This is a genomic window from Polaromonas sp. (genome assembly GCF_049790275.1).
Classification (GTDB): Bacteria; Pseudomonadota; Gammaproteobacteria; order Burkholderiales; family Burkholderiaceae_C; genus Polaromonas.
This window is the reverse complement of sequence record NZ_JBAQYR010000092.1, coordinates 1-104955: the sequence shown is the minus strand read 5'-3', so window position 1 is coordinate 104955 and position 104955 is coordinate 1. Positions and strand designations below refer to the sequence as shown.

The following is a 104955-nucleotide window of genomic DNA, read 5'->3' as shown; positions in this document are numbered from 1 at the left end:
GCGGCGCAGCGCGGGGCACGGGTGGCGCTGGCCGAGGTGGCGGCCATGGGTGGCACCTGCGTCAATGTAGGCTGCATCCCGAAAAAACTCTACAGCTATGCGGCGCACTACGCGGACGCCTTTGAGGAGTCGCGCGGGTTCGGCTGGGTCGGCGAAGCACCGGTGTTCCACTGGGACCGGCTCAAAACCAGCCGCGCGCTTGAAATCTCGCGCCTGAATGGCGTGTACGTCCAGCTGCTGCAAGGCGCAGGCGTACAGATCATCGAAGGCTGGGCCACACTGGTTGACGCCCACACGGTGGAAGTTGAAGGCAGCCGCTACACCGCCAAAAACATCCTGGTCGCCACCGGCGGCAGGCCCAGCCTGCCCGACATCCAGGGCCGTGAGCTGGTCATCAGCTCGGACCAGATTTTCGACCTCCACCCCTTCCCCGCGCGCCTGCTGGTAGTGGGCGGCGGCTACATCGCCTGTGAGTTCGCCTCCATCTTCAACGGCTTGGGCGCCAAGGTCACGCAGCTGTACCGCGGTCCCCAGGTGCTGCGCGGCTTCGACGCGGAAGTGCGCGCCTTTGTTGCCGCGGAGATGATCAAGACCGGCGTGAACCTGCAGCTGCATGCCGATGTTGCCGCCATCAGCCGGGCGGCGGACGGGCTGCATGTGCAGTTGCAGGACGGCGGCAGCACCACCGTCGATGCCGTGCTGTATGCCACCGGGCGCCTGCCCAACGTGGCCGGGCTGGGCCTGGAAAACGCGGGGGTGGCGGTTAACCACCAGGGAGCCATCCAGGTCAATGCCCACTACCAGACCTCGGTGCCGTCCATTTACGCCCTGGGCGACGTGACCGCCCGCCTGCAGCTCACACCGGTGGCGCTGGGCGAAGCGATGGCGGTGGTGGACCACCTGTTCGGCGCAGCGGCCGGCAAGAAGCCGCGCCGCATGAGTTACGACTTCGTTCCAACTGCGGTGTTCACACACCCGAACATCGGCACTGTGGGTTATTCGGAAGCCGACGCACGCAAGGAATTCGGCAAGGTCACTGTTTACCGCAGCGAATTCAAGGCCCTCAAACACACCCTGAGCGGGAGCACCGAACGTACGCTGATGAAGCTGGTGGTGGACGATGCCTCGGACCGCGTGGTCGGCCTGCACATGGTGGGGGCCGACGCGGGCGAGGTGGTCCAGGGTTTTGCCGTGGCCATGAAGGCCGGTGCGACCAAGGCCGTTTTCGACAGCACCATCGGCATCCACCCGACGGCGGCAGAAGAGTTTGTCACGATGCGCGAGCCGGTCAAGGGCTGAGCCCTCTCCGCGCAGGGGGGCTGTTGCCCCGCCCCGCAAACGAGGTGATGAAATCAACTTTTGCGGCAAAGGACACTATTCGGTGTCCGTGTCTTCGTTATCGCCGCCGTCGGGCTCCCGGTCTTTGAGCCGCTCATCAAGACGCCGCCGGATATCACCGGCTTCTTCGAGAAACTGCTTGACGGGAACGGCGGGTGCCACCCGCCAGGATGGCGGAAACATGGCAGACATGTAAAGGCGATTGGACAGCCGCTTGTTCTGCAACCAGTTGTTGCCCAGCGTCATCGCAATACCCACCAGCGCAATGCCCGTCACCAGGCCGGCCAGGCTACGGCGGCGCTGCGTGACAATCACCGTCAGGTGCACGTACACGGCAGCGGCGACGCCCAGCAGTTCCAGCTGGGTCTCAAACCGCGCCAGACTTTCCAGGGAGAACATGAAAGCCAGCATGCTGGCGAATGTGACGCCCGCCTGCACGGCCAGCGAACTGACACAGGCAATGCGCACATGGCGCCAGAAATGCAGGCGGCCCGTGAAGAGTTTGGTCGCGAGCGCCCACAGTCCGGACCACGCAGCCACAGCGGTGGCGACAACCATCAGCAGGCCCGGCAGGCGTCGCGCCAGTTGGGAAGGCTCGCTCAAGGTGAGCCAGGACTGGCCCAGCACCAGGGCCAACATGCCCGCCAGTGACAGTACCGTCCAGGCCACCATGCGCCAGGGAAGGCGCGGCAGCGGCTCCTCGGCGGGTAGCGGCTCATGCACCATCCGCAGGCCCAGCCTGAGCCGCCCGAGCGTCAAGGCCCTGCCGGATGGCCAGTTGAAGCGGGTGCCTTGCCCGTACTGCTTGTCGTCGAGAACCACGCCATTGGCGCTGTCGAGCACCTGCACGACAACTTCACCTTCAGGCGTGCTTTCGATACGCAAATGTTCACCCGCCACGTGGCTGTCATCGAGCACAAGGTCGGCCGTCAGCGCGCGGCCCGCCGTGACGGGCCATCGGGTCACCTCCAGCCGGGCCACCAAAGCTCCGTTGCGGTCCGTGGCACGCAGCACGCCCAGCAATGCGGCGCTCACGGTGCAGCTTTCCACTTGAAGCCGTCGAGGTAATGGGCCACCAGCGCAAGCCCGTTTTCAAAGCTGACCCCCTGCGCGTCCATACGCCCCTGCACACCGCCGGCAGGCTGGTTGACGGACATGGTCAGCACCGACACATCGTAAAGGCCAGGCAACTTGCGGTACGCGCTCATGCACAGCACCGCGCGCATGGCCATGCCGTCGGCTTCAATGAACCGTTCCGAGCATTCGGCCGGCGTGGATTTGCGGGAGCCGCGGTTGGCAAAGTGCTCGTTGGCAAAACTTTGCGAATACATGGCGGAAAAACGCAGGGGCCCGAGCCTGGGCGCGTCATAGGCCTCGTACCGCAGGCGGATGAAGCCGGTGTTGAAATCGCCTGCAAATACATGGCTGTCAATCTGGCAATCAGTGCGTTCCAGGTCGAACGCCTTGAAGTCGGGGTCGCGTCCACGGCCCCAGCAACGCGCCAGCGAATCTTCGGGAACAGGGACGATGTAGCCGCCGTGTTTTTGCGGCCTCAGCGGTGCTGCGATGAATTTTTGAGTCAGCAGGGCCTGGTGCTCGCCAAGCTGCCGGGCCACTTCGGCGTGGGCCGGCCGGGTGATGGGCCGGGCCGAAGCCGCCCTGGCCAGCAGGGCCTGCGCGAATTCGGCGGGAATGAGAAAACTCAGTAACTCGCCCCCCTGCCGCTTGGACACATTGACACCGACCACCTGGCCGGCATCATCCAGTGCAGGGCCACCGCTCATGCCGGGATTGAGGGCACCTCCGAAAAATATGCGAGGGTAAAAACTGCGCTGCACCAGGCCGTTGAAGGTGCCTTCCGTCACGGCAAAGCCGATATCGAGTGGATTGCCAAGCGAATAAATGCGTTCGCCGCGCGCCAGCGGCTTGGCGGGGTCGCGAAAAGCCAGCAAGGGCATGTTGGCAGACGGGGCTTTCACCCGCAATAGCGCCAGGTCGTTTCGCACATCAAAAGCCAGCAACTCCACCTCGGCTTCCTTGCCATCCACTGGCACGTACACACCGCGGTAACGTTCCGGCTCGAGGGCCAGCTGACTGGCTACGTGGAAATTGGTGATGATGAGTCCATCGCCGGACACAAAAAACCCCGACCCCAGGCTGGCCTGGGTATTGGAGTTGCGCAACAGGGTGCGGATCTGCACCAGTTTGTCGCGCGTGGTTTCATAGGCACGTTGTGCATCGCGGGAAACCTGGGCCGGCACCTGGGGGGCGCCAGGCGCTGCGGTCTGCGCATGGGCGAAATGAATACACAGCATGCCCAGGACGAAAGCTGTCACGAAACGCCGGCCACTGATTTTCTTGTAGTGCTTCATCAAGGCATTCTAGTGGCCTGTAACGATGAAATGGGAGGCGAGGAACGCGTGAGACGGGGTGCGATGCAAGGCGCAAAGCACAGCGATGCCCCAGGCATCGCGCGCATTTGCAACACCGCAGCGTGCAACGTATCGCGTGGGCAGCGACTTCCGGCTTCAGCGTTACAGGCCACTAGGAGCCTGTTGGGCTTGGGGCGTCGAAAGCGAAAATCGGCCCCAGCGAGGACAGTTTTGCCGGATTTGCAGGCCCATAGCCCAGCTATGGGACAAAAAGCTGGTGAAAAAAGGACCGCTGCGGTCGATTTGCAGCCGACGATTCACAAGTCCGACAGGCTCCCAGGGGAGCCTCAACGCACTCGCCGCGCACGCACAGCAAGGTCAGTTGCCTACCTCGCGGACTCCTGCCCTGCAGGGCGCCCTTTTTCTGCACCGGCTGAATCGCCTCGCAGACTCCTGGAGTCCGTCTTCCGGGGTCAGGGGCGGGGCACTTCCTCGTCGATAGGCAACACCAGGTCGGCGCGCTCGATGGCTGCATCAAACGCGGCGATGTCCGCGTCACCCTGCAAGGCGGCGCGGCTGTCCAGCGGATGAAACACCTGGTGCTGAAGGCGCCGCAGCGCGTCGGACTTTTCCATGGCTTCGAGCACCTGCCGAGGCGCCATCATCAAGGCAAACGGGTTGGCGCTGGGTGTGTCGATATGCATGGCAGCAGCTCCTGGATACAAATGGGGCACAAACGTCAAACAGATGGCTGCACTGTAGGAGAAGCTGAAAAATCCGGAAAGTCAGCGGGCAGCGTGACCCGGTGTAGGCGTCCGGCTGACACGCGTCCGCCCAGGCCGCCACGCTTCGCTGTCAAGGCGCTCAAAACGCACGTTCACCCTTGTGCCAGGCAGCCCGGACAATAGGCATGCCGCCGCTCATCCTGACCCGGATCAGGTCCGCGCGAAGGCCGGGCGCCAGCTCACCGCGGTCCGTGAGGCCAATGGCGTGCGCCGGATTGCGTGTGACGGTATTGACCGCCTTGGGCAGGCTCCAGCCTGCGGTATCGCGCAGCAAAAAAGCCGACTGGAGCAGGCTGGCCGGCACGTAGTCCGAGGAAAAAATATCGAGCAGATCAAGCTGCGCCAGTTCAGCCGCCGAAACATTGCCCGAATGCGAACCGCCCTTGACCAGGTTCGGCCCGCCCATGACGATGCCCATGCCGGCCTCCCGCGCCGCGCGGGCGGCTGCCACGGTGGTCGGGAATTCCGAGATGGCAATACCTTCCTGGCTGGCCTGCTCGACATGTTCGACTTCGGTGTCGTCGTGGCTGGCCACCGGCAGGGCGCGCGCCCGGCTGCCGGCAATGACGGCCGCGCGGTTGGGCGCGGCAAAGAGCTCCTGGTGCGCCCGCCGCTCCTGAACCAGGGTTTCGTACTCCGCATCATTGAAGCTGCCGTAACGCTCGGCATAACGCCGGTATTTGCCCAGGTCGCGCCACTGGCGCTGGCCCGGTGTGTGGTCCATCACGCTGACCAGTTCGAGCAGGGAGTCGTCGGCATAGTGCTCAAAGACCTCCACGATGTCGGGGGCCGAGACCTCACAGCGCAGGTGCAGCAGGTGCTCGACCCGCAGCAGGCCTTCGGCGCGGCACTCGTGCAGGGCCTCGATCGACACATGCTGGGTCTGGCTGCGTGTGCCGCCCTGGTCCATGTCACCGATCACGACCGAATCGAGCACGGTGATGATGCCGGCGGCCGCACACAACGCATCGTGCATGACCGTGGCGGAGTGGGCGTTCCACAACACGCCGGGGCGCGGTACCAGGTGTTTTTCGAGATTGTCGGTGTGCAGCTCGACCAGGCCAGGCAGCAGCCAGTCGCCCTGCCAGTCTTCCGCGCCAGCCACGGAGGTGCCGCCGCGCTCGAGGGAACGGATGAGACCGCCTTCCACCACCAAACAGCCGGTGAATTCTTCCGTGGCGGTGACAATTCTTGCGTTCCTGATGATCTTCTGTTTCATGCTTGTTTCGCTTTAAAGAGGGTTTCGATAGTGTTCGACATCCAGGCAGCGGCTGGCAACCGCTTCCCGCACTTCGTCGTCGTGAAAAATACCGACGACCGCGGCCCCACGCGCACGTGCCGCATGGATCAGCTCCACCACGACGCGGCGGTTATCGGCATCCAGTGAGGCTGTAGGTTCATCAAGCAACAGCACGGGAAGACCGGCAATCAGGCCGTGCGCGATGTTCACCCGCTGCTGCTCGCCGCCGGAAAAGGTGGCGGGCGGCAGATGCCACAGGCGCTCGTGCAGGTTCAGCCGCGCCAGCCATTGCGCGGCCTGGCCGCGTGCCTCGTCAGAGGCCACGCCGAGCCGGCGCAGCGGCTCGGCCACGATGTCCAGCGTCGAGACCCGAGGAATCACGCGCAGGAACTGCGACACGTAGCCGAGGGTGCGGCGACGCACGTCCAGCACTTCGCGCGGCAGGGCGGCCGACAGCCTGACCCATTGGTCCTGGTGGCGAATGCGCACGTCTCCGCTGGTGGCACTGTAATTGCCGTACAGGCAACGCAGCAGCGAACTTTTTCCGCTGCCGGAATGGCCGGTCAAGGCCAGGCATTCGCCGGGACTGACGCTCAGGCTGATGCCGGAAAAAACAGGCAGCGCCACGCCGCCTCGCGCGTGCAAAGTGAAGGTTTTGGAAAGATCGGTGGTTTCAAGGACAGCGGTCATGGCGAGATCCGGGTGTGACAGTCAAGGTGTGAGAACGGAAGACACCAGCAGCTGGGTGTAGGGATGCTGCGGGTCGTCGAGCACACGATCGGTCAGGCCCTGCTCCACCACGCAGCCGTCTTTCATGACCAGCATGCGGTGCGCCAGCAGGCGCGCCACGGCAAGGTCATGCGTGACAATCACGGCCGCCAGGTGCAGCTGATCCACCAGCTCGCGCAGCAGATCGAGCAGCCGCGCCTGCACCGACACATCCAGTCCGGTGGTCGGTTCGTCCATGAAGACCAGCCGCGGATGCGTCACCAGATTGCGCGCGATCTGCAGGCGCTGCTGCATGCCGCCCGAGTAGGTGCCTGGCAGGTCGTCGATGCGGTCCACGTCGAGTTCGACACGTTCCATCCAGTCCAGGGCCTGACCGCGCAACTTGCCGTAATGGCGCGCGCCCAGGGCCATCATGCGTTCGCCAATGTTGGCACCGCCCGAAACGTTCATGCGCAGGCCGTCGCGTGCATGCTGTTCGACAAAGCCCCAATCGGTGCGGGCCAGCCAGCGCAGCCGCGCTTCGGACAGACCGGCCAGGTCCACCAGCCCCGGCGCTGCACGGGCTGCGGACACTTCGGTGCCGGCTTCGTCCCGCAGGTCGTAAAACACGGAACCTTCATCGCAGGCCAGACGGGAAGCCAGAAGCCGCAGCAGTGTGGACTTGCCGGAACCGGACTCGCCGACAACGGCCAATACCTCGCCTGGGTAGAGGTCGAAACTCACGCCGCGGCAAGCCCAGCGCAGGCGGTTGCCCTGCATGAACTGCTTGCCGGCACCGCGTACCGACAGGAGAAGACCGTCGCTCATGCCATGTCCTTTGTTGCGGCTCGCGCCAAGACATCCGGCATGGACACCGCCTGCTGCGTGCCCACATGCCCGGCCTCGCGACGCTCGCTGCAGAAGTCGCTGTCCGAACAGACAAACAGCCGGCTGCCTTCGTCGTCCACAATCATCTCGTCGAGAAAACTGTCTGCCGCACCGCACAGCGCGCAGGCATGGTCCCAGCGCTGCACATCAAACGGATGGTCTTCAAAGTCCAGGCTGCGCACGGCGGTGTAAGGCGGGATGGCGTAAATGCGTTTTTCGCGGCCGGCCCCGAACAGCTGCAAGGCCGGATTCATGTGCATCTTGGGGTTGTCGAACTTCGGTATTGGCGAAGGCGAAGCCAGGTAGCGCTCGTTGACCAGCACCGGATAGTCGTAGGTCTTGGAAATGGCACCGAGCTGGGCAATGTCCTCGTAAAGCTTGACATTCATCAGGCCGTATTCGCCGAGCGAATGCATGGTGATGGTTTCAAGGCGGCGCGGCTCAAGCCGGAACAGCGGCTCCGGCATGGGCACCTGGTACACAATGGTTTGCGCCTCGGTGAGTGCCGTCTCCGGGATACGGTGCCGGGTCTGGATGATGGTGGCCTCAACCGTTTTTTCCGTCGTCGGCACGCCGGTGGTGCGCGCAAAGAAGCGGCGAATGTTGACCGCGTTGGTGGTGTCGTCCGCCCCCTGGTCAATCACCTTGAGCACATCCTCGCGGCCTATGATGCTGGCCGTCACCTGCACGCCGCCGGTGCCCCAGCCGTACGCAAATGGCATCTCGCGCGAGCCGAAAGGCACCTGGTAACCCGGAATCGCCACCGCCTTGAGCATGGCGCGACGTATCATTTTTTTGGTACGCTCGTCGAGAAACCCGAAGTTGTAGTTCTCGTCCATCATGCTGCTTTCTGTATCAAGGGCGCGGTGTTTCCGGGGCCTTCCGCGCGGCCTTCTTCCTTCTGCCTGTCGTTCTGCCTTTCCCGCGCATGGGCGGCACGCAGCTTGCGCACCAGCTCCAGCTCGGACTGGAAGTCCACGTAATGCGGCAGTTTCAGGTGCTGGACAAAGCCCGAGGCCTCCAGGTTGTCTGCGTGGGACAGCACAAACTCTTCGTCCTGCGCGGGTGCCACAGCCAGTTCGCCCAGCTCGCGCGCGCGCAGTGCGCGATCAACCAGGGCCATGGCCATGCTTTTACGCTCTGCTCCGCCGAAAGCCAGGCCGTAACCCTGGGTGAACTGCGGCGGCACCTCGCGGTTGCCGGCAAACTGGTTGATCATCTGGCACTCGGTGAGCTCGACCTCGCCGATATCGATCTCGAAGCCGAGCTCGTCGGCCAGAATTTCCACCGACACGGTGCCGCGCCGGATCTCTCCGGCAAACGGATGTGCATTGGCATAACCACGCTGGGTGGAATAGCCCAGGCCCAGCAGCCAGCCTTCGTCACCACGCGCCAGCGCCTGCAGGCGCAGCGGCCGGTCGGCCGGAAACATCAAGGGGTCACGCGTGAGATCGCCAGGCTCGCTGTCTGCCGTGGGGCGCGGTGTTTCCATCAGGCCTTCCCGCGCCATCAGTTCGTCGACGCGCGGCATGCTGGCCGGAGGTTCCTGCGCGGCAGCCGGCATTGCTTCCTGCTGCTGCTCCTCGCCGCTGTCGCCTTCGGCCAGCAAGGCAAAGTCCAGCAGGCGCTGGGTGTAGTCATACGTGGCACCGAGCACCTGGCCGCCGGGCACGTCCTTGAAGGTGGCCGACACCCTGCGCGTCAGGTTCATCCTCGCGGTGTCCAGCGGCAGGCTGTAGCCGAAACGCGGCAAGGTGGTGCGATAGGCGCGGAGCAGGAAAATTGCTTCAATCAAATCGCCGCTGGCCTGCTTGATTGCCAGCGCAGCCAGTTCGGGGTCGTAAAGTGAACCCTCGGACATCACGCGGTCCACCGCCAGCGACATCTGTGCACGTATCTGCGCGACCGACAGTTCCGGCAGCGAGGTATCACCACGGCGCTGCGCCGCAAGCAGGCGCCAGGAGTTTTCGATGGCGGCCGTGCCGCCCTTGACTGCAACGTACATATCAGGTCTCCTGCCGAGCCGCCTCAAAGGCGGCCTGCGCCCCCTCGGGGGGCAGCGAACAAATGTGAGCGTGAGGGCTCATGTGACTTCCTCCAGACGCCGCACACGCGTGGTCCGCGGCAAACCCAGTGCAAAACCTGCGCAAGTAAACACAATGTCCACTCCTTGCGGAAAGGCAGCGTGGTTGGCTTGCCATTGCGCCCAGAAGTTGTCGGGCAGCCCGGCAATACACACCGTCTGCCTGTCCTGGATGCCGGGGCCGCGCCACTCAACGGCCGGCCCGGTCTCCAGTGAGGGCACTTCCACCAGCAAGGTGGTCGAACGTTCCGGCGACGCCACCGGGCCGGCCGGAAAACTGTCCAGCGCCGGCATGCTGCCTGCATCCATGAGCACGGCAAAAGCAGCTTGCTGCGTCGTGCCTGCCAGGCCTGCACCCGTGTGAAAACGCAGCCAGTCCGAGCTGCGGCCATCGTCCTGCTGCCACCAGACGAGAGTGTCGTCGTCGGTCAGGGCCAGCAACAGGTGGGCCATGGCCGCGCGCAGGGCAAGGCCCTCGACCGGACGGCCGAGCGCGAAGCGCCTGCCGGGCCGCGACAGGGCCTCGAGCGCACGGCGAAAAGCGGTCTGTGCGTCATGCACCGGGTCAGCGAAACCCGCGCTGAGTTGAACCGGCTGCTTCATGCCTGGCCCCGGACAAAGGTGAAGAATTCAACTTTAGAGGCGGCGGCCGCGCGGCCGGCAGCATCCTGCTGCGCGGCCTGCTGCCTTGCCAGCGGCTCGACCACCCGGCGCATGATGTCCGCGTGCCACTGGCTGTCCTGCAACAGCGCGTCGAAAACAGCCATCAGTTCAACCTTGCGGCGATCGCGTCCCAGGGCATAACCCACACCCAGTGCACCCGAGCCGACGCGTATCGCGCAGCGCGTCACACTGGCCTCGCCGAGATTGAAGGCATCGCCTGTTCCGCCTATGCGTCCGCGCAGCATGACCATGCCCGCCTCGGCGGGCCTGACATGGGCGAGCGGGGGCAGCTCTTCCAGGAAAAGCCGCGCCTTTTCCAGCTCGGGCCGGGACGCGCGTGCCAGCACGGCCAGCCAGCGCCTGCGCGCCTCATTGTCGGGAGTCGTAGCCTTTGTCATACAGATGTCTAAATCAGTCACTAGAGTTGGGTCTGTCGTTGCAAACAGCCGCAGGGGCTGCGAGAAGACCCTAGTTCAACCGGACAACATGACCAAATGATGACAAGCGAACGCACTCTTTCCAGCGCGCCCGGCCGGCGCAGCGGTGTGGCCGTGTGGAAGCAGATTGCCGACACACTGAGCACCGAAATCCGCGACCGCGCCTTCACCGCCACCGGCCGCCTGCCCAGCGAAAACGAACTCTCCACACGTTTTGGCGTGAACCGCCACACCCTGCGCCAGGCCGTCGCCGCCCTGCAGACCGATGGCCTGGTGCGCATCGAGCCGGGGCGCGGTACTTTTGTCCAGCACGAGCTGCTGGACTACGTGCTCTCGCGCCGCACGCGCTTCAGCGAAAACCTCCAGCGCCAGGGGCTGTTGCCGAGCAAGCAGCTGCTCACCGCCAGGGAGATGGCTGCGCCCGAGCGCGCAGCGCATGAACTGCGGCTGAACAAGGGCGCCAGGGTGTTGATGGTGGAGATGCTGGACGAAGCCAACGAGCAGCCGATCGCGCTGGCCACGGCCTACTACCCGGCTGCCCGCTTCGCAGGTTTGCTCGACATGCTGGGCAGCGGCTCCTGCACCACCGACATCCTGCGCCATTTTGGTGTCGAGGACTACGTGCGCGCCGAAAGCCGCATCACCACCCAGATGCCTTCCGACGAAACCGCGCGCCTGCTCAGGCAGCCGGCCACGCGGCCGGTGCTGTGCGTCGAATGCCTGGATGTGGACATGGCGGGCCAGGCCATCAAGTACGGAGAAACCGTGTTTTGCGGCGACCGGGTCCAGCTGGTGGTGGGCGCAGGGCATGACGCGGGGGAAGAGGCATGAGCGCGCGTTATGCCATTTATTTCGCGCCTGACCGGCACTCTCCATGGTGGGCCTTTGGTGCCCACTGGCTGGGCCGCAACGAACACGACAACACCGCGTTGCCCCAGCCGCTGCTGGAGGAGATGGGTGCAGCGGAACTGGCAGGCATCACAGCCGAGCCCCGGCGCTACGGCTTCCACGCCACGTTGAAAGCCCCCTTCCGCCTGTCTGCCGCACACACCGAGCCGGACCTGGTGGCGCGCCTGGGGCAGCTGGCCCAGACACTGGCGCCGGTAGCGCTGGGACCGCTGCGCATTGCCACCCTGGGCAATTTCGTGGCCCTGGTCCCCGAGATCAGCTCCGTCGGCCTGCAGGCCCTGGCTGCGGCCTGCGTCAGCGGGCTGGACGATTTGCGTGCGCCACTGGAAGAGGCTGAACTTGCCCGCCGCCGTAACGCAGACCTGAACGCCCGCGAGGCCGAACTGCTGGCCCTTTATGGCTACCCGCATGTCATGGAGCGGTTTCGCCTGCACCTCACGCTGACGGGACCGGTGGATGCCTCGCAGGCACAGCGGATCAGCCAGGCCGCCGGCCCTGCCATTGCCCGCCTCAACAGAGAAGCGCCGCTGTCGCTGGACCGGCTCTGCCTGTTTGTGGAGCGGAGTCCGGGCACGCCCTTTCAGCGCGTCATTGATGTCAGGCTTGGCGCATGAGCGCGGCACAGAACCGCTTCAGGCGAGCGCACCTTCTTTCAAGGGGCAGCATGGGGGCCCTGATATGACCGGCGCCTGGATCTTTGTCTGCGGCCCCTCCGGCTCCGGCAAGGACAGCGTCATCGACTCCGCACGAAAGGTGCTCGGCACACGCCCCGGCATTGTGTTTGCACGCCGCATGGTCACGCGCGCCGCGCATGCAGGCTCCGACCATGACCCGGTAAGCGCATCCGCCTTTGCCGACCTGCTGCAGTCGGGTGGCTTGTGCTGGCACTGGCAGGCCCATGGCTTTTGTTATGGCATCGCCGGGCATTACGCCGACGCCGTGCGGTCCGGATGCCTCGTGATCGTCAACGGTTCGCGCGCACATGTGAAAAGCTTGCCGCCTTCCCCTGCCCTGCGGGTGATCCAGATCAGTACCGACCCCCACCGGCTGGCCTCCCGCCTGCTGCAGCGCGGCCGCGATACAGCCGGAGCCGTGGCTGACAGGCTGGCACGCAATGTTCATTTCGCCGACATGCAGGCCGACTGCGTGATCCTCAACAATGGGGAACTGGCAAACGCCGGCCGCCAGCTGGCGGACTACCTCGCCGGCACGGCCCTGCCCGTGAATGCGGCCGAGAGTACCCCGCACCTCGCCCGCATCAGGACCCCCACGTAATAAGCCCAACCAGGCGGGTTCGCCGCAGGGTCCTTGGCCAGGTCATCCCAGCGCCTGAGTGCCACCGCATCGGCGGCAAAAGGCTGCTCGATAAAGGCTGCAGCTTCCTCTTCCGAGAAGGATCCGCCCTGCAGCGCCAGGCTGCGCACCGAGGCCGGTGACAGGCTGGACCGGTAGTGCCTGTCCACATGGCAGAGATAGCGTTTGGCATCCACATGCATGCGGATGGGCTCGAGCACGGCGTCCGGGAACACGCCGCGCAGAAACGGCAAGGCCAGGTACTGGTGCAGGTCATCAACAGCTGCGGACTTCCCCGATGCCTGGGGAGACAGCAGATGGCCGAGGTCATGCAGCAACGCGGCCGCCGTCAGCTCAGCAGACGCGCCCGCACGCTCCGCCAGATGAGCGCACTGCAGGGCATGCTGCTGCTGGTTGATCGCCTCGGAGCCGTACTGCACGGCACCCTGCGTTTGAAACAACTCGGTGATTTCTTCTATTTCCAGGGCCATGAAAGTTACCAGGAATCAAACCAGCGCTTTGCGGATGCGCGCCGAGATCAGGTCGATGATGCTGACCGTGACCACGATGATGATCATCACGGCGCAGGTCTCGGCGTACTGGAAGCCGCGGATGATTTCCCACAGCACCACACCGATGCCACCGGCGCCCACCATGCCAACCACGGAAGCGGAACGCACATTGGACTCGAAGCGGTACAGGGTGTAGGAGATCCACAGCGGCAGCACCTGCGGAATCACGCCATAGCAAATTTCTTCCAGGACATTTGCACCGGTGGCCCGTATGCCCTCGACCGGCTGCGGATCGATCGATTCGACGGCTTCCGAAAACAGCTTGGCAAGAATGCCGGTGGTGTGAACCCAGAGCGCCAGCACCCCGGCAAAAGGCCCCAGCCCCACCGCCACGATGAACAGCATGGCAAACACCATTTCGTTGATGGCGCGTGCTGCGTCCATGAGCCGACGTACCGGCTGGCGCACCCAGACGGGCGCGATGTTCTCCGAGCACAGCAGACCCAGAGGGATGGCGCAGACTACGGCAAGGGCGGTGCCCCACAGCGCAATCTGCAACGTCACCACCATCTCCTCCAGGTAGTAACGCCACTCCTTGAAGTTGGGCGGGAAGAAGCTGGAGGCGTACTGCGCCATATTGCCGGAGTCGCGCCACAGGTCTGCCGGGCGCATTTCGGCGCCCTTCCACGACGCCGCAAGCAACGCGATCAACACGCCCCAGGCCAGCAGCGCCACCAGGTTGGCGCGCGGCGGCGCCGGAGGAAGACCGGGCACGACGGAAAGATGCGGGTTATGGGCGTTCACGGCGTTGTTACCCGACCGATCAGCCGGCCTGCTGCAGCTCGGCCAGCTTCTTGTTGATGGCGTCGAGCTTGGTCGCCTTCTCCTGCGGATTAACCGTGGCGTCGGCCTCCAGCTTGGTCTTTTCCTTGAACAGCTCCAGTTGGCGGATGGGCGAAAGCTGCGCGTTGCTGGATTCGCGGAAACCGCCGAGCACGAGCTTATTCAGGATCGCCAGTTCGCGGGCCGAGTCGCTGCCCTTGCCATAGGAAAGCAGGAAGGCCTTGATCTTTTGTTTGCTGCCCTCGTCCAGATCCTTGCGCCACACGATCGGGTCGCCCGCGATTAGCGGCGACTTCCACACGATGCGCAGCTTGGAAAAAACCTCGGGCGAGCGCTTCTCGATGCGCTCCAGCACGTCGGAGCTGTGCACTGCGGCGTCGACCTGCTTGTTGGCCACGGCCATGATGTTGGATTCGTGGTTGGCGCCGCGAATGTTCTTGAAAGTGCCCTTGGGGTCGAGATTGTGCTTGGCGAAAACGTAGTAGCTGGGGACCATGAAGCCCGAGGTGGAGTTGGGGTCACCGATGCCGAAGCTCAAGCTCTTCGCATTTTTGAGCACGTCGTCCAGCGTGTGGTACGGGCTGTCCTTGTGCACCGAGATCATCGACCAGTAGCCGATCGAGCCGTCCACATTGACGACCTGCGAGAACACTTCGCCGTTCGCGCGGTCCACGGCTTCGATGCCCGACTTGTTGCCAAACCAGCCGACCTGCACCTTGCCGAAGCGCATGGCCTCGATCACGCCTGCGTAGTCGGGCGCGAAGAAGGCGTTGACCTTCAGGCCGGTGCGCTTTTCCATGTCCACCAGCAGCGGCGCCCAGTCCTGCTTCAGATTCTGGCTCGACTCAGTGGAGATGATGCCGAAGTTGATTTCCTTGATGTCTTTGGCTTGGGCCCAGGCGGCCCCGGTGGTCACGGCGGCCAGCGCCAGCATGGCGACGAGTTTCTTGAACATGATGGGTTCCTTGTGAATGTGAAAGAAAGAAGAAGGGGTTTCAGGCCGCCTGCGGCAGCGGCTGCGTCCAGGCCGGCGCGGCCGGGGGCTTGCGGGCACCATGCAAGCTGCCGATATGGTCGCCCAGCGAGAGGATTTCATCGGCTTCCGCGCCGTACAGTTCACGCAGCAGCTGCGGCGTCAGCGCCGACGACGGGCCGTCGTAGACCACGCGGCCGTGATGCAGTGCCACCGTGCGAGCGCAGTAGCGCATCGCCACGTTCACCTGGTGCAACGAGACGACCACCGTGCAACCGTCCTCGCAGTTGACCTTGGCCAGGATATCCATGACCTTGCGCGAAGATTCCGGGTCCAGCGAGGCTATCGGCTCGTCGGCCAGCACGACCCTGGCACCCTGCACCATGGCGCGCGCAATGGCCGCACGCTGCTGCTGTCCGCCCGACAGCGTAGACGCACGTTGCGCGCAACATTCGGCAATGCCGACACGGCGCAGGGCTTCGATGCCTCTGGCCTTTTCCTCAGATGTGAACCAGCGGATCAGGCTGCGCCACATGGGCACCCTGTGCAGCGTACCTGCCAGCACATTGATGATGACCGGCAGCCTGCCCACCAGATTGAACTGCTGGAAAACAAAGCCCACGCCGGATCGGACCGAGCGGATGTCGGAGGCAATCTTTCCATCACGCTGGACGGTTCTGCCGTAAATCTCTATAGAGCCCTTTGTGTCTGTATCGCTGGCCATCAACCCGGCCATGTGTCTGAGCAGGGTGGATTTGCCGGAACCGGAAGCGCCTATCAGCGCAACCATCTCGCCCGGCGCAATGCTCAGGTCCACCTGTCTCAGGGCCTGGCGGCCATTGCCGAAGGTCTTGCTCAGTGTATTGATTCGAATGGCAGCTTCCATGGTCTCTCCAAGTGTTGAACCGTGTTGAATCTAGGGTCGCAATGTGTCGTTTTGATGTCAGTTCCGGCATCGGGTGCCGCCTCGGGGCCCGGATGCCCCGCCTCCGGACAGGCCCGACGGAGGCGGGGCACAATAAGCCCATGCCTTACCTGCCTGCTTTCATCGCCCCCACCCGTTACACCGACCCCGTTGCCGCCCTGGCCCAGGTGCGGCTGATTTATGACCAGCAGATCGCCCACCTGCGCGACGCCATGCACCGTTATGTGGCCGGGGAAACGCTGCCCGGCCATGTGCGGGCCTGTTACCCCTTTGTGCGGGTACAAACCGAAACGGTGGCGCGAGCCATCCTGGAAACGCCTGACATTTCCCAGCTCAGTTATGGTTTTGTGGCCGGGCCGGGCCGCTTTGAAACCACGCTGACGCGGCCCGACCTGTACGGCAACTATTACCTGGAGCAGTTCCGCCTGCTCCTGCAAAATCATTCGGTCGAACTTGAAGTGGGCACTAGCACCCAGCCGATTCCCGTGCATTTCTCGTTTGCCGAACATGACCATATCGAAGGCAACCTCAGTGCCGACCGCCGCATGCTGATGCGCGATGTGTTCGACCTGCCGGACCTGGCCGCCATGGACGACGGCATCGCCAATGGCACCTATGAACCGCGGCCCGGCGAGCCGCAGCCGCTCTCACTGTTCACCGCCGCCAGGGTGGACTACTCATTGCAGCGCCTGCGCCACTACACCGGCACCTCGCCCGAATGGTTCCAGAACTTTGTGCTGTTCACCAACTACCAGTTCTACATCGATGAATTTGTGCGCCTGGGCCATGAGGAAATGGCTCGCCCCGACAGCGACTACATCGCCTTTGTCGAGCCCGGCAATGTGGTGACGCGCCGCGCCGGCCTGCCACCCGTTGCCGGCGACGAACTGGGCATGGCGCCGCCGCGCCTGCCGCAAATGCCGGCCTACCACCTGATGCGCGCCGACCGCACTGGCATCACCATGGTCAACATCGGCGTCGGCCCGGCCAATGCCAAGAACATCACCGATCACATCGCCGTGCTGCGGCCGCATGCCTGGATCATGCTGGGCCATTGCGCGGGGCTGCGCAACAGCCAGCAGCTGGGGGACTACGTGCTCGCGCACGGCTATGTGCGCGAAGACCACGTGCTGGACGAAGAGCTGCCGCTGTGGGTGCCGATTCCTGCGCTGGCAGAAATTCAGGTGGCGCTGGAACGCGCCGTGAAAGACGTCACCCATCTGGAGGGCTCCGACCTGAAACGCATCATGCGCACCGGCACCGTGGCCTCCACCGACAACCGCAACTGGGAACTGCTGCCGGGCAACCAGCCGCAGCGCCGCTTCAGCCAGAGCCGCGCGGTCGCGCTGGACATGGAAAGCGCCACGATTGCCGCCAACGGTTTCCGTTTTCGCGTGCCCTACGGCACGCTGCTGTGTGTCAGCGACAAGCCCCTGCACGGCGAGATCAAGCTGCCCGGCATGGCCAACCACTTCTACCGAGAACGTGTGGACCAGCACCTGCGCATCGGCATGCGCGCGATCGAACTGCTGCGTGCACAGGGCAGCACGCAACTGCACAGCCGCAAGCTGCGCAGCTTTTCGGAAGTGGCCTTCCAGTAGTCCGGAGACGCACCCTTTCCGTGCCGTCTGGCCGGTGCATGGACGTTCTGCACCCACGATGGTTCATCAGGCGGTCACACCTTTACACAACTTGACGGAGCGCAAGCAAACACGTCATTCGAAGAGCCAATAATGTGCTTTATGCATATGTCTGGTTTTGTCGCACAGTGACGCCCTCCTCCTCCAGACTCCGCCCGATGCACACCCCGTTGCTTCTGGCACTGGCCGTGCTGCTGTCCGGCTGCGCATCCCCGTCGCCGCGGGCCACTGTCCTGCCCCAGGCCCAGGTGCCGGTGGCCTGGTCCGGCGGCGGCGCCACGCCAGCCGCGGCCACTTCGCTCGCGCAGTGGTGGCAACGCTTCGACGACCCCATGCTCGGCAGTCTGGTGACCCAGGCCTTGCAGGCCAATACCACGGTGCGCTCCGCGCAGGGGGCGCTACAGCAGGCCAGAGCACTGCGCGATGTCAGTTTTGCCAATCTGCTGCCCAAACTGAGCGCTGCGGGCTCAGCCCAGCGCAGCAAGTCGGGAAGCAGCGAGGCGAGCAATCTGTTCAAGGCGGGTTTTGATGCCAGCTGGGAGCCGGATGTGTTTGGCGGCAAGCGCAGCGCCCTGAACGCCACCGAGGCCGACGCCCAGGCAGCGCAGGCCAGCCTGGCCGATACACAGGTGTCCATTGCCGCCGAGGTGGCGGTGACTTACATCGAATTGCGCGGGCTGCAAGCGCGTCTGGCGATTGCGCGCAACAACCTCGCCAGCCAGAACGAAACGCAGCAGATCACCGACTGGCGGGTCCAGGCGGGGCTGGCGTCCTCGCTCGACCTGGAGCAGGCCCGTGCCGCCAGCGCGCAGACTAATGCGGAAATTCCGACGCTGCAAACCAACGCCGCGCAGGCGCAGCATAGCCTGGCGGTGCTGACCGGCCAGGCGCCCGGCGCGTTGCGGGCCCTGTTGACGACCACCGGCCCCCTGCCGCAGGCTCCCAGTGAACTCGCACTCAGCATTCCCGCGGAAACTCTGCGCCAGCGACCGGACGTGCGCGCGGCCGAGCATCGCATCAGCGCCGCCCTGGCGCGGGTATCGCAGGCTGACGCCGCGCGTTACCCGGGTTTTCAGATCAGCGGATCTCTCGGCCTGAGCGCCTTGAGCCTGGGCTCACTCACCACCACCGGCACCGTGGTGAACGCCTTGCTGGCCAGCGTTTCGGTGCCGCTGTTTGACGGCGGCGCGGCGCGCGCCCAGGTGCGCGCGCAGGAGGCGGCGCTGGAACAGACGCGCGTGAGCTACCAGGCGACGGTACTGACTGCGCTGAAAGACGTGGAAAACGCGCTGGTGTCGCTGCAAGGCAACCGGGAGCGACTGGCCCGGCTGCAGACGGCGGCCGATGCAGCAACCAATGCTGACCTGCTGGCCCGCCAGCGTTACACCAGTGGCCTGATCGACTTTCGCGCCGTGCTGGAAACCCAGCGCACGCTACTCTCGACACAGGACAGCGTGGAGAGCACCCGGGCCAGCCTGAGCGCTGACCATGTGCGCCTTTACAAGGCGCTGGGCGGCGGCTGGACGCCCGAGCTGGAAACCGCCACGCGTTGACAGACATGCAGATACGACCCGAAAAACTGTCTCCCATCACAAACACCGACCATGAACAGCCCGACCCCACCTGCATCCACGCCATCTGCCGTTGATCTGCAGACCCTGCTGAACGAGGACCGCGCGCGCCCCTGGTGGCAGCGCCCCACGTCCTGGCTCATCGCCGCGGCCCTCCTCATGCTGGCAGCGGGCCTGGCCTACTGGCTGGCGCAAAAAAAGACCAGCGCCGCGCCGCACTATGTGACCGAAACGGTCCGCAAGGGCAACCTCACACTCAACGTGCTGGCCAACGGCACGCTGCAACCGACACGCTCGGTGAACATCGGCAGCGAACTCTCGGGCACGGTCAAGCGCGTGCTGGTGGACGTGAACGATCGCATCAAGAAAGGCCAGGTGCTGGTCGAGCTGGACACGGCCAAGCTGGCCGACCAGGTGCTGCGCTCGCGCGCCTCGCTGGCGGCCATGCAGGCCCAACTAGCCCAGAGCGCTGCCACGCTCAAGGAGTCACGCGCCAGCCTGGCCCGCTTCGAGGAAGTGGCCCGTCTGTCCGGCGGCAAGGTGCCATCGGCGACCGAGCTTGACAGCGCCCGCGCCAGCGTGGACCGCGCCGTGGCCGCCGAGGCCAGTGCACGCGCCAATGTGGCCGAGGCGCGCGCCGCCGCCTCCACCGACGAGACCAACCTCGCCAAGGCCTCGATCCGCTCACCGATTGACGGCGTGGTCCTGACACGCACGGTCGATCCGGGCAACGCCGTGGCCGCCTCGCTGCAGGCGGTGACGCTGTTTACCGTGGCAGAAGATCTGGCTCAATTGCGGCTGGAAGTGAACGTCGACGAAGCTGACGTGGGCTCGGTCAAGATCGGCCAGAAGGCCAGCTTCACCGTCAGCGCCTATCCGTCACGCCGTTATCCGGCCACCATCACCCGCGTGGCGTTCGGCTCCACCAAAACCGACAACGTGGTGACTTACGTGACCTATCTGGAGGTAAACAACACCGATCTGAGCCTGCGCCCCGGCATGACGGCGGCAGCCACCATCGTCGCCACCGAGCGCATCGGCGTGCTGCTGGTGCCCAATACTGCGCTGCGCTTCACGCCCACGCTGGCCAACAGTCCCGTCGCCTTAGCGCCCAGCGGCAGCATTGTGTCCAAGCTCTTGCCACGCATGCCCGGCACGAGCGCACGCAAGCCCGCCGACACCACGGGCGGCGCGGGGACCCGCCAGGTCTGGGTGCTCAAAGACAACCAGGCGACGGCCGTTTCCGTGAAAACCGGCATCAGCGACGGCCGCATGACCGAAGTCACTGGCGATGGCCTGCAGGAGGGTATGGCCGTCATCACCGACCAGCAGACCGCCGGCGCAACGCCATGAGCGACGCCGCCCGCGGCCTGCCGCTGATCCGCCTGCGCAACATCACCAAGGTGTATGGCGAAGGTGCGACGGCGCTGCAGGCCCTCAAGGGCGTTGATCTGGACATCGAAGCCGGCGATTTTGTCGCCATCATGGGCCCCAGCGGCTCGGGCAAGTCCACTGCCATGAATACCATGGGCTGCCTGGACACGCCGACAGCGGGCCAATACCTGTTCCAGGGTGTGCATGTGGAATCGCTCACGCGCGACCAGCGCGCCCTGCTGCGACGGCGTTTTTTCGGCTTTGTGTTCCAGGGCTTCAACCTGCTGGCGCGTACCACGGCCCAGGAAAATGTGGAGCTGCCGCTGCTGTACCGCGGCGAATCAGCGGCGGCCCGGCATGCGGCGGCGGCCAGGGCGCTGGCCTCCGTCGGGCTGGCGGGCTGGGAGCATCACACGCCTGCCGAGCTGTCGGGCGGTCAGCAGCAGCGCGTGGCGATTGCGCGCGCCATCGTCACAGAGCCCGCCGTGCTGCTGGCCGACGAGCCCACCGGCAACCTGGACACCCAGCGCAGCCGCGAGATCATGGAGTTGCTGTGGCACCTCAATGCGGACCAGGGCATCACAGTGCTGATGGTCACGCACGAAGCCGACATGGCAGCCTATGCCAGGCGCATCGTGCGTTTTGTCGATGGTCTGGTGGCCAGCGACATCCGCAATGAACACCCGGCCGGCCTGCAGGCGATGGAAACGGCCGCCCCTGTCGCCTCGCCCATGACGGAGACCCGCTGATGCTGCTCAACACGCTGCTGCTGGCGTTGCGTTCGATCCGGCGCAACCTGATGCGCTCGTTTCTGACCATTCTGGGCATTGTGATCGGCGTCAGCGCTGTCATCACCATGGTGACGCTGGGTAATGGTGCGACGCTGGCGGTGCAAAACCAGATTTCCGGCCTGGGCACCAACCTGCTGCAGGTTCGCCCCGGCCAGCGCATGGGACCGGGCACGGGCGGCGCCACCGCACCTTCCTTCAGCGAGCTCGATGCCGATGCCATCGCCACGCAGATTGGCGGGATCGCAGCGGTCGCGCCCGAGGCGCGCAGCAGTTCCACCCTGGTGGCCAATGGCCGCAACTGGACCAGCAGCGTCATCGGCAGCACCAATGCCTGGCTGGACACCGGCAACTGGAAGCTCGGTGACGGGCGCATGTTTTCCGACGACGAACTGCGGGCCGGCGCGGCGGTCTGCCTGATCGGCGAGACCGTGCGGCGCGAGCTCTTTGGCACGCGCCCCGCCATCGGAGAACAGCTGCGCGTCAAACAGATTTCCTGCGAGGTGGTGGGCCTGCTGGCCTCCAAGGGCCAGGGCGCTTTCGGCAATGACCAGGACGACCTGGTGCTGGTGCCGATCAAGACGCTGCAGCGCCGCATCACAGGCAACACCCGCGTCAACACCCTGCTGGTGTCGATGAAGGACGGCAGCGACACCGACCGCCTGAAGGCCAGTCTGGCCCAGTTGCTGCGCGAGCGCCGCAAGCTGGCCGATGCCGACGAGGACAACTTCAACGTGCTAGACACCAAGCAACTGGCCGACACGCTGTCTGGTACGACCAAAGTGATGACCATGCTGCTGGGCGCGGTGGCCGCTGTCAGCCTGCTGGTGGGCGGCATAGGCATCATGAACATCATGCTGGTCAGCGTGACCGAGCGCACCCGCGAGATCGGCCTGCGGCTGGCGATAGGCGCGCTGGAGCGCGAGGTGTTGCTCCAGTTCTTGATAGAGGCGGTGGTGCTGGCGGCCCTGGGCGGCCTGATCGGCATCGTGCTGGCCACCGGCGCCTCGCTGGCGCTGGCGGCCGTGATGAATGTGCCCTACCTCTTCAACCCGGCCGTAAACCTGCTGTCCTTCCTGTTCTCCGCCGGCATCGGGGTGCTGTTCGGCTATTTTCCGGCCCGGCGCGCGGCGCGCATGGATCCCATCGACGCGCTGCGGCACGAATAAGGTGGAACTGCCCTCAAGCCAAAATTCAGGCATTTCATGCCATCAGCCCAAGTACAGCGGGCGCAACCAGCTACTGAATCAATAGCAACCCGGCATCTCTGCGCAAGCGACCGCAGCGCCCGCACTCAGGCGCTGCTGGTTTGCGCCTCAATCCCCACCAAGCTTCAGGGTGCCGGGCAGGCGCTTTTCAATGGCCCACTTGAGCAGGGCCGCGCTGCGGAAAATGCCGTGGGCAAATTTCCCATAGGGCAGGGTCAGGAACAAAGCCATCACCACGCCCAGGTGGACGGCCAGCAGCAGCGCCATGGCGCCGGTGTCGCGCCATGCCAGCAGTGCCAGACCGGTCAGGCTGGTGAAGAACAGCAGGGCAATGAAACCGCGGTCCATGGGCTTTTGCGCAGCGTCGCCATGCAGGAGGTGGCGACGCAGGTTGAGCCAGAGCAGGCCGGCCGGGCCGACCAGCAAGCCAATGCCGCCCACTGTTCCAAGCAGCACCGGCAGGCTGGTCAGCGCATAAGGTGCCTGCAGGCCCAGCAGGTAGTGGTACAGCGTGGCCACGCAGGTTGCGGCGAAACACAGCATAAAGCCATAAAAAGTGAAGTGGTGGAAACGCCGGCGCCACAGGGTGAAGGCATCGTCCGTTTCATTGCAGCCCTCGCCGTGCCCGCCATCGAGGTATTTCAGGCGCAGTACGTTCAGGCCGGCTTCACCCATGGCGACACCGCTGGCCTGGCCGGGCGAGATATCGCGCCAGAACCTGCGCACGCCCATTGCCAGAGCCAGCGCCGCAAACAGGAAGATGGGTGCAAACATCAGCACCAGCAGGTTGTGCGGAAAGATGGCGTAGAAATTCCCTGCCAGTGGCTCATGAAGCAGCGTGCCTTTGGCTCGCACAGCCAGCACCAGGAACAGCGCCAGCCCCGCGGCCAGCACCAGCGCTACGGTGAGGCCATTGCGCTTGTACAGGGCGCCCAGCGCGGACGGCCAGGCGTAGTCGGCATAGGTCTGGCCACGCACCTGGGCCATGGCCCGCGGCACGTTGACCGCAAACTCGTGCGGCGGCGCGTACTGGCAGGCATGCAGGCAGGCGCCGCAGTTGTGGCAGAGGTTGGCCAGGTAGTGAATGTCGGCCTTGCCGAACTCCAGCCGCCGCGTCATGGCCGGAAACACGGCGCAAAAACCTTCGCAGTAACGGCAGGCATTACAGATCTGCAACTGCCGGCTCACTTCCGATTCATGAGGTGTCGGCAGCAGCTCACCGAGCGCCAGCGCGCGGGCATCACGGGTCAGGGCTTCAAGCTGCTGCAAGATGCGCTCCCTGCCTGAGGGCGGCTCGCGCCGCCTGGGTGCCTGCGATGCGGCCGAACGCGGTACCGATCGACATGCCGACACCGGCGGTGTAGCCCTTGCCCAGCACGTTGCCGGCCATCATCTCGCCGGCGACAAACAGGTTGTCGCTGGGCTGGCCGCCGAAATGCACGGCGGCACTGTCGTTGACCTTCAGCCCCAGGTAGGTGAAAGTGATGCCGGGCTTGAGCGCGTAGCCATAAAACGGCGCGGTATCCAGCGGACGCGCCCAGTGGGTCTTGGCCGGCGACACGCCTTCGGTGTGGCAATCGTCCAGAGTCGTGTGGTCGAAGGTGCCGACACGGCAGGCGACGTTGTAGCCATTCAGGGTCTGCATGAAGATGGCCTCGTCCAGGCCGAGCTTGCGCGCGAGCTCGGGCAGCGAGTCGGCTTTGACACCGGGAAACACCGGCGGCATGAAACGGCCAATCGCCTTGGCATCGATGATGGAATAACCGGTCTGGCCGGGCTGCTGCGCGACCAGGCGGCCCCAGATCGCGTAACGCTTGGGCCAGAAATCCTCGCCCTCGTCATAAAACCGCTGCGCGCGCTGGTTGACAACCACCCCCAGCGACACGCAGTCGATGCGGGTGCAGATGCCGCCGTCGTACAGCGGCGCACGCGCATCGACAGCCACCATGTGGGCCTGCGTGGCGTCACCGATGCTGTCGGCGCCGTGTTCTTCCAGCATGTGCCTGAGCAGCACGCCCTTGTTGAAGGCCGTGCCGCGGATCAGGAAGTTGTCGGCCGGCCATTCACCGTCGGCATTCCGGCCCCAGGCCTCACGTAGCCATTCGCGGTTCGACTCGAAACCACCGGCCGCCAGCACGCAGGCCCCGGCTTCGATACGTTCATGGCCGGTCCACGCGGCCGCAAAGTGGCCGTCCCGGATTTCGAGACGGTCCACCGGCGCGTTGTAGCGGATCTGCACGCCGAGTTTTTCAGCGCTGCGGTAGTAGGCATTGACCAGCGCCTTGCCGCCCCCCATGAAAAACGCATTGGTGCGCGCCACATGCAGCGCGCCGGACAGCGGCGGCTGGAAGTGCACGCCGTGGCTGCGCATCCAGTCGCGGCATCCGGACGAGGCACGGATGGTCAGGCGCGCCAGGTGTTCGTTGGTCAGCCCGCCGGTCACCTTGAGCAGGTCCTGCCAGTACTCCTCTTCCGGGTAGGCGTCGATCAGCACATCCTGCGGCGCGTCGTGCATGCAGCGCAGGTTGCGCGTGTGCTGCGAATTGCCGCCACGCCACTCGGGTGGAGCCGACTCGAGCAGCAATACCGACGCCCCCGCCTCCCGCGCCATCAGCGCGGCGCACAGGGCCGCGTTACCGCCACCTATGACAAGAACATCAAGCATCGCGAAAAAACTCCATCAGCAATTCCATCCGGGAGACAAGAAAGAAAAGAACGCACGGAAAGGGTGTGAATTTCAGGAATGAACAGGCCGCCGGGAAACCTGTCACCGACTGCGATAGTCACTGTAGGGTTTGCCGGCGCCGGCCGACAGGGGGATGGCAGCATGGGGGCATCATGGATCGTGATGCCCTGTACCTGGCTGAGCGCTGTGCGAGCCGCTCAGGAAACCGTGAAAAAGCTGGTCAGGTCAGGCGCCCGGGAAGGCGTGGATCTTCTGTACCGGGCGCGCAGCCGCTCAGTCAGCCTTGATGTTGGCCCGCTTGACGATGTCGCTCCAGATCTTCTGTTCGCGTGCAATGAAGGCCGCAAACTCAGCAGGCGGCCCGCCACCACCCACAGCATTGTCAGAGGCGAAACGTTCTGTCACGGCCGAGGACTTGAGGGCCTTGAGCGACTCTTCCTGCAGGCGTTTCACCACATCTGCGGGTGTACCGGCCGGCGCGAGGATGCCGTACCACTGCGAGGTCTCGAAATCCTTGTAGCCCATTTCGGCCACGGTGGGCACATCGGGCAGATGGCTGATGCGCTGCTGGGTGCCCACCGCAATGGCACGCAGCTTGCCGCTGCGGATGTGCGCGCCCAGCGCCGGCATGCCGGCCGACGAGGCCTGCGTACGCCCGGATAGCAAATCCGTCAGCTGCGGGCCGGTGCCGCGGTAAGGGATGTGGGTGATGAACATGCCCGTGACCAGCTTGAGGTATTCCATCGCCAGGTGGCCGGCGCTGGCATTGCCGGCCGAGCCGTAGTTGAGCTGGCCCGGGTTCTTTTTGGCATAGGCCACGAACTCCTGGAAGTTTTTTGCCGGCACATCGGGATGGATCACAAAAACATTGGGTACCTTGGCCAGCAGCGTGACAGGAATAAAGTCCTTGTTCACGTCGTAGGGCTGGTTCTTCAGCATGTAGGGGTTGACCGCCAGCGTGCCCACATGACCGAGGATGATGGTGTGGCCATCCGGCGCCGACTTGGCAACTTCCTGCATGGCCACCGTGCCGGCCCCGCCCGGCTTGTTTTCGACATAAACACTTTGCCCCAGCTGTTTGCTGAGTTCTGCCGCGACCGAGCGGGCCACGATTTCGGAGGTACCTCCCGGTGCAAACGGCACCACAAACCGCACAGGCTTGGACGGCCAGGCCGCTTGCGCATGCAGTGATGGCATGGCCACCAGGGAAGCAGCAAGCCCTGCAGTCTGCAGGACTTTGCGCCGGGTTGGAAAGTTATCAGGCATGCAGAGGTCCCGTTCAATGAAGATTGTCCAGCTTAGGCTGCCAGATTCAAAACTGGTATCGGCGCAAACCCCCATCCACCGGAATCACCGCACCGGTGATGTAGCTGGCCAGCGGCGACGACAGGAAACACACCAGGTTGGCCAGGTCCTCCGGCTCGCCGTACCGCCCTACGGGAATTTCGTTGTCGCACTGCCACTGACGGTACTCGGGCGTGTAGTTGCGGAAAATCTGCTCCGAATGAATGCGGCCTGGCGGGATGCTGTTGACCGTGATGCCGTTTTTTCCGACCATGCGGCTCAGTCCCTTGGCCCAGCTGTGGATACCGGCCTTGGCACAGAACGCACCGTTGACGTGGTCGGGCTCGCTCTTGCCTGTGATGTTGATGATTCGGCCCCAGTTACGTGCAATCATCTGGTCCAGCAGCGCCTGTGCCACCTGGCGTGGACGGTGAAAGTTCAGGGTGATCGCCTCCTGCCAGCGATCCTCGCTGACATGCAGGTCGGCGAAGGAGCGCGAGCCGCCTGCGTTGTTGACCAGGATGTCCACCCGGCCCAGCCCGGCAATGGCTGCATCGGTCAGGGTTTTGGCCGCATCTTCGGCATACAGGTCGGACTCGATGACCACCGGCCTGGCCCCGCCGCGGCTGGCAATGTCGTCGGCCACCTCGTTGAGCAAGGCCACACGACGGGCCGAAATTGCGAGCCGCACCCCCTCGGCGGCGAGCGCGAGCGCAATCCCGCGTCCTATGCCGGTGCTGGCGCCGGTCACCAGCGCTGTTTTGTCTCCTAGCTGCAAATCCATGAGGTTTCCTCGGTGATGTTTGAACGGATCGATACCGAATCTAGCGCTGAAACCGGGCCGGGGAAAGCCGGTGTCCAGCATACGGCCATCACAAAGCGTGATGGCAACGCGCTCAGGCGACGGTCAACCGTGTTCCGACCCAGCGGCCGGAACGCACCGCCTCCGTCGCGCAGTCGGTCAACACCACCCGGGCGGCCAGACCGGCAGGCGAGAGTTCATCATCCGACAGGCTGCACAATGAATTGACACGCCGCGCCAGCGTATCCGTGATTTCCGTGAGATGAAAACGCTGGGGCCCATCGGAAAAGCGGCTCACCGCGGCCCACGGCTGCAGCGTGCAGCCCAGGCCGCTGTCCACCGCATCCATCAGCATGGCCAGCGAGTCGATTTCGGCCACCAGTGTCGGGGTGCACTTGGCGCGGGAGAAGGCGGCATCCAGCGTGCTGCGCAAGCCGTGCACGCCCGTGGGCAGGATCAGCGGGAACCCTGCTAACTGTGCAACGCCGATGCGGGCGCGCGGCTTGCCGGCCAGTGTCCGGCGCGACTGGATCAAAAACAGCTTCTCCTCCAGCAGGGGCATCACACTCCAGCGGCGCCCGGCCTGGGCGTTGAACAGCATGGCCAGGTCGAGCTGGCGCGCATTGAGCATGCCCGTCAGGTGGCCGGACAGGCTTTCCACCATATGCAGGCGCACGTCGGGGTAGCGCTCCCGCATGGCGCGGATCAGCGGCAGGCCCAGCACGGCGGCAGTGGTGGGCGCCAGACCGACACTGACACTGCCCGACAGGCGGGAGTGCTGCGCCGCCCGCGCCGCCTGCTCCGCATGGCGGAGCACCAGTTGCGCTTCGCGGAAAAAAGCCAGCCCCGCTTCGGTGGGTGTCACACCCTTGGGGCTGCGCTGCAGCAGCCGGGTGGAGAGTTCGCTTTCCAGCCGGCTGATCTGCTGGCTCAATGCGGATTGCACCAGGTCCAGGTCCAGCGCAGCACGGCTGATGCTGCCCAGCTCAATCACCCGGACTAGGTAGCGCAGTTGGCGTAATTCCATTGGCAGGTTCCTCGCTTGCGGGGTCAGGTCTGACATCACCTTTTGTGATGCCTGTCATCATCGCACGGCAGGGACAGACGCAACCGGACCGAGGTTCCCTCCAGTGAGACCTGTTTTGCCACCTGAGCAGCCGACTCAGATCACACAGAAGAAATCCGGGCAGTGTTTTCTTGACAAGGGTCAAACACAGGTTGCCCAAAGAGTCGCTCAATCGGAACTCGGTTTCAGCCGGTCTGTCCGTATGGCAAAAAAACCAAGACCGGCGGAACCCAGTCTGCGGATGCAGGGGGAAAGTTCCGCCAAGTGCATCCGCGGCATCCTCGCCGCTGGGGTTGCGGCCTTTTTAAGATGGAGTTTTCATGAAACCACTTTCACGCTCAATGTCGGTACTGCTGGTTGCCGCATTAACGGCGGGTACCGTTCTGGCCCAAGGTCCGTGGGCGGCCAACCGGAAGAACACTTGGGGTTATCAGCTCATGACGCCACAAGAGCGGACGGAGCATCAGGCCAGGATGCGCAGCTTCAAGACCTATGACGAGTGCAAAGCCTATCAGGAAGAAAACCATAAGCAGATGGAAGCACGTGCCAAGGAAAAAGGCGTATCTCTGCCCGCCATGCGGGCGGGTGGCCTCGGTTGCGACAACATGAAGGCGCGTGGCTACCTGAAGTGAGCCTGCCGTAGCGAGGAGAACATTGCCAGCCTGGCAGATGCGCCCTGGCCCGGCCTGATGGAACCTTGCTTCAAGCCGCCTGCGGTCCCTCGGTGTTGACCGCTTTGTCCTCCCGCCGGGTATCCGCCAGCTCCGCGCGCATCAGAGGCAAATGCTGCGGATATTCACGCTGCATGAAATCGACCAGCCCCTCGCGCACATGACAGCGCAGGTCCCAGTTACGTCCGGAGCTGGCCGAGGTCACCAGCAGGCGAAGTTGCATGGCGCCCTCGCCGGCTTCGGTGACCTGCAGCTTGCACAAGCGCCGGTCCCAGTCGGAGGAGGCCTCACACAGGCGTTGCGCCTCGACGCGCAGGGGCTCCATCGGCATGCGGTAGTCCACCCACAGGAAGACAGTACCGATGATGCTTGCGCCCTGTCGGGTCCAGTTCTGGAAAGGATGTTCAATAAACCACTGCAGCGGAACGATCAGCCGGCGTTCGTCCCAGATTTTCAGCACCACATAGGTTCCGGTGATTTCTTCCACCCGGCCCCACTCGCCCTCGACGATCACCACATCGTCAATGCGAATGGGCTGTGCCAGTGCAATCTGCAGCCCGGCAATGAGGTTGCTGAACACCGGGCGTGCCGCAATACCGGCCACCAGCCCGACCACGCCGGCAGAAGCCAGCAGGCTGGCACCGAACTGGCGCGCACCCGGAAAAGTCATGAGCATCAAGGCCAGGCCGGTCAACAGCACGACGAACATAACGGTACGGGCCAGCATGCGGGTCTGGGTGTGGATCCGGCGCGCCTGGAGGTTGTCTTCGACATCGACCGGGTGCAGGCTGATCACACCCTGCGCCACACCGCGCACGGCGCGCAGACCCAGCCAGGTCAGCACCAGCAGCAAGAGCAGGCCGTTGCCATGGCGCACACCACCTATCAGCGCAAGATCGTCGGGAGCACCCTGCCAGACAGCCTGCAGGGCCACCAGCGGCAGCAACAGCTGAGCGGGCCTTCTGCATTGCTTCACCACCATAGCTGCCACCGGCATGGAGCGCGTCAGCCGCAGCAGCAAGGCCGCCCCTGCACGGTGCACCAGCAAGGCCAGCACCACGGCAATGGCTGCAACCATCAGCAGACGCAGCGACGAGTCCTCTGCCCAGGCGAGTAATGTGATCAATTCCGGAAAATTCATGGGGATGCCGTCAAGCCACACGTGGCTTGACTTTCGAAGCTGCCAGCTTGGCGTTGATCCGCGCGGTTTGCACATCCCCGTCAAAAGCCAGCGCCACACCCATGCGGCGCTTGACAAAACTTTCGGGCTTGCCGAACAGGCGTATGTCGGTGTTCGGCACGCGCAGCGCGTCGGCCACGCCGTCGAACACAATGCCCTGCGCGTCGACGCCGCCATAGATCACGGCACTGGCGCCCGGGCTTTTCAATGCCGTGTTGACCGGCAAGCCGAGAATGGCCCGGGCATGCAGCTCGAATTCGTTTTGCCACTGCGTGCACATCGTCACCATGCCGGTGTCGTGCGGACGCGGGCTGACCTCGCTGAACCAGACCTGGTCGCCTTTGACGAAGAGCTCCACGCCGAACAAGCCCAGCCCGCCTGGCTGGCCATCGTGGCCGATGCCGAGGTTGTCGGTCACGGCCTTGCAGATCTCGCGGCTCTTCTGCAGGGCTTTCGAAGCCATGGGTTGCGGTTGCCAGCTTTCCACGTAGTCGCCGCTGACCTGCACGTGGCCGATGGGCTCGCAAAAATGGGTTTCAATCTGCCCATCGGCGCCCCTGGCCCGCACGGTGAGTTGGGTGATTTCATAGTCAAAGTCGATGAAGCCCTCGACGATGACGCGGCCGTGGCTCACGCGGCCGCCGGCCATGGCGTAGTCCCACGCCGTCTTGACGTCGGCCGGGCCAGTGATCTTGCTCTGGCCCTTGCCGGAAGAACTCATCACCGGCTTGACAACGCAGGGGTAACCAATTTTCGAATCGATGGCGGCCTGCAGCTCGGCCAGGGAATCGCAGAACACATAAGGGCTGGTCGGCAGGCCCAGGGTTTCGGCAGCCAGCCGGCGAATGCCTTCGCGGTCCATGGTCAGGCGCGCGGCGCGTGCCGTGGGCACCACGCGCACCACACCGGCCGCCTCCAGCTCTTCGAGCATGGGCGTGGCAATCGCTTCAATCTCGGGCACCACCAGGTGTGGCCGTTCTTTTTCAATCAGCGCCTTGAGCTGGGCCGGATCGCTCATGGTGATGGTGCGTGCACGGTGCGCCACCTGCTGGCCGGGCGCGTGGTCATACCGGTCGGTGGCAATGGTTTCCACGCCCAGGCGCTGCAGGGCTATCAGCACCTCCTTGCCGAGCTCGCCGGAGCCGAGCAGCATGACTTTGGTTGCGTGGGGAGACAAGGGGGTGCCGAAGGTGGTCATGGAATGTGCGGGGAGTGAAGGGTCAATGGTCAGGGGACGATGGCGCATCGCCGGGGATGACGCGCCGTAGCAAACACTTTACTGCACCCGCTGTGCCTGCCCTTAACCTTACGGGCCCAGGGTCTACGCCCTCCAGATGATAATTATTCTCATTGTCTGCAACCCCGCACCCCGCGTGACGCTCTACGGAAAGCCTGTGTGACCAACATTCCTGCTGCTCCCTCTTCTTCTGCTACCGCTTCCCGCACAGACCCCGGCACAGGCGAAGCCCCCAAACGCCAGCGCCGTCCGCCGCGCCGTGTGGAAGTGCGTCGCATTGAAGTGCTGAGTCCGGCCATGCGCCGCATCACGCTCGCCGGCGCCGAACTCGAAGGTTTCATGCCGGCCGGGCCCGCAAGCTACATCAAGCTGATCTTCCCGGAGCCCGGCCAGACCGAACCGACCCGGCCCCTGCCGGATGGCCCGCGCGCCGTCTCCATGCGTACCTACACGCCGCTGGCGGTCAGGCCGGAAGCCCTGGAGGTGGATGTCGATTTTGTGCTGCACGGCGAAGGCCCGGCCTCGAGCTGGGCTGCCCAGGCCAGCGTCGGCCAGGTGCTGTTCCTGATGGGCCCCGGCCCCGGCTACACGCTGGACACCGCAGCCGCGCAGCATCTGCTGATTGCCGACGACAGCGCACTGCCGGCGGTGGAAACCATCCTGGCCACCCTGCCCGCCACGGCCCGCGCACAGGTGCTGCTGGAAGTGATCAGCCATGCCGAGCAGCGTCCGCTGCACAGTGCTGCGCAGCTTGACGTGAGCTGGCTGGCACGCGGCACCGACCACCGGGCCGCAGGCGAGCCTCTGGTCAAAGCCTTGCGTGGCCTGCCGCCGATTGCAGCCGAAGCACGCATTTACCTCGCTTGCGAAGCAGCGGCGATGCGCCGCATCCGCCAGTTGCTTGTCGATGAGCTTGGCGTGAGTCGCAACCAGATCGTCGGCCGGGGTTACTGGAAACTCGACGTGGTGAACCACCCCGACCACGATTACGGTGACGACGCCTGAGGTTGCGATCACCCGTGGCTGTGCGTCCATGGAATGGGCAACAATAAGCCCATGAGCCATCCCCATCCTCTGGTTGCCATCCGGGGTCTTACCAAACACTATGGCAACACCGTGGTCGTTGATGACCTGTCGTTCGAGATCGCGCCCGGTGAATGCCTGGGGGTGATCGGCCCGAACGGCGCCGGCAAGACGACCACCATCCGCATGTGCCTGGGCCTGACGGCCCCCGACGCCGGCGACATCAGCTACTTCCTCAATGGCGGGGACAAAGGGCTGCGCATGCCCAGGGATGCGCTGGCGATCAAGACCCGGTTGGGTGTGGTCAGCCAGTTCGACACGCTGGACCCGGACTTCAGCTGCGCCGAAAACCTGCAGGTTTATGGACGTTATTTCGGCATGAAAGCAGCCCAGGTGCGCGCACGCGTGCCCGGGCTGCTGGAGTTTGCCTCGCTATCGCACAAGGCCGGCAGCAAGCCCGGTGAGTTGTCGGGCGGCATGCGGCGGCGCCTGAGCCTGGCGCGGGCGCTGGTCAACGACCCGCGTCTGCTGCTGCTCGACGAGCCGACCACCGGGTTGGACCCGCAGGCGCGCCACCTGATGTGGGAGCGCCTGCAGCTTTTGCTGCAACAGGGAAAGTCAATTCTGCTGACCACCCATTTCATGGACGAAGCAGAGCGCCTGTGCTCACGCCTGCTGGTGCTGGACCACGGCAAAAAAATCGCCGAAGGCAGGCCGAGAGAGCTGATCGCGCAGCATCTGGAGCCCGACGTGGTGGAGGTGTATGGCGTGGGAGCGCTGGACCTCGCCAGATCTGAAGAACATGCGGCACTCCGGGCGCTGGCCGCGCGGGTGGAAGTCAGCGGCGAGACCGTGTTTTTCTACACGCAGGATGCCCGCCCGCTGCTGGCCCTGCTGACAGTGCACAGCCAGCTTCGCACCCTGCACCGGCCCGCCAACCTGGAAGACCTTTTTCTCAAGCTCACAGGCCGTCAGATCAGGGAGGATGGATGATCAATCAGTCCCTGTGGAGAACGCCAGATTTGTCGCTGCGCTGGTGGCCCGTCTTCATGCGCAACCTGCTGGTCTGGCGCAAGCTGGCCATTCCCAGCCTGGTCGGCAACATTGCAGAGCCGCTGATGTGGCTGGTGGCTTTCGGCTACGGCATGGGCGCGCTGGTCGGTGAAATCAACGTGGGCGGTGACGGCGGCGTCAAGATCCCGTACATCCTGTTCCTGGCCAGCGGCTCGATCTGCATGAGCGCCATGAATGCCGCCAGCTTCGAGGCCCTGTATTCCGCGTTTTCGCGCATGCACGTGCAGAAAACCTGGGACGGCATCATGAACGCCCCGGTCAGCCTGGACAGCGTGTTGCTGGCCGAGATGCTCTGGGCTGCTTTCAAGGCCCTTTTCACGGTGACCGCCATCCTGGGGGTGATGCTGGCCCTGGGCATCAGCCACAGCCCCAAGCTGCTGCTGGCCTGGCCCATCCTGCTGCTGGTCGGCATGATGTTCTCGTGCATCGCGCTGATCTTCAACGCGCTGGCCAAGGGCTACGACTTCTTCACCTATTACTTCACGCTAGTGCTGACGCCCATGATGTTCCTGAGCGGCATCTTCTTTCCACGCGAACAGCTCCCGACCGTGGTGCGCATCATCTCGGACTGGTTGCCGCTGACCAACGCGGTGGAAATCATCCGCCCGATGTTCATGGACCAGTGGCCGGCTTCGCCCTGGCGGCACGGGCTGGTGCTGCTGGGCTATACCGTGGCCGGTTTCTGGATAGCCCTGGCTTTGACACGCAGGCGCTTCAAGGCCTGATTTGGTGAAGATCTACCTGCAGGGTGCGGCGCCCTGAGAACAAGCGACAGAAGTCGAGTTCGTCGTCGACATCGTTGTTGCCGTCTGTTTTTGGGCGGCCATTTCGAGAGTTTGACCTCCAACCGGCGCACCGTCCTTCTCATCCCTGCGGTCAAATACAAGTGTCTGTCCAAACACCAGCTGAACCCAGGTCGGGTAGGTATAGGCTGTGCCCTTGTTGTGATCAATGATTGCCCCGATACCTCCGCCGAAAATAATGTTCCCGGCCATACCGGCATTGGCGCGCGAGATCGCTCGACCCGTGGCATCCGGCTGGCCTTGTTGGACACAGATGATGTCCATGTCCTTGGAGGAACGCCTGACTGGCGTAGTGGTACCAGACTTCACGTTGGTGGAGCCGTAATCGTTACTGATCGAGCAGTCAGCACCTGCGATGGCTGTTCCAGAAGCTGTTTTCGTTTCAATTTTCAGAGGGTGCGTCGAGTCGTTAACAATCGACGCACAACCGGCCAGCGACCACGCGCAAAGCAGAACAAGCAGTTTTTTCACGATAATTCCCTGTTTTATGAATGCCTTCATTCCTCCCGGGTTTGAAGTGCGGACAAAGTTTAACCGTCCGCCCCCGCCTGCTGATTTGCCGTTCCCGGAAGGGAACACAGGGCATTTCCAGCGCCTGGCAGCGACTGGAGCATCCCCACTTTCGGCGGCCAGGCTCAGGTGAGTGAAGCAAAACGCGCCGTGAGTTCACCCAGGTTGAGTTCTGCCAGCACCTCCTGCAGGCGCGCCTGCGCCTGGCGCGTCTTGGCCGCGTTCGGCGATGATGGCCGGCTTGCGATGATGAGTTCGTTTTTCATCGAATGCTCCCAGCCCACCAGCTCGGTCACCGTGACATCGTAGCCATGGGCTTCGAGCTGCAGGCAGCGCAGCACATTGGTGATCTGGCTGCCGAATTCGCGCGTGTGCAACGGGTGGCGCCAGAGTTCGGCCAGCGGCGTTTTTGACAAGCTGAGTGCTTTGTTTTTTCGCAGCACACCCGCCACTTCGGCCTGGCAGCAGGGTACCAGCACCATGTGGCACGCCTTCTTGTGCAGACCAAAGGCAATGGCATCGTCGGTGGCGGTATCGCAGGCATGCAGGGCGGTGACGATGTCCATTTGCGCCGGCAACTGGTCCGAGACAGTGGCTTGCTGCACCGACAGGTTGAGAAACGTCATGCGATCAAAACCCAGGCGCTGTGCCAGCGCGCGCGACTTGTCCACCAGCTCGGCTCGGGTTTCGATGCCGTAGATGTGCCCGCCCGTTTTCTCGCCAGGATGCGCGACGTTGAAAAACAGGTCGTAAAGAATGAAGCCCAGATAGGACTTGCCGGCGCCATGGTCGGCCAGCGTAAAACCACGTCCGCCGGCCGAGACCTCCTCCAGCAGCGGTGCGATGAACTGGTAGAGGTGGTAGACCTGCTTGAGCTTGCGCCGCGTGTCCTGGTTGAGTTTTCCCTCACGCGTGAGGATGTGCAGTTCCTTGAGCAGCTCCACCGACTGCCCAGGCCGGAGTTCTTCAATGACCTGGGCGGCTTTGGCCGGTGGCGCCTGGCGGGCGGGCTTGGCTTGGCGAGGGGTGCTGGGGTGTTGCATGGCCCCCCAGTTTAGTGGGCCGCGCTTTGACTCCCCGGACCCGCTGCAAAGGCAGTGCAGGCGCATGGTTTTTATTAAATTGCACACAATTTAATTGTGAGCTACAATTACACCATGACGAACAAAACCGACGCCATGCTGCTGCTGGACAACCAGCTCTGTTTTGCGCTGTATTCCACCTCACTGGCCATGACCAAGCTGTACAAGCCGCTGCTTGACGAACTCGGGCTGACCTATCCGCAGTACCTGGCGATGCTGGTGCTGTGGGAAAAAGACGGCCTGATGGTCTCTGAACTCGGCGAACGTCTTTACCTCGATTCCGGCACCCTCACGCCCCTGCTCAAGCGCCTGGAGGCGTCGGGCCTGATTTCCCGCATCCGTGCCGTGGAAGACGAACGCCGTGTGCACATCACATTGACCGCAGCAGGCCGCAAGCTCAAAAGCCGGGCCGCCAAAGTCCCGGGCTGCATCCTGGAGGCCAGCCAGTGCTCCATTCCCGAACTGTCAGCCCTGACCCGGCAAATGCAGGCCTTGCGCCAGCGGTTAGTCGCCTGAACCTGTCCGCCTCCCTTTCACTCAGCCTGCCTCATTCCGAGGCTTTTTCCAAAGGAAACCACCATGACCACACTCGACAAAGTTCTCTACACCGCAAAAGCCCACACCACCGGCGGCCGTGACGGCAAGTCCAAAACCGACGACGGGCGCCTGGACATCACGCTGAGCTCGCCCGGCACCGCCGGCACCGGCACCAACCCCGAGCAGCTGTTTGCAGCCGGTTACTCCGCCTGTTTCATCGGCGCCATGAAGGCCGTGGCCGGCATGAAAAAGATCACCCTGCCGGATGATGTGAGCATTGACGCCAGTGTCGACCTGGGCAAGATCCCCGCCGGCTACGGCATCGCCGCCCGCCTGGACATCAGCCTGCCGGGCATGGACCGCGCCGCTGCACAGGCATTGATCGACGCCGCCCACCAGGTTTGCCCCTACTCGAACGCAACCCGCGGCAACATCGACGTGACCATCACCCTGGTCTGAGCCAGGCCATGAACAGGCGCCTGATTCCCAACGCCGCCGTTGCCCTGGTGGCGATTGAGCATGTTTACATCCTGATTCTGGAAATGTTCTTCTGGAACAAGCCACTCGGGATGAAAACTTTCAATCTCACGCAAGAGTTTGCCGATGCCAGCCAGGCCCTGGCTGCCAACCAGGGGCTGTACAACGGCTTTCTCGCGGCCGGACTCTTCTTCGGGCTGTTCACAGGCAACCGCACGTTCAAGCTGTTCTTTCTGGCGTGCGTGATTGTGGCCGGCATCTTCGGCGCAGCCACGGCCGCGCCAAAGATCTTCTTCACCCAGGCCCTGCCCGCGATCATCGCGCTGGTTCTGGTGCTGCTGATGGACAAGCCTGCGGCCAGAAGTTAGGCATCGCTGTCGCCAAAGCGGCCCGCCGGTCTTGAACCGGCGGGCTTTTTCGTTAAAGTGCCTGCATGAGCACCACCACCCTTCTTGTTCGCAAAAACGCTCTGGCCAGTACACGGCTGGAAACGGCCGAAGACACACCGCTGGCCGATGGCCAGGTTCGCGTGCGTGTCGATTCCTTTGCGCTGACCTCCAACAACATCACCTACGCCGCCTTTGGCGACGCCATGAACTACTGGCAGTTTTTCCCGACCGGGGAAGAAGGCTGGGGCACCATCCCGGTGTGGGGCTTTGGCAGCGTGGTGCAGTCGCTGCATCCGGGCGTGGCGGTGGGTGAGCGGCTCTACGGCTATTACCCCATGGCATCGGCCACCGTGCTCACGCCCGCGCGCCTGGGCACCTCCGGTTTTTACGACGGTGCACCGCACCGGCGCGAGCTGCATGCCGTCTACAACCAGTACCTGCGCTGCAGTGCCGACCCGTTTTACACACCCGCCACCGAAGACACCCAGGCCTTGCTGCGGCCGCTGTTCATCACTTCTTTCCTGATTGACGACTTCCTGGCCGACAACGACTTTTTCGGCGCCCAGACCATGCTGCTGTCCAGCGCCTCGAGCAAGACCGCCTATGGCACGGCCTTCCAGCTGGCCCAGCGCCGCGGCACCGAAGTCATCGGGCTGACCTCGCCGGCCAATGTGGCCTTCTGCGAAAGCCTGGGCTGCTACAGCCAGGTACTGACCTACGACCAGCTCGACCAGATTTCAGCCGACGCAGCCTGCATCTATGTGGACTTTGCAGGCAACGCCAAGCTGCGCCACGCCATCCACAGCCGCTTTGTCAACCTGAAATACAGCTGCTCGATTGGTGGCACCCATGTCGCCGAGCTGGGAAATGCCCGGGATCTGCCTGGCCCGCGCGCCACGCTGTTTTTTGCCCCCGCGCAGATCAAGAAACGCAGTGCCGACTGGGGTGCGGACGGCCTGGGCCAGCGCCTGGTGCAGGCCTGGCAGGCCTTCAGCACGCGTGTTGCGCAGGCGCCGTCACCATGGCTGGTGGTGCAGCACCATGAAGGCGCCGAAGCGGTCGCGGCGAGTTACCAGCAGGTGCTGGCCGGCCGGGGGGACCCGCGCACGGGGCATATCCTGAAGCTCTGACAGGGGCTTCATCTGCTACTGTTTCAATAGCTGTCTGCGCCCGTCCACAAAGGGCTGGAGGCATATTTGTCTCTTGTTTTCAGTCTTTTTCCGATTGCATCGACAATGGGAGCATGACTGAACAACCCCTGGCCGCGCCGGCCCCCGATGCGGTGCATGCCTACGAAAAACTCACGCCCGACGTGGTGCTGGACGCACTGGCCAGCGTGGGACTGCTGGGCGACGGCCGCCTGATGGCACTGTCCAGCTACGAAAACCGCGTCTACCAGGTTCACCTCGAAGCGCCGGTGGGCTCGGGCGCTGCTGCGGGGGACATGGTGGTTGTCAAGTTCTATCGCCCAGGGCGATGGACCGATGCACAAATCATTGAAGAACATGAATTTGCCGCCGAGTTGATGGCCGCCGAAATTCCGGTGGTCGGCGCGCTGCGTCTCAATGGCCACACCCTGCACCACTTCAACGGCTTCAGCTTCAGCGTGTCGCCGCGCCGCGGTGGCCGGCGTCCCGAGCTGGAAGATTTCAGCGTGCTCGAATGGATTGGCCGCTTTCTTGCGCGCATCCACACGGTGGGCAGCGCCAAGCCGTTCAAGCATCGGCCCGCGCTGGACCTGCAGACCTTTGGTTTTGCCAGCCGCGAAGTGCTGCTGGCCGGCAACTACCTGCCGCTGGACATGGAATCGCGCTGGCTCAAGGCTTTTGAAGAAGCCATGAACGTGGCGCAGGCCTTGTTTGAAAGCGCCGGCGACATCCGCACATTGCGCCTGCACGGCGATTGTCATCCGGGCAACATCCTCTGGACGCCCGAGGGCCTGGAAGGTGCCGGCCCGCACTTTGTCGATCTCGATGATGCGCGCAGCGGCCCGGCGGTGCAGGACCTGTGGATGCTGCTGTCCGGTGACCGCGCGCAATGCCTGCGGCAATTGGGCGCGTTGGTGGACGGCTATGAAGAATTCGGCGAGTTCGACCGGCGCGAGCTGGCCCTGATCGAGCCGCTGCGCACCCTGCGCTTGGTGCACTACAGCGCCTGGCTGGCCCAGCGCTGGCACGACCCGATCTTCCCGATCAACTTTCCCTGGTTCGGCTCCAGCGACTACTGGAAGGGCCAGGTTGACATGCTGGAAGAACAGACCGAAGCCATGCAGGAAGCGCCCCTGGTCGCATAAGGGCTCCGGGCAGCCGCGCAGCCTCTCCGGCATACTCCGGGAACCGCCCACCTTATGTGACCTCCATGCCGGAATCCAGCGCCCCACACGCCCCCGTCCGCCCACTCTGGAAGACCTTCCTGGTTTTCCTCGGGCCGCTGGTGCTGACCAACATGCTGCATGCCCTGTCGGGCACGCTCAACAACATTTATGTGGGGCAGATGCTGGGTGTGGGCGCACTGGCCGCAGTCGCTAGTTTCTTCCCCCTGCTGATGTTTTTCATTTCCTTCGTGATCGGCCTGGGCGCAGGCGCATCCATTCTCATCGGCCAGGCCTGGGGCGCCAGGGACACTGAAAAAGTGCGCGCCATTGCCGGCACCGTGCTGTGCGCAGGCTTTTTCCTCGGCGTGGTTGTGGGGCTGTGCGGCATGCTGCTGGCCGAGCCCCTCATGCGCCTGCTGGGTACACCACCCGATGTGCTGCCGCAGGCTATCGCCTATGCCCGGGTCATGATGGCCGCTTTGCCGCTGATGTTTGTCTCCATGCTGGCAGCCGCCGTGCTCCGCGGCGTGGGCGACACCGTCACACCCCTGTTTTCGCTGGTGGTGTCTTCCGCCATCATTCTGGCGCTGACCCCGGCCCTGATCCAGGGCTGGCTGGGCCTGCCGGCGCTGGGCGTGACCGGCGGCGCCTGGGCCACGCTGGTGTCGGTGACCCTGGCGCTGCTCTGGGTGGCCTGGCACCTGAAGCGGCGCGGTCGCCCCCTCGCACCCGACAGGAATTTCTGGCGGTTTGTGCGCCTGGAAAAGAAATTCCTGAAGCCTGTCGTCCGGCTGGGCTTTCCCACCGGCCTGTTTTTCATCACCGGCTCGATGGCGGACCTTGCCCTGCTGCGCCTGGTCAACGGCTACGGCTCACACGCCACCGCTGCCTGGGGGGCAGTGAGCCAGGTCATGACCTATGTCCAGTTTCCGGCCATGTCGATTGCGATTGCAGCATCGGTGCTGGCAGCGCAGGCCATAGGTGCGGGGCGCCTGCACCAGATCGACAGCGTGACGCGCGTCGGGCTCGGCATGAACATCGCCATCACCGGCGGGCTGGCGGTGGGGGTGCTGGTGTTTGCGAAGACCATCGTCGGGCTGTTCATCACCGAGCCGGCGGTCGTCACGCTGGCTGCCGGATTGCTGCACATCACCGTGTGGGCCAGCCTGATTTTCGGCTTGGCCAGCGTGTTCACGTCCGTCATGCGCGCCAGCGGAACGGTGCTGGTGCCCACCATCATCTCGCTGGGTTGCCTGGGTCTGTTGCTGTTCCCTCTGGGCTGGGCGTTCAGCCAGACTTTCGGGTTGCGCGGCATCTGGATGAGCTACCCGGCCACCTACGCGGTGGCGCTGCTGTTGCAAACGGCCTACTTCTTCATGGTCTGGAAGAAGAAACCCATTCTCAAGATGGTCTGAGCCATTCGACGGCTCCGCTATCGGATACGCGGCGGCGCCTGCAACTGCTCGGGCGTGGTGAAGTAGGCGGCGGTGCTGCCCGCACGCGCCTTCGCCTGCGCCAGCTCATGCCGTGCCACGGTGCGCAAATGCACTTCGTCGGGCCCGTCCATCAGGTGCAGGGCCCGGCCCAAGGTCCAGAAATAAGCCAGCGGGGTATCGGGTGACAGACCCATGGCACCAAAGGCCTGCATGGCGCGGTCCACCACCCGCGTCTGCAGCCGGGCGGCCACCACCTTGATGGCGGCCACGCGCGCGCGCAGCTGTGCCGCGTCGTCCTTGCCTTCGTCAAGCGCCCAGGCTGCATGGAGAATCAGCAGACGCGCCTGATCGATCTCGATGCGCGATTCGGCAATCCATTCCTGCACATTGGAAAAATCCGAAAGGTATTTGCCGAAAGCGTGGCGCTCGAGCGTGCGTTCCGTGGCCAGCTCCAGCGCCAACTCGCACTGGCCGATGGTGCGCATGCAGTGGTGCACCCGGCCCGGCCCGAGCCGTGCCTGCGCCATGGCAAAACCCTCGCCCCAGCCGCCCAGCAGGTGGTCCAGCGGCACACGCACGTCGCGCAGCAGGATTTCGCAATGCCCTTCGGGGGCATGATGATGCACCACGGAAATATTGCGCAGCACCTGCACGCCTGGCGTGTCCATGGGCAGCAGCACCATGCTGTGCCGGTGGTGCGCACCGGCCGGGTCACCCTCACCCTGCGTTTCCTCGTTGCGGCACATCACCACCAGCAGCCGGCAGTTCGGGTGCGCTGCACCCGTGATGAACCACTTGCGGCCATTGAGCACCAGTTGCCCGGTCTCACGCCGCACAGTGGTCTGCAGGTTGGTCGGGTCGGAGGAGGCCACGTCGGGCTCGGACATCGCAAAGGCCGACCGGATGCGGCCTTCCAGCAAGGGCATCAGCCACTGCACGCGCTGCTCGGGCGTGGCGAAGCGGTGCAGCAGTTCCATGTTGCCGGTGTCAGGGGCGCTGCAGTTGAACACCTCCGCGGCCCAGGGAAGGCGGCCCATGGTTTCGGCCAGCGGCGCGTAGTCGAGGTGGCCCAGGCGGGTGCCGGGTTCGTCCGCCTGAAGGCCGGGCAGGAACAGGTTCCATAAACCTTCTTCGCGTGCCAGCGCCTTGAGGTCTTCGAGAAAAGGCGGCGGATAAATCCTCTCCTGCACCGAGCGGTGCCAGGCCGCGTTGTAGGGCAGCAGATACTGCTGCATGAAGGCTTCGAGTTGCCGGCGCAGTGCCAGTGCCCTGGGAGAGTGATTGAAGTCCATGAGGCATTGTGCGATTCGGGCCAAGCGCTGTCAGAACGCAGGCGACACTCCGCCCTTTACAGTCCCAAGGATTGAAAGATGCCGTCCATGCGTGCCTGCACCGCCGCATCCATCACGATGGGGCGGCCCCATTCGCGCTGGGTTTCACCGGGCCATTTGTTCGTTGCGTCCAGTCCCATCTTGCTGCCCAGGCCGCTCACCGGCGAGGCGAAGTCCAGGTAATCGATGGGGGTGTTTTCTATCACCATGGTGTCGCGCGCCGGGTCCATGCGGGTGGTCAGGGCCCAGATCACCTCGCGCCAGTCGCGCACGTCCACGTCATCGTCCACCACCACCACAAACTTGGTGTACATGAACTGGCGCAAATGGCTCCACACACCCATCATCACGCGCCGTGCGTGGCCAGGGTAGGCCTTCTTGATGCGCACCAGGGCCATGCGGTAACTGCAGCCTTCCGGCGGCAGGTAAAAGTCGGTGATTTCGGGAAACTGCCTCTGCACCAGGGGAATGAACAACTCGTTCAGGGCCATGCCGAGCACGGCAGGCTCGTCCGGGGGTTTGCCGGTGTAGGTGGAGTGGTAAATCGGGTCGCGCCGCATGGTGATGCGGTCCACCGTGAACACGGGAAACGAGGCCTGCTCGTTGTAATACCCCGTGTGGTCGCCGAAGGGTCCTTCCAGCGCGTGCTGGTAGCCGCTGGGGTGGCCGGCATCCGGATAGATGTGGCCCTCGAGCACGATCTCGGCGGTAGCCGGTACGCGCAGGCCGCTGCCCAGCGCGCGCACGACGTCGGTACGCGCGCCGCGCAGCAGGCCGGCGAACTGGTACTCGGACAGGCTGTCAGGCACCGGTGTCACCGCGCCAAGGATGGTGGCTGGGTCGGCCCCCAGCGCGACTGCCACGGGATAGGGCTGGCCTGGGTTGGCCGCAGCATGGTCGCGAAAATCGAGCGCACCGCCACGGTGCGCCAGCCAGCGCATGATGAGCTGGTTGCGTGAGAGCACCTGCTGGCGGTAAATGCCCAGGTTCTGCCGCGGCTTGTGCGGCCCCTGGGTGATGACCAGGCCCCAGGTGACCAAGGGCGCAACGTCGCCGGGCCAGCAATGTTGCACCGGCAGGCGTGCGAGATCCACATCGGCACCTTCCCACACCACCTCCTGGCAGGGCGCCGAACGCAGTTCACGCGGCGCCATGTGCCACAAGGTCTTGAGCAGCCCGCCCAGACCGAGCATGTCTTTAAGGCCTCTGGGCGCTTCAGGCTCCTTGAGGGCGGCGAGCACCTCACCAAAAGAGCGCAGCGCGCGCAAATCGGCCACACCCATGGCGCGCGCCACACGTTCTGGCGTACCGAACAGGTTGGCCAGCACCGGCATGTTGTGTCCGGTGGGGTGTTCGAACAGGAGGGCCGGGCCACCGGCACGCAGGACACGGTCGCACAGTGCCGTCATTTCCAGATGAGGCGACACCGGCTCGGCCACGCGGCGCAGGTCGCCGGTCAGCTCGAGCTGGGCCATGAAATCGCGCAAGTCGCGGTAGCGCATGAGTCAGGAATCGACGGCGGCCGGAACACCGCTCCAGCGCGGTGCCAGCTGGTGCGGCACTTCCAGCAGGTCCAGCACGCGGGCCACGCTGGCGTCCACCAGTTCGGCCACCGACTGTGGGCGCTGGTAGAAAGCCGGCATGGGTGGGCAGATGATGGCGCCCATTTCGGTCGCGCTGATCATGTTGCGCAGGTGGCCCAGGTGCAGCGGCGATTCGCGCACCATGAGCACCAAACGCCGACGCTCCTTGAGCATCACGTCAGCAGCTCGCGTGATGAGGTTGTCCGCCAGGCCGTGCGCCACGGCGGCCAAGGTGCGCATCGAGCACGGCGCCACCACCATGGCACTACACACAAAGGAACCGCTGGCAATGGAGGCACCCACATCACGCACGTCGTGTACCTGGCCAGCCAGCGCTTCGGCAGCGGCACGGCTCATGCCCTGCTCCTGATCGAGGTTGCGCCAGCCCGCGTCGGACACCACCAGGTGGGTCTCCACCCCCGCCATGGCATGAAGCACCTGCAACAGGCGGGTACCGTACACCGCACCGCTGGCCCCGGAGATCGCCACAATGACGCGACGGCGGCTCACACGCACCCGTTCATCGGCTCAGTCAATGGCATCAAGGTGAACCGCCGGGGAAATACGCAGAGGCGCGCTCAATAGGTCTGCCGCCACACGCTCCAGAACCACCATCGCCTGCGCGGGATCGAAGTCCTCATGCGTCCGCTTTTTCACCCCATATTGCTGGAGCGGGTAATGCCTGTCGGCCGTGATTCCATGGCGTGCCAGCACACTTCTCACGCAGGCCAGCGGGCAGCCATCGAGCGCAACAATGGGTCGGCCGGAGCGCATGATTTTCATCAGGTGCGGCACGTCGCCACCCACCCCGGCAATGCAGGACATTTCGGCGACGCCGCGCCGGTCCAGTTGCAGCGCCACATGGTTGGCCAGCTGCGCCGCGCTGGAGCACCCAGAGCATGAATAAACCAGGGGGAGGTGGTGACGGTCCTCAGTCATGTCTTTCCGCTCCGTGCTCCCGCGGCCCCACACCGGCCGTGCGTTTGCGCGGTCCAAGACGGGCCAGCAGCTGCAGCGGCGTCCAGCGCTGCAGGTCAAACGCCGGCAGCTCCAGGGCATCGAGCGCGTTCTTCACGACCAGGCCCAGTTCGGTGTCGCCCTCCATGGCAAGCCGGCGGCTGAAGAAAAGCGTGTCCGGATCTTCCTGGCGCTGCGCCAGGCGCATGAAGTCGTGGGCGCTGGCGCTGATGGCCAGGTCAGTCGCCTGCCGGCGCGGGCAGGGGGCGAAGCGCTCTCCCGTCCACGAAAAGTCAAAAGTCAGGCGTGCGTCACGCACATGGATGCGCAGCTTCTTGTGCAACAGCAGGCGGCCCACGTCGGCCGGCAGCTGGCGCGCAAGCCCCAGGTTAAGCGCGCTGACCAGCAACACCGAACCGGGATAGGCTGGCAGGCGCTCCAGCAGCACCCCGAGGGCCGGCGGCAATGCAAGGGGAGGAGAGGACGAGAGGGGCTTCATGGTGGTCCGTCAGGTCAGGCCACGTAAAGCAGCACGGTGATGAAATGGCAGATGCTGCCGCCGAGCACACACAGGTGCCACCAGCCATGACCGTGGCGCAACTTGTGGTCGGTGGCATAAAAGCCAATGCCCAGGGTGTAGCAGGCACCGCCCGCGGCCAGCCAGGCAAAACCAGCAGGGGTCAGGGCAGTCCACAAGGGCGACACTGCCACCAGTGCCAGCCAACCCATCAGCACATAAATCACCAATGACAGCACGCGTGCGCCTTTGGCCAGCCAGATTTCCTGCACGATGCCCAGCAGCGCCAGACTCCACACCACGCCCAGCAGGGACCAGCCCCAGGCGCCGCGCAGCGACACCAGCGCGAATGGCGTGTAACTGCCTGCGATCAGCAGGTATATCGAACAATGGTCAAATTTGCGCAGCACGTTTTTGGCGCGGCCGCGTACGCTGTGATACAGCGTGGAGAAGACATACAGCACCACCAGCATGGCACCGTAGATGCTGAAGCTCACGATCTTCCAAGGGTCACCAACAAAGCCGGCGGGCACAATCAGTGCGGCCGCCCCCCCCACAGCCAGCCCCGCGCCGACGAGGTGGCTGATGCTGTTGAAACGTTCGCCGTGGTACATCGCCCTCAGCCCACCACCGCAGATGACACCTGCTCCAGCCCGGGGCGGCCGTGCCAGTAGCCATTGCAGCCCTTCTCCGGCATGAGGGCCTGCATGCGTGCCAGGGCTTCCTGCGGCGTCAGCAGCTGCTTGCGCGCTGCATCGAACACGGCGATCACCTCTGACATATGCTGGGCTTGCGGACTCAGGCGAACCACATCCACACCCGCGGCACGCATGTCTTCCAGCGCATTGACCAGGTTGTAGACGCGGGCTGACTGGGTCTGTGTGCCATTGAGAACCAGGAATTCCTCGCTTTCGCGGGTCCGGAGCACCAGGCCGTCCGGGTGGTCGAGGCAACTGAAGCGGCAGTCGTCCTTGGGCAGGTTGCGCTGCCGCGCGGTGAAGCAGCGTGCCGAGTAGGCCAGCGGCATGCGTCCGTAGGCAAACACCTCGGTTTCCAGACCGGGGGGGCGGCCCTGCTGCAGCAGCGCAAGGTCACCCTGCTTCATCTCCAATGGCATGACCCAGCGGCTGGCGCCCAGCGAAGCCATCCATTGCAGCGAAGCCGGGTTGTACAGGTTGAGGTGAGGACCGGCCACAAATGGCAGCTTGCCGGCCAGTCGATGAACGGAGCCCATGTCGTTGGCCTCGACCCGGAAATCGCCATTGGCCGTGATCCTGTGCATGGTGCTCACGTCGCTGCCCGACTCCAGCAGCACTTGCGTGGAGAGCACCACCTCCTTGCCCGCAGCGCGCAGGCGGGCGGCGATGTCCAGCCAGTCGGCCAAGCGCAGTTCATGGCGTCGCGAACACACGGTTTCGCCGAGATAGACCACATCCACCGGTGTGGCGGCAACCATGTCGTAAAAACTGAAGACAGCCTCGCGCTGCCAGTAATACAGCAGGGGACCGAGGGAAATCTTCATGGCGCGGGCTTGCATCATTTCCATGGCCGGTGATAGGCACCCAGCGTGTGCTGCTGCCCTTCGGCCACCTGGTCCAGGCTGGCCATCCAGCTGGCTTTGGGTGTGTAGCGATGGGGGTTGGCGGCGCAATGGTCAATCGCCTCGCGCCAGACCCGGGTCACCTGCGCCACATAGGCCAGACTGCGCTGCCGGCCCTCAATCTTGATGGCCCGCACACCCATCTTCATGAGCTGGGGCAGGAGTTCGAGCGTGTTCAGGCTGGCGGGCTCCTCGATGGCGTAATAACTCTCGTCATCTTCCACGTCGAAGCGCCCCTTGCAGAGCGTGGGGTAACCGGCGTTTTCCCCGCCGGCATAACGATCGATCAGCACACCGCCCAGACGTGATTCCAGGCCCTGCGGCGTTTCCTGCCAACGCACGGCCTTCGCCGGAGAACACACGCCGTGCGTATTGGGCGACTCGCCCGTCACATAGGACGACAGCGCACACCGCCCCTCCACCATCACGCACAGGCTGCCAAAACCGAACACCTCGATTTCCACCGGTGTCTTGTCAATGACCTGCCGTACTTGCTCCAGTGACAACACGCGGGGCAATACCGCGCGAACGATGCCGAACTGCTCCCTGTAGAAATTGATCGCTTCGTAATTGGTGGCCGAGCCCTGCACCGAGAGATGCAGGCGCAGCGCCGGATAACGAGATGCAGCGTACTGCATGAGCCCCGGGTCCGCCAGGATCACTGCGTCCACGCCCATGCCTGCCGCCTGGTCCAGCGCCGCACGCCAGGGACCGGGGTTGGCAGCCTGCGGGTAGGTGTTGAGCGCCATGAAGACCTTGCAGTCGCGCTCATGCGCATACCGGACGCCCGCGGCAATGGCGGCCTCGTCGAAATTGAGGCCGGCGAAGTTGCGCGCGTTGGTTGCATCGCGCAAGCCCAGGTAGACGCAGCTGGCGCCATTGTCCACCGCGGCTTTGAGGGCCGGAAGGCTGCCCGCCGGGCACACCAGCTCTGGCATGGCTGATGGTGCCTGCGGAATGCCGGAAAAGGAAGGAGAGGAAATCATGCGGTTGAAAGTCAGGCAGGCCCCGGAGGAGAGCCATCGCAACCTAGACCTTACGCCGAACGAACGCAATACTTTCTGATCCCCGTCAACAGTTGGCCTGAACGCAGTCCGCCAGGAAAAGTCTTGGCACATCGAGTGCTGCCCGCACAACTCGACAGCGGCTACCAAAAGTGCAATTGACCTGGATCAACAGGGAATGAGGGAAATCAACTTTTCACATCTTAATAGATGTATTATTTATGCACCTTATAGGTTTTTACCTGTTTTATTGAACGGAGTTCTCATGAATCACTCTTCCACGACGTCCACGCTCGATATCCGGACGATTCCACCCCAAGAGCGGCACCCCGCCATCTTCTCGACTTTTGGCCAACTCGGCGCGGGACAGACCCTGGAGTTGATCAACGACCACGATCCGCAGCCGCTGCATCACCAGCTCCAGGCGGAAATGCCGGGGAAATTCGGTTGGGCCTACCTTGAACAAGGGCCTGATACATGGCGCGTGGCCATTACCCGGCTGAAGCCGGCCCATAGCGACGGGCAGTGCTGCGGCTCCTGCGGCGGCTCCTGATCCCCTTTACAGAAACCAGAAGGAATATGCGATGAAAAACAACAACATGCTGTGGCGCTGGCTCGGCTTCATCTTTGTCCTGTCGTTTGGTGCATTGGGCTACCTCGGCTTGCAGATCTACCTGACGGCACCGCCCATCCCCAAGGCGGTTGTGACGGCCTCGGGTGACGTGCTCTTCACAGGCGAGCAGGTGCAAAAAGGCCAGCAAGTCTGGCTGGCCAGCGGCGGCCAGCAGCAAGGCAGCGTCTGGGGACATGGCGCCTATCTGGCCCCTGACTGGTCCGCAGACTGGCTGCACCGCGAAGCGCTGGCGCTCCAATCCGTCCACACCCAGGCACTGCGCAAGGAACCGGCCGCCATGACAGCCGCCGACCGTGGTGCTATCGACGCCGCACTGAAAGAGGAAATGCGCGGGAATACCTACGACGAGGCGGCCGGTACCGTGACTGTCTCGCCAGAACGCGCACAGGCCATCCGCACGGTCGCCAGCCACTACGAAGCCCTGTTCGGAAGCGATGCTTCCCTGGATGCGCTGCGCGACCAGTACGCCATGACCCCCGGCACGGTGCCTGACCGTGCCGACCGCCAGGCACTGACTGCCTTCTTTTTCTGGACGTCCTGGGCTGCGGCAACCGATCGGCCGGGTGAAGAGAACCTCTCGTACACCAGCAACTGGCCGCACGAGCCTCTGGTCGGCAACAAGCTGACTGACTCTGCCGCCATCTGGTCAATGGTCAGCATTGTTTTGCTGCTGGCTTGCATTGCCGCCATGTTGTGGCTGCATGGCAGCCAACGGCATGAACCGGAGGCCTTGCCGCCCAAGGCCGATCCGCTACTGGGCGCAGTTGCCACGCCTTCGATGAAAGCCACGCGCAAGTACTTCTTCGCCGTGGTGGGTCTCATGCTGCTGCAGATCGCCATGGGCGTGATCACGGCGCATTACGCCGTCGAAGGCCAGTCCTTCTTTGGCTTCCCGCTTGCGGAAGTTCTGCCCTACGTGGTGAGCCGCACGGTGCATACGCAGGTCGGCATTTTCTGGATCGCCACAGCCTGGCTGGCCACCGGTCTCTACATCGCCCCCCTGTTGTCGGGGCGCGAACCCAAGCTGCAGAAAATCGGTGTGGACGTCCTGTTCTGGGCGCTGATCGCCATCGTGGTCGGCTCCACCGTCACCGGCTGGCTGGGTACGCTGCAGCACCGCGGCGTGGACTTCAGCTTCTGGATCGGCAACCAGGGGCTGGAATTCACCAGCATGGGCCGCGTCTGGCAAATCCTGCTGTTCGTGGGCCTGCTGTTTTGGGTGTTCCTGCTGGGCCGCGCCCTGTGGCCAGCCCTGAAGAAACCCTCGGAAACGCGTGGCCTCATCGCCATGGTCTTCCTGTCTGCCACCTGCATTGGCGGCTTCTATGCCACCTCGCTGACCTGGGGCCAGAACACGCACTACTCGATGGTCGAGTACTGGCGCTGGTGGCTGGTCCACCTGTGGGTAGAAGGTTTCTTTGAAGTGTTCGCCACCGCCGTGGTCGCGCTGATCTTCACCAAGCTGGGCCTGGTGCGCTCGGAAAGCGCCAACCGCGCCATCATCGCCGAGACCATCGTGTTCCTGTTCGGCGGCATCCTGGGCACGCTGCATCACCTCTACTTCACCGGCACACCCACCTCGGTGATTGCTGTCGGCGCAGTGTTCTCTGCCCTGGAAGTCGTGCCCCTGACCCTGATCGGGCTGGAAGCCCTGCAGACCTACCGGCGTTCCAAAGCCCTGCCCTGGCTGGCCGCCTACAAGTGGCCTGTCATGTGTTTTGTTGCAGTCGGCTTCTGGAACACTGTCGGTGCCGGCCTGCTCGGCTTTGCCATCAACCCGCCTGCTTCGCTCTACTACGTGCAGGGCCTGAATATGACGGCCGCCCACGGCCACGCCGCCCTGTTCGGGGTGTACGGCATGCTCGGCATCGGCCTGATGCTGTTCTGCCTGCGCGGCCTGTATGCACGCAATCTGCATGCCGACAACCTGCTCAAGCCCGCCTTCTGGAGCCTGAACATTGGCCTGGCGATGATGGTCTTCCTCTCGCTGCTTCCCGCAGGTATCTACCAGGCCTGGGCCAGCGTGAGCAAAGGCCTGTGGTACGCCCGCTCGCCGGAAATCATCCACTCCCCGGTGATGGAAACGCTGGTCTGGATGCGAGTTCCCGGCGATATTCTGTTCGCCATCGGGGCGGTTCTTCTGGCCTGGTATGCCCTGCGCCTGCTCCGGCGCCCTGCGGTTCAGCCCGCCGGTGCCATCCCGGCAAAGGCGGTGGCCGGTCTCTGACCTCCTTCGAAAGGCCGGCCCGCGCCGGCCTTTCGTCCCTTGCCCTTTTTATTGGAACTTCCATCATGAGTGAAATCCAGACCCTCACCAACATCCACCCCTTCGACGCCCGTGGCGTCGCCAAACGTTTCCGCCACGCAGCCATCTTCGGCGCCTTGCAAAGCCTGCATGCGGGAGAGACCATGCGCTTCGTCAACGACCACGATCCGCTACCCCTGCTGGGCCAGCTTCAGCAGGCCTTCGGCGATACGCTGGACATCAGCTATGTCCGGCGTGAGCCGGGCGAAATCGTGCTCGACTTTCAGATACGAGGCTGAAGCCTTACATTCACTTCATGAAACTCACCACCTTCACCGACTACAGCCTGCGCGTCCTGATCTACCTGGCTGCACAGCCTGAGAAACGCGCCACGATTTCCGAGATTGCCCGCGCTTTCGACGTGTCCGAAAACCACCTGACCAAGGTAGTGCACCTTCTCGGAAAAAATGGCTGGCTGGCCAATGTGCGCGGCAAAGGTGGCGGGCTCGAGCTGGCCATGCCGCCGGAGCTGGTCGGCATTGGCACGGTGGTGCGCGAGACTGAAGGAGCGGCTGTGGTGGCTGAATGTTTTGCCGAAGAAGGCAACCACTGCTCGATCACGCAGATTTGCCGGCTGCGCGGTGTGCTGGGTGAAGCCGTCGAGGCCTTTTACGAGGTGCTGGACCGCTACACCCTGGCAGACCTGGTCCAGAACCGGCAGTCGCTGGCGAAAGTCCTGTTTATCGACAGACCGGTGGGCACGGCTCCGGCAGGTCGTGCCACCTGAAAAGATGACTGTGAAACCGGAAGTTGCAACCATGAGTCCCAGACCACCCTTTCCTTATGAGGGGCCTGAAGCGCTACGCCAGACCATTCTGGATGCGTTGACCCGGGTGGTTGATCCCGAAGTCGCCATGAGCATTGTCGATGTCGGGCTGATCTATGGCGTGACCGTGGCCGACGGAAAACTGCATGTGCGCCTGACGATGACGTCGGCCGCCTGCCCGGTCGCTGACCTCATCATCGACGAGGTCGAAACCGAGCTGGACCGCGCGGTACCGCCCGAGCTGTTGATCGAAGTCGAACTGGTGTGGGAACCGCCCTGGTCTGCCGAACGGATGAGTGAACGCGCCAGGCGCTTCATGCAGTGGTGACCTCACCACGCCGCGCCCGGAATCCGCAGCGAAAAGCCGCACCCGGCAGGATCGCCATGGCAGCACGGCCGCTGATGCTCGCCCTGGTTGTGCTGTCGCTGTTGGCCGGCATTGCAGGCGGCCTGTTGCGCGCCGGTGTGGCCCTGCCTGCCACGGCGGGCTCCGTCTGGCCGGGCCAGGCAGTGCTGGCCCATGCTGCGTTGATGATCTGCGGTTTCCTGGGCACTGTCATCGGTATTGAGCGGGCGGTGGCTGTCAAGCTGCGTGCCGCGTTCCTTGCTCCACTGGCCTCGGGCACAGGAGGCGCGTTTCTTTTGCTGGGCCAGCTTGAGTTGGGCGCATGGCTACTCGTGGCCGCAGCTGTGGCCTTCGTCGCCGTCAACACCGTGATCGTAGGGCGCCAGCGCGCAGCTCACACCTGGCTGCTGCTGGTGGCCGCGGGGGCCTGGCTCATCGGCAATCTGCTGTTTGCAACCGATCAAGGCACGGTCGCAACGCTGCCGTGGTGGTTCGCCTTTCTCGTGATGACGATCGCCGCCGAACGCCTGGAAATGACGCGGCTGATGCGGCGGCGCCCGGCAGCGGAGTGGTCGCTGCAGATCGTGCTGATCGCCCTGCTGGGTGGTGCGGTCTGGTCCGCCCTGGCGCCCGCCGCCGGCGGGCTGCTGTATGGAGTGGCGCTCGTTTTGCTGGCAGTGTGGCTGGCGGTCTTCGACATTGCCCGGCACACCGTCCGCACGCACGGACTGAGCCGATACATGGCGATTTGCCTGCTCGGCGGATATGCGTGGCTGGCCGTGGCGGGTGCGGCGTGGGCCGCCACGGCCCTGGGCCTGCCGCTGCGCGATGCCGCGTTGCACGCATTGGGCCTGGGCTTCATCGTCAGCATGATGATGGGCCATGCACCAGTCATTCTGCCGGCAATTGCGCGCATCAAGCTCGAGTTCGGCGTCTTCTTTTACCTGCCGCTTGCCATGCTGCACCTGTCCCTGCTCCTGCGGCTGATCGCCGGAGTGGCAGGTGATCCGCTGCGCAGCACCGGCGTCCTCCTCAATGCTGCCGCGATGGCGCTGTTTGCAGTCACCATGGCCGGCGCTGCCGTGGCCTGGCGCATCAAACATGGCGGGCCCGGCACCCTACCCACAGGAAAGGCTCACCCATGACATCGTTCAACAGCATCGCCGACCCACCTCGGCCGCAACCGGCACCTGCCGGCTGGGCGCTCTGGGAAATGGGCTTTCGTCCTTTTTACCTGCTGGCCAGCGCCTTCGCGGCCCTGTCCATCGGCCTGTGGGCGCTGCAGTTCACCGGTTGGCTGGGCCGCCCTTATCTACAGGGGCCCCTATGGCATGCGCACGAGATGCTGTTCGGCTTTGCGCTGGCCGTGGTTGTGGGTTTCCTGTTCACCGCAGGGCGCAACTGGTCAAACCGCCCAACACCCACCGGCTGGCCCCTCGCTGCGCTGGCAGCCTTGTGGGTGGCCGGCAGGGTGCTGGTGCTCACGCCTTTCGGCTGGGCCGCGCTGCTTGCCAATGTCGCCTTTCCGCTCGCCGCCGCCATCTCTCTCGCGATTCCTTTTATCGCCGCGCGCAATCGCCGCAACTACTTTTTTGTTGGCCTGCTGCTCCTGATGTCGGCAGCCGTGCTGGGCATCCATCTGGCGCAACTCGGCGTGATTCAACTCCCGGGCTGGGTCGGCATCCAGCTCGCACTCGATGTCATGCTGTTCATCATGGCCGTGATGGGCGGACGCGTGATCCCCATGTTCACCAACAATGGTGTGCCGGACGCCAAGGCAACGCGCCACCCCCTGCTGGAGAAAGCTGCACTCGGCACCGTGCTGGCGCTGCTGCTGGCCGATGCGGCGCAATTGCATGGCGTGTGGCTGGCCGCACTGGCCAGCCTCTGCGCAGCTGCCCACCTTGCCCGCTGGAGTTTGTGGCAGCCCTGGAAGACAGCGCGCGCGCCGCTGGTCTGGGTGTTGCACGCCGCCTACCTTTGGATCCCCGTGCATCTTGCGCTGCGTGCTGCCGCAGCAGCGGGATGGGTTGCACCCTCAGTGGCCACCCACGCGCTGACGGTGGGCGCCATCGGCGGCCTCATCATCGGAATGATGACCCGCACCGCGCGCGGCCACACCGGCAGGCCGCTGCGGGCCGACAACAGCGATGTGGCCTGTTATGTCCTGATCCTGCTTGCAGCACTGGTCCGTGTGCTGGTTCCGCTGGTTGTTCCCGTCTGGATCATGCATGCCACGCTGTGGTCGGCAGCCTTGTGGTCAGGCGGCTTCGCGCTATATACCGTGCGTTACTGGCCGGTTTTGGCACGGCCGCGCATTGACGGGCAAGCCGGCTGACAACAGCCGCTTTGCCCGCCGGGCGCAAAATGGGCTCATGAAACCACCCAAACGACTGCAATCATTGATCGAGGAAGGCCTGATCGACACCGTGGTGCGGCAGTTGATGAGCGGCAAGGAGGCCATGGTTTACGTCGTCCGCTGCGGTGACGAAACACGCTGCGCCAAGATTTACAAGGAGGCTGACCAGCGCAGTTTCCGGCAGGCGGTGGATTACACGGAAAACCGCAAGGTCAAGAACACACGCCAGGCGCGCGCGATGGCCAAAGGCACGCGCTTCGGCCGGCAGGCAGCCGAAGCGGCCTGGCAAAGTGCCGAGGTCGACGCCCTTTACCGTCTGGCGGCCGCCGGTGTGCGTGTACCCAAACCGCACAACTTCTGCGACGGTGTGCTGCTGATGGAACTGGTCACCGACGCGCAGGGCGATGCCGCCCCGCGTCTGAACGATGTGGAGTTCACGCCCGAAGAAGCTCGCCAACACCATGCCACGCTGCTCACGGAAGTGGTGCGCATGTTGTGTGCCGGCGTCGTGCACGGCGACCTGTCCGAGTTCAACGTTCTTCTGGCGGAAGACGGCCCTGTCATCATCGATCTGCCGCAGGCGGTGGATGCCGCCGGCAACAACCACGCCAGCCGCATGCTGCTGCGCGATGTGGCCAACCTGCGCGGGTTTTTCGGCCGTTTCGCACCCGATCTCCTGAAAACTGATTACGGGCATGAGATCTGGGACCTGTACCAGCGCGGTGTGCTTCACACCGATACGGTGCTGACCGGCCGTTTCGCACACAAGACTGGCCCGGTCGATGTGGGCGGCGTGCTGGGAGAAATCGACGACGCACGTGCCGAAGAAGCTGCGCGCCGGGTCCGGATGCAGTCGCTGTAGACACCTGGGGACGGCGGCGGACAGACAGTCGCATGTATTTCGTGTACGGTGGTCAGGAAAGGTCGCACACCTCGTGTGCGCAAGGCCCACCATGAACAACCCCCACCACACCCCCCGAACTTTTGGCGACCGCTTCGCCTACGCCTTTGTCCGTTTCCTGCGGTTCTTTGCTGACCTGTTTTTTGCAAAGCGTTACGGTCACCGGGCCATCGTGCTGGAAACCGTGGCTGCCGTTCCCGGCATGGTCGGGGCCACGCTGACGCACCTGCGCTGCCTGCGCCGCATCGAGGATGACGGGGGCTGGATACGCACACTGATGGACGAGGCCGAAAACGAGCGCATGCACCTGATGACCTTCATCGAGATCGCGCAGCCCAACTGGTTCGAGCGCGGGCTCGTCATCTTTGTACAGGGCTTTTTCTACAACGCCTATTTCCTGCTGTACCTGATCGCTCCCGGCGTCGCGCACCGTGTCGTCGGTTACTTCGAGGAAGAGGCTTACACCAGCTATACCAACTACCTCGAACTGATCGACTCGGGCGCACATGCCAACGTTCCTGCACCCCAGATCGCCAAAAACTACTGGAAGCTGCCTGCCGACGCCACGCTGCGTGATGTGGTGCTGGCCGTACGTGAAGACGAGGCGGGCCACCGCGATGTGAACCACGGTTTTGCCAATGAACTGCATGGCGGCGGTGCGCCGCGTCACGCCACCAGTTGAGAACGGCCCCGTCAGGCGCGCCTCAGCGCACCGGATTTTCCAGGCTGCCAATCCCGTCGATCTCGACCCGCACCACATCGCCGAACTTCAGGTATCTGGGCGGTTTGAAACCAATGCCGACACCGACCGGTGTGCCAGTGGCGATCACATCGCCGGGGTAAAGCGTGATGCCTGCCGACAACGTTTCAATCAGTTTCGGGATGTCAAAAATCAGGTCGGTCGTGGAAGCGTTCTGGCGCAGTTCGTTGTTGACGTAGCAACGCACGCCGGTCCGGGTGCCATCGCACTCGTCGGCACTGACCAGCCACGGGCCCATGGGGCAAAAAGTGTCGAACGATTTTCCAAGGTGCCACTGCTTGTGGCGGCTTTGCCAGTCGCGCGCGGTCACGTCGTTGATGATGGTGTAGCCCCAGACATGCGCCATCGCATCTTTGGCCAGGATGCCTTTGCCGCCACGCCCGATGATGACGGTCAGTTCGGCTTCGTAGTCGATGGCGCTGGACACTGCAGGCATCTCGATGGCAGCGCCGGGCCCCACCACCGACTCCGGAACCTTGGTGAAATAGATGGGGCAGTCCGGAATGTCTTCACCCGCCCTGGCGCTGCTGTCAAAACCGCTGCCGGCAAACTCTTTCGCATGTGCAAAGTAATTTTTTCCGACACAAAAAATATTGCGCCGCGGCCTGGGCAGCGGTGCCGTGATCTGCACGCCGCTGAGCGCCACTGCCGCCAGCAGCGGCGGCAGGGCTTCGCCGCGCGCCTGCATCTCGATCAACGCCAACGCACCCTGCTCGCGCTGCGCTTGCGGCAAATCGAAAGGCTGGACTTGCAGGAGGTCGGCAGAAACCAGACCCACGCCGGGCTGGCCATTCTGGCGGTAGGCCACAATTTTCATGACACTGTCTCTCTTTGTTTTTTTGCCCAGCGTTGTGCACAGGCAGTTGCGGCAACAGGAGCCTAGGGATTGCGATAGCCCTGAATTTTCAGATGGATGTTAGCATGCAAACCACAAAAATCAGCGGTTGACTGATGCCCAGCCGAACGCCCCTACAGGAGACAAACATGAAACGCCGAGCCGTATTGCTGAGTGCCTTGCTCATGTCGAGCGCCGCCTGGGTGGCTGCACAAAATGCATGGCCTGCACGCCCCATCACGATGATTGTTCCCTTCCCGCCAGGCGGCCTGGCCGACCTGGTGGCACGTCCTGTGGCTGAAGCCATGTCGCGCGATCTGGGACAAGCTGTGGTGATTGAAAACAAGGCCGGTGCAGGCGGCGGCATCGGCATGGGCCTGGCGGCCAAAGCCAGACCCGACGGCTACACGGTGCTGATGGCCTTGTCCTCGCTGACCGTGATTCCCGAAGCGGACACCCTGCTCGGGCGGCCGCCGATGTTTGCGCTTGGCGACCTGCGCCCCATCGCCCGCTTCACCGCCGACCCGACGGTATTGGCGGTGCGTGCCGACGCACCGTGGAAGACTGTGCAGCAATTTGTCGAAGACGCCAAAAAACGCCCCGGTGCAATCAACTACGGCTCATCGGGTAACTACGGCACCATGCATGTGCCCATGGAAATCCTCTCGCAGAACGCCGGCGTGAAAATGACGCACGTTCCCTTCACCGGCGCAGGCCCAGCGGTGGTAGCCCTGCTCGGCGGGCAGATCGATGCGGTTTCTTCAGGCCCGGCCACCGTGCTGCAGCACATCAAGGCCGGCAAGATCCGGGTGCTGGCCCATTGGGGCAGTGCCCCGCTGGGCGCCCTGCCTGACGCACCGAGCCTGAAGGACGCCGGCTACAACGCCGAATATGCGCAGTGGTCCGGCCTGTTCATTCCGAAAGATACGCCAGAGCCCATCGCCCAGCGTCTGCGCGCCGCGGCGAAGTTTGCGGCCCAGGACAGCAAGGTCAGGGAGGTCATCCTCAATGCAGGCAGCCCGGTTCTTTACCAGGACGCCACGGACTTCGAGAAATATGTGCAAACCGACGCCAGGCGCATGGCCGATGTCGTCAAGCGCATCGGCAAGCTGGAATAAGCAAAGCGGCAGATCTTCACCGGAGAACATCATGGGCTTCAAGAATGCTTTCGCGCTTGCACTCGGCCTGGCTGCAACGGCCCTGGCAACCGGCACTGCCGCACAGACCTATCCCGCCAGGCCGGTAAAAATCATTGTGCCCTTCGCCGCGGGCGGCCCTGCCGACAACTACGCGCGTTTTGTGGCGCAACGCCTTCAGGATGCGCTGGGTCAGTCCTTTGTGATCGACAACCGGCCGGGCGGCGGCTCGGTAATCGGGACGGACATGGCCGCCAAATCGCCGGCCGACGGTTACACCCTGCTGATGATGTCCAACACACACACCGTCAACGAAACGCTGATCCCCAACAAGCCGTTTCAACTGATGCGCGACTTTGTGGCCGTGGCACCCGTCAACTATTCGGACCTGGTCCTGGTTGCCCACCCGGCCCTGCCGGCCAGCAACCTTGGTGAGCTGCTCCAACAGGCCAGGGCCAGGCCGGGCAAGTTCAACTATGCGTCTTCCGGCCCGGGAACGCCCTACCACATGGCCGGCGAGCTGTTCAAGAGCATGGCCGACGTGTACCTGGTGCACATACCCTATCGCGGCAGCTCCGGCGCGCGCACCGACGTCATGGGCGGCCAGGTGGATGTGATGTTCGATGCCGTCACCACCATGGCCGAGCAGATCAAGGCCGGCAAGGTCAAGGCCATTGCAACCACCGGCAAGGTGCGCTCCGAGGTGTTGCCCGGCGTACCCACCATGAGCGAAGCCGGCGTTCCCGGCTACGAAGCCACCATCTGGCTCGGCCTGATGGCGCCACGCGGCACCCCCAAAGCCGTGGTTGAACGGCTCAACGAGGCCGTCTCGAAAATTTCCAGCCAGCCGGAAGTCAGGCAGCTCTGGACCAGACAGGGCGCGGTGCCGATGGTGATGACGCCAGACGTGTTCGACAAATACATGCGCGACGACATCGCCAAATGGTCGCGTGTCATCAAGGCCGCCGACATCAAGGCCGACTGAAAACCCGGACATCGCTGTTCATGCCTCAACTTCATCTGCTCAGCGGCGGTGCCGCCAAGGGCCTGGTCTCTGCCCTTCAATCCCGCTTTCAGGCCCGGACCGGTCTGGCCATCAACGGGCACTTCGATGCGGTCGGCATGATGAAAGACCAGTTGCTCGCAGGTGCGCCCTGCGACGTGCTCATCCTGACCGGGGCGCTGATCACACAGTTGACGGGCAGCGGTCATGTGGTGGCCGGCAGCGCCCGGCCGCTGGGTCTTGTGAAAACCGGTATCGCCGTGAAAGAAGGCGTCGCCCCCCCACCGCTGGCCAGCACGTCCCAGCTCAGGCAGGCCCTGTGGTCGGCCTCAGGCATCTATTTCCCCGATCCGGTCAAGGCCACAGCAGGCATTCACTTCATGAACGTAATGCGGCAACTGGGCATTGATGCAGAAGTGTCCTCCCGCCTGCATCCCTGTCCCAATGGCGCGGCCGCGATGCAGGCGCTGTCGCAGGCCGGCGATCCCGGTGCCATCGGCTGCACCCAGGTCACTGAAATTATTTTTGCGCCGGGCGTGTCCCTGGCGGCGGCCCTGCCCCGGGAATTTGAACTGGCGACGGTCTACACCGCCGCCGTCTGCAGCCGGTCGGCGCAGCCGGAAGAAGCCACCGCCCTGATCGAGCTGCTCACCAGCGACGAAGCCGCCGGGCTTCGCAGCGCCGGCGGCTTCGAGCCGCTTCCGGAGTGAGCCGGCCCTACAGCAGCAAGGCGTTGACCCGCTTCACATAAGCAGCAGGATTATCCGGCAGCCCGCCCTCGGCCAGCAGGGCCTGGTCGAACAGGATATGGGCCAGGTCGTCGAAGTGATCACTACCTTCGAGTTTTTTCACCAGCGGATGCTGGGCATTTATTTCCAGGATGGGCTTGACCTCGGGTGCGGTCTGACCGGCCTGCTTGAGCATGCGGGCCAGCTGCGTGGACATGTCGCCGTCCTGAACCACCAGGCAGGCCGGTGAGTCGACCAGGCGCGTGGTGGCGCGCACGTCCTTGGCCTTGTCTTTCAGGGCTTCCTTGAGCCTGTCGAGGACGGGCTTGAACTGGGTCTGCGCTTCCTCGGCGGCTTTTTTCTCGTCCTCGTCCTGCAGCTTGCCGAGGTCCACAGCGCCCTTCGCGACCGACTGCAGCGGCGTGCCATCGAACTCGTGCAGGTAGTTCAGTGCCCACTCGTCCACGCGGTCGGTCATGAGCAGCACCTCGATGCCCTTCTTGCGAAAGATCTCGAGTTGCGGGCTGTTTTTGCCGGCCGCCTGGGTGTCGGCCGTGATGTAGTAAATCGCGTCCTGGCCTTCCTTCATGCGCGCCTTGTAATCGGCAAAACCCACCGTCGTGGTGTCGGTGGTGGAACTCGCAAAACGCAGCAGCTTGGCCAGGCGATCGCGGTTGGCAAAGTCTTCACCCAGGCCTTCCTTGAGCACAGCGCCGAACTCGGCGTAGAAGCTTGCAAACTTTTCCGGCTCGTTGGTCGCCAGGTCCTCGATCATGGACAACACGCGTTTGGTGCAGCCTTCACGGATGGCCTTGACGGCACGGCTTTCCTGCAGCAGCTCGCGCGAGACGTTGAGCGGCAGGTCGGACGAGTCGACCACACCTTTGACAAAACGCAGGTAAACCGGCAGCAGTGCCTGGGCATCGTCCATGATGAAGACACGCTTGACATAGAGCTTGACGCCGGCCGCCTTGTCGCGGTTGAACAGGTCCATGGGCGCCTTGGCCGGAATGTAGAGCAGCTGGGTGTATTCGGTCGCACCTTCCACACGGTTGTGGGTGCTGGCCAGCGGAGGTTGGCTGTCGTAGCTGATCTGCTTGTAGAACTCGTCGTACTGCTCTTGCGTGATATCTTTTTTGGCGCGTGTCCAGAGGGCCGCCGCCTGGTTGACGGTTTCCCACTCGTCGGTGGTAACCATCTCGCCTGGCTGGTCGTTCTCGCCTTCTTTCCACTCTTCCTTCTTCATCAGGATGGGCAGAGAAATATGGTCGGAATATTTGCTGATGATGCTTTTGAGCTTCCAGGTGTTCAGGTACTCGGTGGCATCGTCCTTCAGGTGCAGGATGACGCTGGTGCCGCGCTCTACACGCTCTGTCGTCTCGACCTCGAAGTCGCCGGTGCCGGCACTGGTCCAGCGCACGCCTTCGGCCACCGGCAGGCCGGCGCGGCGGCTTTCAACCGTGATCTTGTCGGCCACGATGAAGCCGGAATAAAAGCCGACGCCGAACTGGCCGATCAGCTGCGCATCGTTTTTCTGGTCCCCCGAGAGTTTGGCCATGAAGTCACGCGTGCCGCTTTTGGCAATCGTGCCCAGGTGTTCCACGGCTTCGATTTGCGACAGGCCGATGCCGTTGTCGGTGATGGTCAGGGTTTTGGCTGTCTTGTCGAAACTCACTCGCACGTCCAGATTCGGCGTGTCTTCGTACAGGGCGGCATTGTTCAGGCCTTCAAAACGCAGCTTGTCGCAGGCGTCCGAGGCGTTGGAGACCAGCTCACGCAGGAAAATATCGGGGTTGGAATACAGGGAATGGGTGACGAGGTTCAGCAGCTGGGCGACTTCGGCCTGGAAGGAAAGGGTTTGCTTGCTCATGGTGGTGGGTTCTTGAAATGGGAAAGAGTAAGACAAAAGACAAACGCCCCTGGAGGTAGGGGCGTCGTCGCATATTTCAAGACCCGATTATCGCGGGTCCGGGATGCGCCCCGGACCCGCGGCCGATGAGGGCTTAGCCTTCCAGGCCGGTCAGCTCGCCGCTGCGGATCTTGCCCAGACGCAAGGCCTGGGCGGCTTCACCGCGCACGATGGCGGTAGGCACGGCAGACTTCACCGGGGTGGCAACGCGCGATCCGGAAGGAATGTGATCGTATTTCTTGACCGCTGTCACGGCTTCGACCATGACTTCGGCGCGGGTACGGTTGCCTTCTGTCTGCAGTGCAAACTGCGAAGCAGGATCAGGCGTTTCGGCGCGCACACCGGTGGAAGCGATGGCAGCAAAGGTAGCGATGGCGATGAGGGCGTAAGACTTGTTCATGATGATGACCTTTCAGTGAGTGGATAAAACCGGAAGTTTTTCGGTTGGATCCGGCTCTTTCAAGCCCAAACTTCAACCGTGACCTCACTGTATTTGGGGCAAATTAGGCGATCATGAGCGAAGTCTTAGCTGGAAATGAGCACGTGTTCAGACCGTCTCGACGCGCGCCACGAGCCCGCTGCGATCGTCCCGGTTGCGCAGGCTGATGCGCATGCTGCAGCGTTGTGCGGCCGCCTGCGCTATGGACAGGCCCAGCCCGCTGCCGCGTACATCATTTCCCGGCACGCGAAAGAACCGGTCGAACACGCGGCCCAGCAGCTCCGGCGGAATGCCCGGGCCGGTGTCTGCCACCTCGATGGCGAGTTTGCCCTGGCTCTTCGTGACACGCACATCCACCACGCCGCCTTCCGGGGAATAACGCAGGGCGTTTTCTATCATGTTGTCAACCACGCTGCGCAGGTCGCCGCTGGAGCAGGTCAGCATGGTGGGCTCCGCAGGCAAGCCGGACTCCTCCATGCCGAGATCAATGTTGCGCTGGTCGGCCAGCGCAATCAGCGTGTTGATGCTTTCGCGCAGCACCTCGTGCACATTGACCGGAATGGACGGAGATTCCGCACCCACGGACTGCTGGCGCGACAGCCTGAGCAGTTGGTCAACCAGCCGCTGCGCACGCTGCACGCCGGCTTCCAGCTGGGCGAAACGCTGTGCCGGCGCACCGGCGGCAAAATCGCCGCGCAGATTCTCCAGCTGCAGGCTCACCGCCGTGATGGGCGTGCGCAGCTCGTGGGCAGCGTCCTGTACAAAACGCCGCTGCGCGGCAAACGCATCACGCAGCCGCGTCAGCAGGCTGTTGAAGGAAACAACCAGCGGCGCAATTTCCTGCGGCACGCGGTCCAGCGGCAACTCGGCGATGCTGTGCTCGTCCTGCGATGCAGCCTGGCGTGCGATGTCGCCGATAGCGCGCGACATGATGGCCGCCACGCACCAGAGGACAAAGGCCGAAAGCGGCAGCAGGATGATCACCGGCAAAATCGCGGTGCCGGCCCGTTCTGCGGCCAGGTGGCGGCGGAACTCGCCGCTTTGCAGCACCTGTACGCGGCGCGAACCCGACGACTCGTTCACGGGCGTGGTGTAGATACGCCAGGGTGCGCCGTTTGCCTTGACGTCATGAAAACCGCTTTCCGGCTGCAAGCTGGGCGCCAATCCCAGCCAGGAGTTGGAACGGGGGCTGCCATCCGCGTCGAACACCTGCACCACATAACTGCCCCACTTGTGGATCTGCTCACCCGTCAACGCCGGCAACACCATGTCCTGCTCCTGCGCCACCATGGATTCGGCAATCAGCTCCATCTGGTTGTCCATGAAGGTGGCCACCATGCGGTTGTAGGTCCAGTAGGCGAAACCGGCCGACGCCGCGCCCACCAACACAAACACCGGCAGCAGCCACAGCAGCAGCGCGCGGCGCAGCGAACACAGCCTACCCGCGGGAAAAACGTGGATCATCATGCCGCGTCTCCGGCGGCGGAAGACGCCGCCGGCGTGCCGGTGATGCGCCAGCCCAGGCCCCGCACATTGCGAATGACATCTGCACCCAGTTTTTTGCGCATGCCGTGAATTAATACGTCCACGGCATTGCTCATGACTTCTTCACCCCAGCCATAAATGCGGTTCTCGAGCTGGTCGCGCGAGAGGATGGCACCCGGCCGTTCAAGCAGCGCGTGAAGCAGTGCGTACTCGCGCGCAGAAAGTGCCGACTGCTCGCCATTGACCACCACCTCGCGCGTGGTGAGGTCAAGCTGCACCACGCCGTTGCCGATCAGCGAATGCGCACTGCCGTCGCGCCGCCGGATGATGGCGCGCATGCGGGCCAGGAGTTCGCGGAATTCATAGGGCTTGACGAGGTAGTCGTCCGCCCCGAGGTCCAGCCCCGTGATGCGGTCGTCCAGGCCGTCCCGCGCAGTCAGCACCAGGACAGGTGTGGCATCACCCCGTGTGCGGGCCTGGCGCAGCACCTCCACGCCGTCGCGCTTGGGCAGCCCCAGGTCCAGCAGCACGCAGGCATAGGCGCCGTCGGCCAGTGCGCTCTGCGCCAGCAGGCCGTCGCGCACCCAGTCCACCGACCAGCCGTTGGTTTCCAGCGCCTGCTGCAGGCTGCGGCCAATCATGTCGTCGTCTTCAACCAGCAGGACCCGCATCACGCCTCCCCGTGCCGCGGCGACAGGCCTTCCCAACGGGCCTGCCGCCTGGCGGCCTGCAATAGCAGGGCGCCGGCACACAGCAGGGCGGCCATGCCGGCCAGGTTCAGGTAGAGGGCTGCCGTCGCGACAAATCCGGGCGTGGCCAGCGCGATACCGACAAACCCGGCCTGGCTGAGCACGCCTGCGGCCACCACGGCCGGGCGGATGGCCCGGACAAGCACGGCGCCAAGCAGCGCTGCGGCCAGCAGGGCGATCAAAAACTGATGGTGCAGCAGCAACGGCAGGGCGGCGCCGTCCGGTGGCGGCAGGGCCAGCAGGACAAACACGGCGCTCACACCGACGGCGAGCAGGATGGCGCGGGCAACGTGTTCGGGAAAAGTGTCCATGGCTGTCAGGATGTGGTGGTGGAGACTGTATCTTCGCCGGACTGAATTAGGCTCGAATTAGCTGCAAACCCGGGCGCTCAGCCCAGCCAGCGCCTGAGCTGCTGGTAAACCGGCGCGCTGTGCAGCAACGCGATGTGCCCGGTCTCCACCGCTATCCACTGCCGGTCGGGCGAAAAAGCCAGGTCGCGCGCGGGATCTGCGTGCTGGCCCAGTGCACTGGACAAGGGCACCAGCCCGTCGCCAAGCACCTCTTCCAGCAGCGGGGTACGGGCTGTCCCGTCCGTGGCAGGAACCGCGCCCCGTGTGGCGGCCACGGCAAAACAGGCGACACCGGCCGGCAGCGGCAAAGGCTGCCGGTTATCCGGCGCAGCGGCAAAACGGTCGGCGTCCTGCCAGTCGGCCGGCAACACGTGGCCGTGACGCAGGTCGGTGATGCCCGCGCTGCGGATCTGGGCAATTTTTGCGAACGGCCGGGTGACCGGGTTGCTGCCGAGCACGGTGTCCACCCAGTTCCCGACTTTTTCCAGCGGCGCACCATGGTGCGGTGTGCCGAGAAAAACCAGATGTTTGAGCCGCCCCAGCCACTGCAGGCCACCGGCCGCCGCGCTGTGGCAGGCGCTGCGCGCCACCAGGCCGCCCATGCTGTGTGTCAACAGGCTCAAGGCTTCCACCTCCTGCGGCCAGGCTTGCAGCAACTGCTCCAGCAGCGCTGCAAGCTGCCCGCCGTTGACCGAGGTGTGCAGGCCGGTGTTGTAGTGCAGGTAAACCGGGGTGTAGCCGAACTCATGGGCAAGCTGCCGGCCGTAGTCCTCGTCGTCCTGCAGACCCGCTGCGCCCCACTGCAGGTCGTTCATGCACAGGCCATGGACCAGCACCAGGATTTTCCCGGTGGCGCCGGGCAAGCGCTGCGCCAGCGCGGCCTTGTCCAGCAGCAGGGGCTGGCCTTCGTGGCGCAGGCTCATGTCAATGGCCAGCGGATTGGCGCTGTCCTGCAACTGGTCACCGAGCACACCATTCAGGGCGGCCAGCAGGGCCTCCCGCTGCGGGGACGAAGCCGGTGCCGCCAGCCGCGGCACCACGCGCGACAGCACGGCATCCACAGCGCCGCCGGCCAGGCGCGTCACACCCTTGACGCTGCCGTAGACCAGGCCGGTGATGCCGCGTTTCCGGACACCGGAAGCACCGGCTTCGCGGTCCACAAACTTCTTCCCGGCAGGGCCAAATGGTGCGGCGACGGCCTTGTAGACATTGCCCTGCACCTTCTCCACCAGCTCGGTGATGCCCAGCGTGCCCCGCGTGGCAAGTTGCGCGAGGCCCTGGATGTCGGACGGATGCAGATGGCTGCGCAACTGGTCCAGGGAAGGAAGCCTGGACAGACGCGGTGGTGGTGAGGTGCTCATGCCGCCATTGTCGCGGCCGGCAGGAGGGGCGTCCAGCGGCCCCCTTTTTACCCGATCTTGTGAATGAAAAGTGGCTCCAGCCCAATAGGTACGGGCGCAAGCAGCTCCTGAAACAGGAGCAGATTCAGCTCAGAAGCTTTCGTGGGGAGCCAGGTAGCGCCACTGGCCAACCGGTAGATGGCCGAGGTTGACCCGGCCGATACGCACGCGTTTGAGCCCTGTCACAAACAGGCCAACCTGTTCGCACATGCGGCGGATCTGGCGCTTCTTGCCTTCCTTGAGCACAAAGCGCAACTGCTCGGGGTTTTGCCACTCGACACGCGCCGGCTTCAGGGTCTCACCGTCCAGGCTCAGGCCGTGACGCAGCAAGGCCAGTTTTTCCGGCGGAAACACGGCCTGCACATTGACGGTCTCGGCGCCGTAGCTGACACGCACCAGGTATTCTTTTTCGATCTCCGAGTCCTCGCCGATCAGCTGCCGCGCGACGCGGCCGTCTTGCGTGAGCACCAGCAGCCCGATCGAGTCGATGTCGAGCCGGCCCGCCGGCGCCAGGCCGCGCAGCTGCTCATGGCCCCAGCGCATGCGGCTGTTGCACTCGCGCCACCGGTTCTGCGGCTGCACCAACACCACCGCAGGCTCGTGCCCGTCTTCGGCCTGGCCGCTTACATAACCCACCGGCTTGTTGACCAGGATCGTGACCTGCTGGCGCTGCTGCTGCTCGGCTTCGCGCGCCACCTCGATGCGTGCGTTTGCAGCCACCGGCTGGCCCATCACTGCCGGCTGGCCGTCCACACGGACCCAGCCGCGCGCAATCCAGTCGTCGGCCTCGCGGCGTGAACACATGCCGAGTTCGGCCATGCGTTTGTTCAGGCGAACCGTCAGCACCGGGACGCCTGGGGCGGCCGCCGCCTTCGGGATGCGCACTGCAGCGCCGGGAACCGGGAATTTAGGGGGAGTGGATTGAGCCATGGAGCGCTCCATTTTAGGCGGCCCGCTCCAAACCGTTCCTGCAGCGAGCCCTTCCGGTGTCTGTCACCAGGGTGAGTGCACCCAGGCAGCGCACGGTCCTGCAGCGGGTTGCACTCGGTGCCATGGGGAAAACGATCAGTCTGAGGCCTGGACCCACCGGCTACAGGCGCTCAATCAGGTTCCGGCCATATGATCGCTATTGTTTTGATAGCTCATTGCATCCGGCCCCATGGGGCTACAGCCATTTTTATGCAAAAACGCTGGACCGCAATGCCTCCAGGTTCAGCACGCGCAGGCCGCCGTATTCGATCCGGATGATGCCTTGCGCCTGCAGATGGGCCAAAGCTTCGTTCACGCGCTGGCGTGACAGCCCGACCAGGTAAGCCATCTCCTGCTGGGTGATGCGCAGGATTTCACCAACGCCCGGGTACAGCACCGGATTGAACAATGCCGCCAGGCTACGCGCCACACGCAGGTCGGGATTGTTCATGCGGTCGATCTCGCGTGCGGCAATGAACTGGCCCAGGCGCTCGTTGAGCTGGTTCATCACGAAGCGGTTGAAGCCGATGGAGTGGTCCAGCAGCCAGTGAAAAGTGTCCACCGGCAAGCCCGCCACCACACTTTTGCGCAGCGCCTGGATGTTGTAGCGATAAGGCTCGCGCTTGAGCGCCGTGCCCTCGCCGAACCAGCCGCCCGGCGGCAAGCCGGCGAAGGTCATGGTCGCGCCCTGCGCGTTGTCGCTGCTCATCTTGAGCAGGCCTTCGACCACACCGAACCAGTAGGTGACCGGCTTGCCGACCCGGCAGACGTAGTCGCCCGGTGCAGCGTCGCCCACCTGCAGTTGCGCCATTGCGCGTGCGCGCTCCTCCGGCAGCAGTTGCCACAACCAGGGAATGCCTTGCTGCTCATCGGAAGTGGGCTTCCTGCGGCGCTGGTGAAGGGTGAGGTCGGTGGACATGGGTCGGCAAGCTCGGATGAAAGAATCCCACTCCGGGAAACTCCTGAGAGGGGGCACCCTTGAATTGTCATTGGATAGACATTTCATTGTCAATCCAGCGCCTAGCATCTGGCCACTGAAATTTTCAATGGCCAGCAAGGACCGCATGACAACCACCGCCCTCTTCACACCCCATGCGCGTGCAGCCGCGTGCGACGCATCACACCACCGCCTGACACGCCGCAGCCTGCTGGGCACGCTCGCAGCCTTGCCCCTGGCCATCCATGCGCCAGCGCGCGCCGACGGCACCGGGCCCCTGAAAATCGCGCAATCCACCGCGCTCAGCGGTCCGCTCGGCGAACTGGGCCAGGCCATGCACCAGGGCGCCAAGGCGTGTTTCGCCGCGATCAACGCCAAAGGCGGCGTGAATGGCCGGCCGATTGAGCTTGTAGCGCTGGATGACGGTTACGACGTCAAGCGCTCACTCGCCAATGTGAAGGGCTTCATCGAAGACCGCAGCAACTTTGCACTGTTCAACTGCATGGGCACACCCATGATCGAGGCCATGCTGCCGCAGGTGATGGAGTCGGGCATTCCGTTTTTTGCGCCCTTTTCCGGCGCCCTGTCCGTGCGGCCGAAAAATGCCCGCAATGTGTTCAACATCCGTGCGAGTTATGCGGATGAGGCGGAGCAACTGGTGCAGCACCTCGCAACCATCGGCATCAAGCGTGTTGCCATCGTTTACCAGAACAACTCTTTCGGCAAGGAAGTGTTCGATGCCACCCAGCGCTCCATGACCCGCTACAAGCTGGATGCCACCGCCATCGTGACCGTGGAGAACAACTCCTCGGACGCGGGCGCCGCCGCGGCCAAAGTCGCAACCTCCAACCCGGAGGCCGTGCTGGTAGGCCTGGCGGGCAAACCCACCATCGACTTTGTCAAGGCAACTCGCATGCACCGCAAGGGATTGCCTTTGTATGCGCTGTCCATCATGGGGTCCGCGGCCACCCTCAAGGCCATGGGCGATGACGCGACAGGCATCGCCATTTCACAGGTCGTGCCACTGCCGAACAACACCGTGGTACCCATGGTGCGCGAGTTCCAGCAGGCCTGGAAAGCCGCCGGTGTGACGCTGGCACCTTCGCACCTGGCGCTCGAGGGCTACATCAACGCCCGGGTTTTCGCCGAAGCCCTGCGGCGTATGGGGCGAAACCCCACGCCCGGCAACTTTATCGACAGCACCTGGAACCTCAAGCGCTACGACCTCGGGGGCTTCGAAGTGAGCTTCAATGATTCGGCCACGAACGCTTCCCGCTTCGTCGAACTCACCATGGTTTCGCGCGATGGACGCTTTATCCGATAACAGGCCCCACCTCGGGGACACCCCACTAGGACTTACCCGGAAATTGTCGTCGTAATGACACCATGACGTCAAACGCAGTCCTACTATTCATCCCATGCCAGCAGTTTTTCCTGACCGGAGAAGCTGCATAAAAAATGGAGACAAGGTTCCGAATGTTGACCACCTTCCCCCGATTGCTGTTGAAACACGCTGCCGAGCGCCCCACGGCGCCCGCCATGCGCGAGAAGGAATACGGCATCTGGCAGGCGCACAGCTGGGCCGACATGGCCGCGCTGGTTGAACACATTGCTTGCGGCCTGCACCAGGCGGGCCTGCAGCGCGGCGAACACATGGTCGTCATCGGTGCGAACCGGCCCCGGCTGTATGCCACCATGCTGGCAGCGCAATCCCTGGGCGCGATTGCCGTGCCCCTGTACCAGGACGCCGTGGGTGCCGAGTGTGTGTTTCCCATCACCAATGCGGACGTGCGTTTTGCCATGGTCGAAGACCAGGAGCAGGTCGACAAACTCATGGAGATCCGCAGCCAGTGCCCCCAGCTGGCCAGCATCATTTATGACGACCCCAAGGGCCTGCGCAATTACGATGAGCCGGGCCTGGTCGCACTGGATGCGCTGATCGCTTCGGGCCAGGCCTTCGCTGGCCAGCAGCCGGGCTTTTTCCAGGCAGAAATTGAAAAAGCCCAGCCCGATGACGTGGCCGCGATGTTCTTCACTTCCGGCACCACAGGCAACCCCAAAGGCGTGGTTCACACCCACCTGACCTTGCTGGATCGTGCCCAGGCCGGCGCCGAGTTCGACAAGCTGACTCACGGAGAGGAAGTGCTGGCCTATCTTCCACCGGCCTGGATCGGCCAGAACATCTTCAGCTACGCCCAGTGGCTGTGCTGCGGTTATGTGGTGAACTGCCCCGAGAGCGCGGGCACGGTCACCATCGACCTCAAGGAAGTCGGCCCCAGCTACTATTTCGCGCCGCCGCGCGTGTTTGAAGGCCTGCTGACCAGTGTGATGATCCGCATGGAAGACGCGGGTTTTCTCAAGCGCAAGATGTTCCACTTCTTCATGGACGTGGCCAAACGCGTCGGCCCGGCCCTGATGGACAACAAGCCCGTAGGCGCCGGCGACCGGCTGCTTTACGCCCTGGGAACACTCATGGTGTATGGCCCGCTGCGCAACAACTTGGGTTTTTCGCGCGTGCGTGTGGCCTACACCGCTGGCGAAGCCATCGGCCCGGACCTGTTCACCTTTTACCGCTCGATTGGGGTCAACCTCAAACAGCTTTACGGTTCGACCGAAACCGCGGTGTTTGTCTGCCTGCAGCCGGACAACCAGGCACGCGCGGACACGGTGGGCGTACCCATCAAGGGCGTGCAGGTCAAGGTCGCCGACAACGGCGAAATCCTCGTCAAGTCCGCCGGCCTGCTCAAGGGCTATTACAAAAACCCGGCCGCCACTGCCGAAGTGCTGACAGCCGACGGCTGGTACCACACCAGTGATGCGGGCTTTCTCGACGCCAGCGGCCACCTCAAGATCATCGACCGCGTGAAAGATGTGGGTCGCATCAAGGGCGGTGCCAACGACGGCGCCATGTTCGCGCCCAAGTACGTGGAGAACAAGCTGAAATTTTTCCCGCACATCAAGGAAGTCGTGGCCTACGGCGACGGCCGCGAAAAGGTCTGCGTCATGATCAACATCGACTTCGATGCGGTCGGCAACTGGGCCGAGCGGCGCAACCTGCCCTATGCCGGCTACACCGACCTGGCGCAAAAACCCGAGGTCTACCAGCTGATCAAGGAATGTGTCGAGAAAGTCAACGCCGACCTGAGCGCCGACGTCCTGCTGGCAGGCTCGCAGATCAGCCGCTTCCTGGTGCTGCACAAGGAACTGGACGCCGACGACGGCGAACTGACCCGGACCAACAAGGTACGCCGAGGCTTTATCGCCGAAAAATACCAGCCCCTGGTTGACGCGCTGTACAGCGGCAAGACCGAACAATTCATTGAAACCGTGGTCAAGTTTGAAGACGGGCGCAGCGGCAGCGTGAGTGCCACGCTCAAGATCAGCGACACCCAGACCTTTGCACCGGTGAAGGCCGCAGCATGAAAAAGATCGGCGACGTCATCCTCGACGTCAGCAACATTTCCCTGAGTTTCGGCGGCGTGAAAGCGCTGGCGGACATCTCCTTCAATGTGAAAGAGCACGAGATCCGCGCCATCATCGGCCCCAACGGCGCCGGCAAAAGCTCCATGCTCAACTGCATCAATGGCGTGTACTCGCCGCAGCAGGGCTCCATCACCTTTCGCGGCCAGACCTTCAAGCACATGAACAGCCACCAGGTGGCAGTCATGGGTGTGGCGCGTACTTTCCAGAACCTGGCGCTGTTCAAGGGCATGAGCGTGCTCGACAACATCATGGCCGGACGCAACCTGAAGATCAAAAGCAACCTGCTGATGCAGGCCCTGCGTATCGGCCCGGCGGAACGGGAAGAGTTCAGGCACCGCGAAGCGGTTGAAAAAATCATCGACTTCCTGGAAATCCAGGCCTACCGCAAGACACCCGTTGGCCAGCTGCCCTACGGCCTGCAAAAACGCGTGGACCTGGGCCGAGCCCTCGCGATGGAGCCGCAGGTGCTGCTGCTCGACGAACCAATGGCCGGCATGAACGTCGAGGAAAAACAGGACATGTGCCGCTTTGTGCTAGACGTCAACGACGAGTTCGGCACCACCGTGGTCCTGATCGAACACGACATGGGCGTGGTGATGGACATCTCGGACCGCGTCGTGGTGCTCGACTACGGCAAGAAGATCGGCGACGGCACACCCGACGAAGTCCGCAACAACCCGGACGTGATCAAGGCTTACCTCGGAACAAGTCACTAGCTATGTACGACGAGCAACACACAGACACTTTCTTTTCCAGCGGCCGCGACGGAACCGGCTTTGCCGGGCCGTATGCGGCGTCCCCTGAAAGGGGAGAGGCGGCTACGCGAAGCGAGTCCGCAAAAGGGGTGAGGGGCATATTCTGATGGCTTTTTTCTTAGAGACACTTCTTGGTGGCCTGATGGCCGGCATGTTGTATTCGCTGGTCGCACTGGGATTTGTGCTGATCTTCAAGGCCTCGGGCGTGTTCAATTTCGCGCAAGGTGCGATGGTGCTGTTCGCCGCGCTGGCGATGGCCCGCTTCTCACAATGGATCCCCGAGTGGACCGGCATCGAAAGCCCCATCGTGGCCAACATCGCCGCCTTCGTGATTGCCGGCGTCATCATGTTCGTTGTGGCCTGGTTCATCGAGCGTCTGGTGCTGCGGCACCTGGTCAACCAGGAAGGCTCCACCTTGCTGATGGCCACCCTGGGCATCGCCTACTTCATGGAAGGCCTGGGCCAGACGATTTTCGGCGACAACATTTACAAGATCGACATCGGCATGCCGAAAGACCCGGTCTTCGTGCTGGACTCGCTGTTCCCCGGTGGCATCCTGATCAACAAGGAAGACCTGTACGCCGCGCTGATCGCCGCCGTGCTGGTTGCCGCGCTGAGCATCTTTTTCCAGAAAACCGCCACCGGCCGGGCACTGCGCGCCGTGGCCGACGATCACCAGGCAGCGCAGTCCATCGGCATCCCGCTCAACCGCATCTGGGTCATCGTCTGGTGTGTGGCCGGCGTGGTAGCGCTGGTGGCCGGCATGATCTGGGGCAGCAAACTCGGGGTGCAGTTTTCACTGGCCACCGTCGCCCTGCGCGCCCTGCCCGTGGTGATCCTGGGCGGCCTGACTTCCGTGCCCGGCGCCATCATTGGCGGCCTCATCATCGGCGTCGGCGAAAAACTCTCCGAGGTTTACCTTGGCCCGTTTGTGGGCGGCGGTATCGAGATCTGGTTTGCCTACGTGCTGGCCCTCTGCTTCCTGCTGTTCCGGCCGCAAGGCCTGTTCGGTGAAAAAATAATCGATCGTGTATGAAATACACGATCAACACGTTCGCGGGTTCTTCGCCGGATACGGCGAAGGATTATTTTTCAGCGAAGACTCACTTTGCGAAGCAAAGTTAAGCGCAGCGTGTCGTAGCTAAAAAGCACAGAAGAGAAATATGTTCTACAGAGAAAACGGCCAATTCAAAACCAGCTACCGGGCAGACCAGCAAATCTTCCCCATTCTGCAGGACCGTATTGCCATCGCCGTGCTTCTAGCGGTGGCCTTCGTGGCCGTTCCCATGCTGGCCAGCGACTACCTGTTTCGCGCCATCCTGATTCCGTTCGTGATCATGTCGCTGGCCGCGCTCGGAGTGAATATTCTGGTTGGCTACTGCGGCCAGATTTCATTGGGATCCGGCGCCTTCATGGCGGTTGGTGCCTACGGCGCCTACAACTTCTTTGTGCGCATCCCCGGCATGCCGCTGATTCCGGCACTGATCCTGGGCGGCCTGTGCGCGACCTTCTTCGGCATCCTGTTCGGCCTGCCCAGCCTGCGCGTCAAGGGCCTGTACCTGGCAGTGGCCACGCTGGCCGCGCAGTTCTTCGCCGACTGGATGTTTTTGCGCATCAAGTGGTTCACGCTGGACACGCCTTCGGGCTCGGTGTCGGTGTCCAACCTGCAGGTGTTCGGTTTTCCCATCGAGAGTTCGGTGAGCCGCTACCTGCTCTGCCTGGGTGTGCTGGCCATTGTGGCCCTGATGGCCAAGAACCTGGTGCGCAGCGCGATAGGCCGCGAATGGATGGCGATCCGCGACATGGATGTGGCGGCCGCCGTCATCGGCATCCGGCCCATGTACGCCAAGCTCAGTGCCTTCGCCGTCAGCTCCTTCATCATCGGCGTGGCCGGCGGGCTGTGGGCTTTTGTTTACCTCGGTGCCTGGGAACCGGCGGCCTTCTCCGTCGACCAGTCTTTCCGCCTGTTGTTCATGGTCATCATCGGTGGTCTGGGCTCCATCATGGGCAGCTTCTTTGGTGCGGCCTTCATCGTGGTGCTGCCGATCGCGCTGAACCAGTTTCTGCCAGTGTTTGCTGGCCTGTTCGGCATCGAGATTTCCACCGCCGGCGTGTCGCATGCGGAGCTGATGATTTTCGGCGGCCTGATCGTCTGGTTCCTGATCGTCGAGCCGCACGGCCTGGCCAAACTCTGGTCGGTCGGCAAGCAGAAGATGCGACTCTGGCCCTTCCCGCACTGAGCTTTCATCAGGGTTAAGGATTACTGGGAAGCACCGATGTATTTTGTGCCGTTTGAACGTTTACTGGAGTGCCAGTTTTTTCGGGTGTATTTTTAATTTCTAGGAGACAACAATGAAGGTTCGCAACTTGATATTGGCAGCGGCAGTCCTTGCCGCTGGCGCATCGTCCGTCGTGACGACCAGCGCATTCGCTCAGGCCAAGGAGCAGTTCATCCCGGTACTGTCCTACCGCACCGGCCCCTACGGCCCGAATGGCGCGCCCTGGGCCAACGGCTATGTGGACTACCTCAAGCTCACCAACGCGCGCGGTGGCATCAACGGCGTGAAGATTTCCTTCGAGGAGTGTGAGACCGGCTACGACACTGCGCGCAGTGTCGAGTGTTATGAACGGCTCAAGAGCAAAGGTCCCGCGTTGGTGCAGCCTCTCTCCACCGGTGCCACCTTTGCGCTGACCGAGAAAGCCCCGATCGACAAGATCCCTGTGGTCACCATCGGCTACGGCCGCAGCGAAAGCGCGGACGGCACGGTGTTCAAGTGGAACTTCCCCATCGCAGGCACCTATTGGGTGGCCGCCGACGCCATCCTGCAAGCCATCGCCAAGAAGGAAGGCGGCTTCGACAAGCTCAAGGGCAAGCGCATTGCGCTGGTCTACCACGACAGCCCTTATGGCAAGGAACCCATTCCCCTGATGCAGGAACGCGCAGCCATGCACGGCTTTACGTTGCAGCTGCTGCCGGTCACCGCACCGGGCGTGGAGCAAAAAGCCACATGGCTGCAGATCCGCCAGGCTCGCCCCGACTACGTGGCGCTGTGGGGCTGGGGTGTGATGAACTCCACCGCCATCAAGGAAGCCCAGGCCACCGGCTACCCGCGCGAGAAGATGTACGGCGTGTGGTGGGCAGGCGCGGAACCTGACGTGAAAGACGTGGCTGACGGCGCCAAGGGCTATAACGCGGTGACCATGCAGCACGGCGCCGAACCCAACTCCAAGGTCGTCAAGGACATCCTGTCCATGGTGCATGCCAAGGGCCAGGGCACGGGTCCCAAGGACGAAGTCGGCCAGGTGCTTTACATGCGCGGCGCCATGAGCGCCATGCTGGGCCTCGAAGGCATTCGCTCCGCCCAGGACCGTTTCGGCAAAGGCAAAGTCATGACCGGTGAGCAGGTCCGCTGGGGCCTGGAAAACCTGAACCTGACACAGGCCAAGCTCGACGGGCTGGGTTTCGCCGGCGTGATGCGTCCGATCAGCACCTCGTGCACCGACCACATGGGCGCTTCCTGGGCCCGTATTCACACCTGGGACGGCAAAGCCTGGAAGTTCACGTCCGACTGGTTGCAGGCTGATGAGCAGATCATCAAGCCGCTGGTCAAGAACACTGCGGCCAAGTACGCCGCCGAGAAGAAACTGACACCGCGCACCCCGGCGGACTGCCAGTCCTGACCTTCCGGTAAAACACCCCTCCCGGCAGACGGGAGGGGCGCGGCTCCAGCGAGCCGCCAAACGCCAGCGCTTCAAGCCCCTCTTGCAGCGCTGCCGTTTGGACAGCAACAGGCAGAAACAACTTATGGAACAACCTGACATCGCCAGCGATATCGTCCTGAACGTCAATGGCATCGAGGTTATTTATAACCACGTGATCCTTGTGCTCAAGGGCGTGTCCCTGCAAGTCCCGCAAGGCCGAATTGTGGCCATCCTGGGCGGCAACGGCGCCGGAAAAACCACCACCCTGCGGGCCGTGTCCAACCTGCTCCAGGGGGAACGCGGCGCAGTCACCAAAGGCTCGATCGAGCTGCGTGGCGAACGCATCGAAAACCTGTCTCCGGCCGACCTGGTGCAGCGCGGCGTGGTGCAGGTCATGGAAGGACGCCACTGCTTCGCCCATCTCACGATCGAGGAAAACCTGCTGACCGGCGCCTACACACGCAAGAGCAAGGCAGAAGTGGCGGCCAACCTGGAGAAGGTGTACGCCTATTTTCCGCGCCTGAAGACCCGGCGCACTTCGCAGGCAGCCTATACCTCCGGCGGCGAGCAGCAGATGTGCGCCATCGGGCGCGCGCTGATGGCCAGCCCCACCATGGTGCTGCTGGACGAACCCTCCATGGGCCTGGCACCGCAGATTGTCGAAGAGGTGTTTGAAATCGTCAAAGACCTCAACCAGAAGGAAAAAGTCACCTTTTTGCTGGCCGAGCAGAACACCAACATGGCCCTGAAATATGCTGACTACGGCTACATCATGGAAAGCGGCCGGGTGGTGATGGACGGCAAGGCCAATGATCTGGCAAGCAACGAGGACGTCAAGGAGTTCTACCTTGGCGTTGGCGGCGGAGAGCGCAAGAGCTTCAAGGACGTCAAGAGTTACAAGCGCCGCAAGCGCTGGCTTGCATGAAGCCCCCACGGTTGCTCACTGCGTGTAGCGCCCGAGGCCTTGCAGGCCGCGGCTTGCGAGACGCTTCGCCCCTGTCGCCTGTCCAAAGCTGCGCAAGCAGCTTTGGAGCCGCAGGCTCCAGCCCCTCGGGGGCGCTGCGCCTGCGGTCCGGCAAAGCCGGTCCCGCGGCCCCTGCTTGTAAAGAGGGGAGCCCAACGCTCCCTCGGAGATCTTATGACTGAGTATTACGACGCCCTGGAGACACGGGACCCGGCCGCTCGCGAGACCCAGCTGATGGCGGCGCTACCGGCGCAGGTGGCGCATGCGCAAAAGGCGGCGCCGGCATTCAGCGCCATTCTGGCGGGCCTGCAAGCCAGCGACGTCACGTCGCGCCAGGCACTGGCACGGCTGCCGGTCACACGCAAGCATGAGCTGCTGGCGCGGCAGCAGGCGACCCGCAGCACCGACGCGTTTGGCGGCTTTTCCACACTGCTGCGCGGCCCGCAGATGCCGCGTGTGTTTTCATCGCCCGGCCCGATCTATGAACCGGAAGGCACCGGGAAGGACTACTGGCGTGCCGCCCGGGCCTTGTTTGCCGCCGGTTTCCGCGCCGGTGATCTGGCCCACAACGCGTTCAGCTACCACATGACACCGGGGGCCTTCATCATGGAATCCGGCGCCCATGCGATCGGCTGCAGCGTGTTTCCAGCAGGTGTGGGGCAAACCGAGCAGCAGCTCCAGGCCATTGCCGAACTTCGGCCCGAGGCCTACATGGGAACACCCAGCTTCCTGCGCATTCTGGTCGAGAAAGCACTTGAAACCGGCAGCGACATCTCCAGCATCCGCAAGGGCCTGACCGGCGGCGAAGCACTTCCGCCCAGCCTGCGCGACTGGTTTGCCGGGCATGGCTTGGCGGTTTACCAGAGTTATGCCACCGCCGACCTCGGCCTGATCGCCTACGAAACAAGCGCCCGGGAGGGCCTGGTGCTGGACGAGGGGGTGATTGTGGAGATTGTCCGGCCCGGCACCGGCGACCCGGTGCCCGAGGGAGAAGTGGGTGAACTGGTCGTCACCAGCCTGAACCCCGCTTACCCGCTGATCCGCTTCGGCACCGGCGACCTGTCGGCAGTGCTGCCGGGTAGCTGCCCGACCGGTCGGACCAACACACGCATCAAGGGCTGGATGGGCCGGGCCGACCAGACCACCAAAATCCGGGGCATGTTTGTGCACCCCGGCCAGGTGGCCGACATCGCCCGGCGCTTCCCGGAGGTGCTCAAGGCCCGCCTGGTTGTCACGGGTGAAATGGCCAGTGACAGCATGACCCTGAAGGTGGAAGCCGCCTCGCTTCCCCGAGAACTGGAAAACCGGATCAGCGAGGCCATCCGGGACGTCACCAAACTGCGTGGCGATGTTGAACTGATGCCCCCGGGGAGCCTCCCCAACGACGGCAAGGTTATTGAAGACGCCCGCAGCTACAAGTAGAGCCCCCACGTTTGTCGCTGCGCCTGCGGCCCGGCGGAGCCGGTTCCGCGGCCCTGACTGGCCTGGAACTCTAGCGTCGCGCGTCGCGCTGTTCCAGGAGGCCTGAGGACTAGCCCTTACGTAGTTCCCGCGATGGACTGGGCCACTCCAGGCCATAAACTGGCGAAGTCCATTTCAAAGGAGCTCCCATGAAACGTCTGCTCGTCCTTGCCGCTGCTGCAACGGCCCTTTTCGCCAATGCACAAACTTACCCCGGCTCCAAGCCGATTTCGATCGTGGTTCCGTTTGCCGCGGGTGGTCCTACCGACCGCGTGGCACGCGACTTGGCCGAGGCCATGCGCAAGGCCCTTCCGGGCTCCAACTTCGTTGTGGAAAACGTCAACGGCGCGGGTGGCACGATTGGCGCGACCAAAGTCGCCAAAGCCAGCCCGGACGGCCATACCCTGCTCCTGTTTCATATCGGCATGGCAGCAACGCCAGCGTTGTATCGCAAGCTTCAGTACAAGCCCCTGGAAGATTTCGAATACCTCGGCCTGGTCAACGAAGTGCCCATGACCCTGATCGGCAAACCTCAGTTGCCAGCCAATACTTACCGCGACTTCGAAAATTACATCAAGGCCAACTCTGGCAAGCTCAACATTGCCCATGCCGGCCTTGGCTCCGCCTCCCACCTGTGCGGCCTGATGTGGCAATCGGCCATCAACGCCAAGGAAGCCATGACCACCATTCCTTTCGGCGGCACCGGTCCCGCGATGAATGCGCTGGTCGGCGGCCAGGTCGACCTGATGTGCGACCAAACCACCAACACCACCGGCCAGATCGAAGCCGGCCGCGTCAAGGCTTTTGCGGTGACCACCGCCAAGCCATTGAGCAAGCACAAACTGCTCAAGGACTACCCGTCTCTGCAGGAAATGGGCCTCAAGGGCTTTGACCTGACCATCTGGCACGGCCTGTACGCCCCCAAAGGTACACCACCCGCCATCCTGGTCCAGCTGAACACGGCACTCAAAGCCGCGTTGAAAGACGCCGACTTCGTGAAAAAGCAGGAAGGGTTGGGCGCGATTGTGGTGACCGACAAACGCATGGAGCCCGCCGCCCACAAGGCCTTTGTGGCTGGTGAAATCGCCAAGCTCAAGCCAGTGATTGAGGCTGCCAAACAGTTTGCCGACTGATCTGCGCCACTCCGCAAAAAGCCGCCGGCTGGCAAGCCCGGCGGTTTTTTTTCGCCTGCAGCCGGCGCCACCCATGCCGGGGCAGACTCCCTGACCGGGATTGCCCCGATTGAAAGCGCCGCCCCGTGGCTCTAAGGTGAGACACATTTCTGACACCCTCCAAACAGGACATCCTCATGCCTTCCATTTTCAAGACAAATCGACGCTTGGCCCTTTCCAGTATTGCGCTGGCAGCTATTGGTTTCATAGCAGAACCAGCCGCCATGGCGCAGACGGCCTGGCCCACCAAGCCGGTGCGTATCGTCGTGCCCTTTGCACCCGGCGGCACCACCGACATCCTTGCGCGCGCCGTTGCGCCCGAACTCACCCGGGTTTTTGGCCAGCCTTTCATCGTGGACAACCGGGCAGGGGCCGGCGGCAATGTAGGTGCCGATCTGGTGGCCAAGTCGCCCGGTGATGGCTACACCCTGCTGATGGGCACGGTGGGCACCCACGGCATCAACAAGTCGCTGTACAGCAAGATGCCTTTTGATCCGCAAAAGGACTTTGCCCCGATCACGCTGGTGGCCGGCGTTCCCAATGTGATGGTGATGAACGCCGAAAAAGCCACCAAGCTGGGTATCAACAGCGTGGCCGACTTCGTCAAATATGCCAGGGCGCATCCGGGTCAGCTCAGCATGGCCTCCAGCGGCAACGGCACCTCGATCCACCTGGCCGGCGAACTGTTCAAGTCGCAGACCGGGATTTTCATGACGCACATTCCCTACCGCGGCTCCGGTCCGGCCCTGCTCGACCTGGTGGGAGGCAATGTGGACGTCATGTTCGACAACCTGCCCTCGGCCATGCCGCAGATCAAGGGCGGCAAGCTCAAGGCCTTCGCCGTCACCAGCGCCCAGCGCTCGACCGCCATGCCCGAGTTGCCCACGATAGAGGAAGCCGGCAAGCTCAAGGGGTTTGAAGCCAGCAGCTGGTTTGGCTTGCTGGCGCCCGCCGGCACGCCGCCCGAGGTGGTCAGCCGCATCCAGCAGGAAGTGGCCAAGGCCCTGGCCACACCGGCCATCAAGGAAAAAATGCTGGCCCAGGGCGCCATTCCGAGCGGCAACACCCCGCAGGAATTCGCCAGGCTGATCGACGCCGAAATCGCCAAATGGGCCAAGGTGGTGAAAGCCTCCGGCGCGAAGGTCGATTAACGACTGCGGTGGCTCTTCAAGCAAGCAGGGGCGCGGGGTCCGGCTTTGCCGGCCCGCAGGCGCAGCGCCCCTCTTCTTCGTGCAAGGGGCAGCGCACCGCCGAAGGCTCGCGAAGCGACAAGCGTGGGGGCAGTATTTCTAGACGCCCCAGACCACCTCGTGCCCGGCCTTGTGGTTTCGCTCAAGCATCTCGATGAACGGCAGGGCACGCTGGCGCAAACCCAGGCCCTCGCGAGGCACCGTGTCGGGGGCCTCTTCATCGTGGGACTCTTCGAGTGCAATGGCCGCCTGCAGCGCAGCGATGGCCGCCGGCATCTGCTCGGGCAGGATGATGCCTTTAGGCCCGGCCTCCTTGCCTATGACTTCCAGTACCCGGCGGCCATTGGCCTCAAGCATGATGAGGTCGCCGGAAGCTTTGGACTTGAATTTGTAGAGCATGAACGACTCCTCTTGGTTGCGTGAATAAAACTGATTATGGTCGCGTCTGCGGCCTCGCCCTGTAGGCGGCTTTCCCGTGCGCGACAACCCGCGTGAAGCAAAATATGCGGCTATGTTCAATATTCCCAGCGTTCCCAAACCCGCCGTACAGGGACTGAGCCAGGACGGCCTTGCCCTGCTGTCGCCCGCCGACCTTGCCGCAATTCTGCCAACGGGCTGGGCGCGGGACTGGCCCGCGCTGGGCGCTTCCTGGGAGCAACTGCCGCCCGATACCCACCTCAGGGATGGCGGCCACTACCGCCGGCGCCGGCACAGCTGCTTCATCCAGGACTTGCCCGGCGGCCAGCTGGTGCAGACGCCGCACCGCGCGCACTGGCAACCCACCGACTACAACGCCTTGCATGGCGGCTTCGAGCGATGGTTTGAACCGGTCGACCCTGCGGTGGCCACAGCGCCCGCCTGGGGCAGCCTGCTGGCCGGGCTCGGGCAACTGTTCGGCCAGGTGCGGCCCGTCCCGCGCTGGTACATCGAGGCCCACCAGTTCCGCATCGATACCACGGGCGGTGTGGGCCGGCCGACCCCGGAAGGCGCACACCGGGACGGTGTGGACTTTGTGGTGGTGATGCTGGTGGCACGACGCGGCGTCAAGGGCGGCGAAACCCGCGTCTTCGACGCCAACGGCCCGCATGGCTTGCGCTTTGTGATGCAGGAGCCGCTGACCACGCTGCTGCTGGACGACGCCCGGGTGATTCATGAAACCACGCCCATCCTGCCGCTCGATGCTGCTGTCCGTGACGGCTACCGCGACACCCTGGTGCTGACTTACCGGGCGGACGGCTTCCAAGCACCTTGAGCCCCCACGGTCGCTCACTGCGTGAGCTCCCTGCCCCCCGAGGGGGCCGCTGCGCCTGAGGGCCGGCAAAGCCGGACCCGCGGCCCCGGCTGGTAAAGAGAAAGCCTCCTCGCTCGTCGCTGCCTCGGAGAGGGCGTTGCGCCTGAGGCTGTACGCGACCTCTCTGGGGCAGCGTTAACCATGACGTCACAATCCGCAAAACCGCTTGACGAAAATAGTTTAAACCTAAACAATTAAGACTCGATCAATCAATTTGAACGGTCCTGTCAATGCACATCCTTTGCCTGGGCGGCGGGCCCGCCGGTCTGTATTTCGCGCTGTTGATGAAGCTGCAGAATCCGGCCAGCCAGATCACCGTGGTGGAACGAAACCGCCCGTTTGACACCTTCGGCTGGGGCGTGGTGCTGTCCGACCAGACGCTGGACAACCTGCGGGCCGCCGACCCGGTGAGTGCGCAGCTGATCGGTGATGCCTTCAACCACTGGGATGACGTGGAGGTGTTTTTCAAGGGCCGCTCGGTGCGTTCGGGCGGCCACGGTTTTTGCGGCATCGGCCGCAAGCGCCTGCTGAACATTCTGCAGGACCGCTGCATCGCCCTTGGGGTGGACCTGGTGTTTGAAACCGACGTACAGGACGACCAGGCCATGGCGGCGAAGTACCAGGCTGACATCGTGATTGCCAGCGACGGCCTGAACAGCCGCATCCGCAACCGCTACGCAGACACCTTCAAGCCCGACATCGACTTGCGCGCCTGCCGCTTTGTCTGGCTGGGCACCCACAAGACCTTCGACGCCTTCACCTTTGCGTTCGAGCAGACCGAACATGGCTGGTTCGCCGCCCATGCCTACAAGTTCGACGACAACACCTCCACCTTCATTGTCGAGACCCCGGAAGCCGTCTGGAAAGCCCACGGCCTGGACCAGATGAGCCAGGAAGAAGGCATCGCCTTCTGCGAAAAGCTGTTCGCCAAATATCTGGACGGCAACACCCTGATGAACAACGCCACCCATGTGCGCGGCTCGGCGATCTGGATCCGTTTTCCGCGCGTGGTTTGTGAGCGCTGGGTCCACCACGAAAATATCGGCGGTAAAGATGTGCCCATCGTGCTGATGGGCGACGCGGCCCATACCGCGCATTTCTCCATCGGCAGCGGCACAAAACTGGCATTGGAAGACGCGATCGAGCTGACCCAGTGTTTTGCGCAGACGCCCGAGCCGGCAAAGGCGCTGGAAACCTACGAAGCGCTGCGTTCGGTGGAGGTGCTGAAAATCCAGAATGCCGCCCGCAACTCGACCGAGTGGTTCGAGAATGTGGACCGCTACAGCGGCCTCGATGCGGAGCAGTTTTTCTACTCGCTGCTGACCCGCTCGCAGCGCATCAGCCATGAAAACCTGCGCGTGCGCGATGCGTCCTGGCTGCGGGGCTACGAGCAGTGGCTGGCCAAAAGCGCCGATCACCCCGCGCCACCGCCGATGTTGCTGCCATTGAAGGTGCGTGAGCTGCAGCTGAAAAACCGCATTGTGGTCTCCCCCATGGCCACCTACAGCGCGGTGGACGGCATGCCCCAGGACTTCCACCTGGTGCACCTGGGCGCGCGCGCGCTGGGCGGCGCGGCCATGGTGTTTGCCGAGATGACCGCGCCCTGCCCTGAAGGCCGCATCACGCCAGGCTGCCCGGGCCTGTGGAACGAAGAACAGATGCGGGCCTGGAAGCGCATCGTCGATTTTGCGCATCGCTCGGGCGAAGGGGTGGCCATGGGCATGCAGCTGGGCCACAGCGGCCCGAAAGGCTCGACGCAGCTGGGCTGGGAAGCGCCCGACGAGCCGCTGCCCGCGGGCAACTGGCCGCTGCTGGCCGCCAGCGCCGTCTCGTATGGCCCGACCAACGCGGTGCCGGCCGCCATGACGCGGGACGACATGGACCGCCTCAAGGCGCAATTTGTGCAATCCACCCGTTATGCGGCCCAGGCCGGTTTCGACTGGCTGGAACTGCATTGCGCCCACGGCTACCTGTTGTCGAGCTTCATCACTCCGCTGACCAACCAGCGCACGGACGAGTACGGCGGTCCGCTGGAAAACCGCTGCCGCTACCCGCTGGAAGTCTTCGAGGCCATGCGCGCGGTCTGGCCCGCGCACCTGCCCATGAGCGTGCGCATCTCGGCCCACGACTGGGCACCGGGCGGCAACACCGCCGACGATGCGGTGGCCATCGCGCGCCTGTTCAAGGCCGCCGGCTGCGACTTCATCGACGTCTCCTCGGGCCAGACCACCCGTGCCGCCAAGCCGGTGTATGGCCGCATGTACCAGACGCCGTTTGCCGACCGCATCCGCAACGAAATCGGCATCCGGACGATTGCTGTCGGCGCGATCTCCGAGGTGGACCACGTGAACAGCATCATCGCCGCCGGCCGCGCTGACCTGTGCGCGATCGCGCGGCCGCACCTGGCCGACCCGGCCTGGACATTGCATGAAGCGGCCAAACTGCAAAGCCGGGCGGTGGACTGGCCCAAACCCTACCTCAGCGGCAGAGACCAGCTTTACCGCGAACTTTCAAAGCAAAAACAGGTCTGAGCCCTTATGGAACGGGCGCGAGCAGCTATCAAATAAGTAGTAAAACAGGAGAACAACATGGACATGGAAGCACGAGGCCACCGCGAGCACCCCGAAGCGCTGCGCCTGTGGCTGCGCCTGCTGACCTGCACACAACTGATTGAAAAGCAGGTGCGTGGGCAATTGCGCGAGCAGTTCGACACCACCCTGCCGCGCTTCGATCTGATGGCCCAGCTCGAGCGCAATCCCGACGGGCTGAAGATGAACGAGCTGTCGCGCCGCATGATGGTCACCGGCGGCAATGTCACCGGCATCACCGACCAGCTGGTGGCCGAAGGCCTGGTCGAACGCATGGACGTCGAAGGCGACCGCCGCGCCTACCGCGTGCGCCTGACGTCACGTGGCCGCAAGACCTTTGACGAAATGGCGCGCCAGCACGAGAGCTGGATTGTCCAGGCCTTCGGCGGCCTGTCACCGCGTGAGCTGGAGACCCTGCACAAGCTGCTGGGCAAGGTCAAGCAGCACCAGATTGACCTGAACGACCTGAACCAGGAAACGGAAAACGCATGAAACACTACATAGGCCCCAGCAACCCCATGCATGCGCAGTTCAATGCGTTTGCTGGCTACCAGGCACGCCACTTTGCCTACAGCTTTGACGCCGGTGTGGCCACCCTGAGCCTGAACCGGCCGAAGCGCAAGAACCCGCTGACCTTCGACTCTTACGCCGAGTTGCGCGACCTTTTTCGCGCGCTGAACGGCGCCACCGACGTCAAGGTGATTGTGCTGACCGGCGCTGGCGGCAACTTCTGCTCGGGCGGCGATGTGCATGAAATCATCGGCCCGCTGACCAAAATGGCCATGCCCGAGCTGCTGGAATTCACGCGCATGACCGGCGACCTGGTCAAGGCCATGCGCTTGTGCCCACAGCCCATCGTTGCGGCGATCGACGGCATCTGCGCCGGCGCCGGCGCCATGATGGCACTGGCCGCGGACATGCGGCTGGGCACGGCACTAGCCAAAACCGCTTTCCTGTTCACGCGTGTGGGCCTGGCCGGCGCCGACATGGGCGCGTGCGCCCTGCTGCCGCGCCTGATCGGCCAAGGCCGCGCCTCCGAGCTGCTCTTCACTGGCCGCGCCATGACGGCGCCCGAAGGCCTGCAGTGGGGCTTTTTTAACGCTCTGCACGAGCCGTCCGAGCTGCTGGCCAAGGCGCAGGCACTGGCCGCCGACCTGGCCGCCGGCCCGACCTTTGCGCACGGCATGACCAAAACCATGCTGCACCAGGAATGGGCCATGACGCTGGACCAGGCGATTGAAGCCGAAGCCCAGGCACAGGCGATCTGTATGCAGACAAAGGATTTCACGCGCGCCTACGAAGCCTTTGCCGGCAAACAGAAACCGGTGTTCCAGGGAGACTGACGTGAAGGCCTCCATTGCACACCTGGCCCTGCCTTTTTTTGACGATGCACATCGCGCACTCGGCGAGCAACTCGCAGCCTGGGCGCCCGCGCAGCAGGTTGACGAAAGCGATGATAGACGCGCTTGCAAGAAGTGGGTGCGCCTGCTCGGCGACGCTGGCTGGTTGCGCTACTGCGTGTCCGCCAGTGCCGGCGGGGCCATGGAAAAACTCGACTCGCGCGCGCTGGTGATCCTGCGCGAAACCCTGGCCTTTCATTCCCCGCTGGCCGACTTTGCGTTTGCGATGCAGGGCCTGGGCAGCGGCGCCATCACCCTGGCCGGCACGCCGGCACAGCAGGCGGCCTACCTGCCCGCGGTGGCGCGGGGCGACAAGATCGCAGCCTTCGCGCTGAGCGAGCCCGATGCCGGCTCCGACGCCGGCGCCATGACGACCAGCGCCGATGCTGTAGGCAGCGACTGGGCACTCAATGGCACCAAGACCTGGATCAGCAACGGCGGCATCGCCGACTTTTACGTGACCTTCGCCAAGACCGACATGGCGGCCGGCACACGCGGCATCACGGCCTTCATCGTCGACGCCGAAAACCCTGGCCTGGACAGCAGCGAACACATCGCGGTGATGGCACCGCATCCGCTGGCAACCCTGAAGTTTGCACACTGCGGCGTGCCCGGCACGGCACAACTGGGCGCACTCAATGGCGGCTTCAAGCTGGCGATGCAGACGCTGGACATCTTCCGCGCCTCGGTCGCCGCCGCGGCGCTGGGCATGGCGCGCCGCGCCTTGTTCGAGGCGGTCCGGTTCTCGCGCGAGCGCAAGATGTTCGGCCAGACCCTGGCCGATTTCCAGCTGACGCAGGCCAAAATCGGCGAGATGGCGGCGCTGATCGACGCTGCTGCCCTGCTGACCTACCGCGCGGCCTGGCTGCGTGATGACAGCGAAGCCAGCGGCGCCGGCAAGCGGGTTACGGCCGAGGCGGCCATGGCCAAGATGAGTGCCACCGAAAACGCCCAGCGCGTCATCGACATGGCGCTGCAGATGCACGGCGGCCTGGGCGTCAAGGTCGGCACCAAGGTGGAAAGCCTGTACCGCGATATCCGCTCCCTGCGCATCTACGAAGGTGCAACCGAAGTCCAGCAACTGATCATCGGCAAGGCCGTTTTGCAATCATGAACCCATCTGACAACCTTTCTGTGCAAGCCGACCGGTTTGTGCATGACCGCCTGCCGCCCCGGGAGCAGTGGCCGCACATGCGCTACGACCTGCCTGAACTGCAGATACCCGCGCAGGCCAACCTGGTTGACGTGCTGTTCCGGCGCATTGAAGAACGCGGCCTGTCGGACCGGCCCTTTTTACGCTCCGACAAGATCACGCTGAGTTATGCAGACGCCCTTGAGCGCGTCAGGCGCATCGCGCAGGTGCTCACGCAGGATCTGCAATTGGTCCCCGGCAACCGCGTGTTGCTGCGCGGTGGCAATACCATCGGCATGGCGTTGGCCTGGCTGGGTGTTGTCAAGGCCGGCCTGGTGGTGGTGGCCACCATGCCGCTGCTGCGTGCCAAGGAGCTCGGTGAAATCATCGCCAAATCGCAGGCAGCGCTTGCGCTGTGTGATGCCAGCCTGCTGGCAGAATTGCAGGCCGCCCAGCAGCTCAACCCGACGCTGAAAACAATCGTCCCCTTCAACCTGAACGAGGCGGGCGCCCTGGCCATTCTCGCGGCCGGCAAGGACGGCGAATTCGAACCCTGCCTCACCTCGGCTGATGACATTGCCATGATGGCCTTCACCTCGGGCACCACCGGCACCCCCAAGGCAGCCGTGCACACGCACCGCGACGTGCTGGCCGCCTGCGAGGCCTGGCCGCGCCATGTACTCAAGGCCACACCCGACGACATCGTGATGGGCTCGCCGCCGCTGGCCTTCACTTTCGGCCTGGGCGGCATGCTGATTTTCCCGATGTGGGCAGGTGCCTCGGTGTATTACCCGGGCATTCCCTACACACCCGAAGCCATGGTCAAGCTGATCAACGAGGTGGGCGCCACCATCTGCTACACCGCGCCCACGTTTTACCGCCAGATGGCCGCGTTTGCGAAGCAACACGGCCTACCGACCCTGCGCACCTGCGTCAGCGCCGGCGAAGGCCTGCCCGATGCGACGCGCCAGTTGTGGAAAGAAGCCACCGGTATCGAAATGACCGACGGCATTGGCGCGACGGAAATGTTCCATATCTTCATCTCGGCCGCGCCGGCCGATGTACGCCGCGGCGCCATAGGCAAGGTGGTGCCGGGTTACGCCGCCAGGGTGGTGGATGACAACGGTCAGGAAGTGCCGCGCGGCACCATCGGCAAGCTGGCGGTCATCGGGCCGACAGGCTGCCGTTACCTGGACGATGAGCGCCAGACCAAATACGTCCAGGGGGGCTGGAATTACCCGGGCGACGCCTTCCTGCAGGACGACGACGGCTACTTTTTCTATCAGGCCCGCGCCGACGACATGATCATCACCTCGGGCTACAACGTGGGCGGGCCTGAAGTGGAAGACGCCCTGCTCAAGCACCTCGCGGTGGCCGAATGCGGCGTGATCGGCGAGGCTGATGAGGAACGCGGCATGGTTGTCAAGGCCTTTGTGGTGCTCAAGCCCGGCCAGGAGCCTGGCGAAGCCATGACCCGGTTGCTGCAGGACCATGTGAAAACCATGCTGGCGCCGTTCAAGTATCCGCGCCGGATTGAGTTCGTGAGCAGCTTGCCGCGCACGGAAACCGGCAAACTGCAGCGCTTCAAGCTGCGCCAGCCATGAGGTTTGAAACAAGAAAACAGATCCGGTTTCACCACTGTGACCCGGCCGGCATTGTTTTCTATCCGCAATACTTCTACCTTCTGCATGAAGCCCAGGAAGATTTCCTGGCCCACATCGGCTACCCCGAACACGAGCTGATTGCCTCCGGGCTGGGTGTGCCTATCGTGGACCTGAAAACAGAATTTCTTGGCATGTGCCGTTACGGCGACGAGATCCGCATCAGCCTGGGCCTGACCCGTGTCGGCAACGCCAGCATCGGCATGCACTATGAAATTCATAGCTGCCCGCGCGCACCAGATGTGGGCACAAGCCTTAAATTGGTCGCAAGAACGGTGGTCGTCTGTTCTGAAGTGCCGCACGGAAAAGTGCGGAGCATTCCGGACGGATTGCGCGAGGCGCTGTTGCCCTACCTGCAAACAACAACGGAAAACAAACCATGATGAAACTATTGCAACCTGCAGAGTGGGCTGCGCCCAGAGGCTACGCCAACGGCGTGATGGCGCGCGGCACCATGATTTTTGTCGGCGGGCAGATCGGCTGGAATGCGCAGCAGCAGTTTGAAAGCGACGACTTCATCGCCCAGACCCGCCAGGCCCTGCAGAACATCCTGGCCGTGCTGCAGGCCGGCGGCGCGGGACCGCAGCACATGGCACGCATGACCTGGTATGTGGTGGACCGCGTGGAATACATCGCACGCCTGAAGGAACTGGGCGCAGTCTACCGTGAGGTCATGGGCAAGAACTTCCCGGCGATGACCTGCGTTGAAGTCGCCGCCCTGGTGGAGGAGCGTGCCCGCATCGAAATTGAAGTCACGGCGGTCTTGCCTGACTGAATGCCCGGTGGCATCTTGCAAGCACGGGTTACGGACGGGTTCAGGCACGCGCAATGGACTATTCGGGTCTTTTCTCGCTTAAGATGACTTTGAATTCCGGCGCGACGTATTTGGAGATTTCCATGCTCTTCACCCAACCCCTTCCCCTCAGGCTTGCATCTCATGGCTGATAACACGTCCGGTTTCAGGCAGGCCGCGCCGGATCCGGAATTCGGACTGGCGCAGGCCCAGCGAAGAATGCAGCAACAGCTGATGGAAACGACCGGAGTAGCCCAGTCGGTCTTCCACCTGGAAACGCAGCAGTTGAGCTGGAACACCCGCGCTTACCAGATGTTTGGTGTGAGCCCTGTCGGATCACCCATGACCCTGGAAACGGCAATGGGTCTGGTTTATCCGGACGACCTGGACCTGCTGGTCCGGGCCCGCGACCAGCTGCGCAAGGCGCCGGGCGCGATCGAGCTGGACTACCGCATCATCCGCCCCGATGGCGCTCTGGTGGATGTGCATGCGCTGCTGTATGCAGAAACCGATGCCCAGGGCCGTCCGCTCGCCTACGTCGAGATGTGCCTGGATGTCACCGAGCGCAAGCGCGTGGAGGACGCGCTGATCCAGTCCGCCCGCCTGTGCCGGGTGCTGGACCAGGTTTCCACGGACGGTTACTGGGAGCAGACGGCAGCAGCACAGAGCACCAGCCCGGCTGACAGCCAGTCGGCCCCGCTAGCAGCTCCCAGGGCCAATGGTCCACAGCGGAAAATGCGCGTGTTGTACGTGGAAGACAACATGTACAACCTCATGCTGTTCGACGACGTGATGCGGACACGTGACGATGTTGACGTGCGCATGGCCCAGAATGGCGCCCAGGGTTTCGAAGTGGCGGGCAGCTGGCTGCCCGACGTGCTGGTTCTGGACGGCCGGCTGCCGGACACCCATGGCATCGATCTTCTCAAGCGCATGCGCGACATACCGGGCCTGGAGACCACGCCGGCCTTCATGTGTTCGGCAGACACCCTGCCCGAACACAAGATACTTGCCGAACAGGCCGGGTTTTCCGGCTACTGGACCAAGCCGGTGGACTTTGACAAGGTGTTTGACGAACTTGACCGGGTGGCCGCCAGCGGCGACTTGCGCTGAACGAACGCCCGGCCTGACTGGCCAGCCAATGCGTCCGCATGTAAATCTGCGCCTCCGCCGCGCGCCAGTGGCAAACGATACCGAAGCTTACTGAATACCCGCTGCCGGGGTGACAGAGCTTTCGCGCAGGATCAGCCAGCGGTCGCCCACCCGCACCCACTGCAGTGTTTTGGTCACGACATCCCGGTAACTTGCCGAGCGGTAGGTCTGCTTGAAAGTAGTTGTTGCATGAGTGGCATCAGGCATCGCCACGGAGACATCGGCCACTTCCACCGCTATATCGACAGCGCGCCCCAGCACCGCCTTGCGTTTTTCCTTCCAGGCGTTCCGGTCACCGTCGGTGGAAGGCACGAAGCCGGGGGCATAAAACCCAAGATAGGCGTCCACATCCCGCCTGGACCACGCAGCACGCCAGCCCTCCAGAGCCCTGTTGATCTCATCGTTATTGGCCGACTCGGACGACGCACTTGGCGGCGGTGCGGGCATTGCGGATGCCGCGCGTGGTGCAGGTACCGCCTGGGCCGCAGGTGAAGCCGTTGCCTGCGCCTGCCGCGCCTCGCGTTCGCGGGCATTGGCCAGGGCTGTCTGCCTCTCAAGTGTCTGCTGGGACTGGCTGCTGCTCGAGCTTCCGGGCGGCGCAGCCGGCGCTGGCGTCGGCGTGGTGCTTCCTTCCGGCGGTACAGGCGTCGCTCCCGGCACCAGCACCTCCTGCACGGCACGTTCCCGCGCGTTGATCAAGGCATTCTGCTTCACCAATTCTTCCGCCCGCAGGATCAGCGCGTCCTTGTCCACGATGTATACCGCCACGGGCTCTGCCGGGCAGTGCTGCGACGCGTCTTCGCCTTCGTTCCACTGGTCCAGCCCGGATACCGCATCTGTCTCGATTTTGGACAGGTCCAGCGCGGCGAGCAAAGTGCCCAGGCCAGCGTGCGTCCTGGCGTAAGCGATGTTCAGATCCTGCTCGGCGTTTGCTACCGCTCGCCTGGCCTGGAACAGCTCGTTTTCCGTGTCCAGCAAATCCAGCAAGGTGCGCTGGCCGATGTCAAATTGCTGGCGATAGGCATTGCGGGCCTTTTCGACGGACACCTTGTTCTGGTCGAGGTAGCCCAGTTGCTCCTTGAGCTTGCGCGCGTCGTTGTAGGCAATCAGCAGCGTTTGCCGGATGTCGCGGCAGGTCTTGTCGCGCAGGTCCTTGGCCACATTGAGCTGTTCGGCAAACTGGCGCTCTCGCGCCCGGTCGCTGAAGCCATTGAACAGGTTCCAGCTCATGACCACCTCGGCTACGGTGGTGTCGGAATTGCCCGGAATACTGTTCAGGTTGTTACCCTGTTCGCGGCGCAGGCGCAAATCGAAACGCGGCTGGTAAGCACCACTGCGGGAAGCCAGCGCAGCGTTGGAAGAGCGTACGTTCTCAATCGCGGCGCGCAAGGCACCATTGCGCTGCTGTGCTTCCCGGATGGCACCGGTCGCGTCAGCCGGGATATCCTGGATCAGCGCCGCCGGCACCGGCATTTCCGCCGTGGGCATCAGGCCCACGATGCGCTGGAAACGCGCCGTCGTGTCATGCAGATTGGAGGTTTCTGTCAGCAGGTTGGCCTCGGCCAGTGCCAGACGCGCGGAAATCTGCTCCAGGTCCACCGCACGCGCCACCCTGGCCTTGACCCGGCGCTCCGTCTGGTTGAAAACCGAGCGATGCTGGACAAAGTTTTCTTCGGCCAGGCGCACCAGGTCCCGATAGCGCAAAACATCGTAATAGGCACGGACCGCTTCGAGTGCCACACTCTCCGAGGTGTCGAAAAATTCGAACAAACGCACAAGCCGTGCATGGTCAAGCCGCTTGATGTCGTTGCGCGTGGCAAACCCGTCATACAGAAGCTGCGTAATGGTCAGGGATGCGGAATTTCTGTCAAAGCGGGTGCCAATGGTAGCGGCGGTGTTTCGCCGCTCGGAACCGCTGCCGGCCGCCACGTCCACCTTGGGCAACATCCCGCCTGCGCTAACGCCGCGTTCGCCGTCCGCCGCCTTGAGGGTATGCCAGCGCGCGAGGACTTCAGGGTTGTTCAAAACAGCGTTCTGCGCTGCCTCCTTGAGCGTCAGCGGCTTGGGGGCCTGGGCGAAGGCAGGGGCCTGCAACCCCAACACCAGGGACCCAAGCACTGCGCCGGCACGAATCAGGAAGGAGATGGTCTTTTCCGGCCTGCCTGCCGCAGGCAAGCGTTCACCGACGCCCAAAACTGCAATCACGGACTCCCGCAAGCTCATGCCACCGACGGCTTCGCCGTTACACTGCAGGAACAACATGACCTCCCGACAACCACCACCGGCGTCAGCAGGAACAAGCTTTTCGGCGGCTTTTCTGGCATTTTTTTGACTCTTTGCTGGAGGTGACTCCCCCGCCCTTGGAAGGACGGGAACCTATGGTTTCCAACCACCTGCACGAACAAGATCTTCGAAACAAGGTTAAGAAATCACAGGTAGTTACTGTTTTATATAGATATTTTCATGTTAACGCAGGATTTTCGCTAGCGCAATAACATCCGGGGTCAATTTCGTCGATGCGGCGAAAACGAAACACTTGAAGCACCTTTCAAAAGCCGCCCTGATCGTCCTGCTGTTTCTTGTCGGGGCGTTGAAGGTCGCCGCAGTCGATTTTGACCGGATGCAAAACGTCCTGTCCCAGCGCTTTGGCCCGGTGGCCCAGGAATCTTTCCGCGACTGGCGAAAACTCCTGCAGGAAAACGCCGACCAAACCGCACCGGCCAAGCTCAAACAGGTCAATGACTTCTTCAACCGCCGCGTCAGGTTCCGGGACGACCCCTTGGTCTGGGGCCAAAGCGACTACTGGGCCACACCTATGGAAACCCTGGGCAAAGGCGCCGGTGACTGCGAGGACTTCGCCATTGCCAAATATTTCACGCTATTGCTCCTCAACGTTCCCGACGAAAAATTGCGCCTGATCTATGTGCAGGCGCGTCTGGGCGGGATCAATAGCAGCATCACGCAGGCGCACATGGTGCTGGCTTTTTACCCTTCTCCGGAAGCCGAGCCTTTGCTTCTGGACAACCTGATCAATGACTTGCAGCCCGCATCGCGCCGACCGGATCTGAACCCGGTGTTCAGCTTCAACAGCCAGGGACTCTGGCAAGGCGCCACCGGCGCCCAGGGTGCCGCTGGTCCCGCCAGCTTGTCACGCTGGCAGGAACTGCTCAGACGCGCGCGCGCCGAAGGTTTTGATTGAGTCCGTTTACAAACCGCTATAAAGAACCGTTCCGAGGGGAATCTTCCATGTCGATGTACCGCCAAATGTGGCTTGCAATCATTCTCAGCACCCTGTTGGCCTTGCTGGGAGGCTTGCTGGCGTCCACGTTGAATGCCCGGAGCTACCTGTCGGAACAACTCAGCTCAAAAAATACCGACAATGCAACGGCACTGGCCTTGGCACTGAGCCAGCAACAGGCAGATGCTGTGATGGTCGAGCTGACGGTATCTGCCCTGTTCGACAGCGGTCATTACGAGTCGATACGCGTCATCGATCCTCTCGGGAAAATCATTGTCGAACGTGCCGAGCCTGCCACAGCAGGCCCGGTTCCAGCGTGGTTTGTCAGGGCACTTCCCTTGAATGCAACACCAGGACAGGCGCAGATCAGCAGCGGCTGGACCCAGCTGGGCACCCTGACCCTGGTCAGCAACAGCCGCTTTGCCTATGAAGCGCTGTGGAAAAGTGTTGTACAGCTGGTACTCGCACTTGGCCTCTCCGGAGTGGTGGGAGGACTCCTCGGGGTCATGATCCTGCGGCGCCTGCATGAACCCCTGCAACGTGTCATCAGGCAGGCGAACGACATCAGCGAGCGGCGTTTTGCCCTGATCGACGTCCCCGCTGTTCCAGAACTCAGGCAGCTTGCAATTGCCATGAACAGCATGGTCACACGTCTCAAGGGAATGTTTGCCGAGGAAGCCCAACGCCTGGAAGTCCTGCGCATCACGGCCAACTATGACCCGGTGACCGGGCTGGCAAATCGCACTTTTTTCCTGGTCCAATTGCTGGACTCCCTTGACAGGGAAGAAGCCGCAGGCGACACCCTGCTTCTGCTTCGGGTTGCGGATTTTTCCAGGCTCAACCAGCGCCTGGGAACGCCCGCCGTCGATGAATTGCTGAAAACCTTCGCGGCAGTGCTCAACCAGCATGCCACACAGGTCACCGGCGTGGCAGCACGCATCGGCGACTCCGACTTTGCATTGCTGCTGCCGGGCCAGGCTCAGGCACGCGATGTAGCCAACAGGGTGCTGTCGTCACTGGTGGAGGCATGCGTCCCCTTGACCGGCAAGGGACCGACGGCCTATATCGGTATAAGCACATTGAAGCACGGGCAGGACATGGCCGGCCTGATGGCCGAAGCCTCGGGCGCCCTGATCGCGGCCGAGGCGACCGGCGCCAACACCATCCGGGAGGCCGGTAGCGAATTCACGGCCCTCGGCAACGAGAAAACCGCAGAACTGCTCAGGCTTGCACTGGAGCAGGGCCGGGTTCGCTTGCTTTCTCTTCCGGTTCTTGACATGAGGGGAGGCCTCATCCATCGCGAATGCTTCATGGAACTGCTGCTCGATGGCATGGATGCATGGCGCCCTGCCAGGCACTTTCAGCAAGTTGCTGAAAAATATCAGTTGATGTCGAAGATGGACCTGTCAGCCCTCGAATTGGCACTTGAAAAACTGCGTCACGACACCAGCCTCCCCGGCCTGGCCATCAGCCTGTCGGCACTTTCCATCGGTGAAAAAAGCTTTCGCGTCCGGTTGCTGGGCCTGCTCGGCGAAAACCGGAGCCTGGCCGGCCGCCTCTGGCTGGAAGTGCCCGAAGCCAGCGCCGCCAAACACATTGAAAGCCTTCGCGAATTTATTGCCGAAGTCAGGCAGGCTGGCGGCCGTGTCGGACTTGGCAATTTCGGCCGGCACTTCAATCAGGCAGATGTGCTGCACGACCTCGGGCTCGACTTCCTCAAGATCGACTCCAGTTTCATTCGGGGCCTGCAATACAGCACTGCCAACCAGATCTTCCTCAAAAGCTTGGCAGCCGTTGCCCACAAGATGGGCATGCAGGTGTATGGGGAAGGCGTCATTGACCGTGCCGAACTGGCAACCCTGGAACGTACAGGATTCGATGGAGCTTCAGGAACTGCCGTCAGGGAGCAGACCTGACGGTATTCTCAGAATGAGGCGGCCGTCCGGAAGAACGGGACGGTGCCTTCTCCGCGGTAGCGGCGTCAGTCTGTATTGAGTTTTCCCTTCGTGAGCAGGTCCTGAATGACCTGCTGGTCGGTCGTGTAGGCCCCGATCATGTCGATGCCGGACAGAACAATCCTCTGATCCTCGGCGCCTGTGACGATCCCCGAGGGGGCGCCCACCGTATGGGGGTCGGAAGCGAAACCACCCGTCGTGCTGATATGAACAATGGTGTCTGCGCCCGATTTCTCGAAATGCAGGTAGTTCGCCAGATTGTCCTGTCCCAACAGCGTACCTGCGGTCTCGCCAACCAGGAGGTCCCTGAGATCGAGAACATCCCCGCCGGCCGCGCGGGTACTGGTGTTGAAGTCTGTGATCGTGTCGGTAACCGGCACGCCCGCCGTTCCACCATCGTTCAGTTCCCAGCGGAAGATGTCGGCACCCAAACCGCCGGTCAGGGCGTCAGCGCCCTGACCACCGATGATCAGGTCGCGTCCGTCACCACCGTTGATGGTGTCGGTACCGGTACCTCCCACCAGGCGGTCGTCACCCGTGCCGCCATTGAGGGTGTCGATGCCATCACCTCCGTACACGAAGTCCGAAGACGTTGTCAGCGTCGGCGTATTGTTCGCGGCGGTCCCCTCATAGGCATTGGTGGCAGACACCAGGCTGATCATCTGATCTACCGAGTGCACGCCTTTCGTTGCGCTGATGTCGATCAGTGCAGATTGGGTTGTGCCCACTCCACTGACGGTCAGCGGGTTCGACAGATCCCAGGTGGAAATATCAATCGACTGTGTTGTACCCGTCGTCACCGTGGCGCTGTGCCCCCCCGCCCCGTCATTGATAGTCCAGCCGGTAAGCAAGCCATTGACGGCGAGCGTGTCAAACGCCCTGGCAGTCACGTCAAGTTTGAAAGTGCCACCGTCATTGGCAATCGCCACATCGTGGTGGTTCGTCTCAACCATCCAGACGGATCGGACCTGCTCGGTGGTCAGCACAGTGTCATAAATCCGCAGATCGTCAACTGTTGCATTGAGGTATTTGTCATTGTCGATGCGGCGCGAGAAATCGGCATTCACTCCATTGGTAAAGCCAATGCCGAACACATTGGTGATCGTGCCAGAGAGACCGCCGGCCGTCACGGTACCCTCCAGCACCCCATCGACCCATATCTGGGTCTGGCCGGTGACCGAATTCCGGGTCATCGCGACAAAATGCCAGGTGTCATCGGAAATCACGGTTGTGCTCTTGGCGCCCGTGGTATTGCCCACATTCAAGCCGATGCGCCCATTGTTGTCGATCCACCCCCACTGCGCATCATTGACGGCACCGTTTTGCTCGGAACCAATCACGCTGGGTCGGTTCCAGCCGATATCGGTTCCGCCAAATTGGGCAGCATCGGTTGTCGAATTTTGCGTGGTCTTGATCCAGAACGACACCGTGGCCGAATTCGTGATGGGCGTCAACTCCACAGGATCAACCGCCAGGGACGCGCCCTTGCCGTCGAACTGCAATGCGGTTCCCGCAGTTCCAGCATGGCCAGTGACCCAAGTGGGCAGAGCGTTGCCATTAGTGGTATTGGCGTCTGACAGGGTTCCCTTGATATCCCTGAGTTCGTTGACTGCCGGCACACCAAAACCTTCATCAAATGTCCACTGCCCAACGGGTCGGACAGTCAGTATGGGTGCGCTGTCCAGGTCAAGAATGGTCGCCGTTCCCACTGCAACGGAATTGGAAATCGGGCCAGTGGACAGATTCGCTGTCAGGGTGAAAGTTTCCGAACTCTCAATGCTTCCATCCACGGTAGTGGGCGTCCGCACCAGTACGCTGGTCTTGCCGGCAGAGATCACCAGGCTACCCGAATAGGCTGTCCAGGTGGCCCCGCCATTGACGGAATATTCCAGGCCCGGACCATAGTCTGCGGTGGTGGCAGTCCCATTTCCCGTGTTCAAAGTCACAGTGACGTCGTTGCCGGTTTGCGCGCCCAGCCGGATGTCGAACACCGCGTAGTCGCCTTCGACAATCGTCGTGTCGCTGACCACGGCAAGCGACGGCGGGGGGCTCGCCGAGAGGCCGCCGGTGAAAATATGGAAGGTCAGCGTTTGGGACGAGCTCGCAGTCGCACTGTTGGAGCCTTCTGTACCCGTCGCGGTCACGCCCAGATCAACCCGGCCGGAATAGTCTTCCGGGAACACCAGGTAAGCGGCGGCAAGTGCTGCCGTCGGAACGGTGACCGTACCATTGACAGGGTTGTAGGTAATACCACCCGAGACGATACGCGAGCCACCCGGCATGTTGGAAATGCGCAGGGAAAGGGTTTCCGAGCCATCCGCATCCACCAGGCTCGTCGTGATCTTTCCGGCCAGCGATATTTGCGTTGTTGTACCCGTCACCGAGTTGAGGTTGGTCGCATTGTCCTGCATCGCACCCTGGGCCTGCACCAGGCGGATGTCGTCAAAGTAGGCTCCCACGCCCTCCCCGCTCTCAGCCGAAGTCGTGCGAATGGTGATCGTGTGGTTGCCGGTAGTCGAGAAGTTGAATCCAGCGCGCACAGCTTCCCATACCAAAGCGGAGTTGACTGCGCCGGCTGCATAGGTGTAGACCACTTCGCCGGCGGTTCCGGCATCCAGCACCAACTGGAAACCGGTGCCAGCCACAGGCGCCGCATCCGGTGCATAGTTCATGCTCAGCTGGAAGACGTCGTTTGTGCTGGTGACATTGATGGTTCGCGTGATGCCCAGTGTCTGGTAGTTCGGGTTGAGGGCCGATACGCCATTCGCTGCGTTGTCCAGATGCAGGAACACCTTTTGCGAGTCGCCACCGGTAGCACTGCCCAGCATTCCACCTGCAATGTAGGGTGTTCCACCCGATGTCGTGATCGCATCGCCATCGGCATTGAAATAGAACTGGTTCACCTGAGTTCCGGCAGAAGCACCGGCTGTATCCCCGGTCAGTGTCGTGAGCAACGACCAGCCTTCGATGGGTGCTGTCCCCAGGGCATGCGTGGCATTGTTGGTATCGTTCGCAGAACCCACCAGCGGCCCGACGGACTCCCAGGTGGAGTTGAACACCTCCGTGAACGAGTTGACCACGCTGAGGTTGGGCGCATCGGCAACTGCCGTGACATTGATGGTGGCCACCGTGCTGGTGCTGTTGGCGCTCGAGTTATCAGTGGCAAAGAAATTGAAATTGGTACTACCGGACCAATTGGCCGTCGGCTTGAAGTAAAGCGTCAAGCCACCCGAGCTGGCAGCATAGGCTACGCCAGTCGATACCGCGATCGTCATCGCCGGATCGGTGTAAAGAACCCCGTTCGACGGCGCGCTGCTCAGCGTGAAGCTGGCAACGGTGCCATTGGGATCCACAGCGGTCAGTGCTACTGCGATTCCGCTGGCCGCATCCTCATCGCCTGTCACGCTCGCGGCGGCTGCGATCGGATTGCCCGAGGTCGCCATGTTGATGGTCGTGTTGGCAACATTGCTTGTCGACGTGCCATCCGTCACACTGACCGTGAAATTGCGCGCAGTCAGGTTGGCTGTCGTGCTGGCATTGGTAAAGGTGATGGCATTAAGTGCGGTCTGGTAGTTCGCCAGACTCGACGCCCCCGACAAGGTCACAATATTGTTGTTCGCGCCGCTGATTACGGCGGTGATTCCCAAGCCGCCTGGAATGCCGGCCGTTGACAGCACATCACCGGTGAACCAGTTGGTCAACGTGATGGTCGCGCCTGTCAGATTGGCGTTGTCCACATCGGTAATCAGGTCATCGGTATCGGTGATTTTGACCGGTGTAGGCGCAGGACCGGTGCTCCGGATGAAATAGGTTGAAAAGCCGGTGCCAGAGGCACTGGCGTCCAGGTCAAGGACCGGTGCATCATTGACGGACACCACATTCACCGTCGTGGTCGCCACAGCGCTGCTGAAAGTTCCGTCACTCACCGACACCGTGATGCTGCGAGGCGTGGTGTTCGGGCTCTCGGATGAATTGACGTAAGTGATTGCCCGCAAGGCCGCGGCATAACTGGCGACAGGCGCCGATCCGGACAAGGTCAGAATGTTGTTGTTGGGTCCGGAGAACGTGTAGGTGATTCCGGCCGCAATCGAACCGATCGAGAAGCTGTCACCGGCTTGCCAGTTGGTCAGCGTGATAACGGCACCCGAAAGACTGGTGTTGTCATCAGCAAGCACCTGGCTGGCCGCCGTGATCGGCACTCCCGCTCCATTTTCGGTGTAGGAAGTGACGTAACCGGTCCCGCCCGTGCCTCCATCAAGATCAAGCGTCGGTGCAACGTCGTTGACCGATACCACGGTGACCGTTGACGAAATCGAGAGTGTCGAGGTGTCCACGCCACCGCTGGCCGTCCCGCCGTTGTCCTTGATTTGGGTAAGCGTGAAAGTCCGGTCACCGGCACCAGGGTCATTGACATTGGTGTTCTGGTAAGTGATGCCATTGACCAGCGCCTGCGCAGCGGCGGTTGAAAGTGTGCCGCCGGTCAGCACCACCGTGGCAATGCCGCCTGTCACCGTTACCGTGTAACCCAGGCCATTGGTAACGGTTGTGCCGGAGCTGTCGGCACCCAGCGTGATGGTCCGGCCATCGACCACAATCGACTCGCTGGCGCCATCGACCAGGCCACTGACCGTGAACGTCATCCCGGTAATGCTCTGTCCCGCCTCAACGGTGCTCACGGCTGCACCACTGAAAACAGCAACCGCTGCTGACTGGACGGCCCCCGTCCCTTCGGTGAATGTCGGGCTGATCGCCGTCGCTGTCAGGGTCGGGGCGTCATTGATGTCAGTAAGCGTGACAGTTACCGTGTCGATTGCCGATGAGAAAGCTGTCGTTCCGCCATTGGTGCTCACATCCACCTTGGTCGCCGCCGTGCCGCTGGTGGTGTCCCACGCACGAACGGTCAAGCCATTCGTCACTGTACCCGTGTAGCCTGGATTTGGCTGGAAGTACACGTGTGTGTTGGCATTGGAATTGAGAAGCAGCGCACTGGTATTGCTCACCGCTCCGATTTCTCGCCATGTGGCGCCGTTGTCCGTGGTGAAGAACCAGGTGCCGTTGGTGGAATCCGTGCCTATGATCGCAATGCCCTCGACGGCACCGGCATCCACGTCCGTGATCGCTGCTCCACCGATCAGGGTTGAGATCTCGGTCCCGACGGCTCCCACCGGAACGCCAGCATTCTGAATGGCGTTCATCGTCAGCACGGTGTCGGTCAGCACTGGTGCGTCGTTAACAGGATTGACCGTGATGGTTGCCGTGGCAAGGTTGCTGCTCATGGTTCCCGTGGCAGCGTCATCGACTCTGAAGGTGAAACTAGCAGTGCCGTTGTAATTGGCATTCGGTACAAAGTACAAGGTCACACTATTGCCCGTGGCGGTGTAATTCGTAGTGATGGCAGCTTCGTTTGCGGGCGTGAATGTGGTGCTGGTATACAGCGTGCCATTTGCAGGCAGACTGGACAGCTGGAATCGAACCACGGTGTTGTCATCAACACCTGTAAGTACGATCGGAATATAAGCAGCATCCTCGTCGCCACTTGCGCCGGCCACCAAGGCAACCGGGACAGTACTATTGACGAAGGAAACCGTGGTGCGCGCGGAATTGCTGGTCAAAGCACCGTCGAATACCGTGATGTCCACATTGCGCGTTGTGGTTCCTCCGCTGCTTGACGTGAATGTAACGGCCCTCAGTGCTTCCTGGTACTCCGCCAGCGTGGTGGTTTGTCCAACGATAGTGTTGATGACAAGTGTTCCGGTAGACGCCGTCCAGGTGCTGGTGAATTTTGCAGGATTGATGTTGGCAAAGGCGAGCACATCACTCCCGTTCGCATAACCCGTTCCGATGTCGATCGTCGCCCTTGTTATGTTCACGTTATCTGCATCCGTTATCAGAACATCTGTATCAACCACTTTGATCGGCGCATCGCTGCCCGCCCTCAGAAAAGTGGTTGTATAGCCGGTCCCTGCGGAGCTGGCATCCAGATCCAGAGTCGGCGCATCGTTGTTGGCCGCAACCGTAACCGTTGATACAACTGACAATGAGGATGTATCCGCGCCGCCATTCAAGGTACCGCCACTGTCCTGAATCTGCGTCAGCGTAAACGTTCTCACGCCCGCTGTTGGGTTGTCCACCGTTGTGTTTGCGTAGGTGATGGCATTGACCAGCGTCTGCATTTGCGCTGTGCTCAAATTCCCGCCGCTCAAGGTCACGGTAGCCGTACCACCGCTCACTGTTGATGTATAAATCAGGCCGTTTGTCCCCGTCCAGCCTGCGACGTTAGCTCCTAAATTAATAGTAACGCCGTCAACGGAAATGGTTTCCTTGGCCCCGTCTTGCAGCCCGGAAACGGTAAACGTCAGGCTGGTGATGGTTTGTCCACTTTCGACAGTTCCTACTGTCGCACCCGTAAACACCGCAGTCGATGCCGGTGCCTGGTTACCGGCTGTACCTGTCTCGGTAACAGTCTGGGTCGTTGTTGTTGCCGTCAACGTGGGCGCATCGTTTCTCGGTACGACTGAAACGGTCGAGGCAATCGAAAGCGCTGTGGTATCCACACCTCCGCTGGTCGTGCCGCCACTGTCCTTGATTTGCGTCAATGTGAATGTTCTATCGCCCGCGGTCGGGTCATTCACGATGGTATTTTGATAGGTAATGCCGTTGACCAGGGCTTGCGCCGCCGCTGTTGACAACGTACCACCTAACAATTGCACCGTAGCATTGCCTCCGCTGACAGTCACGATATAACCCAGGCCGTTGGTCACGGTAGTTCCCGAACTGCTTGCGTCCAGAGTAATCGTCCTGCCGTCGACAACAATCGATTCATTGACACCGTTGAGCAAACCGCTCACCGTGAAGGTCAATCCGGTGATGGTTTGGCCAGCCTCTACGGCACTCACCGTCGCACCGCTGAACACTGAAACAGGCACAGCCTGAGCCAGACCGGCGCCTTCGGTGAAGGTCGGGTTGGCCGCCGAAGCGGTCAAGGTAGGTGCGTCATTGACTGGCGTGACCGTCACATTCACATTTGCAGTCTCGGTGGCTCCACCGGATGTCACGGTATATGTGAACGTCGGCACCGCTCCGTTGAAGTTGGCTGCCGGCGTGAACACCAGCTGGCCACCGACCAGGGCCACGCTGCCATTGGTCACCGCAACGGAAGGACCGCCGTCCGTGATCGCACTTCCATTAATGGCCGTGATGGCCTTTCCTGCATTCTCGAACGTATCGTTGCCCAGTACGTTGATCGTCACCGCGGTGTCTTCGAGCGTTGTCACCGCATCCGCGGTGATATCAACCACAGGTGTCACCGTGAGAGTGATGGTGTCGGTATCAGTCGTGACTCCATCACTGGTCAGCACGGTAAGGGTGGCGCTCCCGTGGTAGTCGGCAGTACTCGTGTAAGTGAGTCCGTTAAGGGCGCCGTTGATGGCCGCGGCGGTGCCGGTGATCGTCACGCTCCCTGTACCGTTGTTGCTGATGGTGGCGCCCGCGAAAGCCAGTGCCGTCAAGGATCCGTTCGTCACGCTTACTGTCGTGGTAAAGGTGGTGCTGTCTACGTCCGATATGGTGATGGCATTACTGTTGGCTGAGCTGAAAACCTTGGTCGAATCTTCAACCATTGTCTGTGCACTTGGCACACTGTTTACCGGGGTATCGTTGACAGCGACAACATTGATCGTCTTGCTGGATACCGTGCTCAGGTTATTCAGCGCCTGTCCGTCGTTGACTACATAGTTGATGGTACGCGTAGCCGTCGAAGGCGTTTCACTGGTATTGGTGTAAGTGACACTGCGCAGCGCGGCCTGATACTGCGCCACGGTTGCTGTTCCACTCAGGGTCATGACGCCCGTGGTTGCGTTATAGCTGCCTGTGATCCCGCCCATGGTCGTAAAGCCCAGCACATCCTGGCCAGATACAAATCCGCTCCCGATAGCAACAGTTGCACCCGTCAGGTTGACGTTGTCCACATCACTGACCGTGATGCCGCTATCGATCACGACAGGCGTGGAAACAACATTGTTGCCTTCGGTAAAGGTCGTCGTACCGCCACTCACCGTACCAATGGGTCGGTCGTTGACACCTGTAACCGTGACAGTCAGGGTTTGCGTCGCTGTCGCTCCGGCCGTATCCATCACCGTCGCCGTGAAAACATCCGTCGGCGTACTGCCCGCGGGCAGGGCATTGACCGCCGCCGCATTCACCACGTAGGTGTAGCCACCTGTTGACGCGTTGAGCGTCAGGGTTCCATAGGTGCCAACCTGCACGGTTCCGCCTCCGACGCTCCATGTCTTGCTGTCGCCGGTGTCCACATCCGTGGCGCTGAAGCTGCCCGTCAGGTTGCTGAAGGTGTCGCTCGCCGCCGTGTCCGTCACCGTGCCGGCTATTGCGCTCGAGGCCACCGGCGCGTCATTGGCGCCCTGGATGGTGATCACCAGGTTGGCTGTGCTGGTCGCTCCAGTCGCGTCCACCATCGTGTAGGTGAAGGTGTCGGTCAGGGTATTGCCGCTGGTGCGCAATGCATTGACCGCGGCGTTGGCGTTGTTCACCACGTAGGTGTAGGTGCCGTCAGCGTTCAAAGTCACGCTGCCGTAGGTTCCCGCCCGCGCAACACCTAGCGTTCCGCCCGTGATTGCCGAGACAGCCTTGGTATCACCTGCGTCCACATCGGTGTCGTTGGTCAGGACGTTGCCCGTGGCGTTGCTGCCTGCAGCCGTCCCGGCTTCCACTGCCGTGCCTGTATCCGCAACAGCCACCGGACCGTCGTTACTGCCGTTGACCGTCACCGTGATGGTCTGCGTGCTGCCGTTGCTGGCGGTGTAGGTGATGGAGTCCGTCACGCTCTGGCCGGCGTCGAGCGCCTGCACTGCCGGCGACGCGTTGTTCAGGGTGTAGGT

The 104955-nt window shown here is 63.1% G+C and carries 95 protein-coding genes; 52 read left to right on the top strand and 43 right to left on the bottom strand.

What is annotated here, in order from left to right; translation table 11 throughout:
* Positions 1–1299 (top strand): glutathione-disulfide reductase (gene gorA / locus WA904_RS12735; protein ID WP_425197495.1); only part of this gene is annotated, 1299 nt, incomplete at its 5' end.
* A gap of 75 nt (positions 1300–1374) precedes the next feature.
* On the opposite strand, the gene WA904_RS12730 is transcribed toward gorA, so the two are convergent.
* The 10 genes from WA904_RS12730 to phnG all read right to left on the bottom strand — a co-directional run bounded on the left by WA904_RS12730 (position 1375) and on the right by phnG (position 10475).
* Complete coding sequence (locus tag WA904_RS12730; RefSeq protein ID WP_425197494.1) at positions 1375–2373, bottom strand: FHA domain-containing protein; 999 nt, start codon at positions 2371–2373, stop codon at positions 1375–1377.
* Entirely contained in the window at positions 2370–3710 is a 1341-nt protein-coding gene (locus WA904_RS12725; protein WP_425197493.1) for a S1 family peptidase, read from the bottom strand. Before WA904_RS12725 ends, WA904_RS12730 begins: the two co-directional genes overlap by 4 nt.
* Before the next feature lie 473 nt (positions 3711–4183).
* A complete protein-coding gene (locus WA904_RS12720; RefSeq protein WP_425197492.1) occupies positions 4184–4414 on the bottom strand; it encodes a hypothetical protein in 231 nt (76 codons plus the stop codon).
* Positions 4415–4574: 160 nt separating this feature from the next.
* Entirely contained in the window at positions 4575–5714 is a 1140-nt protein-coding gene (locus WA904_RS12715; RefSeq protein WP_425197491.1) for an alpha-D-ribose 1-methylphosphonate 5-triphosphate diphosphatase, read from the bottom strand.
* A gap of 12 nt (positions 5715–5726) precedes the next feature.
* Complete coding sequence (phnL, locus tag WA904_RS12710; protein WP_425197490.1) at positions 5727–6425, bottom strand: phosphonate C-P lyase system protein PhnL; 699 nt, start codon at positions 6423–6425, stop codon at positions 5727–5729.
* A 21-nt stretch (positions 6426–6446) separates the two neighbouring features.
* A complete protein-coding gene (gene phnK, locus WA904_RS12705; protein ID WP_425197489.1) occupies positions 6447–7271 on the bottom strand; it encodes a phosphonate C-P lyase system protein PhnK in 825 nt (274 codons plus the stop codon).
* The gene (locus WA904_RS12700; RefSeq protein ID WP_425197488.1) at positions 7268–8173 is read right to left on the bottom strand and encodes an alpha-D-ribose 1-methylphosphonate 5-phosphate C-P-lyase PhnJ; all 906 of its coding nucleotides are present in this window, start codon (positions 8171–8173) and stop codon (positions 7268–7270) included. The genes phnK and WA904_RS12700 overlap by 4 nt, the downstream gene beginning before the upstream one ends.
* A complete protein-coding gene (locus tag WA904_RS12695; protein ID WP_425197487.1) occupies positions 8170–9336 on the bottom strand; it encodes a carbon-phosphorus lyase complex subunit PhnI in 1167 nt (388 codons plus the stop codon). Before WA904_RS12695 ends, WA904_RS12700 begins: the two co-directional genes overlap by 4 nt.
* Positions 9337–9414: 78 nt before the next feature.
* The gene (gene phnH, locus WA904_RS12690) at positions 9415–10017 is read right to left on the bottom strand and encodes a phosphonate C-P lyase system protein PhnH (protein ID WP_425197486.1); all 603 of its coding nucleotides are present in this window, start codon (positions 10015–10017) and stop codon (positions 9415–9417) included.
* Positions 10014–10475: a phosphonate C-P lyase system protein PhnG gene (gene phnG / locus WA904_RS12685; RefSeq protein ID WP_425197485.1), complete on the bottom strand. Its 462-nt coding sequence runs from the start codon at positions 10473–10475 to the stop codon at positions 10014–10016. The genes phnH and phnG overlap by 4 nt, the downstream gene beginning before the upstream one ends.
* Positions 10476–10571: 96 nt before the next feature.
* Here phnG and phnF point away from each other — a divergent pair, with 96 nt between their 5' ends.
* From phnF to phnN, 3 genes are all read left to right on the top strand, one after another.
* Complete coding sequence (gene phnF / locus WA904_RS12680) at positions 10572–11345, top strand: phosphonate metabolism transcriptional regulator PhnF (RefSeq protein ID WP_425197484.1); 774 nt, start codon at positions 10572–10574, stop codon at positions 11343–11345.
* Positions 11342–12037, top strand: coding sequence for a DUF1045 domain-containing protein (locus tag WA904_RS12675; RefSeq protein ID WP_425197483.1), 696 nt, complete (start codon positions 11342–11344; stop codon positions 12035–12037). The genes phnF and WA904_RS12675 overlap by 4 nt, the downstream gene beginning before the upstream one ends.
* Before the next feature lie 64 nt (positions 12038–12101).
* On the top strand, positions 12102–12698 hold the full coding sequence (gene phnN, locus WA904_RS12670; protein ID WP_425197482.1) for a phosphonate metabolism protein/1,5-bisphosphokinase (PRPP-forming) PhnN: 597 nt from the start codon (positions 12102–12104) through the stop codon (positions 12696–12698).
* Here the strand turns inward: phnN and WA904_RS12665 are convergent.
* From WA904_RS12665 to phnC, 4 genes are read right to left on the bottom strand one after another with little or no spacing between them, the layout of a single operon-like run.
* Positions 12620–13207 (bottom strand): phosphonate degradation HD-domain oxygenase, encoded by a 588-nt coding sequence (locus WA904_RS12665; protein WP_425197481.1) that lies wholly within the window; start codon positions 13205–13207, stop codon positions 12620–12622. The two genes, phnN and WA904_RS12665, sit on opposite strands and share 79 nt — an antisense overlap.
* Positions 13208–13222: 15 nt before the next feature.
* A complete protein-coding gene (phnE, locus tag WA904_RS12660) occupies positions 13223–14032 on the bottom strand; it encodes a phosphonate ABC transporter, permease protein PhnE (protein WP_425197480.1) in 810 nt (269 codons plus the stop codon).
* A gap of 19 nt (positions 14033–14051) precedes the next feature.
* Complete coding sequence (gene phnD / locus WA904_RS12655) at positions 14052–15026, bottom strand: phosphonate ABC transporter substrate-binding protein (RefSeq protein WP_425197479.1); 975 nt, start codon at positions 15024–15026, stop codon at positions 14052–14054.
* 40 nt (positions 15027–15066) lie between these two features.
* Positions 15067–15930 carry a phosphonate ABC transporter ATP-binding protein gene (gene phnC, locus WA904_RS12650; protein WP_425197478.1) on the bottom strand — a complete coding sequence of 288 codons (864 nt, stop codon included), beginning with the start codon at positions 15928–15930 and terminating at the stop codon, positions 15067–15069.
* A gap of 140 nt (positions 15931–16070) precedes the next feature.
* Here phnC and WA904_RS12645 point away from each other — a divergent pair, with 140 nt between their 5' ends.
* The 5 genes from WA904_RS12645 to WA904_RS12625 all read left to right on the top strand — a co-directional run bounded on the left by WA904_RS12645 (position 16071) and on the right by WA904_RS12625 (position 22511).
* On the top strand, positions 16071–17570 hold the full coding sequence (locus tag WA904_RS12645; RefSeq protein ID WP_425197477.1) for an AMP nucleosidase: 1500 nt from the start codon (positions 16071–16073) through the stop codon (positions 17568–17570).
* 197 nt (positions 17571–17767) lie between these two features.
* Positions 17768–19162 carry an efflux transporter outer membrane subunit gene (locus WA904_RS12640; RefSeq protein WP_425197476.1) on the top strand — a complete coding sequence of 465 codons (1395 nt, stop codon included), beginning with the start codon at positions 17768–17770 and terminating at the stop codon, positions 19160–19162.
* A 51-nt stretch (positions 19163–19213) separates the two neighbouring features.
* Positions 19214–20533 carry an efflux RND transporter periplasmic adaptor subunit gene (locus tag WA904_RS12635; protein ID WP_425197475.1) on the top strand — a complete coding sequence of 440 codons (1320 nt, stop codon included), beginning with the start codon at positions 19214–19216 and terminating at the stop codon, positions 20531–20533.
* A complete protein-coding gene (locus WA904_RS12630) occupies positions 20530–21303 on the top strand; it encodes an ABC transporter ATP-binding protein (protein WP_425197474.1) in 774 nt (257 codons plus the stop codon). Before WA904_RS12635 ends, WA904_RS12630 begins: the two co-directional genes overlap by 4 nt.
* Positions 21303–22511, top strand: a complete 1209-nt coding sequence (locus tag WA904_RS12625) for an ABC transporter permease (protein WP_425197473.1) — start codon at positions 21303–21305, stop codon at positions 22509–22511. Before WA904_RS12630 ends, WA904_RS12625 begins: the two co-directional genes overlap by 1 nt.
* A gap of 147 nt (positions 22512–22658) precedes the next feature.
* Here WA904_RS12625 and tcuB read toward each other — a convergent pair whose 3' ends face one another.
* The 5 genes from tcuB to WA904_RS12600 all read right to left on the bottom strand — a co-directional run bounded on the left by tcuB (position 22659) and on the right by WA904_RS12600 (position 28349).
* Complete coding sequence (gene tcuB, locus WA904_RS12620) at positions 22659–23819, bottom strand: tricarballylate utilization 4Fe-4S protein TcuB (protein WP_425197472.1); 1161 nt, start codon at positions 23817–23819, stop codon at positions 22659–22661.
* On the bottom strand, positions 23806–25215 hold the full coding sequence (tcuA, locus tag WA904_RS12615) for an FAD-dependent tricarballylate dehydrogenase TcuA (protein WP_425197471.1): 1410 nt from the start codon (positions 25213–25215) through the stop codon (positions 23806–23808). The genes tcuB and tcuA overlap by 14 nt, the downstream gene beginning before the upstream one ends.
* 294 nt (positions 25216–25509) lie before the next feature.
* A complete protein-coding gene (locus WA904_RS12610; protein WP_425197470.1) occupies positions 25510–26502 on the bottom strand; it encodes a Bug family tripartite tricarboxylate transporter substrate binding protein in 993 nt (330 codons plus the stop codon).
* 46 nt (positions 26503–26548) lie between these two features.
* Positions 26549–27304 carry an SDR family NAD(P)-dependent oxidoreductase gene (locus WA904_RS12605; protein ID WP_425197469.1) on the bottom strand — a complete coding sequence of 252 codons (756 nt, stop codon included), beginning with the start codon at positions 27302–27304 and terminating at the stop codon, positions 26549–26551.
* A 112-nt stretch (positions 27305–27416) separates the two neighbouring features.
* Complete coding sequence (locus WA904_RS12600) at positions 27417–28349, bottom strand: LysR substrate-binding domain-containing protein (protein ID WP_425197468.1); 933 nt, start codon at positions 28347–28349, stop codon at positions 27417–27419.
* 359 nt (positions 28350–28708) lie between these two features.
* Between WA904_RS12600 and WA904_RS12595 the strand changes: the two genes are divergently transcribed.
* Positions 28709–29020, top strand: coding sequence for a hypothetical protein (locus tag WA904_RS12595; RefSeq protein WP_425197467.1), 312 nt, complete (start codon positions 28709–28711; stop codon positions 29018–29020).
* A gap of 70 nt (positions 29021–29090) precedes the next feature.
* Here WA904_RS12595 and WA904_RS12590 read toward each other — a convergent pair whose 3' ends face one another.
* A complete protein-coding gene (locus WA904_RS12590) occupies positions 29091–30200 on the bottom strand; it encodes a mechanosensitive ion channel family protein (RefSeq protein ID WP_425197466.1) in 1110 nt (369 codons plus the stop codon).
* A gap of 10 nt (positions 30201–30210) precedes the next feature.
* Positions 30211–31437 carry a formate-dependent phosphoribosylglycinamide formyltransferase gene (gene purT / locus WA904_RS12585; RefSeq protein ID WP_425197465.1) on the bottom strand — a complete coding sequence of 409 codons (1227 nt, stop codon included), beginning with the start codon at positions 31435–31437 and terminating at the stop codon, positions 30211–30213.
* Positions 31438–31635: 198 nt separating this feature from the next.
* Here purT and WA904_RS12580 point away from each other — a divergent pair, with 198 nt between their 5' ends.
* From WA904_RS12580 to WA904_RS12570, 3 genes are read left to right on the top strand one after another with little or no spacing between them, the layout of a single operon-like run.
* Positions 31636–32481 carry a siderophore-interacting protein gene (locus tag WA904_RS12580; RefSeq protein WP_425197464.1) on the top strand — a complete coding sequence of 282 codons (846 nt, stop codon included), beginning with the start codon at positions 31636–31638 and terminating at the stop codon, positions 32479–32481.
* A 51-nt stretch (positions 32482–32532) separates the two neighbouring features.
* Positions 32533–33492, top strand: a complete 960-nt coding sequence (locus WA904_RS12575) for an ATP-binding cassette domain-containing protein (protein ID WP_425197463.1) — start codon at positions 32533–32535, stop codon at positions 33490–33492.
* On the top strand, positions 33489–34298 hold the full coding sequence (locus WA904_RS12570; protein WP_425197462.1) for an ABC transporter permease: 810 nt from the start codon (positions 33489–33491) through the stop codon (positions 34296–34298). Before WA904_RS12575 ends, WA904_RS12570 begins: the two co-directional genes overlap by 4 nt.
* Before the next feature lie 12 nt (positions 34299–34310).
* Here the strand turns inward: WA904_RS12570 and WA904_RS12565 are convergent, their stop codons facing one another.
* Both WA904_RS12565 and WA904_RS12560 read right to left on the bottom strand, forming a co-directional pair.
* Positions 34311–34847 carry a hypothetical protein gene (locus WA904_RS12565; RefSeq protein ID WP_425197461.1) on the bottom strand — a complete coding sequence of 179 codons (537 nt, stop codon included), beginning with the start codon at positions 34845–34847 and terminating at the stop codon, positions 34311–34313.
* Between the two features lie 164 nt (positions 34848–35011).
* A complete protein-coding gene (locus WA904_RS12560) occupies positions 35012–35929 on the bottom strand; it encodes a class I SAM-dependent methyltransferase (RefSeq protein WP_425197460.1) in 918 nt (305 codons plus the stop codon).
* A gap of 114 nt (positions 35930–36043) precedes the next feature.
* On the opposite strand from WA904_RS12560, the gene WA904_RS12555 reads away from it, so the two are divergent.
* From WA904_RS12555 to WA904_RS12530, 6 genes are all read left to right on the top strand, one after another.
* On the top strand, positions 36044–36484 hold the full coding sequence (locus tag WA904_RS12555; RefSeq protein ID WP_425197459.1) for a MarR family winged helix-turn-helix transcriptional regulator: 441 nt from the start codon (positions 36044–36046) through the stop codon (positions 36482–36484).
* 63 nt (positions 36485–36547) lie between these two features.
* The gene (locus WA904_RS12550; RefSeq protein WP_425197458.1) at positions 36548–36964 is read left to right on the top strand and encodes an organic hydroperoxide resistance protein; all 417 of its coding nucleotides are present in this window, start codon (positions 36548–36550) and stop codon (positions 36962–36964) included.
* A gap of 8 nt (positions 36965–36972) precedes the next feature.
* Positions 36973–37350: a DUF1304 domain-containing protein gene (locus tag WA904_RS12545; protein WP_425197457.1), complete on the top strand. Its 378-nt coding sequence runs from the start codon at positions 36973–36975 to the stop codon at positions 37348–37350.
* Positions 37351–37415: 65 nt separating this feature from the next.
* Positions 37416–38501: a DUF2855 family protein gene (locus WA904_RS12540; RefSeq protein WP_425197456.1), complete on the top strand. Its 1086-nt coding sequence runs from the start codon at positions 37416–37418 to the stop codon at positions 38499–38501.
* Between the two features lie 113 nt (positions 38502–38614).
* Complete coding sequence (locus tag WA904_RS12535) at positions 38615–39664, top strand: serine/threonine protein kinase (protein ID WP_425197455.1); 1050 nt, start codon at positions 38615–38617, stop codon at positions 39662–39664.
* A 65-nt stretch (positions 39665–39729) separates the two neighbouring features.
* On the top strand, positions 39730–41100 hold the full coding sequence (locus tag WA904_RS12530; RefSeq protein ID WP_425197454.1) for an MATE family efflux transporter: 1371 nt from the start codon (positions 39730–39732) through the stop codon (positions 41098–41100).
* Between the two features lie 17 nt (positions 41101–41117).
* On the opposite strand, the gene WA904_RS12525 is transcribed toward WA904_RS12530, so the two are convergent.
* The 8 genes from WA904_RS12525 to ubiU are packed head-to-tail and all read right to left on the bottom strand — an operon-like array spanning position 41118 to position 48095.
* Positions 41118–42413: an acyl-CoA dehydrogenase family protein gene (locus WA904_RS12525; protein WP_425197453.1), complete on the bottom strand. Its 1296-nt coding sequence runs from the start codon at positions 42411–42413 to the stop codon at positions 41118–41120.
* A 56-nt stretch (positions 42414–42469) separates the two neighbouring features.
* Positions 42470–43954, bottom strand: a complete 1485-nt coding sequence (gene ubiD / locus WA904_RS12520) for a 4-hydroxy-3-polyprenylbenzoate decarboxylase (RefSeq protein ID WP_425197451.1) — start codon at positions 43952–43954, stop codon at positions 42470–42472.
* 3 nt (positions 43955–43957) lie between these two features.
* Positions 43958–44545: a UbiX family flavin prenyltransferase gene (locus tag WA904_RS12515; protein WP_425197450.1), complete on the bottom strand. Its 588-nt coding sequence runs from the start codon at positions 44543–44545 to the stop codon at positions 43958–43960.
* A gap of 18 nt (positions 44546–44563) precedes the next feature.
* The gene (locus WA904_RS12510) at positions 44564–44974 is read right to left on the bottom strand and encodes a putative zinc-binding protein (protein ID WP_425197449.1); all 411 of its coding nucleotides are present in this window, start codon (positions 44972–44974) and stop codon (positions 44564–44566) included.
* Complete coding sequence (ubiT, locus tag WA904_RS12505) at positions 44967–45491, bottom strand: ubiquinone anaerobic biosynthesis accessory factor UbiT (RefSeq protein ID WP_425197448.1); 525 nt, start codon at positions 45489–45491, stop codon at positions 44967–44969. Before ubiT ends, WA904_RS12510 begins: the two co-directional genes overlap by 8 nt.
* Positions 45492–45505: 14 nt before the next feature.
* Positions 45506–46123, bottom strand: coding sequence for a PAQR family membrane homeostasis protein TrhA (gene trhA / locus WA904_RS12500; RefSeq protein WP_425197447.1), 618 nt, complete (start codon positions 46121–46123; stop codon positions 45506–45508).
* Between the two features lie 5 nt (positions 46124–46128).
* Positions 46129–47031 (bottom strand): U32 family peptidase, encoded by a 903-nt coding sequence (locus tag WA904_RS12495; RefSeq protein WP_425197446.1) that lies wholly within the window; start codon positions 47029–47031, stop codon positions 46129–46131.
* A 14-nt stretch (positions 47032–47045) separates the two neighbouring features.
* A complete protein-coding gene (gene ubiU / locus WA904_RS12490; RefSeq protein WP_425197445.1) occupies positions 47046–48095 on the bottom strand; it encodes a ubiquinone anaerobic biosynthesis protein UbiU in 1050 nt (349 codons plus the stop codon).
* Between the two features lie 283 nt (positions 48096–48378).
* Between ubiU and WA904_RS12485 the strand changes: the two genes are divergently transcribed.
* From WA904_RS12485 to WA904_RS12445, 9 genes are all read left to right on the top strand, one after another.
* The gene (locus WA904_RS12485; RefSeq protein WP_425197444.1) at positions 48379–48666 is read left to right on the top strand and encodes a DUF2249 domain-containing protein; all 288 of its coding nucleotides are present in this window, start codon (positions 48379–48381) and stop codon (positions 48664–48666) included.
* A gap of 31 nt (positions 48667–48697) precedes the next feature.
* Positions 48698–50974 (top strand): nitric-oxide reductase large subunit, encoded by a 2277-nt coding sequence (locus WA904_RS12480; protein ID WP_425197443.1) that lies wholly within the window; start codon positions 48698–48700, stop codon positions 50972–50974.
* 65 nt (positions 50975–51039) lie between these two features.
* Complete coding sequence (locus WA904_RS12475) at positions 51040–51291, top strand: DUF2249 domain-containing protein (protein ID WP_425197442.1); 252 nt, start codon at positions 51040–51042, stop codon at positions 51289–51291.
* A gap of 17 nt (positions 51292–51308) precedes the next feature.
* The gene (locus tag WA904_RS12470; protein WP_425197441.1) at positions 51309–51779 is read left to right on the top strand and encodes an Rrf2 family transcriptional regulator; all 471 of its coding nucleotides are present in this window, start codon (positions 51309–51311) and stop codon (positions 51777–51779) included.
* Between the two features lie 31 nt (positions 51780–51810).
* The gene (locus tag WA904_RS12465; protein WP_425197440.1) at positions 51811–52146 is read left to right on the top strand and encodes a metal-sulfur cluster assembly factor; all 336 of its coding nucleotides are present in this window, start codon (positions 51811–51813) and stop codon (positions 52144–52146) included.
* A gap of 56 nt (positions 52147–52202) precedes the next feature.
* Complete coding sequence (locus WA904_RS12460) at positions 52203–53309, top strand: hypothetical protein (RefSeq protein WP_425197439.1); 1107 nt, start codon at positions 52203–52205, stop codon at positions 53307–53309.
* Positions 53306–54502, top strand: coding sequence for an NnrS family protein (locus tag WA904_RS12455; protein WP_425197438.1), 1197 nt, complete (start codon positions 53306–53308; stop codon positions 54500–54502). The genes WA904_RS12460 and WA904_RS12455 overlap by 4 nt, the downstream gene beginning before the upstream one ends.
* A 37-nt stretch (positions 54503–54539) precedes the next feature.
* Entirely contained in the window at positions 54540–55385 is an 846-nt protein-coding gene (locus tag WA904_RS12450; protein WP_425197437.1) for a PA4780 family RIO1-like protein kinase, read from the top strand.
* Positions 55386–55476: 91 nt separating this feature from the next.
* Positions 55477–56106: an alternative oxidase gene (locus WA904_RS12445; protein ID WP_425197436.1), complete on the top strand. Its 630-nt coding sequence runs from the start codon at positions 55477–55479 to the stop codon at positions 56104–56106.
* Between the two features lie 22 nt (positions 56107–56128).
* Here WA904_RS12445 and WA904_RS12440 read toward each other — a convergent pair whose 3' ends face one another.
* Positions 56129–57001, bottom strand: coding sequence for a fumarylacetoacetate hydrolase family protein (locus WA904_RS12440; RefSeq protein ID WP_425197435.1), 873 nt, complete (start codon positions 56999–57001; stop codon positions 56129–56131).
* A gap of 167 nt (positions 57002–57168) precedes the next feature.
* Between WA904_RS12440 and WA904_RS12435 the strand changes: the two genes are divergently transcribed.
* Genes WA904_RS12435 through WA904_RS12425 form a run of 3 tightly spaced genes read left to right on the top strand, consistent with a single transcriptional unit; the run spans position 57169 to position 59868 of the window.
* Positions 57169–58137 carry a Bug family tripartite tricarboxylate transporter substrate binding protein gene (locus WA904_RS12435; protein ID WP_425197434.1) on the top strand — a complete coding sequence of 323 codons (969 nt, stop codon included), beginning with the start codon at positions 57169–57171 and terminating at the stop codon, positions 58135–58137.
* Positions 58138–58168: 31 nt separating this feature from the next.
* A complete protein-coding gene (locus WA904_RS12430; RefSeq protein WP_425197433.1) occupies positions 58169–59140 on the top strand; it encodes a tripartite tricarboxylate transporter substrate binding protein in 972 nt (323 codons plus the stop codon).
* Positions 59141–59160: 20 nt separating this feature from the next.
* Positions 59161–59868, top strand: coding sequence for a molybdate ABC transporter substrate-binding protein (locus WA904_RS12425; RefSeq protein ID WP_425197432.1), 708 nt, complete (start codon positions 59161–59163; stop codon positions 59866–59868).
* Positions 59869–59875: 7 nt separating this feature from the next.
* On the opposite strand, the gene htpG is transcribed toward WA904_RS12425, so the two are convergent.
* From htpG to WA904_RS12385, 8 genes are all read right to left on the bottom strand, one after another.
* Positions 59876–61756: a molecular chaperone HtpG gene (gene htpG, locus WA904_RS12420; RefSeq protein WP_425197431.1), complete on the bottom strand. Its 1881-nt coding sequence runs from the start codon at positions 61754–61756 to the stop codon at positions 59876–59878.
* A 133-nt stretch (positions 61757–61889) separates the two neighbouring features.
* Entirely contained in the window at positions 61890–62195 is a 306-nt protein-coding gene (locus WA904_RS12415) for a DUF4148 domain-containing protein (RefSeq protein ID WP_425197430.1), read from the bottom strand.
* A 147-nt stretch (positions 62196–62342) separates the two neighbouring features.
* Positions 62343–63701, bottom strand: coding sequence for an ATP-binding protein (locus WA904_RS12410; RefSeq protein ID WP_425197429.1), 1359 nt, complete (start codon positions 63699–63701; stop codon positions 62343–62345).
* A complete protein-coding gene (locus WA904_RS12405; RefSeq protein WP_425197428.1) occupies positions 63698–64390 on the bottom strand; it encodes a response regulator in 693 nt (230 codons plus the stop codon). The genes WA904_RS12410 and WA904_RS12405 overlap by 4 nt, the downstream gene beginning before the upstream one ends.
* Positions 64390–64779 carry a hypothetical protein gene (locus WA904_RS12400; RefSeq protein ID WP_425197427.1) on the bottom strand — a complete coding sequence of 130 codons (390 nt, stop codon included), beginning with the start codon at positions 64777–64779 and terminating at the stop codon, positions 64390–64392. Before WA904_RS12400 ends, WA904_RS12405 begins: the two co-directional genes overlap by 1 nt.
* 77 nt (positions 64780–64856) lie before the next feature.
* Positions 64857–66179: a lipase family alpha/beta hydrolase gene (locus tag WA904_RS12395; protein WP_425197426.1), complete on the bottom strand. Its 1323-nt coding sequence runs from the start codon at positions 66177–66179 to the stop codon at positions 64857–64859.
* Between the two features lie 129 nt (positions 66180–66308).
* Positions 66309–67148 (bottom strand): pseudouridine synthase, encoded by an 840-nt coding sequence (locus WA904_RS12390; protein WP_425197425.1) that lies wholly within the window; start codon positions 67146–67148, stop codon positions 66309–66311.
* 247 nt (positions 67149–67395) lie between these two features.
* The gene (locus tag WA904_RS12385) at positions 67396–68106 is read right to left on the bottom strand and encodes a Crp/Fnr family transcriptional regulator (protein ID WP_425197424.1); all 711 of its coding nucleotides are present in this window, start codon (positions 68104–68106) and stop codon (positions 67396–67398) included.
* 145 nt (positions 68107–68251) lie between these two features.
* Here WA904_RS12385 and WA904_RS12380 point away from each other — a divergent pair, with 145 nt between their 5' ends.
* The 10 genes from WA904_RS12380 (at position 68252) to WA904_RS12335 (ending at position 80812) form a co-directional block, all read left to right on the top strand.
* Positions 68252–69448, top strand: coding sequence for an ABC transporter substrate-binding protein (locus WA904_RS12380; protein ID WP_425197423.1), 1197 nt, complete (start codon positions 68252–68254; stop codon positions 69446–69448).
* A gap of 152 nt (positions 69449–69600) precedes the next feature.
* Positions 69601–71547, top strand: coding sequence for an AMP-dependent synthetase/ligase (locus WA904_RS12375; protein WP_425197422.1), 1947 nt, complete (start codon positions 69601–69603; stop codon positions 71545–71547).
* Complete coding sequence (locus tag WA904_RS12370; RefSeq protein ID WP_425197421.1) at positions 71544–72323, top strand: ABC transporter ATP-binding protein; 780 nt, start codon at positions 71544–71546, stop codon at positions 72321–72323. The genes WA904_RS12375 and WA904_RS12370 overlap by 4 nt, the downstream gene beginning before the upstream one ends.
* A gap of 145 nt (positions 72324–72468) precedes the next feature.
* Entirely contained in the window at positions 72469–73398 is a 930-nt protein-coding gene (locus tag WA904_RS12365) for a branched-chain amino acid ABC transporter permease (protein WP_425197420.1), read from the top strand.
* Positions 73399–73525: 127 nt separating this feature from the next.
* Positions 73526–74602 (top strand): branched-chain amino acid ABC transporter permease, encoded by a 1077-nt coding sequence (locus WA904_RS12360; RefSeq protein ID WP_425197419.1) that lies wholly within the window; start codon positions 73526–73528, stop codon positions 74600–74602.
* Between the two features lie 112 nt (positions 74603–74714).
* On the top strand, positions 74715–76043 hold the full coding sequence (locus tag WA904_RS12355) for an ABC transporter substrate-binding protein (RefSeq protein WP_425197418.1): 1329 nt from the start codon (positions 74715–74717) through the stop codon (positions 76041–76043).
* A 124-nt stretch (positions 76044–76167) separates the two neighbouring features.
* Entirely contained in the window at positions 76168–76989 is an 822-nt protein-coding gene (locus WA904_RS12350; RefSeq protein ID WP_425197417.1) for an ABC transporter ATP-binding protein, read from the top strand.
* Positions 76990–77202: 213 nt separating this feature from the next.
* The gene (locus WA904_RS12345) at positions 77203–78450 is read left to right on the top strand and encodes a phenylacetate--CoA ligase family protein (RefSeq protein ID WP_425197416.1); all 1248 of its coding nucleotides are present in this window, start codon (positions 77203–77205) and stop codon (positions 78448–78450) included.
* A gap of 188 nt (positions 78451–78638) precedes the next feature.
* Positions 78639–79622: a tripartite tricarboxylate transporter substrate-binding protein gene (locus tag WA904_RS12340; protein ID WP_425197415.1), complete on the top strand. Its 984-nt coding sequence runs from the start codon at positions 78639–78641 to the stop codon at positions 79620–79622.
* A 176-nt stretch (positions 79623–79798) separates the two neighbouring features.
* Positions 79799–80812 carry a Bug family tripartite tricarboxylate transporter substrate binding protein gene (locus WA904_RS12335; protein ID WP_425197414.1) on the top strand — a complete coding sequence of 338 codons (1014 nt, stop codon included), beginning with the start codon at positions 79799–79801 and terminating at the stop codon, positions 80810–80812.
* 138 nt (positions 80813–80950) lie between these two features.
* On the opposite strand, the gene WA904_RS12330 is transcribed toward WA904_RS12335, so the two are convergent.
* Positions 80951–81250: a DUF1840 domain-containing protein gene (locus WA904_RS12330; protein WP_425197413.1), complete on the bottom strand. Its 300-nt coding sequence runs from the start codon at positions 81248–81250 to the stop codon at positions 80951–80953.
* A 112-nt stretch (positions 81251–81362) separates the two neighbouring features.
* Between WA904_RS12330 and WA904_RS12325 the strand changes: the two genes are divergently transcribed.
* The 9 genes from WA904_RS12325 to WA904_RS12285 all read left to right on the top strand — a co-directional run bounded on the left by WA904_RS12325 (position 81363) and on the right by WA904_RS12285 (position 90829).
* The gene (locus WA904_RS12325) at positions 81363–82103 is read left to right on the top strand and encodes a 2OG-Fe dioxygenase family protein (protein WP_425197412.1); all 741 of its coding nucleotides are present in this window, start codon (positions 81363–81365) and stop codon (positions 82101–82103) included.
* A gap of 269 nt (positions 82104–82372) precedes the next feature.
* A complete protein-coding gene (locus tag WA904_RS12320) occupies positions 82373–84673 on the top strand; it encodes a bifunctional salicylyl-CoA 5-hydroxylase/oxidoreductase (protein ID WP_425197411.1) in 2301 nt (766 codons plus the stop codon).
* 57 nt (positions 84674–84730) lie between these two features.
* Positions 84731–85222 (top strand): MarR family winged helix-turn-helix transcriptional regulator, encoded by a 492-nt coding sequence (locus tag WA904_RS12315; protein ID WP_425197410.1) that lies wholly within the window; start codon positions 84731–84733, stop codon positions 85220–85222.
* Complete coding sequence (locus WA904_RS12310; RefSeq protein ID WP_425197409.1) at positions 85219–86073, top strand: enoyl-CoA hydratase family protein; 855 nt, start codon at positions 85219–85221, stop codon at positions 86071–86073. Before WA904_RS12315 ends, WA904_RS12310 begins: the two co-directional genes overlap by 4 nt.
* Position 86074: 1 nt before the next feature.
* Positions 86075–87244 carry an acyl-CoA dehydrogenase family protein gene (locus WA904_RS12305; RefSeq protein WP_425197408.1) on the top strand — a complete coding sequence of 390 codons (1170 nt, stop codon included), beginning with the start codon at positions 86075–86077 and terminating at the stop codon, positions 87242–87244.
* On the top strand, positions 87241–88866 hold the full coding sequence (locus WA904_RS12300; protein WP_425197407.1) for a benzoate-CoA ligase family protein: 1626 nt from the start codon (positions 87241–87243) through the stop codon (positions 88864–88866). Before WA904_RS12305 ends, WA904_RS12300 begins: the two co-directional genes overlap by 4 nt.
* Positions 88863–89306, top strand: coding sequence for an acyl-CoA thioesterase (locus WA904_RS12295; protein ID WP_425197406.1), 444 nt, complete (start codon positions 88863–88865; stop codon positions 89304–89306). The genes WA904_RS12300 and WA904_RS12295 overlap by 4 nt, the downstream gene beginning before the upstream one ends.
* A complete protein-coding gene (locus tag WA904_RS12290) occupies positions 89303–89698 on the top strand; it encodes a RidA family protein (RefSeq protein ID WP_425197405.1) in 396 nt (131 codons plus the stop codon). The genes WA904_RS12295 and WA904_RS12290 overlap by 4 nt, the downstream gene beginning before the upstream one ends.
* Positions 89699–89860: 162 nt before the next feature.
* Positions 89861–90829, top strand: a complete 969-nt coding sequence (locus WA904_RS12285) for a response regulator (protein WP_425197404.1) — start codon at positions 89861–89863, stop codon at positions 90827–90829.
* Positions 90830–90916: 87 nt separating this feature from the next.
* Here WA904_RS12285 and WA904_RS12280 read toward each other — a convergent pair whose 3' ends face one another.
* A complete protein-coding gene (locus WA904_RS12280; protein ID WP_425197403.1) occupies positions 90917–93073 on the bottom strand; it encodes a TolC family outer membrane protein in 2157 nt (718 codons plus the stop codon).
* Between the two features lie 331 nt (positions 93074–93404).
* Here WA904_RS12280 and WA904_RS12275 point away from each other — a divergent pair, with 331 nt between their 5' ends.
* Both WA904_RS12275 and WA904_RS12270 read left to right on the top strand, forming a co-directional pair.
* Positions 93405–94067 carry a transglutaminase-like cysteine peptidase gene (locus tag WA904_RS12275; protein ID WP_425197402.1) on the top strand — a complete coding sequence of 221 codons (663 nt, stop codon included), beginning with the start codon at positions 93405–93407 and terminating at the stop codon, positions 94065–94067.
* Between the two features lie 47 nt (positions 94068–94114).
* Positions 94115–96022 (top strand): bifunctional diguanylate cyclase/phosphodiesterase, encoded by a 1908-nt coding sequence (locus WA904_RS12270; protein ID WP_425197401.1) that lies wholly within the window; start codon positions 94115–94117, stop codon positions 96020–96022.
* A 65-nt stretch (positions 96023–96087) separates the two neighbouring features.
* Here WA904_RS12270 and WA904_RS12265 read toward each other — a convergent pair whose 3' ends face one another.
* The gene (locus WA904_RS12265; protein WP_425197496.1) at positions 96088–104946 is read right to left on the bottom strand and encodes a tandem-95 repeat protein; all 8859 of its coding nucleotides are present in this window, start codon (positions 104944–104946) and stop codon (positions 96088–96090) included.
* Between the last annotated feature and the right edge of the window lie 9 nt (positions 104947–104955).

Coding starts and splice junctions, on each gene's coding strand:
- WA904_RS12725 (WP_425197493.1), bottom strand. CDS start 3,710: ATGAAGCACTACAAGAAAATCAGTGGCCGGCGTTTCGTGACAGCTTTC.
- WA904_RS12720 (WP_425197492.1), bottom strand. CDS start 4,414: ATGCATATCGACACACCCAGCGCCAACCCGTTTGCCTTGATGATGGCG.
- WA904_RS12715 (WP_425197491.1), bottom strand. CDS start 5,714: ATGAAACAGAAGATCATCAGGAACGCAAGAATTGTCACCGCCACGGAA.
- phnL (WP_425197490.1), bottom strand. CDS start 6,425: ATGACCGCTGTCCTTGAAACCACCGATCTTTCCAAAACCTTCACTTTG.
- phnK (WP_425197489.1), bottom strand. CDS start 7,271: ATGAGCGACGGTCTTCTCCTGTCGGTACGCGGTGCCGGCAAGCAGTTC.
- WA904_RS12700 (WP_425197488.1), bottom strand. CDS start 8,173: ATGATGGACGAGAACTACAACTTCGGGTTTCTCGACGAGCGTACCAAA.
- WA904_RS12695 (WP_425197487.1), bottom strand. CDS start 9,336: ATGTACGTTGCAGTCAAGGGCGGCACGGCCGCCATCGAAAACTCCTGG.
- phnH (WP_425197486.1), bottom strand. CDS start 10,017: ATGAAGCAGCCGGTTCAACTCAGCGCGGGTTTCGCTGACCCGGTGCAT.
- phnG (WP_425197485.1), bottom strand. CDS start 10,475: ATGACAAAGGCTACGACTCCCGACAATGAGGCGCGCAGGCGCTGGCTG.
- phnF (WP_425197484.1), top strand. CDS start 10,572: ATGATGACAAGCGAACGCACTCTTTCCAGCGCGCCCGGCCGGCGCAGC.
- WA904_RS12675 (WP_425197483.1), top strand. CDS start 11,342: ATGAGCGCGCGTTATGCCATTTATTTCGCGCCTGACCGGCACTCTCCA.
- phnN (WP_425197482.1), top strand. CDS start 12,102: ATGACCGGCGCCTGGATCTTTGTCTGCGGCCCCTCCGGCTCCGGCAAG.
- WA904_RS12665 (WP_425197481.1), bottom strand. CDS start 13,207: ATGGCCCTGGAAATAGAAGAAATCACCGAGTTGTTTCAAACGCAGGGT.
- phnD (WP_425197479.1), bottom strand. CDS start 15,026: ATGTTCAAGAAACTCGTCGCCATGCTGGCGCTGGCCGCCGTGACCACC.
- phnC (WP_425197478.1), bottom strand. CDS start 15,930: ATGGAAGCTGCCATTCGAATCAATACACTGAGCAAGACCTTCGGCAAT.
- WA904_RS12645 (WP_425197477.1), top strand. CDS start 16,071: ATGCCTTACCTGCCTGCTTTCATCGCCCCCACCCGTTACACCGACCCC.
- WA904_RS12640 (WP_425197476.1), top strand. CDS start 17,768: ATGCACACCCCGTTGCTTCTGGCACTGGCCGTGCTGCTGTCCGGCTGC.
- WA904_RS12635 (WP_425197475.1), top strand. CDS start 19,214: ATGAACAGCCCGACCCCACCTGCATCCACGCCATCTGCCGTTGATCTG.
- WA904_RS12630 (WP_425197474.1), top strand. CDS start 20,530: ATGAGCGACGCCGCCCGCGGCCTGCCGCTGATCCGCCTGCGCAACATC.
- WA904_RS12625 (WP_425197473.1), top strand. CDS start 21,303: ATGCTGCTCAACACGCTGCTGCTGGCGTTGCGTTCGATCCGGCGCAAC.
- tcuA (WP_425197471.1), bottom strand. CDS start 25,215: ATGCTTGATGTTCTTGTCATAGGTGGCGGTAACGCGGCCCTGTGCGCC.
- WA904_RS12610 (WP_425197470.1), bottom strand. CDS start 26,502: ATGCCTGATAACTTTCCAACCCGGCGCAAAGTCCTGCAGACTGCAGGG.
- WA904_RS12605 (WP_425197469.1), bottom strand. CDS start 27,304: ATGGATTTGCAGCTAGGAGACAAAACAGCGCTGGTGACCGGCGCCAGC.
- WA904_RS12600 (WP_425197468.1), bottom strand. CDS start 28,349: ATGGAATTACGCCAACTGCGCTACCTAGTCCGGGTGATTGAGCTGGGC.
- WA904_RS12595 (WP_425197467.1), top strand. CDS start 28,709: ATGAAACCACTTTCACGCTCAATGTCGGTACTGCTGGTTGCCGCATTA.
- WA904_RS12590 (WP_425197466.1), bottom strand. CDS start 30,200: ATGAATTTTCCGGAATTGATCACATTACTCGCCTGGGCAGAGGACTCG.
- purT (WP_425197465.1), bottom strand. CDS start 31,437: ATGACCACCTTCGGCACCCCCTTGTCTCCCCACGCAACCAAAGTCATG.
- WA904_RS12575 (WP_425197463.1), top strand. CDS start 32,533: ATGAGCCATCCCCATCCTCTGGTTGCCATCCGGGGTCTTACCAAACAC.
- WA904_RS12570 (WP_425197462.1), top strand. CDS start 33,489: ATGATCAATCAGTCCCTGTGGAGAACGCCAGATTTGTCGCTGCGCTGG.
- WA904_RS12560 (WP_425197460.1), bottom strand. CDS start 35,929: ATGCAACACCCCAGCACCCCTCGCCAAGCCAAGCCCGCCCGCCAGGCG.
- WA904_RS12555 (WP_425197459.1), top strand. CDS start 36,044: ATGACGAACAAAACCGACGCCATGCTGCTGCTGGACAACCAGCTCTGT.
- WA904_RS12550 (WP_425197458.1), top strand. CDS start 36,548: ATGACCACACTCGACAAAGTTCTCTACACCGCAAAAGCCCACACCACC.
- WA904_RS12545 (WP_425197457.1), top strand. CDS start 36,973: ATGAACAGGCGCCTGATTCCCAACGCCGCCGTTGCCCTGGTGGCGATT.
- WA904_RS12540 (WP_425197456.1), top strand. CDS start 37,416: ATGAGCACCACCACCCTTCTTGTTCGCAAAAACGCTCTGGCCAGTACA.
- WA904_RS12535 (WP_425197455.1), top strand. CDS start 38,615: ATGACTGAACAACCCCTGGCCGCGCCGGCCCCCGATGCGGTGCATGCC.
- WA904_RS12530 (WP_425197454.1), top strand. CDS start 39,730: ATGCCGGAATCCAGCGCCCCACACGCCCCCGTCCGCCCACTCTGGAAG.
- WA904_RS12525 (WP_425197453.1), bottom strand. CDS start 42,413: ATGGACTTCAATCACTCTCCCAGGGCACTGGCACTGCGCCGGCAACTC.
- ubiD (WP_425197451.1), bottom strand. CDS start 43,954: ATGCGCTACCGCGACTTGCGCGATTTCATGGCCCAGCTCGAGCTGACC.
- WA904_RS12510 (WP_425197449.1), bottom strand. CDS start 44,974: ATGACTGAGGACCGTCACCACCTCCCCCTGGTTTATTCATGCTCTGGG.
- ubiT (WP_425197448.1), bottom strand. CDS start 45,491: ATGAAGCCCCTCTCGTCCTCTCCTCCCCTTGCATTGCCGCCGGCCCTC.
- trhA (WP_425197447.1), bottom strand. CDS start 46,123: ATGTACCACGGCGAACGTTTCAACAGCATCAGCCACCTCGTCGGCGCG.
- WA904_RS12495 (WP_425197446.1), bottom strand. CDS start 47,031: ATGAAGATTTCCCTCGGTCCCCTGCTGTATTACTGGCAGCGCGAGGCT.
- ubiU (WP_425197445.1), bottom strand. CDS start 48,095: ATGATTTCCTCTCCTTCCTTTTCCGGCATTCCGCAGGCACCATCAGCC.
- WA904_RS12485 (WP_425197444.1), top strand. CDS start 48,379: ATGAATCACTCTTCCACGACGTCCACGCTCGATATCCGGACGATTCCA.
- WA904_RS12480 (WP_425197443.1), top strand. CDS start 48,698: ATGAAAAACAACAACATGCTGTGGCGCTGGCTCGGCTTCATCTTTGTC.
- WA904_RS12475 (WP_425197442.1), top strand. CDS start 51,040: ATGAGTGAAATCCAGACCCTCACCAACATCCACCCCTTCGACGCCCGT.
- WA904_RS12470 (WP_425197441.1), top strand. CDS start 51,309: ATGAAACTCACCACCTTCACCGACTACAGCCTGCGCGTCCTGATCTAC.
- WA904_RS12465 (WP_425197440.1), top strand. CDS start 51,811: ATGAGTCCCAGACCACCCTTTCCTTATGAGGGGCCTGAAGCGCTACGC.
- WA904_RS12460 (WP_425197439.1), top strand. CDS start 52,203: ATGGCAGCACGGCCGCTGATGCTCGCCCTGGTTGTGCTGTCGCTGTTG.
- WA904_RS12455 (WP_425197438.1), top strand. CDS start 53,306: ATGACATCGTTCAACAGCATCGCCGACCCACCTCGGCCGCAACCGGCA.
- WA904_RS12450 (WP_425197437.1), top strand. CDS start 54,540: ATGAAACCACCCAAACGACTGCAATCATTGATCGAGGAAGGCCTGATC.
- WA904_RS12445 (WP_425197436.1), top strand. CDS start 55,477: ATGAACAACCCCCACCACACCCCCCGAACTTTTGGCGACCGCTTCGCC.
- WA904_RS12440 (WP_425197435.1), bottom strand. CDS start 57,001: ATGAAAATTGTGGCCTACCGCCAGAATGGCCAGCCCGGCGTGGGTCTG.
- WA904_RS12435 (WP_425197434.1), top strand. CDS start 57,169: ATGAAACGCCGAGCCGTATTGCTGAGTGCCTTGCTCATGTCGAGCGCC.
- WA904_RS12430 (WP_425197433.1), top strand. CDS start 58,169: ATGGGCTTCAAGAATGCTTTCGCGCTTGCACTCGGCCTGGCTGCAACG.
- WA904_RS12425 (WP_425197432.1), top strand. CDS start 59,161: ATGCCTCAACTTCATCTGCTCAGCGGCGGTGCCGCCAAGGGCCTGGTC.
- htpG (WP_425197431.1), bottom strand. CDS start 61,756: ATGAGCAAGCAAACCCTTTCCTTCCAGGCCGAAGTCGCCCAGCTGCTG.
- WA904_RS12415 (WP_425197430.1), bottom strand. CDS start 62,195: ATGAACAAGTCTTACGCCCTCATCGCCATCGCTACCTTTGCTGCCATC.
- WA904_RS12410 (WP_425197429.1), bottom strand. CDS start 63,701: ATGATGATCCACGTTTTTCCCGCGGGTAGGCTGTGTTCGCTGCGCCGC.
- WA904_RS12405 (WP_425197428.1), bottom strand. CDS start 64,390: ATGCGGGTCCTGCTGGTTGAAGACGACGACATGATTGGCCGCAGCCTG.
- WA904_RS12400 (WP_425197427.1), bottom strand. CDS start 64,779: ATGGACACTTTTCCCGAACACGTTGCCCGCGCCATCCTGCTCGCCGTC.
- WA904_RS12395 (WP_425197426.1), bottom strand. CDS start 66,179: ATGAGCACCTCACCACCACCGCGTCTGTCCAGGCTTCCTTCCCTGGAC.
- WA904_RS12390 (WP_425197425.1), bottom strand. CDS start 67,148: ATGGCTCAATCCACTCCCCCTAAATTCCCGGTTCCCGGCGCTGCAGTG.
- WA904_RS12385 (WP_425197424.1), bottom strand. CDS start 68,106: ATGTCCACCGACCTCACCCTTCACCAGCGCCGCAGGAAGCCCACTTCC.
- WA904_RS12380 (WP_425197423.1), top strand. CDS start 68,252: ATGACAACCACCGCCCTCTTCACACCCCATGCGCGTGCAGCCGCGTGC.
- WA904_RS12375 (WP_425197422.1), top strand. CDS start 69,601: ATGTTGACCACCTTCCCCCGATTGCTGTTGAAACACGCTGCCGAGCGC.
- WA904_RS12370 (WP_425197421.1), top strand. CDS start 71,544: ATGAAAAAGATCGGCGACGTCATCCTCGACGTCAGCAACATTTCCCTG.
- WA904_RS12365 (WP_425197420.1), top strand. CDS start 72,469: ATGGCTTTTTTCTTAGAGACACTTCTTGGTGGCCTGATGGCCGGCATG.
- WA904_RS12360 (WP_425197419.1), top strand. CDS start 73,526: ATGTTCTACAGAGAAAACGGCCAATTCAAAACCAGCTACCGGGCAGAC.
- WA904_RS12355 (WP_425197418.1), top strand. CDS start 74,715: ATGAAGGTTCGCAACTTGATATTGGCAGCGGCAGTCCTTGCCGCTGGC.
- WA904_RS12350 (WP_425197417.1), top strand. CDS start 76,168: ATGGAACAACCTGACATCGCCAGCGATATCGTCCTGAACGTCAATGGC.
- WA904_RS12345 (WP_425197416.1), top strand. CDS start 77,203: ATGACTGAGTATTACGACGCCCTGGAGACACGGGACCCGGCCGCTCGC.
- WA904_RS12340 (WP_425197415.1), top strand. CDS start 78,639: ATGAAACGTCTGCTCGTCCTTGCCGCTGCTGCAACGGCCCTTTTCGCC.
- WA904_RS12335 (WP_425197414.1), top strand. CDS start 79,799: ATGCCTTCCATTTTCAAGACAAATCGACGCTTGGCCCTTTCCAGTATT.
- WA904_RS12330 (WP_425197413.1), bottom strand. CDS start 81,250: ATGCTCTACAAATTCAAGTCCAAAGCTTCCGGCGACCTCATCATGCTT.
- WA904_RS12325 (WP_425197412.1), top strand. CDS start 81,363: ATGTTCAATATTCCCAGCGTTCCCAAACCCGCCGTACAGGGACTGAGC.
- WA904_RS12320 (WP_425197411.1), top strand. CDS start 82,373: ATGCACATCCTTTGCCTGGGCGGCGGGCCCGCCGGTCTGTATTTCGCG.
- WA904_RS12315 (WP_425197410.1), top strand. CDS start 84,731: ATGGACATGGAAGCACGAGGCCACCGCGAGCACCCCGAAGCGCTGCGC.
- WA904_RS12310 (WP_425197409.1), top strand. CDS start 85,219: ATGAAACACTACATAGGCCCCAGCAACCCCATGCATGCGCAGTTCAAT.
- WA904_RS12300 (WP_425197407.1), top strand. CDS start 87,241: ATGAACCCATCTGACAACCTTTCTGTGCAAGCCGACCGGTTTGTGCAT.
- WA904_RS12295 (WP_425197406.1), top strand. CDS start 88,863: ATGAGGTTTGAAACAAGAAAACAGATCCGGTTTCACCACTGTGACCCG.
- WA904_RS12290 (WP_425197405.1), top strand. CDS start 89,303: ATGATGAAACTATTGCAACCTGCAGAGTGGGCTGCGCCCAGAGGCTAC.
- WA904_RS12285 (WP_425197404.1), top strand. CDS start 89,861: ATGGCTGATAACACGTCCGGTTTCAGGCAGGCCGCGCCGGATCCGGAA.
- WA904_RS12270 (WP_425197401.1), top strand. CDS start 94,115: ATGTCGATGTACCGCCAAATGTGGCTTGCAATCATTCTCAGCACCCTG.